This window comes from Serratia sp. SCBI (assembly GCF_000747565.1).
In the GTDB taxonomy this organism is placed as follows: Bacteria; Pseudomonadota; Gammaproteobacteria; order Enterobacterales; family Enterobacteriaceae; genus Serratia; species Serratia ureilytica.
On record NZ_CP003424.1, the window covers coordinates 682,280 to 797,622 of the forward strand.

The window sequence follows — 115,343 nt, forward strand, 5'->3', positions numbered from 1 at the left end:
GGAAGAACAGTGGCGCAAACAGATGGTCGATGGTACTCCTGACGGCCGTATCCCTCAAGGCGAATCCATGGAGGAGCTGGGCGAGCGCATGCGCGCCGCGCTGGAGAGCTGCCTGATGCTGCCGGAGGGCAGCAAGCCGCTGCTCGTCAGCCATGGCATCGCGTTGGGGTGTTTGATCAGTACGGTGCTCGGGCTGCCGGCCTATGCGGAACGCCGCCTGCGCTTGCGCAACTGCTCACTGTCGCGCGTCGATCACCAGCAGAGCCCGTGGCTGGCTTCCGGCTGGATCGTCGAAACGGCGGGCGATGTCACGCATCTGGACATGCCCGCGTTGGACGAACTGCAGCGTTAACGTCGAATCGGGATCAGGTAATCGCACTTGATCTCGGTAGGCGCCTGATGCGGACGGCGCTCGCCTTTCGGGTAGAAGCGCTCGATGTCGTGCCCTTTGCGGCGCGTCAGTTTGAGCTCCGGCAGGCAAGTGCCGTAGACCGTCAGGATAAAGTCCTGCAGGCCTCCGATGGGCCCTTCATAGCTGAACATTGCAAATTCGCCGCCCGGCAGCACCAGCGGTTGAACTTCCTGCACTTTATCAGGCACCTGATCCGGCTCCAGCGCCGTGGTGTACAGCACTTCCTGTTCGTCGTCCTTCTCCTGGCTCGGACGCGAGTGGTGCAACCCGTACAGCACCGGCGGCAAGGTTTCGACTTCGCCGAGGAACTGGCGCCAGAACTGCGAGCGCAGCTCGGTGCGCACGGTGGTGATCTGTTCCAGCGTGCAGGAGTAGCTTTGGGTCAGGCCGACCAGATGCTTATCCGGCAACGAGAGGAACTCGGGCTGCGGCAGAGTGAAGGCCCCCAGACGGATCGGCGGACAGATGCCGAACGCGTTCCAGTCTTCGGCGCGGCGGTACAGCGCCGGCGTTTGCGCAAACTGTTTCTTGAAGGCGCGCGTGAAGGTCTGCTGCGAGTCGAAGCGATATTGCAGAGCGATATCCAAAATCGGCCGGCTGGTCAGGCGCAGCGCGACGGCGGCCTTGGACAGCCTTCTTGCCCGGATGTAAGCACCGATGGCATTACCGGTAATATCTTTGAACATCCGTTGCAGGTGCCATTTGGAGTAGCCGGCCTTGGCCGCCACGTTATCCAGCGACAAGGGTTGGTCCAAATGGCTTTCCAGCCAGCTAAGCAGATCACGAATGATACCGGCTTGATCCATAGATCTTCCTCGTAAAGCTTGGGGGTAGGAACCCGAACTGTTGATTCGTCACGCTGGTGCTGCGCTATCAGACCGATCCATGAGCCATTATGCGTTGCACTCTTTGCCTCTGCTGCGCATGCCGCGCCAGAGTTGGATTGGGGTACACCGTAGTGGGCGCAAAGAAATAACGACGCCGCATCATAGCAATTTTTTTCCTCCGCGACTCTCAAAGATTTTTGTCACGCTCTGTGCTAAAACGGACGGTGCGGACCCGTAAAAACCCGATTCCGTGAGCTTAGACATAAATAATGGTGATCGCCGAGCCCATTTTCGCGGCAAGGTTATATCGGAGTTAAGTAAATGAAAAAAAGCTGGATATTTTTATTCGGTTTGGTTTGCGCAACCGTGGGAAGCGCACAGGCGGAGCAAGTGGGTTCCGTTGATACGGTGTTTAAATTGTTGGGGCCGGACCACAAAATCGTGGTCGAAGCGTTCGACGATCCGGATGTTAAAAATGTAACTTGTTATATCAGCCGCGCCAAAACCGGCGGCATCAAAGGCGGGCTGGGGCTGGCGGAAGATACCGCCGACGCGGCCATTTCCTGCCAGCAGGTCGGGCCTATCGAGCTGAGCGACAAGATCAAAAACGGCAAGGCGGAAGGCGATGTGGTGTTCCAGAAACGCACGTCGCTGGTGTTCAAGAAGCTGCAGGTGGTGCGCTTCTACGACGCCAAACGCAATTCGCTGATCTACCTGAGCTACTCCGACAAGGTGATCGACGGCTCGCCGAAGAATGCGCTGAGCGCGGTGCCGATCATGCCGTGGGCTGAGGCAAAATAAAAAAACGGGGTTCAGCATGCTGAACCCCGTTTTCATGACGGCAGGCTGGAGTTACTCTTCCAGATCGCCGCAGAAGCGGTAGCCTTCGCCGTGGATGGTGGCGATGATTTCCGGCGTGTCCGGCGTCGATTCGAAGTGCTTGCGAATGCGACGGATGGTGACGTCCACGGTGCGGTCATGCGGCTTCAGCTCGCGGCCGGTCATCTTCTTCAGCAGTTCGCCGCGGGACTGGATCTTGCCCGGGTTTTCGCAGAAGTGCAGCATGGCGCGGAATTCGCTGCGCGGCAGCTTGTACTGTTCGCCGGCCGGGCTGATCAAAGAGCGGCTGTTGATGTCCAGCTCCCACCCGTTGAACTTGTAGCTCTCGACCAGGCGGCGCTCTTCGCCGAGGCTGCCCAGATTCATGGTGCGCGACAGCAGGTTGCGCGCGCGGATGGTCAGCTCACGCGGGTTGAACGGTTTGGTGATGTAATCGTCGGCGCCGATTTCCAGGCCGAGGATTTTATCCACCTCGTTATCGCGGCCGGTCAGGAACATCAAGGCGACACTGGCCTGTTCACGCAGTTCGCGCGCCAACAGCAGGCCGTTTTTGCCTGGCAGATTGATGTCCATGATGACCAGATTGATATCATTTTCAGACAGGATATTGTGCATCTCTGCACCATCATTGGCTTCATGAACAATGTAGCCTTCCGCCTCGAAAATGCTCTTCAGGGTGTTACGAGTGACTAACTCGTCTTCGACAATCAGAATGTGCGGGGTCTGCATATTTGCTACCTAAAATTGCCAACAAAATAGAAAATAGGAAGTACAGAAGTCTCTGTTTTCTTAGAGGAGGGCAGAGATAGCGCCACGTTCCCTCTCAGCAAATGACTAAAGTACGTAAACTCGTTCTTGATGCACTTTCCATCTCATGTCAACAAGATCGCTAGCCTGGTGGGGATGCCGTTCCCTACAACCCCTTGGGTGCCAAAACGGCGCATATCCTAACCCCATTAACAGCAATATAACAGCGCGTGCCGAATTCATCACCCAACAAAACTACGCTTTGTTGACATATATCAAATTCAATTGTAGCACGTTAACAGATTTGTGAAAAACACTTACAGAAATGCCAGTTTAAGTCACAGAACCTCAAATTCTGTGAACGATTCAGCATTATCCGGCCCGATAGGATACAATTATTCGCTTATTGTTCATCGCGTTGTTTTAACTCATTGATAAATAAATGCAGTAAAACATAAGCATGAATAATGACTATTACGACAGGTTTATTAGCTCAACGAGCCGTTTAATCTTGTTTGTTGCTATTAACGCGTTTATTGTTACGCAATTGTAAATACATGCGGGCGCTGCGCTATCGTCAAAAATGCAGGCTCGCCTTCGGTGGAAGAGTGATGCAGCTTCATATTGTTCTAGTGGCTCCGGCGCGGCCGGAAAACGTCGGCGCGGCGGCGCGCGCGATGAAAACCATGGGTTTCGCTTCGTTGCGCATTGTCGACAGCGAGGCGCATCTGCAGCCGGTGGCGCGCTGGGTGGCACATGGGGCCGGCGAGATCCTCGACGGCGTGCAAACGTTCGCCACGCTGGAACAGGCGCTGGCGGATGTGGATTTTACCGTCGCCACCACCGCCCGCAGTCGCGCGCGTTTTCACTACTACTGCACGCCGCCTGAGCTGCTGGAACAGCTGAGTGAGCGTAAGCAGTGGGTCGGCCAGGCCGCGCTGGTATTCGGCCGCGAGGATTCCGGCCTGACCAACGAAGAGCTGGCGCTGGCGGATTTGCTGACCGGCGTGCCGATGCAGGCGGATTATCCGTCGCTCAATCTGGGCCAGGCGGTGATGGTGTACTGCTACCAGTTGGCGAGCCTGATGGGCGTCAACGCCGCGCCGCAGGAGGCTGCGGCGCCTGAAGGGCAACTCAGGGCGTTGCGCCGCCGCGCCGATGCTTTGTTGGATGCCCTGGAGGTCGGCGATGACCAAAAATTGCGCGACTGGCTGCACCAGCGCCTCGGTGCGTTGCCGCAGCGAGATACGGCGATGCTGCATACGCTGCTGCACGACATCGAAAAAAAACTCGCCAAGTGATAGCGGTTCTAGCAGGCGGTTACTCAGTGTGATCCACTATTAAACCGGCTTTAGGTTGTTTTTTTGTTCTGTCATTTTGCTTTTCACCTGTTGCATCGCGCATTACCGTCGCTGAACGGAAAATAAGCAAAAAAAAGAAATCGTTTGACTTGGGATAGCGATTGCTTTAACCAATAGAGGGGACAGAGTATTTCATGAGACAGACAGACAACATGCGCAATATCAGCCTGACTACCACAATTATTACCACCACCGATACCACAGGTAACGGGGCGGGCTGACGCGCACAGGAAACACAGAAAAAAGCCCGCACCTAATCAGTGCGGGCTTTTTTTTCGGTCTTAAATTCGGAGAGATCACAAATGCGAGTGCTGAAATTTGGCGGAACCTCGGTAGCGAATGCGGAACGTTTTCTGCGCGTCGCCGACATCATGGAGAGTAACGCGCGTCAGGGACAGGTAGCCACGGTCTTGTCCGCCCCCGCAAAGATCACCAACCATCTGGTGGCGATGATCGACAAAACGGTGGCGGGCCAGGACATTCTGCCGAATATGAGCGACGCCGAGCGGATCTTTGCCGACCTGCTGAGCGGGCTGGCGCAGGCGCTGCCGGGCTTTGAATACGATCGTTTGAAAGGCGTGGTCGATCAGGAATTCGCGCAGCTCAAACAGGTGCTGCATGGCGTCTCGCTGCTGGGGCAGTGCCCGGACAGCGTGAACGCGGCGATCATCTGCCGTGGCGAAAAGCTCTCCATCGCCATCATGGAAGGGGTGTTCCGCGCCAAGGGTTATCCGGTCACGGTGATTAACCCGGTGGAGAAACTGCTGGCGCAGGGCCACTACCTGGAGTCCACCGTGGACATCGCCGAGTCTACGCTGCGCATCGCCGCCGCGGCGATCCCGGCCGATCACATCGTGCTGATGGCCGGTTTCACCGCCGGTAATGACAAGGGCGAGCTGGTGGTGCTGGGCCGCAACGGCTCCGACTATTCCGCCGCGGTGCTGGCCGCCTGCCTGCGCGCCGACTGTTGCGAGATCTGGACCGACGTCGACGGCGTTTATACCTGCGATCCGCGCACCGTGCCGGACGCCAGGTTACTGAAATCGATGTCGTACCAGGAAGCGATGGAGCTTTCCTATTTCGGCGCCAAAGTATTACACCCCCGCACCATCACTCCGATTGCCCAGTTCCAAATCCCTTGCCTGATTAAAAACACCTCCAACCCGCAGGCCCCCGGCACGCTGATCGGCAAAGACAGCACCGATGCCGATATGCCGGTGAAGGGCATCACCAACCTGAACAACATGGCGATGATCAACGTCTCCGGCCCGGGCATGAAAGGCATGGTCGGCATGGCCGCACGGGTGTTCGCCGTGATGTCGCGCGCCGGCATTTCGGTGGTGCTGATCACCCAATCCTCTTCCGAATACAGCATCAGCTTCTGTGTGCCGCAGGGTGAACTGCAGCGTGCTCGTCGCGCGCTGGAAGAGGAGTTCTATCTGGAGCTGAAAGACGGCGTGCTGGATCCGCTGGACGTGATGGAACGCCTGGCGATCATCTCGGTGGTCGGCGACGGCATGCGCACCCTGCGCGGCATTTCCGCACGCTTCTTCTCCGCGCTGGCGCGCGCCAACATCAATATCGTCGCCATCGCCCAAGGGTCTTCCGAACGTTCCATTTCGGTGGTGGTCAGCAATGATTCCGCCACCACCGGCGTGCGCGTCAGCCACCAGATGCTGTTCAACACCGATCAGGTGATCGAAGTGTTCGTCATCGGCGTCGGCGGCGTCGGCGGGGCGCTGATCGAGCAGATCTATCGCCAGCAGCCGTGGCTGAAGCAAAAACATATCGATCTGCGGGTGTGCGGCATCGCCAACTCGCGCGTGATGCTGACCAATGTGCACGGCATCCCGCTGGACAGCTGGCGCGACGCGCTGGCCGGCGCGCAGGAGCCGTTCAATCTCGGTCGTCTGATCCGGCTGGTGAAGGAATATCACCTGCTGAACCCGGTGATCGTCGACTGTACCTCCAGTCAGGCGGTGGCCGATCAGTACGTGGACTTCCTGGCGGACGGCTTCCATGTGGTGACGCCGAACAAAAAGGCCAACACCTCGTCGATGAACTATTATCAGCAGCTGCGCGCGGCCGCCGCCGGTTCGCATCGCAAGTTCCTGTACGACACCAACGTCGGCGCCGGTCTGCCGGTGATTGAGAACCTGCAAAATCTGCTGAACGCCGGTGATGAACTGGTGCGTTTCTCCGGCATCCTGTCCGGCTCGCTGTCCTTTATCTTCGGCAAGCTGGACGAAGGGCTGTCGCTGTCGGCGGCGACCCTGCAGGCCCGGGCCAACGGCTACACCGAGCCGGATCCGCGCGACGATCTGTCCGGGATGGACGTGGCGCGCAAGCTGCTGATCCTGGCGCGCGAAGCCGGTTATAAACTGGAACTGAGCAATATCGAGGTCGAGCCGGTGCTGCCGCCGTCCTTCGACGCGTCGGGCGACGTGGACACCTTCCTGGCGCGGTTGCCGGAGCTGGATAAAGAGTTCGCGCGCAACGTGGCCAACGCTGCCGAGCAAGGCAAGGTGCTGCGCTATGTCGGCCTGATCGACGAAGGGCGCTGCAAGGTGCGCATTGAGGCGGTGGATGGCAACGATCCGTTGTATAAAGTGAAGAACGGCGAGAACGCGCTGGCCTTCTACAGCCGCTACTATCAGCCGTTGCCGCTGGTGCTGCGCGGCTACGGCGCCGGTAACGATGTGACTGCAGCGGGCGTATTCGCCGATCTGCTGCGCACACTGTCATGGAAGTTGGGAGTTTAATATGGTTAAGGTGTATGCACCGGCCTCGATCGGCAACGTCAGCGTCGGTTTCGACGTGCTGGGCGCGGCGGTTTCGCCGATCGACGGCACGCTGCTGGGCGACTGCGTCAGCGTCGAAGCCGCCGAGACGTTCAGTTTGCAGAATGCCGGGCGCTTCGTCAGTAAGCTGCCGGCCGAGCCGAAAGAGAACATCGTTTATCAATGCTGGGAGCGCTTCTGCCAGGAGATCGGCCGCGAAGTGCCGGTGGCGATGCGTTTGGAAAAGAACATGCCGATCGGATCGGGGCTGGGTTCCAGCGCCTGTTCGGTGGTCGCCGGGCTGATGGCGATGAACGAATTCTGCGATCGTCCGTTGGATAAGACGACGCTGCTCAGCCTGATGGGCGAGCTGGAAGGGCGCATTTCCGGCAGCGTGCATTACGACAACGTGGCGCCTTGCTATCTGGGCGGCCTGCAGCTGATGCTGGAAGAAGAAGGCATTATCAGCCAGGAGGTGCCGTGCTTTGACGATTGGCTGTGGGTTATGGCCTATCCGGGCATCAAAGTGTCCACCGCCGAAGCGCGCGCCATTTTACCCGCGCAATACCGTCGTCAGGATTGCATCAGCCATGGCCGCTATCTGGCCGGCTTTATTCACGCCTGCCATACCCGGCAGCCGCAGCTGGCCGCCAAATTGATGCAGGACGTGATCGCCGAACCGTACCGCACCCGGCTGCTGCCGGGCTTCGCCGAAGCGCGCAAGGCGGCGCAGGAGATCGGCGCGTTGGCCTGCGGCATCTCCGGCTCTGGCCCGACGCTGTTCGCCGTCTGCAACGACGGCGCCACCGCGCAACGCATGGCCGCCTGGCTGCAACAACACTATCTGCAAAACGACGAAGGTTTTGTTCATATTTGCCGTCTGGATACCGCAGGCGCTCGACTACTGGGATAACGCATGAAACTGTACAACCTTAAGGATCACAACGAGCAAGTCAGCTTCGCGCAGGCGATCAAACAAGGCCTGGGCAAGCAACAGGGGCTGTTCTTCCCGCTGGAGCTGCCGGAGTTCGAACTGACCGAAATCGACCACCTGCTGGAGCAGGATTTTGTCACCCGCAGCAGCCGCATTCTGTCGGCCTTTATCGGCGAAGAGGTGCCGGAAGCGGCGCTGAAGAAACGCGTGCAGGCCGCCTTTGAGTTCCCGGCGCCGGTGGCGAAAGTGACCGATGACGTCTCCTGCCTGGAGCTGTTCCACGGCCCGACGCTGGCGTTCAAAGACTTCGGCGGCCGCTTTATGGCGCAGATGCTGGCGGAAGTGGCCGGCGAGCAGCCGGTGACCATTCTGACCGCCACCTCCGGCGACACCGGCGCCGCCGTGGCGCACGCCTTCTACGGCCTGAAAAACGTGCGGGTGGTGATCCTGTATCCGCAGGGCAAAATCAGCCCGCTGCAGGAAAAGCTGTTCTGCACCCTGGGCGGCAACATTCACACCGTGGCGATCGACGGCGACTTCGATGCTTGTCAGGCGCTGGTGAAGCAGGCGTTCGACGATCAGGAATTGAAAGACGCGCTGCACCTGAACTCGGCCAACTCGATTAACATCAGCCGTTTGCTGGCGCAGATTTGCTACTACTTCGAAGCGGTGGCGCAGCTGCCGCAGGAAGCGCGCAATCAGCTGGTGATTTCGGTGCCGAGCGGCAACTTCGGCGATCTGACCGCCGGGCTGCTGGCCAAATCGCTGGGCCTGCCGGTGAAGCGCTTCATCGCCGCCACCAACGCCAACGACACCGTGCCGCGCTTCCTGACCAGCGGCCAGTGGCAGCCGCACGCTACGGTCGCGACGCTGTCCAACGCCATGGACGTCAGCCAGCCGAACAACTGGCCGCGCGTGGAAGAGCTGTTCCGTCGCAAGGTCTGGCAGTTGAAGGAGCTGGGTCACGCGGCGGTCAGCGACGAGACCACCAAAGACACGATGCGTGAGCTGGCCGAGCTGGGCTATATCTCCGAACCGCACGCGGCCATCGCCTACCGTGCGCTGCGTGACCAATTGCAGGAAGGGGAGTTCGGCCTGTTCCTCGGCACCGCGCATCCGGCCAAGTTTAAAGAGAGTGTGGAAGCGATACTCGGCCAGGAACTGCCGTTGCCGAAAGCGCTGGCGCTGCGGGCTGAGCTGCCGCTGCTGTCGCACACGCTGCCGGCCAACTTCGGCGAACTGCGCAAGTTCCTGATGGGGCTGCCGGCCTGAAGTTCGGCAGGGTAAAATGCGAAAAGCCGTCTTGCGACGGCTTTTTTTTATGCCTGCTCCGGGCGTTTGAACACCAGTTCATTGCCTTGCGAGGCGGCTTCGTCGAAGGCGTAGCCTTCCAGGTTGAAGTCCGCCAGCTGCTCGCTGCGCGTCAGGCGGTTTTTGATGATAAAGCGGCTCATCAACCCGCGCGCTTTCTTGGCGTAGAAGCTGATGACCTTGAACTTGCCGTTCTTCTCGTCGAGGAACACCGGTTTGATCAGCGAGCCGTGCAGCTTGGCCGGCTTCACCGCTTTGAAATACTCGTCTGACGCCAGGTTGACCACCACGTCGTCGCCCTGTTGCTCCAGCGCTTCGTTGAGCTTTTTGGTGATCTGATCGCCCCAGAAGCTGTACAGATCTTTGCCCTTCGGGTTTTCCAGCTTGATGCCCATCTCCAGCCGGTACGGCATCATCAGATCGAGCGGGCGCAGTACGCCATACAGGCCGGACAGCATGCGCAGATGCTGCTGGGCGAAGTCGAAATCGTCTTCGTTGAAGTCCTGCGCCTGCAGGCCGGTATATACGTCGCCCTTGAACGCCAGCAGCGCCTGACGGGCGTTGTCCGGGGTAAATGTCGGTTGCCATTCGCTAAAGCGCGCGGCGTTCAGCCCGGCCAGCTTGTCGCTGATGCTCATCAGGCTGGCGATTTGCGCCGGCGTCAGCTCGCGGCAAATGTTGATAAGCTGCTTAGACTTGCTCAGCAGTTCGGGCTGCGTGAAGCGTTTTGTCGCCAGCGGGCTGTCGTAATCGAGCGTTTTTGCAGGTGAAATAATAACGAGCATGGCCAGATCCTGTTTATCCAAGTGCGCATACTGTAGCAAAAAGCGCGGGAAAAAGGGGCTATCGGTCCAATAGGCGGGGCGCGCATCGCACGCGCCCCGGAATACTCAGCGCGGCGGCTGCTTGTCGTCCCACACGCCCGGCTCCAGCTGCGATTTCAGCTCCGGATAACGGTTGGCGTCGAAGGTCGGCAGCTTGCCCAGGCGGCGCTGGCGATGGTAGTCGTCAGCCAGCTTCAGCGCGACCCGGGACAGCAGCAAGATAGCCGTCAGGTTGGTGATCGCCATCAGCGCCATGGAGGTATCCGCCATTTTCCACACCAGCGGCAGCTCCGCCAGCGCGCCGAACATCACCATGCCCAGCGCCACGCAGCGGAAAATCAACAGGCCGCCTGGGTGGTTGTGCTCGAGGAACACCAGATTGCTCTCGGCATAGGCGTAGTTGGCGATGATCGACGTAAAGGCGAAGAAGAAGATGGCGATGGCGACGAACGGAGTCCCCCAACTGCCGACGGCGGTCGACAGCGCGCGCTGGGTCAGATCGATGCCGCTGATGCTGTCGGTCGGCTGATCGAGAATGCCGGAAGAGAGGATGATCGCCGCGGTGGCGCTGCAGATGACGATGGTGTCGATAAATACCCCGAGCATCTGCACGTAGCCCTGTGAAGCGGGATGCGGCGGATAAGGCGAGGCGGACGCCGCCGCGTTGGGCGCCGATCCCATGCCGGCTTCATTGGAGAACAGGCCGCGCTGCACGCCCTGGGTCATCGCCTGGGAGATACCGTAACCGACGGCGCCGGCCGCGGCTTCCTGCAGGCCGAAGGCGCTTTTGAAGATCAGCGTCAGGATCGCCGGCATGTGCTCGATGTTATGGCCAATCACCCAGAGAGCCAGCAGCAGGTAGGCGCCGGCCATCAGCGGCACCACCAGCTCGGCCACTTTGGCGATGGAGCGGATGCCGCCGAAGATCACCACGCCGCTCAGCAGCACCAGGCCAATACCGACGTGCAGCGGCTGTAAATGGAAGGCGACGGCGGAGGCCTGCGCGATGGAGTTGGCCTGTACGGCGTTGAACACCAGGCCGAAAGCGATGATCAGGAAAATGGAGAACAGCACGCCCATCCAGCGCATGCCGAGTCCCTTTTCCATGTAATAGGCCGGGCCGCCGCGGTAGTTGCCGTTGTCGTCTTTGGTTTTGTAGAGCTGAGCCAGCGAGCTTTCCACAAATGACGTGGCCATGCCGATAAACGCCACCACCCACATCCAGAAGATGGCGCCGGGGCCGCCGGCGGTCAGGGCGATGGCGACGCCGGTCAGGTTGCCGGTGCCGACGCGCGCCGCCAGCGTGGTGCACAGCGCCTGGAAAGAGGAGATGCCGGCGCTGTCGCTTTTATTACTGTTTTTCAACACCGAGAACATGTGGCTGAAGTGGCGGAGCTGGATAAAACGGGTGCGCAGCGTGAAGTAAATGCCGGTGCCGAGCAGCAGATAAATCAGCACCGACCCCCACAAAATGTTGTTTATAAAATTCATCAGGTCCGTCAAGGGATCCCTCCTCCTTATCGTAATGTCATGCGCACCTGGCAGCATCCACCGCAGGTGATAAATATTGGCCTATTTTTTACAAGAGCTTAGCTGGAATCGGTCCGGCGTCAGGCGATTGAGATTTTTCGCAGATTGGCGGACGAATTGCATCAATTTTTTCGAATTTAACATAATTTATTCGGGCGATAGCACGTTATTGCCTTTCCATCCGCTCGGTAATGGCGAAAGATATCGGCGTAAACGGTTGCTCGCCCAAGGATAAAACAGATGCTTGCGCGCCGCGGTTTTCCAGCCTTGCACCGGGCTTGGCGCATGTTATTATCAGGGCAGGGCATGGTTGAACAATGCCAAAAGTTCATGCACAAACGATGAGATAATGCCAACATGACCGACAAATTAACTTCCCTGCGCCAGCTGACTACAGTGGTTGCAGATACGGGTGATATCGCGGCAATGAAGCTGTATCAACCGCAGGACGCCACAACCAACCCTTCGCTGATCCTCAATGCAGCCCAAATTCCTGAATACCGCAAACTGATTGACGAAGCCATCGCCTGGGCGCGCGGCCAGAGCAGCGATCGCGAGCAGCAGATCGCCGACGCCGCCGACAAGCTGGCGGTCAACATCGGTCTGGAGATCCTCAAACTGGTTCCGGGCCGCATCTCCACCGAGGTTGACGCGCGTCTGTCTTACGACACCGTCGCCAGCGTGGCCAAGGCCAAGCGCCTGATCAAGCTGTACAACGAAGCCGGCATCAGCAACGATCGCATTCTGATCAAACTGGCCTCGACCTGGCAGGGCATCCGCGCGGCGGAGCAGTTGGAGAAAGAAGGCATCAACTGTAACCTGACGCTGCTGTTCTCCTTCGCTCAGGCTCGCGCCTGCGCCGAAGCCGGCGTTTACCTGATTTCGCCGTTCGTCGGCCGTATCCTCGATTGGTACAAAGCCAACGGCGACAAGAAAGAGTTCGCGCCGCACGAAGATCCGGGCGTGATCTCCGTGACCGAGATTTACCAGTACTACAAACAACACGGTTACAACACCGTGGTGATGGGCGCCAGCTTCCGCAACGTCGGCGAAATCATCGAGCTGGCCGGCTGCGACCGCCTGACCATCGCCCCTGCGCTGCTGAAAGAGCTGGCGGAGAGCGAAGGCGCGCTGGAGCGCAAACTGTCTTACACCGGTGAAGTGAAGGCGCGTCCTGCCGCACTGACCGAACCTGAGTTCTACTGGCAGCACAACCAGGATCCGATGGCGGTCGAGAAACTGACCGACGGCATCCGCAAGTTCGCCGTAGACCAGGGCAAACTGGAAAAAATGATCGCCGACCTGCTGTAATTCCCGCAGATCGCGCAGTAAAAAGGTGGCTCAGGCCACCTTTTTTTATGCCCGACGCTCCCGCCGGCGGGGGAAGCCCTTATACTCTCGGCAATGACAACAGAACGGGAGACGAACCCGTTCGGACCCCATCAGGCTGTAGAGGTTACGCATGGATATTTTACGTATTGGTTTGGTTTCCGTTTCTGACCGCGCTTCCGGCGGCGTTTACCAGGATAAAGGCATTCCGGCGCTGGAGGAGTGGCTGGCCGGCGCGCTGGCGACGCCGTTCAAGCTGGAAACCCGGCTGATCCCCGATGAGCAGACGCAAATTGAACAAACGCTGTGTGAGCTGGTGGACGAAATGGGCTGCCATCTGGTGCTGACCACCGGCGGCACCGGGCCGGCGCGTCGCGACGTCACCCCCGACGCCACGCTGGCGATCGCCGATCGCGTGATGCCCGGTTTCGGCGAGCAAATGCGTCAGATCAGCCTACACTATGTGCCAACGGCAATTCTTTCTCGCCAGGTGGGGGCGATCCGCAAGCAGGCGCTGATCATCAATCTGCCCGGCCAGCCAAAGTCGATCAAGGAAACGCTGGAAGGGGTGAAGGACGAGCAGGGCAATGCGGTGGTGCACGGCATCTTCGCCAGCGTGCCTTATTGCATTCAGTTGCTCGACGGGCCTTATGTCGAAACGCATGCCGCAGTGGTAGCAGCATTTCGGCCAAAGAGCGCGCGTCGCGAGATAAACCTCTAAATTTCAGTAATCTGCGAGATCGGCTTCAGCCCGTTTGGTGTGAAAATAATTTGCCGCTATAGTAAGGATTCTTTTACAGAAAGCCTGCGGCTTTTATTTTTACAGCCTTTACCGACGGTGCCCTATGCCTCACGACACTAATCGCCGGCTGAACCGGCAAGACTACAAAACGCTGACGTTGGCCGCGTTGGGCGGCGCGTTGGAGTTTTACGACTTCATCATCTTCGTATTCTTCGCCGCCGTGGTCGGCGATCTGTTCTTCCCGGCGGACATGCCGGAATGGCTGCGGCTGGTGCAAACCTTCGGCATTTTCGCCGCCGGCTATCTGGCCCGCCCACTGGGCGGCATCGTGATGGCGCACTTCGGCGATCTGGTCGGCCGCAAAAAGATGTTTACCCTGAGCATTCTGCTGATGGCGTTGCCGACGCTGGCGATGGGCCTGCTGCCGACCTACGCCAGCATCGGCATCGCCGCGCCGCTGTTGTTGCTGCTGATGCGCGTGCTGCAGGGGGCGGCGATCGGCGGTGAGGTGCCGGGCGCCTGGGTCTTCGTCGCCGAACACGTGCCGCGCCGGCGCATCGGTTTCGCCTGCGGCACGCTGACCGCCGGGCTGACGGTGGGCATCCTGCTGGGATCGGTGGTGGCGACGGTGATCAACACCACGCTTAGCACGCAGAGCATTGCCGGCGGCGGCTGGCGCATTCCATTCCTGCTGGGCGGCATGTTCGGCCTGGTGGCGATGTACCTGCGCCGCTGGCTGCAGGAAACGCCGATCTTCATCGAGATGCAGGCGCGCAAAGCGCTGGCCGAGGAGCTGCCGCTGAAATCGGTGGTGCTCAACCACAAACGGGAAGTGGCGGTGTCGATGCTGCTGACCTGGCTGCTCTCCGCCGGTATCGTGGTGGTGATCCTGATGACCCCGACCTATCTGCAAAAACAGTTCGGCATTGCGCCGGCCCTGACGCTGCAGGCCAACAGCATCGCCACCATCATGCTGATCGCCGGCTGCATCGTCGCCGGTTTGTCGGCCGATCGCTTCGGCGCCAGCAAAACGCTGGTGGTCGGCAGTTTGCTGCTGGCCGGCTGCAGCTGGCTGTTCTATCAGACGGTGGGCGTGCGCCCGGAAATGCTGTTCGCCTGCTATGCGCTGGTGGGTTTCAGCGTAGGCGTGGTGGGGGCCGTGCCGTACGTGATGGTGCGGGCTTTCCCGGCGGAAGTGCGGTTTACCGGCATCTCGTTCTCATATAACGTCTCGTACGCTATTTTTGGCGGTTTAACCCTATTTTTGTGACGCTGATCATGAAATTAACCCCGTTAGCGCCCGCTTACTATGTGCTGTCGCTGTCGCTTATCGGGCTGCTGCTCGGTGTCTACCTGCATCGCGACCTGAACAGCGAAGCCGGCGAGCGGCGAGCCGGTTCCTACAGCTAAAAAAAAAGCCCTGCATTGCAGGGCTTTTTCGTCAGGGGCGGGCGATTACGCCGTGACCGGCGATGCCGCGACGCGGGCCGAGGCCGGTTCGCCAATCGGCAGCACGGTGCGGCCGTATTGCTCGTTGAGCACTTCGGCCATCGCCAGGTAGATGGCGCTGGCGCCGCAGATGATGCCCTCATAACCGGCGAAGGTCAGCAGCGCGTGGTTGCCGGTGATGTTGCCGACGGCCAGCAGGGCGAACAGCAGCGTCAGGCTGGCGAACACGAACTGCAGCACGCGGTTGGCGCCCAGGGTGCCGAAGAACATGAACAGGGTGAAGACGCCCCACAGCGCCAGGTAGATGCCCAACACGTGCGCCTCGGTGGCTTCCGCCAGGCCCAAACGCGGCAGCAGCAGCAGGCCGACCAGGCTCAGCCAGAAGCTGCCGTAGGCGGTGAATGCGGTCATGCCGAAGGTGTTGCCCTTCTTGTACTCCAGCAGACCGGCCAGGATCTGGGCCAGGCCACCGAAGAAAATCCCCATGCTGATGATGGCGGAGTTCAGTGGGAAAAAGCCCGCGTTGTGCAGGTTCAGCAAGACGGTGGTCATCCCGAAGCCCATCAGGCCGAGAGGGCCGGGATTCGCCAACTTGTTGGTGTGCATAAGTCCTCTGCGATAACAGAAAATTAACGGAAACAGCGAAGTAAAATGATAAATGGTCTGAATGGCCAAAAAATCGAAGTTTTCCATCAGAGCGCGCGCATCATAATGATCCCCGCAGCCGGAAACAATGATCTGAATGACGATAAAAAAAAGAAATTTTTTTTGTCCTTGCCCCTTGATGCCGAGCTGGATGGCCCCATCTTATTTGCAACCGCAGCTGCTAACCGCGGGTCGCACTGAGATATCGGGCAGTTGAAAAGCAAAAAATCGCCCGCATATAGGTTAGCAACCTGACTGACTTATGAATTTTTTAGTGGAGACGTTTAGATGGGCAAAATTATTGGTATCGACCTGGGTACTACCAACTCTTGCGTAGCAATTATGGATGGTGCCAAGGCACGCGTGCTGGAAAACGCCGAGGGCGACCGCACCACTCCTTCTATTATCGCATATACCCAGGACGGTGAAACTCTGGTTGGCCAGCCGGCTAAGCGTCAGGCAGTGACCAACCCTGAAAACACCCTGTTCGCCATCAAGCGCCTGATCGGCCGCCGCTTCCAGGATGAAGAAGCGCAGCGCGACAAAGCGATCATGCCTTACAAAATCATCGAAGCCGACAACGGCGACGCCTGGCTGGAAGTGAAAGGCCAGAAAATGGCTCCGCCGCAGATCTCTGCGGAAGTGCTGAAGAAAATGAAGAAAACGGCGGAAGATTACCTGGGCGAACCGGTAACTGAAGCGGTTATCACCGTACCGGCTTACTTCAACGACGCCCAGCGTCAGGCGACTAAAGACGCCGGCCGCATCGCGGGTCTGGAAGTCAAGCGCATCATCAACGAACCGACTGCGGCGGCTCTGGCCTACGGCCTGGACAAAGAAGTCGGCAACCGCACCATCGCGGTTTATGACCTGGGCGGCGGTACTTTCGATATCTCCATCATCGAAATCGACGACGTTGACGGCGAAAAAACCTTCGAAGTGCTGGCGACCAACGGTGACACCCACCTGGGCGGCGAAGACTTCGACAGCCGTCTGATCAACTACCTGGTGGAAGAGTTCAAGAAAGATCAGAGCATCGATCTGCGCAACGATCCGCTGGCGATGCAGCGTCTGAAAGAAGCCGCCGAGAAAGCGAAGATTGAACTGTCTTCCGCTCAGCAGACCGACGTTAACCTGCCGTACATCACGGCAGACGCGACCGGTCCAAAACACATGAACATCAAAGTGACTCGCGCCAAACTCGAGTCGCTGGTTGAAGATCTGGTGGCGCGCTCCATCGAGCCGCTGAAAGTGGCGCTGAAAGACGCAGGCCTGTCGGTTTCCGACATCCAGGACGTGATCCTGGTGGGTGGCCAGACCCGTATGCCAATGGTGCAGAAGAAAGTCGCAGACTTCTTCGGCAAAGAGCCGCGTAAAGACGTGAACCCGGACGAAGCGGTTGCCGTGGGCGCTGCGGTACAGGGCGGCGTGTTGGCCGGTGATGTGAAAGACGTTCTGCTGCTGGACGTTACCCCGCTGTCGCTGGGTATCGAAACCATGGGCAGCGTGATGACGCCGCTGATCACCAAAAACACCACGATCCCGACCAAGCACAGCCAGGTGTTCTCTACTGCGGAAGACAACCAGTCTGCGGTCACCATCCACGTGCTGCAGGGTGAGCGTAAGCGCGCCAGCGATAACAAATCTCTGGGCCAGTTCAACCTGGACGGCATCCAGGCGGCACCGCGCGGCATGGCGCAGATCGAAGTCACCTTTGACATCGATGCCGACGGCATCCTGCACGTGTCTGCCAAAGACAAGAACACCGGTCGTGAGCAGAAGATCACCATCAAGGCGTCTTCTGGCCTGAACGAGGACGAAATCCAGAAAATGGTGCGCGACGCCGAGCTGAACGCTGAAGCTGACCGCAAGTTCGAAGAGCTGGTACAGACTCGCAACCAGGCGGATCACCTGATCCACGGCACGCGCAAACAGCTGGAAGAAGCGGGCGACAAACTGCCGGCGGAAGACAAAACGGCGATCGAAGCGGCGCTGAAAGATCTGGAAGCGGCGGTGAAAGGCGAAGATAAAGCCGAGATCGAAGCGAAGACCCAGGCGTTGGTGCAGGTTTCCGGCAAGCTGCTGGAAATGGCTCAGGCGCAGCAGGCTCAGCAGGGTGCTGACGCCGGCGCGGACAACGCGGCGCAGAAAGAAGACGACGTGGTTGATGCCGAGTTCGAAGAAGTTAAAGACAAAAAATAATCGCCCTTAAGCGGGCACGGGGCGGCCGAGATGCCGCTCCCGGAAACCAGCACGGGCGTCGAGGCAACTCTGCGCCCGTGCACGCATGTTAAGGGTAAGCGAAAGAATGGCGAAGAAAGACTATTACGAGATTCTCGGCGTCAGCAAGACGGCGGATGAACGTGAGATCAAAAAGGCGTACAAACGCCTGGCGATGAAATACCATCCTGATCGCAACCAGGAGCAAGACGCCGAAACCAAGTTTAAAGAAGTTAAAGAAGCTTACGAAGTTCTGACCGACGACCAGAAACGCGCGGCTTACGATCAGTACGGGCACGCGGCCTTTGAACAGGGCGGCATGGGCGGTGGCGGCTTTGGCGGCGGCGCCGACTTCAGCGATATCTTTGGCGACGTGTTTGGCGACATCTTCGGTGGAGGCCGCCGTCAGCGCGCCAGCCGCGGTTCCGATCTGCGCTATAACATGGAGCTGACCCTCGAGGAAGCGGTACGTGGCGTCACCAAAGAGATCCGCATCCCGACGCTGGAAGAGTGCGACGTCTGCCACGGCAGCGGCGCCAAGCCGGGCAGTTCGCCGGTCACCTGCCCAACCTGTCATGGTCAGGGCCAGGTGCAGATGCGTCAGGGCTTCTTCACCGTGCAGCAGGCGTGTCCGCACTGCCATGGCCGCGGTCAGATCATCAAAGATCCGTGCAACAAATGCCATGGCCACGGCCGGGTAGAAAAATCCAAAACGCTGTCGGTGAAAATTCCGGCCGGCGTGGATACCGGCGATCGCATCCGCCTGGCGGGTGAAGGCGAAGCCGGCGAGCACGGCGCACCGGCGGGCGATCTGTACGTTCAGGTGCAGGTGAAGGCGCACCCGATCTTCGAGCGTGAAGGCAACAACCTGTACTGCGAAGTGCCGATCAACTTTGCCATGGCGGCGCTGGGCGGCGAGATTGAAGTGCCGACGCTGGATGGCCGGGTGAAACTGAAGGTGCCTTCGGAGACCCAAACCGGCAAGCTGTTCCGCATGCGCGGCAAGGGCGTGAAATCGGTGCGCGGCGGCAGCCAGGGCGACCTGCTGTGCCGCGTGGTGGTGGAAACCCCGGTCAATCTGAACGACAAGCAGAAGCAGCTGTTGCGTGAGCTGGAAGAGAGCCTGGGCGGCCCGTCCGGCGACAAGAACAGCCCGCGTTCGAAGAGCTTCTTCGACGGGGTGAAAAAGTTCTTTGACGATCTGACTCGCTAACCTTCTGTTTCTGTTAGCTTATGCGCGAACCCCGGGCTTCTGTCCCGGGGTTTTTATTTGCGCGCCAAACCGCTAATCCCCTATATAAATGTGACTTATCCGTGCTTTTTATCGGTTTTTTCGATCTGTTTAGCATTTATAAACTTATTTTTTCGAACTAAAACGCCCTCTATACTCACTTCATGACTGTGCTTCGCAGGGCGCTACGCCTTGCTCAGATTTGGAGAGACGTATTGTGACCAACATCATTCGTCAATTTTTACGTCAGGAAGCCGCGGGCGGCATCATCCTGATCGCGGCGGCGATCGTCGCCCTGATCATGGCCAACAGCCCGGCGCAGGGGATCTACCAGGCATTCCTTAACCTGCCGGTGATGGTGAAGGTAGCTTCGCTGGAGATCGCCAAGCCGCTGCTGCTGTGGATTAACGACGGGCTGATGGCCATCTTCTTCCTGGTGGTGGGGCTCGAGGTCAAGCGCGAGCTGATGCAAGGCTCACTGTCCGGGCGTGACAAGGCGGTGTTTCCGGCGATCGCCGCACTGGGCGGCATGCTGGCGCCGGCGCTGATTTACCTGTTGTTCAACGGCGCAGATGAAGTCACTCGCCAGGGTTGGGCGATCCCGGCCGCGACCGATATCGCCTTCGCGCTGGGCGTGATGGCGTTGCTGGGCAATCGCGTGCCGACCAGCCTGAAAGTGTTCCTGTTGGCGCTGGCGATCATCGACGACCTGGGCGTGATCATCATCATCGCGCTGTTTTACACCCACGAAGTGTCGATGATCGCGCTGGGGGTGGCGGCCGCGGCGACGGTGCTGCTGGCGGTGATGAACTGGCGCGGCGTGGGCAAAACCTCGTTGTACATGATGGTCGGCCTGGTGTTGTGGGTGGCGATCCTCAAGTCCGGGGTGCACGCGACGCTGGCCGGGGTGATCGTCGGCTTTATGATCCCGCTGAACGTGAAGAAGGGGCCATCGCCGTCGGAAACGCTGGAGCATGAGCTGCACCCGTGGGTGGCGTTTATGATCCTGCCGCTGTTCGCTTTCGCCAACGCCGGGGTCTCTCTGCAGGGCGTATCGCTGGAGGGAATGACCTCGCTGCTGCCGGTTGGGATTGCGGCCGGTCTGTTTATCGGCAAGCCGCTGGGGATTTTCCTCTTCAGCCTGCTGGCGGTGAAAATGAGCATCGCCCGCTTGCCTGAGGGGATCGGCTTCAAACAGGTGTTTGCCGTTTCGGTGCTCTGTGGTATTGGTTTCACCATGTCGATTTTCATCGCCTCGCTGGCGTTCGGCGAGGCCGATGCGGCGCTCAGCACCTATTCCCGTCTGGGGATCCTGTTGGGCTCCACCGCCGCGGCGGTGGCGGGGTACGGATTACTGCGTCTGGCGTTGCCGCGCGTGCGTTAATCCTGTCAGTGCCCGGCAGGGGCGCACAATAAAATGGCTGGTCGGAGCTGTGCGGTATAAAATATGTGCAGCTTCGGCCGTTCTTCGTTGGGACTAATGGGGCTATACGTTGTCTGAAGCAGGGAAAGGAAGTTTGTCGCTCGTCACGGCACACCGTTTGCCGCTGCGAAACGTTGTTAAGGAGAGCCGCTCGTGAGGATGTCGCATATCAACTTTAATCACCTTTACTATTTCTGGCAGGTCTGCAAGGCCGGTTCCGTGGTCGGCGCCGCTGAAGCGTTGTTTCTGACGCCGCAGACCATCACCGGCCAGATCAAGGCGCTGGAAGAGCGGTTGGACGGCAAGCTGTTCAAACGCCAGGGGCGCGGGTTGGTGCCTTCGGAGCTGGGGCAGCTGGTGTTCCGCTATGCCGACAAGATGTTTATGCTCAGCCAGGAAATGCTGGATATCGTCAACTACCGCAAAGAGTCCAACCTGCTGTTCGACGTCGGCGTGGCGGATGCGCTGTCGAAGCGGCTGGTCAGCCAGGTATTGGAAACGGCGGTGGTGGTGGACAACGAGCAGATCCACCTGCGTTGTTTTGAATCGACGCACGAGATGCTGCTGGAGCAGCTCAGCCAGCACAAGCTGGATATGATCCTGTCGGATTGCCCGGTGGACTCCAGCCAGCAAGAAGGGCTGTTCTCGCTGAAGCTGGGCGAGTGCGGCATCAGCTTCTTCTGCCGCCAGCCGGCGCCGGAGTTGCCGTTCCCGGCCTGCCTGGAGCAGCGCAAGTTGCTGATCCCCGGCCGCCGCTCGATGCTGGGGCGCAAGCTGCTTAACTGGTTCAATACGCAGGGCATTCAGGTGGAGATTCTGGGCGAGTTCGACGATGCGGCGCTGATGAAGGCCTTCGGCATGTACCACAACGCGATTTTCGTGGCGCCGACGCTGTATGCGCAGGATACCTACAACGATGACAACGTGGTGGAGATTGGGCGCATCGACAGCGTGCAGGAGGAGTATTACATCATCTTTGCCGAGCGCATGATCCAGCATCCGGCGGTGCAGCGGGTGTGCAACAAAGACTTCTCGGCGCTGTTTTCCTGCTAGCGGTTCACTGAACGCAGGGCGTAAAAAAACCGGCCTGAGCCGGTTTTTTTATCAAGCAGATAACGAAATGCTTATTGCATTGCGTTGATGCGTGCAGTCAGGTTTGACTTATGACGCGCTGCTTTGTTTTTGTGGATCAGGCCTTTAGCTGCCTGACGGTCCACCAGTGGCTGCATTACCAGGAATGCATTTTGTGCTGCTTCTTTGTCGCCAGCTGCGATAGCTGCGTCTACCTTCTTGATGAAGGTACGCACCATTGAGCGACGGCTTGCGTTATGCTTGCGGCGTTTCTCAGACTGTACGGCGCGTTTCTTAGCTGATTTGATATTAGCCAAGGTCCAACTCCCAAATATATTCTATTGAGGACAATTCAAAGGCCGAGGAATATGCCCTTTTAGCCTTCGTTTGTCAATGGATTTGTGCAAATAAGCGCCGTTTGTACAGGCGGCACTCGCTACGTTGTGATGGCGCAGGATTTTACCAGCTTCGCTCTTGGGAATACAGTGTTTCGCGAGAAAATTCGCCAATGATTTGCCGCGGCGGGCGCAAGCCGTTGGCTGCGGTCGAGAATCGGCCCGGCGGCGCGGGATAAACTGCGGTGAAGCCGTTTCACGCGCAGATTATCTCCGGTATGGTATGTCTATTACATAAAGGCACCAATCGCGGGTTAACCTTACCGGCTGTACAAGGTATAATCCGCCGATTTCCACTGTTTTGAGCCAGCTATGGAGCTAATTCGCGGCATTCACAATATCCGGGCGCGCCACCATGGTTGCGTGCTCACCATCGGCAACTTTGACGGCGTACACCGCGGTCATCAGGCGCTGCTGGAGCAGTTGAAGCAACAAGGGCAACGCCTCGGGCTGCCGGTGATGGTCATGATCTTTGAGCCGCAGCCGCTGGAGATGTTCGCCGCAGACAAGGCGCCGCCCCGTTTGACGCGCCTGCGCGATAAGGCCAACTATCTGGCGCAGGCGGGCGTTGATTACCTGCTGTGCGTCAAGTTCGATCCGCGTTTTGCCGCCAACACCGCGCAGGCGTTCGTCGCCGAGCTGCTGGTGGAGAAGCTCGGCGTCAAATTCCTGATGGTGGGGGATGATTTTCGCTTTGGCGCCGGGCGTCAGGGCGATTTTCCGCTATTGCAGCAGGCCGGAAAAGAGTACGGCTTCGACGTGGTCAGCACCCCGACCTTCCGCGAAGGCGACCGGCGCATCAGCAGCACGGCGATCCGCACTGCGCTGAGCGAGGACGATCTGCCGCTGGCGGAGACCCTGTTGGGCCACCCGTACAGCATCTCCGGGCGCGTGGTGCACGGCGATGAGCTGGGCCGCACCATCGGCTTCCCGACCGCCAACCTGCCGCTCAAGCGCCTTGTGGCGCCGGTGAAAGGGGTGTATGCGGTGGAGGTGTACGGCCTGGGGCCGCAGCCGCTGCCGGGCGTGGCCAACATCGGCACGCGCCCGACCGTCGCCGGCGTGCGTCAGCAGCTGGAAGTGCATCTGCTGGATGTCACAATGGATCTTTACGGGCGCCATATTGAGGTGGTGCTCCGCGCAAAATTGCGCAACGAACAACGGTTTGCTTCGCTCGATGCCCTGAAGCAGCAAATCGCCAATGATGTGGTGACGGCCCGGAAGTTCTTCGGGTTAAAAACACTGGTTTAATCGTTTACCCTAAACAATTCGAGTTGCATCGCGGCGGCAACCGCGCGAACCCCGATGAGCTTGCACAGGCAAGTGATTCGGGTGAGAAAGGGCGGCCGACAAAGATGCAGCTTGAAGTGTGACGGGTAAATAGCCGAAAACGGAAACGAGAATCTCATGAGTGACTACAAGAATACCCTGAACTTGCCGGAAACAGGGTTCCCGATGCGCGGCGATCTCGCCAAGCGCGAGCCTGGCATGCTGCAACGTTGGTATGAACAGGATCTGTACGGGATTATTCGTACTGCCAAAAAGGGCAAAAAAACCTTCATTTTGCATGACGGCCCTCCGTATGCGAACGGCAGCATTCACATTGGTCACTCGGTTAACAAGATTCTCAAAGACATTATCATCAAGTCGAAAGGGATGGCCGGCTTCGACTCGCCTTATGTGCCGGGTTGGGATTGCCACGGCCTGCCTATCGAACTGAAGGTTGAGCAGCTGTACGGCAAACCGGGCGAGAAGCTGACGGCGGCCGAGTTCCGCCAGAAGTGCCGCGAATACGCGGCCGAGCAGGTTGAAGGCCAGAAGAAGGACTTCATCCGCCTGGGTGTGCTGGGCGACTGGGATCGTCCATACCTGACCATGGACTTCAAAACCGAAGCCAACATCATCCGCGCGCTGGGCAAGATCATCAGCAACGGCCACCTGCTGAAAGGCGCCAAGCCGGTTCACTGGTGCACCGACTGCGGCTCGTCGCTGGCGGAAGCGGAAGTGGAGTATTACGACAAGACTTCGCCGTCGATCGACGTGTCCTTCCATGCGGCCGACGCGGCTGCCGTGGCGGCCAAGTTCGGCGTGAGCCACTTCAACGGCGCCATCTCGCTGGTTATCTGGACCACCACGCCGTGGACCTTGCCGGCCAACCGCGCGATCTCGCTGCACCCGGACTTCACCTATCAACTGGTGCAGGTTGACGGCCAGTGCCTGATCCTGGCGGCCGAACTGGTGGAAAGCGTGATGAAACGCGCCGGCATCACCGAGTGGACGGTGCTGGGCAGCTGCAAAGGCGCCGATCTGGAGCTGCTGCGCTTCAAACACCCGTTCATGGACTTCGACGTGCCGGCAATCCTCGGCGAGCATGTGACCTTGGACGCCGGTACCGGTGCGGTGCACACAGCGCCGGGTCACGGCCCGGACGACTTCGTGATCGGCCAGAAATACGGCCTGGAAGTGGCCAACCCGGTAGGGCCGAACGGCTGCTACCTGACCGGCACCTACCCGCTGCTGGACGGCAAGTTCGTCTTCAAGGCCAACGATCTGATCGTCGATCTGCTGCGCGAGAAAGGCGCGCTGCTGCACGTCGAGAAGTTCCTGCACAGCTATCCGTGCTGCTGGCGCCACAAGACGCCAATCATCTTCCGCGCCACGCCGCAATGGTTCATCAGCATGGATCAGAAAGGCCTGCGTCAGCAGTCGCTGGAAGAGATCAAGGGTGTGCAGTGGATCCCGGATTGGGGTCAGGCGCGCATCGAAATGATGGTGGCCAACCGCCCGGACTGGTGCATCTCGCGTCAGCGCACCTGGGGCGTGCCGATGTCGCTGTTCGTGCACAAAGAGACCGAGCAGCTGCACCCGCGCACCGTTGAGCTGATGGAAGAAGTGGCCAAGCGCGTCGAGCAAGACGGCATTCAGGCCTGGTGGGATCTGGACGCGGCCGACATCCTCGGCGCGGAAGCCGCCGACTACGTGAAAGTGCCGGATACGCTGGACGTGTGGTTCGATTCCGGTTCTACCCACGCCTCCGTTGTCGATGTGCGTCCTGAATTCAACGGCCACGGCGCCGACATGTATCTGGAAGGCTCCGACCAACACCGCGGCTGGTTCATGTCATCGCTGATGATTTCCACCGCGATGAAGGGCAAGGCGCCGTACAAGGAAGTGCTGACCCACGGCTTCACCGTCGACGGCCAGGGCCGCAAGATGTCCAAGTCGATCGGCAACACCGTCAGCCCGCAGGACGTGATGAACAAGCTGGGCGGCGACATTCTGCGTCTGTGGGTGGCGTCGACCGATTACACCGGCGAGATCGCGGTGTCCGACGAGATCCTCAAGCGTTCCGCCGACTCTTACCGCCGCATCCGCAACACCGCGCGCTTCCTGCTGGCCAACCTGAATGGGTTTGAGCCAAGCACCGATTGCGTGGCGCCGGAAGACATGGTGGTGCTGGATCGCTGGGCGGTCGGCCGCGCGCTGGCGGCGCAGCAGGATATCGAGCAGGCTTACGCCAACTACGATTTCCACGAAGTGGTGCAGCGCCTGATGCAGTTCTGTTCGGTCGAGATGGGCTCCTTCTACCTGGATATCATCAAGGATCGTCAGTATACCGCCAAGAGCGACAGCGTCGCCCGCCGCAGCTGCCAGACCGCGCTGTATCACATCGTCGAAGCGCTGGTGCGCTGGATGGCGCCGATCATGTCGTTCACCGCAGACGAGATCTGGGGCTTCATGCCGGGCAAACGCGCGCAGTACGTGTTCACCGAAGAGTGGTACGACGGCCTGTTCGGGCTGGCGGAAGGCGAGCCGATGAACGACGCTTTCTGGGCTGAGCTGCTGAAAGTGCGCGGCGAAGTGAACAAGGTGCTGGAGCAGGCGCGTGCGGACAAACGCCTCGGCGGTTCGCTGGAAGCGGCGGTGACGCTGTATGCCGACAGCGAGTTGGCGGCGCGTCTGAACAGCCTGCAGGATGAGCTGCGCTTTGTGCTGCTGACCTCTGCGGCAAGCGTTGCGCCATTGGCGGAGGCGCCGGCCGACGCGCAGGCCTCCGAGTTGCTGAAAGGGCTGAAGATCGCCTTCAGCACGGCGCCAGGTGAGAAGTGCCCGCGCTGCTGGCATTACACCACCGATATCGGCCTGGTGGCGGAGCATGCAGACATCTGCGGCCGCTGTGTGAGCAACGTCGCCGGTGACGGCGAGAAGCGTAACTTTGCCTGAGAACTTGCGCCTGATGAGTAAACCAATTTGTTCGACCGGCCTGCGTTGGCTGTGGGTTGTAGTGGCGGTGCTGGCGCTGGATTTCGGCAGCAAACAGTGGATCCTCGCTAACTTTACGCTGGGCCAGTCCCAGCCGTTGATCCCGTCGTTCAACCTGTTTTACGCGCGCAACTACGGCGCCGCGTTCAGCTTCCTGGCCGATCATGGCGGTTGGCAACGCTGGTTCTTCGCCGGCATCGCCATCGCCATCGTCGCGGTGCTGCTGGTGATGATGTACCGCAGCGCGGCGCAGCAGAAGCTGAACAACATCGCCTACGCCTTTATCATCGGCGGGGCGTTGGGCAACCTGTTCGATCGCCTGTGGCACGGTTTCGTGGTCGATTTCATCGACTTTTACGTCGGTGACTGGCACTACCCGACCTTCAATCTGGCGGACAGCTTTATCTGCGTGGGCGCGGCGATGATCGTGCTGGAAGGTTTCCTGTCGCCGGCGAACAAAGGCGCAAAGAGCAAAGGTGAGTAATATGACGGCTCAGGTTATCAGTGACAGCGCGGTGCTGGTTCACTTTACGCTGAAACTGGAAGACGGTTCGACCGCCGAATCCACCCGCAGCAGCGGCAAACCGGCGCTGTTCCGCCTGGGTGACGGCAGCCTGTCGGCGCCGCTGGAAGAGCAGCTGCTCGGCCTGCGCGCGGGCGACAAGCGCGCCTTTACCCTGCAGCCGGAAGCGGCGTTCGGCGCGGAGAACCCGGATCTGGTCCAGTTCTTCTCGCGCCGCGACTTCGCGGAAACCGGCGTGCCGGACGTGGGCACCATCATGCTGTTTACCGCGATTGACGGCAGCGAAATGCCGGGCGTGGTGCGCGCGGTGGCGGAAGATTCGATCACCGTCGATTTCAACCATCCGCTGGCGGGCCATCCGGTGACCTTCGACATCGAAGTGCTGGAGATCGATCCGCAGCAGGAGGAGACGCATGCAAATATTGCTGGCTAACCCGCGCGGCTTCTGCGCCGGGGTTGATCGTGCGATCAGCATCGTGGAACGCGCGCTGGAGCTGTATGGCGCGCCGATCTACGTACGGCATGAAGTGGTGCACAACCGCTACGTGGTCGACAGCCTGCGTGAGCGTGGCGCCGTGTTTATCGAAGAGATCGCCGAAGTGCCGGACGGCTCTATCCTGATCTTCTCGGCGCACGGCGTGTCTCAAGCCGTGCGCGCCGAAGCCAAGGCGCGCGATCTGACCATGCTGTTCGACGCCACCTGTCCGCTGGTGACCAAGGTGCATATGGAAGTGGCGCGCGCCAGCCGCCGCGGCACCGAAGCGATTCTGATCGGCCATGCCGGGCACCCGGAGGTGGAAGGCACCATGGGCCAGTACAGCAACCCGCAGGGCGGCATGTACCTGGTCGAATCGCCGGAAGACGTGTGGAAGCTGCAGGTGAAAGACGAAAACAACCTGTGCTTCATGACGCAGACCACGCTGTCGGTTGATGATACCTCGGACGTGATCGATGCGCTGCGTCAGCGCTTCCCGAGCATTATCGGTCCGCGCAAGGATGACATTTGCTACGCCACCACCAACCGTCAGGAAGCGGTGCGTAACCTGGCCGGCGATGCGGACGTGGTGCTGGTGGTGGGGTCGAAGAACTCTTCCAACTCTAACCGTCTGGCCGAACTGGCGCAGCGCGTGGGCAAACCGGCTTATTTGATCGATTCGGCGGCGGATATTCAGGAAAGTTGGCTGAGCGAAGCGCGCAACATCGGCGTCACCGCCGGCGCTTCGGCGCCGGACGTGCTGGTGCAGGAGGTGATCTCTCGCCTGAAAGCGCTGGGCGGCGTCGACGTGCATGAAATCAGCGGGCGTGAAGAGAACATCGTGTTCGAAGTGCCGAAAGAGCTGCGCGTGGACGTCCGTCAGATTGACTGAGGTGCGTGAGCGAATGACAACGGGGAGCTTAGGCTTCCCGTTTTTTTTGGGAATGCCAACGGCATTAAAAATAAAATGCTGAGCATATTCAAATTTTCTGCTAACTAAAGCCAAATTTATTCTGAGTATTTGAAATAGCGGTGGCGCTATTAATTATATAGGCTGAATGAAGTCATTAAATAGAATATCATTAGGCTGCAATCTAAATAGGGCCTGGTGTCGTCAACGTGATTACAATAATTACAATAGTGGTCTTGCAGATGTTTCTTATTTTATTCTTGTCGAATCTGTTCTAGGTCGTTTAATCCTTTCTCCTTTAAATAGAGCTTCATATGCTCCAGCAATCGCCGGACTTTTAATGGCTGGATCTCCCGTCGCGGCATAATGGCATAGCAATTAATTTCCGGTAATCGCCAGTCGGGCAATATTTCAATCAGCTCGCCGCTGCGCAACTCTCGCTCGACGTTGGCGAAGAAATTGCGAATGATGCCTTTGCCGGTCAGCGCCAGCTCCTTCATCGCCATGCCGCTGTTGGTGAACAGTCGCCCGGTCATGCGCATGCGGTGCTCGCCGCCGTCGCGATGGATCAGGCGAACAAACTGCGGATTGCCGAGCGGCGTAAAGGTGACCCAGTGATGTTGCGTCAGCGCCTGCGGCGAATCCGGCACCCCGTAGTTCGCCAGGTAGGCCGGGGAGGCGCACAGCACTTCGCGGCAGCGCGCCAGCCGCGTGGAGACGTAGCTGGAGTCAGCCAGCGCGCCGCCGCGTATCGCCAGATCGATGCGTTGCGCGATGAGGTCTATTCTCTCATCGTGGATTTCCAACCGCAGCGTGATGCGCGGGTGTTCGTCGAGGAAGCTCTGCAGCGCCGGCACCAGATAATGGGTGGCGAATTCGGTCGAGGTGGCGACGCGCAGTTCACCGACCAGCTCGCCGCGCAGCGCGGCGATCCGCTGTTGCCCGCGCTCGGCGGCGTGGATCATCAGCAGACAATCTTCATAAAAGCACAATCCGGCTTCGGTCAGGCTCAATGAGCGCGTCGATCGCAACAGTAATTGAATACCCAGATGTTCCTCCAGCTGGCGAATATGCTGGCTGACGGCCGATGTCGTCATGCCCAATTCTTTTGCCGCCATGCTGAATGCGCCACAATCGACCACTTTTGAGAAAATGGCCATGCGTTTTAAAATATTGCTCATAGTTTGTTAAGCACAACTTAACCTAGATTGTGAGTTATACGGGCTAATAATATAGCACCATCTTTCCTATATTGCCTGAAGCATATAAACGCCGGGCTGATTATTATTTTGCATGCGCTTTATCTCTTTTTGATAAATCTTATTGCGCTTGCCAATAATACACCCGCGCCACATCGCAACAGGAGCTCATTGTGGATAGCGCACAGAAAAAAGAAGAGATAGCATTAAAAATCCTACGTGAATTATTGCAATATCGACGTCGCCTCATCGCCGACGATGCTTCTCTGGCTGAAGAGGAGTGGCAGGTCACTCAGGTGCAATTGCCGCGCATTCGGGCATTCATTGAAAACGACCAGCGCATCGAATTCGTGCTGCCGGCTTTTCCGACCAAGTCACCCAACGCCAATAAAGTGATAGGCGCGGTGCCGGACATGGCGGAGCGGCTGTCGCTGATCTTCCTCAACTCGCTGTGCCAGCGCATTCAACTCTATTACCCGCCGGGCGCGCATATCGTTATCTGTTCCGACGGCCACGTGTTCGGCGATCTGATCCGCGTCAGCGACGAAGCGATCAACCATTATCAACGTGAGATTGAAAGCCTGCTGCATGAAGTGGGCGCAACCCACCTGAGCGTGTTCAACCTTGGCGATGTCAAAGGCCTGGCGGAGCATACCGATGACTACGATCTGCTGCGTCGGCTGTTGGTGGACGGTTATGCCGAATCGGAAGAGGCGATCAAGCGCCAGCTGATGCAGGACGAGCAGGGATTAATGCTGTATCGCGCCATCACGCGCTTCTTGTATGAAGACAGCCTCCTGCCGGGCTACAGCGGTTCCAACGCCGCGCTGCAAAAAGACGCCAAACGGCGCGCCTGCGGCGTTATCCAGCGCAGCTGGGCCTGGGGCAACCTGCTGGCCCAGCATTTCCCGGCGGCGATCCGCCTGTCGATTCACCCGCAGCCGGCCGACAGCCTGAAGATAGGCATCCACATGATGCCGACCAAAGACGACTGGCTGACGCCATGGCATGGCGTGGCGGCCAACGTGAACGGCCAGTTCGTGCTGATGAAGCGTAAAGACGCGCAGAGCCTGGACGGCGAGTTGGTTGAGATCCGCGGCACGCCGAGCCATTACCTGATCGAACAACCGCAGATGGCCTGAGGCCGCTGCATGCTTTTGCGCCCGAAATCCTGACGGGCGCCTTTTTGACGGCACGTGGCCGTGTGAGCAGCACATTCGATGCAAGGAGAATCACCATGAACAACCAACCGCTTAATTGCCACATTCAACCGAACACCCCGTTCGGCGCGATCCTGACGCCGCAGCATCCGGGGCAAAAGGTCAGCGAGCTGCCGGTGGCGGCGCTGCGAGCGCTGGCGCAGGAGCACCACTTGCTGGTGCTGCGCGGATTCGACTCCGGTTTCAGCGAGCCGGAAGTCCTGACTCGCTATGCCGAACAGTGGGGCGAGATCATGATGTGGCCGTTCGGTGCGGTGCTGGACGTGAAGGAACATCCGGACGCCAAGGATCATATCTTCGACAGCAGCTACGTCCCGCTGCATTGGGATGGCATGTATAAGCCGACCATCCCCGAGTTCCAGTTATTCCACTGCGTGGCGGCGCCGTCGCCGGACGAAGGCGGATGTACCACCTTCGTCGACACCACGCGCTTGCTGGCCAATGCGGACGAAGCGTTGCTGGAGCAGTGGCTGTCGGTGTCTATCACCTACCGCATCAAGCAGGTGGTGCATTACGGCGGCGAAGTCTGTTCGCCGCTGGTGGTGCAGCACCCGAACGGCAGAGGATTGATCATGCGCTACAATGAACCGCCGACGGAGGGAAAAAATTCCTCAACCAGCATGCGCTGGAATATCACGGCGTGCCGGCGCAGCAGCAGGAACAGTTCCACCGTACTCTGCAGCAGCACCTGTACGATCCGCGTCACTATTATGCCCACCAGTGGCAACAGGGTGACGTGGTGGTCGCGGACAACTTCTCGCTGCTGCACGGCCGCGAGGGCTTTACCGCCCGTTCCGCGCGTCATTTGCAGCGCGTGCATATTCAAAGCAATCCGGTGTGCGCCAATCTGGCGCTGAAGCCGGCCAACGCAGAAGCTTAAAAGGAGCATTATGGCAAGGATACTGATGGCGGCGGTCGCCACTCCGGGGCACGTCTACCCGATGTTAGCCATCGCTCGCCACCTGATCGCCCAAGGGCATCAGGTGCGGGTGATGACCGGCGCGCTGTTCCGCGAACGCGCCGAAGCGGCTGGGGCGAGCTTCGTGCCGTTCGACGCGCAGGTGGACTTCGACTATCGCCACCTGGAGGCGCATTTCCCCGAGCGCGCCGCGCTGCCGCCGGGCAATGCGCAGATGGCGCTGGCGCTGAAAGATTTCTTCGCCGCGCCGATCCCACTGTTGGATCGTCAGCTGCGTGCGGCCATCGCCGCCGAAAAGACCGATCTGCTGATGGTGGAGAACTGCTTCTACGGCGTGCTGCCGCTGCTGCAGTCCGCCGAACGGCCGCCGGTCTTCGGGATCGGCGTCACGCCGCTGTCGTATTCTTCGCGCGACGCCATTTTCTATGGCCCGCGTATCCCGCCGGCGCTGCTGCCGCGGGCGCTGACCCGCGAGCAATTGGTGGATGAAGCGACGCGGGTGTTGCTTGATGAGGTGCAGCAAAGCTTTGATGCCGCGCTGGTGCAAGCGGGCGGGCGGCCGCTGAATCGCCCGTTTACCGATGCGCTGATCGGCGGCTGCGAGCGTTTCCTGCAGTTGGCCACCACGGCGCTGGAATATGAGCGCGAGGACCTGCCGAGCGGCGTGCGCTTCGTCGGGCCGCTGCGCAGCGGTGGTCAACCGGCCGCGGAAGAGGCGCTGTGGGAGGAGGACGATCGTCGGCCGCTGGTGATCGTGTCTCAGGGCACGCTGGCCAATGTCGATCTGCATCAGCTGATCGTGCCGACGCTGCAGGCGCTGGCGCATCTGCCGGTGCGGGTGTTGGCCACCACCGGCGGGCGGGCGACCGAAGGGCTGATGGACGCATTGCCGGACAACGCCCGAGTGCGGGCGTTTATCTCCTTCGAACACTGGTTGCCGCAGGCGGCGCTCTTGATCACCAACGGCGGTTACGGCTCGATCAACTATGCGCTGGACAGCGGCGTGCCGCTGATTGTCGCCGGCACCGGTGAGGACAAGCTGGAGGCGGCCGCGCGCGTGGTGGCCGCCGGTTGCGGCATCAGTCTGCATACCAGCACGCCAAGCGCGGAACAAATACTGGCGGCAGCGACGCGCATTCTGCAACAGCCGATCTATCGCCGGCGCGCGGCGCTGGTGCAGGAGGACTATGCTCGCCACGATGCGCTGACGGCGATAGCCAACGAAGTGGCCGCCATTACCGCTTGACCCCGCCGCACTCCGTTCCTCAGGCGCCGTTTTCGGCGCCTTTTTTCTGCATTTTTTTGCAATGAAAACTGCATGATTATGTACAATCGTCGCAGGCCGCCAAATCGGTTGAATGTTAATCTCACGACAGCGCCGCTGATGAAAGAAGCGCAATATCATAATTTTCTAATTATGAAATGAATCCTCTGGCGGCGCCGCAGCGGGGCAGTTACCCTGAATCGATAGGTTAATGGGATACGCGTTACATCAAGAAGAGAGCAAGCATGAAAGATTCACAAATCCGCATTGCGATTGCGGGCGCCGGCGGCCGGATGGGCCGTCAATTGATCCAGGCGGTGCAGCAGGCGGAAGGCGTGGTGTTGGGGGCGGCGCTGTCGCGCCCGGGCTCGAGCCTGGTCGGCGTTGATGCCGGCGAGCTGGCGGGCATCGGCGCGCTGGGCGTCAAGGTGAGTGACAGTCTGGATAAAGTGGCGAGCGAGTTCGATATTTTGATCGACTTCACCCGTCCTGAAAGCACCCTGGGCTACCTGGAATTTTGCGTGGCGCACCATAAGGCGATGGTGATCGGCACCACCGGCTTCGATGACGCCGGCAAACAGGCGATCCGCGATGCGGCGCAGCATATCGGCATCGTGTTTGCCGCCAACTTCAGCGTCGGCGTCAATCTGGTGCTGAAACTGCTGGAGAAGGCCGCGCAGGTCATGGGCGACTATACCGATATCGAAATCGTTGAGGCGCACCACCGGCACAAAGTGGATGCGCCGTCGGGCACGGCGTTGGCCATGGGCGAAGCGATCGCCGGCGCGCTGGGGCGCGATCTGAAAAGCTGCGCGGTCTATGCGCGCGAAGGCCATACCGGCGAGCGCGATCCGAAGAGCATCGGCTTCGCCACCATTCGCGCCGGCGACATCGTCGGCGAGCACACCGCGATGTTCGCCGACATCGGCGAGCGGGTGGAAATCACCCACAAGGCCTCCAGCCGCATGACTTTCGCCAGCGGCGCGGTGCGCGCGGCTTCCTGGCTGCGGAGTCGGGATAAAGGTCTATTTGATATGCGTGACGTGCTGAGTTTGGACCGGATATAACTAAACTGAATACCATCGTGATGTGGTTGTGTTGATCATAATGCTATGATAATAGGGCAATAATTTTATTGTCCTTTTTTTAACATGATAAATATCGTTTTGATGTTGTTTCATTGTCAAGGCTGGTATTTGTTTATGTTTACCTTGCTAATTATCTGCTTTTTTTCCACCGTCGGCTTTTTTAGCGTCTTTTTTGGTCCATTCCGACGCCGTTTTCCGTCATTCCTCCCCGCAACCGTTTTCCAGCCCCGGTTTTCTGTGTTTTTATGGCAGCTCAAGCCGCTTGGGCATCGAGAACTGCAAAAAATAAAAACAAAAAATGGCGGTTTGGGTAGACAAGCGGAACACTCATCATTAAAATGCGCCCAATTTGCCAAAAATTGGCCTCGCGGACGGTTTTTGCATTGATTTAGATCGCGATATCTGAATTAATATGCAAATATTGTGATTGATTATTCCTCGGAGGATGTTTTGATAAAGTCAGCGCTATTGGTTCTGGAAGACGGAACCCAATTCCACGGTCGGGCCATCGGGGCAGAGGGAACGGCAGTGGGGGAAGTGGTCTTCAATACGTCGATGACCGGTTATCAAGAAATCCTCACTGATCCTTCCTATTCCCGCCAGATCGTTACTCTTACTTATCCTCATATCGGCAATGTCGGCACCAATGCTTCCGACGAAGAATCCTCCGCAGTACACGCCCAAGGCCTCGTCATTCGTGACCTCCCGCTGATCGCCAGCAACTACCGCAGTGAAGAAAGCCTGTCCGACTACCTCAAGCGTCACAACATCGTGGCGATCGCCGATATCGATACCCGTAAGTTGACTCGCCTGCTGCGCGAAAAAGGCGCCCAGAACGGCTGCATCGTCGCCGCCGATTCGCCGGATGCCGCGCTGGCTCTGGCCAAGGCGCAAGGCTTCCCGGGGTTGAAGGGCATGGATTTGGCGAAAGAGGTCACCACTCAAGAGGCCTACAGCTGGCAGCAAGGCAGCTGGACGCTTGAAGGCGACCTGCCGGAAGCCAAAACCGCCGCGGAACTGCCGTTCCACGTGGTGGCTTACGACTACGGTGCCAAGCGCAACATCCTGCGCATGCTGGTGGATCGCGGCTGCCGCCTGACCGTGGTGCCGGCGCAGACCCCGGCCGACGAGGTGCTGAAAATGAATCCGGACGGTATCTTCCTGTCCAACGGCCCGGGCGATCCGGAGCCGTGCGACTACGCCATCGCCGCCATCAAGCAGTTCCTGGAAACCGACATTCCGGTGTTCGGCATCTGTCTGGGTCACCAGCTGCTGGCGCTGGCCAGCGGGGCGAAAACCATGAAGATGAAGCTAGGCCACCACGGCGGCAACCACCCGGTGAAGGATCTGGACAACAACACGGTGATGATCACCGCGCAGAACCACGGCTTCGCCGTCGATGAAAACGACCTGCCGGCGAATCTGCGCGTGACGCACAAATCGCTGTTCGACCACACGGTGCAGGGCATTCACCGCACCGACAAGGCGGCGTTCAGCTTCCAGGGGCACCCGGAAGCCAGCCCAGGCCCGCACGACGCCGCGCCGCTGTTCGATCACTTTATCGAACTGATTGAGACTTACCGTTCTAACGCCAAATAATCAGGAGCAGTAAAAAATGCCAAAACGTACAGACATAAAAAGCATCCTGATCCTCGGCGCTGGCCCGATTGTTATCGGCCAGGCGTGTGAGTTCGACTACTCGGGCGCCCAGGCGTGTAAAGCGCTGCGCGAAGAGGGCTACCGCGTCATTCTGGTCAACTCCAACCCGGCGACCATCATGACCGACCCGGAAATGGCCGATGCGACCTACATTGAGCCGATCCACTGGGAAGTGGTGCGCAAGATCATCGAAAAAGAGCGTCCGGATGCGGTTCTGCCGACCATGGGCGGCCAGACGGCGCTGAACTGCGCGCTGGAGCTGGAGCGTCAGGGCGTGCTGGCCGAGTTCGGCGTCACCATGATCGGCGCGACCGCCGATGCCATCGACAAGGCCGAAGACCGCCGCCGTTTCGACGTGGCGATGAAGAAAATCGGTTTGGATACCGCGCGTTCCGGCATCGCGCACACCATGGAAGAAGCGCTGGCGGTAGCCGCTGACGTCGGCTTCCCGTGCATCATCCGTCCTTCCTTTACCATGGGCGGCACCGGCGGCGGCATCGCCTACAACCGCGAAGAGTTCGAAGAGATCTGCGAACGCGGTCTGGACCTGTCGCCGACCAACGAGCTGCTGATCGACGAATCGCTGATCGGTTGGAAAGAGTACGAGATGGAAGTGGTGCGTGATAAGAACGACAACTGCATCATCGTTTGCTCCATCGAAAACTTCGACGCCATGGGCATCCACACCGGCGACTCGATCACCGTTGCGCCGGCCCAGACCCTGACCGACAAGGAATACCAAATCATGCGCAACGCCTCGATGGCGGTGCTGCGTGAGATCGGCGTTGAAACCGGCGGCTCCAACGTGCAGTTCTCGGTTAACCCGAAAACCGGCCGCCTGATCGTCATCGAGATGAACCCGCGCGTGTCGCGCTCTTCGGCGCTGGCGTCGAAAGCCACCGGCTTCCCGATCGCCAAGATCGCCGCCAAACTGGCGGTGGGCTATACCCTCGATGAGCTGATGAACGACATCACCGGCGGCCGCACCCCGGCGTCGTTCGAGCCGTCCATCGACTACGTCGTGACCAAGATCCCGCGCTTCAACTTCGAGAAGTTCGCCGGCGCCAACGATCGCCTGACTACCCAGATGAAGTCGGTCGGCGAAGTGATGGCCATCGGCCGCACTCAGCAGGAGTCGCTGCAGAAAGCGCTGCGCGGTCTGGAAGTGGGCGCCACCGGCTTCGATCCGAAAGTGAGCCTGGACGATCCGGAAGCGCTGACCAAAATCCGCCGCGAGCTGAAAGACGCCGGTTCCGACCGCATCTGGTACATCGCCGACGCCTTCCGCGCCGGTCTGTCGGTCGACGGCGTCTTCAACCTGACCAACGTCGATCGCTGGTTCCTGGTGCAGATTGAAGAGCTGGTGCGCCTGGAAGAGCAGGTGGCAGAAGCGGGCATCAACGGCCTGGACAAAGACTTCCTGCGCACGTTGAAGCGCAAGGGCTTCGCCGATGCGCGTCTGGCCAAGCTGGCCGGCGTCGCCGAGAGCGAAATTCGCAAGCTGCGCCACAGCCACGGCCTGCACCCGGTGTACAAGCGCGTGGATACCTGCGCGGCGGAATTCGCTACCGACACCGCCTACATGTACTCCACCTATGAAGAAGAGTGCGAGTCCAACCCGACCAACGACCGGCCGAAAGTGATGGTGCTGGGCGGCGGGCCGAACCGTATCGGCCAGGGCATCGAGTTCGACTACTGCTGCGTGCACGCTTCGCTGGCGCTGCGTGAAGATGGCTACGAGACCATCATGGTCAACTGCAACCCGGAAACCGTCTCCACCGACTACGACACCTCGGACCGCCTGTACTTTGAGCCGGTGACCCTGGAAGACGTGCTGGAAATCGTGCGCATCGAGAAACCGAAAGGCGTTATCGTGCAGTACGGCGGCCAGACCCCGCTGAAGCTGGCGCGCGAGTTGGAAGCCGCAGGCGTGCCGATCATCGGCACCAGCCCGGACGCCATCGACCGTGCCGAAGACCGCGAACGCTTCCAGCAGGCGGTCAACCGCTTGGGCCTGAAGCAGCCGGCCAACGCCACCGTCACTGCCATCGAGCAGGCGGTCGAGAAGGCGGCGGGCATCGGTTATCCGCTGGTGGTGCGTCCTTCCTACGTGCTGGGCGGCCGGGCGATGGAAATCGTCTATGACGAAACCGACCTGCGCCGCTACTTCCAGACCGCGGTCAGCGTGTCCAACGATGCGCCGGTGTTGCTGGATCGCTTCCTGGACGATGCGGTGGAAGTGGACGTCGATGCTATCTGCGACGGCGAGCGCGTGCTGATTGGCGGCATCATGGAGCACATCGAGCAGGCGGGCGTGCACTCCGGCGACTCCGCGTGTTCGCTGCCGGCGTACACCCTGAGCCAGGAAATTCAGGACGTGATGCGTCGCCAGGTGGAGAAACTGGCGTTCGAGCTGCAGGTGCGCGGCCTGATGAACGTGCAGTTCGCGGTGAAGGACAACGAAGTTTATCTGATTGAAGTCAACCCGCGCGCCGCGCGTACCGTGCCGTTCGTGTCCAAAGCGACCGGCGTGCCGCTGGCCAAAGTGGCCGCGCGCGTGATGGCGGGCAAAACGCTGGTTGAACAGGGCGTGACCGAAGAGATCATCCCGCCGTACTACTCGGTGAAAGAAGTGGTGCTGCCGTTCAACAAATTCCCGGGCGTCGACCCGATTTTGGGGCCGGAAATGCGCTCTACCGGGGAAGTGATGGGCGTGGGCCGCACCTTCGCGGAAGCTTTCTCCAAAGCGATGCTGGGCAGCAACTCGGGCATGAAGAAACAGGGCCGCGCGCTGCTGTCGGTGCGCGAAGGCGACAAGGCTCGCGTGGTCGATTTGGCCGCCAGCCTGCTGAAGCAGGGCTTCGAGCTGGACGCGACCCACGGCACCGCGGTGGTGCTGGGCGAAGCGGGCATCAACCCGCGCCTGGTCAACAAGGTGCACGAAGGGCGTCCGCACATTCAGGACCGTATCAAGAACGGCGAGTACACCTACATCGTCAACACCACGGCAGGCCGTCAGGCGATTGAGGACTCCAAGCTGATTCGCCGCAGCGCCCTGCAGTACAAGGTGCACTACGACACTACGCTGAACGGCGGCTTCGCCACCGCGATGGCGCTGAAAGCGGATCCGACCGAGCAGGTGACATCGGTGCAGGAAATGCACGCGCGTATTGGTAAGTAACCGCGCGCGAACGCTACGCCAGGGCGCTGCAGATGCAGCGCCCTTTTTTATTCAGTGAATTTGTAGGCTGGCGTTAAAAATTTCCGCTATCAATCAGTGGGCAAACTGTCACTCTGTGTGATTGGTATATGCTTGGTGTATTGGCAAGGAACGAAGGAACGACGATAACAATGATTCTGATAATTTATGCTCACCCGTATCCCCGGCATTCGCATGCCAATCACCGCCTGCTGCAGGCGGTGAGGGATCTTCCCGAGGTGGAGGTGCGCTCGCTGTATGAGCTGTACCCCGATTTCAATATCGATATCAACGCCGAGCAACAGGCGCTGGAGCGCGCCGACATGGTGGTGCTGCAGCATCCGATGCAGTGGTACAGCTTCCCACCGCTGTTGAAGCTGTGGATCGACAAAGTGCTGGAGCACGGCTGGGCCTATGGCCACGACGGCAACGCGCTGGTGGGCAAAGACTGCCTGTGGGCGGTGACCAGCGGTGGTGACGAGCACCATTTCGAACTGGGCGATTTTCCCAACTTCGCCGCGCTGGCGCAGCCGCTGCAGGCCACGGCGATTTATTGCGGCATGAACTGGCAGCCGTACTTCGCCCTGCACAACACCTTTACCTGCAACGAACCGGCGCTGATCGCCGCCGGCGAAGCCTACCGGCAGCGGTTGGTCGACTATCTGATGGAACATGCCGAAGCGGAAACCCGGGAGGCCAGCCATGGATAACCACCACATGATGATCGAGGGGCTGATCTATCTCGGTTCCGCCGCGCTGTTCGTGCCGATTGCGGTGCGCCTGGGGCTGGGTTCGGTGCTCGGTTACCTGATCGCCGGCTGCATTATCGGTCCCTGGGGGCTGAAGCTGGTGTCGGATGCCGAGTCTATCCTGACCTTCGCCGAGATCGGCGTGGTACTGATGCTGTTTATCATCGGCCTGGAGCTGGATCCCAAGCGGCTGTGGACGCTGCGCGCCTCGGTGTTCGGCGGCGGCAGCATTCAGATGGTGGGCTGCGGCCTGGCGCTGAGCGCCTTCTGCTACTTCCTCGGCCTCAACTGGAAGGTGGCGCTGCTGATCGGTTTGACGCTGGCGCTCTCATCCACCGCCATCGCCATGCAGGCGATGAGCGAACGCAATTTGACGCCGTCGCCGATCGGCCGCAGCGCGTTTGCGGTGCTGCTGTTCCAGGATATCGCGGCGATCCCGCTGGTGGCGATGATCCCGCTGCTGGCCAGCAGCGGCGCCACCACGACGCTGGGCGCTTTCGTACTGTCGGCGGCCAAAGTGGTGGGCGCGTTGACGATGGTGGTGCTGCTTGGCCGCTACGTCACCCGCCCGCTGCTGCACTTCGTCGCCCGTTCGGGCATGCGCGAGGTGTTCAGCGCCGTGGCGCTGTTCCTGGTGTTCGGCTTTGGCATCCTGCTGGAGATGGCCGGGTTGTCGATGGCGATGGGGGCGTTCCTCGCCGGGGTGCTGTTGGCGAGCTCGGAATACCGCCACGCGCTGGAGAGCGATATTCAGCCGTTCAAAGGGTTGCTGCTGGGGCTGTTTTTCATCGGCGTCGGCATGTCGATCGACTTCGGCACGCTGTTCCATCATCCGTTGCTGATCGCCTCGTTGCTGCTGGGCTTTATGCTGATCAAGGCGGCGTTGCTGTGGCTGATCGGCCCGCTGCTCGGGGTGCCGAAGCGCCAGCGCGGCCTGTTCGCCATTCTGCTGGGGCAGGGCAGTGAGTTCGCCTTCGTGATCTTCAGCGCCGCGCAGCTGGCCGGCGTCTTGCCGGTTGAATGGGCCAAGTCGCTGACGCTGGCGGTGGCGCTGTCGATGGCGGCCACCCCGCTGCTGTTGGTGATCGCCGCGCAGCTGGAGAAAAATGTGCCGAAAGAGGATCGCCCGGCTGATGTCATTGATGACGAGAACGCCAGCGTGATCATCGCCGGCTTCGGCCGTTTCGGCCAGATCGCCGGTCGTTTACTGTTGGCCAACGGCGTGCACACCGTGGTATTGGATCACGATCCGGACCATATCGAAACGCTGCGTAAATTTGACACCAAGGTGTTCTACGGCGACGCCACGCGCGCCGATCTGCTGGAGGCGGCCGGCGCCGCTCACGCCAAGGTGCTGATCAACGCCATCGACGATGTGGAGGACAGCCTGGCATTAACCGAGCTGGCCAGGCAGCACTTCCCGCATCTGAAAGTGGTGGCACGGGCGCGCGACGTCGATCATTGGTATCAGTTGCGGCAGCTGGGGGTGGAAAAACCGGAGCGCGAAACCTTCGAAAGCTCGCTGCGCGTCGGCCGTGAAACGCTGGAGCTGCTGGGGCTGGACGCCTATGAGGCGCGCGAGAAAGCGGACACTTTCCGCCGCTATAACCTGAAGATGCTGGAAGATACGCTGGATAATTACCAGGATACTGAATTCCGTATCGCCAGCCTGCAGCGGGCCAAGGAGATGCTCAGCGCGGCCATCGAGCAGGATCAGAATCGGCTGGCGCGGGTGCAGCAGACCGGCTGGCGCGGCAGTATCGACGGCAAGGCGCCGGAAGACGAAGTGGTGGAAGCCAAAGGATAAGGGGAGGGGCGCCGTGATGGCGCCCCTTTTTTGCTTAGCTCAGCGCGACCTTGATGCCTAAGGCGATTAACATGCCGCCCAGCAATTTGTCGACGATCTTCTGCGTCTTTTCCAGCCCGCGGCGCACCGGCCCGCTCTGGATCAAAAACACCAGCAGCGGCCACCAGATGACCGACAGGCCGAGAATAATCCCCGCGTACCACAGCTTGTCACCCAGACCGGAATCGATCTGCAACACCTGGGTGAAGACCGCCAGGAAGAACAGGGTGGCTTTCGGGTTCAGCAGGTTGCACAGGTAGCCTTGCGCAAAGGCGCTCTTCAGGCTGACCTGTTGCTGCGGCAGATTGCTGACGTTCATTTTGCCGCCGCCGCGCGACAGCAGCGCCTGGATGCCGATCCACACCAGATAGACCGCCCCGGCGTATTTCAGCAGGTTGAACAGCCACGGCGTGGTGGTGATCACCACCGCCAGCCCGGCGACGCAGTAGGACATGTGGGTGGCGACGCCGCAGATCACGCCGAAGGCGGTCATCATGGCGGCCAGACGCGGGTAGCGGGCGGCGTTTTTGATCACCAGGAAAAAATCCGGGCCGGGGGAAAGCATGCCGAGGGCGGCAATGCCGGCGACAAACAGTGACGTTTCAAGCATGGGAGGCGTCTCGCGCAAAAGGCAGCATGTTGGCGATAATAACGCCGCTTCCTCTGATGCGCATCAACCCAATGAGGTATTGTTAGGCTCTATGATAATAATTCATCTATCGCCAGCGACGGAGCACCATGCAGCAGACTACCGCCACAGACAGGCCGGATCCGCACCGGCAACAGCGTGAAATCACCCGCTTGTGCATTCAATGCGCGCTGCTGCTGTTGCAGCACGGCGCCGAGAGCACGGTGGTGGAGCAGTTGTCCACCCGCCTGGGGTTGGCGCTGGGGATGGACAGCGTGGAAAGTTCAATCTCCGCCAATGCGGTGGTGTTGACCACCCTCAGCCACGGCGCCTGCCTGACTACGACCCGCAAGAATGTCGATCGCGGCATCAATATGCAGGTGGTGACGGAAGTGCAGCATATCGTGATCCTCGCCGAGCATCACCTGGCGGATACGCACGACGTGGCGCGGCGCTTCGAAAAGATCCGGCCGCTGCGCTATCCGCGCTGGCTGGTGGTGCTGATGGTGGGGTTGTCCTGCGGGTGTTTCAGCATGCTCAACGGCGGCGGCGGCGACGCCTTCCTGGTGACCTTTATCGCCAGCGGCGCGGCGATGCTGGTGCGCCAGATCCTCACCGCCCGCCATATGAATCCGCTGATCAATTTTTGCCTGACGGCGTTTGTCGCTACGTCGATATCCGGGCTGCTGCTGCGCCTGCCGGTGTTTAAAGAGACCTCGAGCGTGGCGATGGCCGCCAGCGTGCTGCTGCTGGTGCCGGGCTTCCCGCTGATCAACGCGGTGGCCGACATGTTCAAGGGGCACGTCAACACCGGGTTGGCGCGCTGGGCGATGGCCAGCCTGTTGACGTTGGCGACCTGTATCGGCGTGGTGATGGCGATGTCGCTGTGGGATCTGCGGGGGTGGTCATGAGTCTGCTGTGGGCATTGTTGCAGGAGATGCTGTTGGCGGCGGTGCCGGCGCTGGGCTTCGCCATGGTGTTCAACGTGCCGCTGCGCGCGCTGCGCTATTGCGCGTTGCTTGGGGCAATCGGGCGCGGCTCGCGCATGCTGATGATGCACGTGGGCATGAACATCGAGTGGGCGTCGCTGCTGGCGGCGATCCTGATCGGCATCATCGGTATCTATTGGTCGCGCTGGCTGTTGGCGCATCCGAAGGTGTTCACCGTGGCGGCGGTGATCCCGATGTTCCCCGGCATTTCCGCCTATACCGCGATGATAACTGTGGTGGAGATCTCGCATCTGGGCTACAGCGAGGCTTTGATGGAGACCATGATCACCAACTTCCTCAAGGCCAGTTTCATCGTCGGCGCGTTGTCGATCGGCCTGTCGTTACCGGGCCTGTGGTTGTACCGCAAACGCCCCGGCGTGTGAAATTCCCCGGCAAAAGAACGTTGGTTATTAGATATGCTGATAAGAGCTATCTTATATATTCATCTTGCTTGATTAGCCTATCGACGGCACTCAGGCCTTTACGTATAGTGTCACCAATTTTGCTGCCTACACAGGGTTAAACAATGATTATCAGCCTGATCGCTGCCTTGGCGGCGGATCGCGTTATTGGCATGGAAAACGCCATGCCGTGGCACCTGCCGGCGGACCTTGCGTGGTTTAAACGCAACACGTTGAATAAGCCGGTTATTATGGGCCGCAAGACCTTCGAGTCCATCGGCCGCCCGCTGCCGGGCCGTCACAATATCGTTTTGAGCAGCCGCCCGGGCAATGCCGCCGGGGTGACCTGGGTGACCTCGCTGGATGAGGCGCTGGCCGCCGCGGGTGAGGTGGAAGAAGTGATGGTGATCGGCGGTGGGCGCATTTATACCCAGTTGCTGCCGCGCGCCGATCGCCTGTACCTGACACACATCGACGCCGAAGTCGGCGGCGATACTCACTTCCCGGATTACGAGCCGGACGAGTGGGAAACCACGTTCAGCGAATTCCACGACGCCGACGATCTGAACTCGCATAGCTACTGCTTCGAAATCCTGCAGCGCCGCTGATCTCAGCGCGTTAGCCAGTCATCCCCGGGGGCGCAAGCAATTGCGCCCCCGGTCTTTTTGCGCCGGTCATTCGTAACCTTTCCGTCACATTACCTGATTAGTATGAAGCCCAACTCCGAGCGCCACGGCAACTCTGGTGAATCTTGACCGCGGCGCCATAACTAAAAAGGTAACCACGTTATGACCAAGCAAATTGAGCAATTAGACGCCGACCGCCTGATCGATCCCACTCGCCGCAAGCTGCTGCTCGGCAGCGCCGGCGCCGTCGGCCTGGCCGGTTTTCTCGGCGGCGGCATCTGGTCGGTCTCCGCCGAGGCGTTAGCCGAGGATCTGCCGCCGAACACGCTGCTGGGCTTCCGGGGCATCGCCGCGTCTACCGCCGATGAAGTGACGATAGCGCCAGGCTACCGCGCCGAGGTACTGATCTCCTGGGGCGAGCCGCTGGTGGACGGCGCGCCGGCCTTCGATCCGCAGGGCAACAACAGCGCCGCCGATCAGGAAAAACAGTTTGGCGACAACAACGATGGCATGAGCTTCTTCCCTATCGATGACAATCACGGCGTGATGGCCATCAATAACGAATACGTTAACGAGCAGTACCTGTTCGCCCACGGCGGCGCCAAGGCCACCAGCCTGGAAGAGGTGCGCAAATCGCAGGCGGCGCACGGCGTCTCCATTGTCGCGGTCAAGCGGGTCGGCGACGGCCAGCGCTGGGAGGTGGAACGCCCGTCGCGCTATAACCGCCGCATCACCGCCAACAGCGAGATGCAATTCAGCGGCCCGGCCGCCGGACATCCGCTGTTGCAGACCGCCGCCGATCCGAGCGGCCGCAAGGTGCTGGGCACCTTCGGCAACTGCGCCAACGGCAAGACGCCGTGGGGTACCTACCTGACCTGCGAGGAAAACTTCGACACCTATTTCGGCACCCGTCAGGCCGATTATCGCACCACGCCGGAACAGAAGCGCTACACGCTGAAGGCCAGCGAACCGGAACGCAACTGGCCGGACTATGACGAGCGTTTTGATGTGGCGAAGAATCCCAACGAATTCAACCGTCACGGCTGGATTGTCGAGATCGATCCGTTGAATCCGACCTCGACGCCCATCAAGCACACCGCGCTCGGCCGTTTCAAACATGAAAACGCGGCGGTGACCGTGGCCAAAGACGGCCGTCTGGTGGTGTATATGGGCGACGACGAGCGCGGCGAACATATCTATAAGTACGTCTCCAAAGGCGTGGTCGACGCCGCCAATCCGGCCAACAATCGTACGCTGCTGGATGAGGGGACGCTGTACGTGGCGCAGTTCGACGGCGATGAAGCCGGCACGCCGCTGAAGGGCAAAGGGCGCTGGATTGCGCTTGAGTTCGGCAAGAACGGCCTGACGCCGGAGAACGGTTTCCGCGATGAGGCCGAAGTGCTGATCTTCGCCCGCAAGGCGGCGCAGCAGGTCGGCGCCACCAAAATGGATCGCCCGGAGTGGATCGCGGTGAACCCGCATGACGGGCGCGCGTACTGCACGCTGACCAACAACAGCAAGCGCGGCGAGGAAGGGATGCCGTTGAACGCCGCCAACCCGCGACCGAACAATATCTACGGCCAAATCATTCGCTGGGACGAGGGCGGCGACGCCACCGCCGACGTCTTCGCCTGGGACATCTATGCGCTGTGCGGCAACCCGATTGCCCACCCCGAAGGCGTCAACCGCGGCACGCCGAACATCACGGCGGAAAATACCTTCAACAGCCCGGACGGGCTGGGTTTCGATCGCGCCGGCCGTCTGTGGATCCTCACCGACGGCAAGTACAGCAACAAGGGCGATTACGTCGGGCAGGGCAACAACCAGATGCTGGTGGGCGATCCGGTCAGCGGCGAGATCCGCCGTTTCATGGTGGGGCCGAAGTCCTGCGAACTGACCGGCATCACCTTCACCCCGGACTACAAGACGATGTTCGTCAACGTACAGCATCCCGGAGAAGAAGGCGATTCGCACTTCCCGAACAACAGCCCGCGCCCGCGTTCATCGGTGTTGATGATCACGCGTGAAGATGGCGGAGTGATTGGGGCGTAAGGTGGCAATACAGAACAAAGGCGGCCACCGGGCCGCCTTTATCGTTTCAGGATGCGGCTAATCTGCCGGCGTGGTCAGGCGCTTCGCCGCGATTGGCGGGCTGCGTGAAGTAACGGCGGTCTTCCCAGCGCAGCATCGTCAGATCGCCGCCCCAGCAGCAGCCGGTATCCAGCCCGATCACGCCCTCCGGCGTGCCCTTGCCTTCCAGCGAGGCCCAGTGGCCGAAGATGATGGTGTATTCCGGGTCCACCAGGCGCGGCAGCTCGAACCACGGTTTCAGCGGCGCCGGCGCGCTGCCCGGCGCATCTTTGCAGATCATGTCAAGCTGGCCGTTGGGGAAGCAGTAGCGCATGCGCGTCAGCGCATTGGTGCTGAAACGCAGGCGCGCCAGGCCGCTCAGCTCCGGCGCCCAGTTGTTCGGCATGTCGCCGTACATGGCGTCGAGGAACAGCGGATAGCTGTCGCTGCTCAATACCGCCTCCACTTCGCGAGCGCACATTTTCGCGGTGTCGATGTCCCACTGCGGGGTGATGCCGGCGTGGGCCATCACCAGTTTTTGCTCATCATCCACCTGCAGCACCGGTTGGCGGCGCAGCCAGTTGATCAGCTCGTCGGCGTCCGGCGCTTCCAGCAGCGGCGTGATGCGATCTTTGGGTTTGTTGCGGCTGATGCCGGCGTAAACCGCCAGCAGGTGCAGATCGTGGTTGCCCAGCACCATGCGCACCGCCGGGCCGAGCGAGCGCACATAGCGCAGCACGTCCAGCGAGGCGGGGCCGCGCGCCACCAGATCGCCGGTCAGCCACAGTTGATCGCGCTCGGGATCGAACGCAACCTGAGCCAGCAGCGACTTCAGTTCATCGAAACAGCCGTGAACGTCGCCGATAAGGTATGTCGACATAATTAATGGATCAGCGTTGGAATGGCTAAGCGGAACACGGGAATAGCGGTGCGGAACGGCTGACCCTGATGGTCAACCATTTCGTAATGGCCTTCCATGGTGCCCAGCGGTGTTTCCAGAATGGCGCCGCTGGTGTACTGAAACTCTCCACCGGGCGGAATGACGGGCTGTTCGCCGATCACGCCTTCGCCCTGGACTTCGGTTTGGCGGCCGTTGCTGTTGGTGATCAGCCAGTAACGGCCCAGCAGTTGCACGTTGGTCCGCCCCAGATTGCGGATGGTAATGGTATAGGCGAAGACGTAACGCTCTTCTTCAGGGATCGACTGTGATTCCACATAGATGCTCTGAACCTGAATACACACGCGGGGCGAATCAATCATGACAACAACTCCTTATTGCTGCGGCGCCGGATTGGCTGACAGCCAGTTCGCCAGCTTGCAGTACTGCGCCACAGAAATATTCTCTGCTCTGAGCGAAGGATCGACGCCCAGCTCCGTCAGCTGCTCCGGCGTGAACAGATCGCCCAGGCTATTGCGGATGGTTTTCCGCCGCTGGTTGAACGCCTGCGTGGTGATGCGGCTCAGCATGCGCACGTCGCCCACCGGGTTCGGCAGCTCGGTGTGCGGGACCAGGCGCACCACGGCGGAATCGACCTTCGGCGGCGGCGCGAACGCGGTCGGCGGCACTTCCAGCACCGGGATGACGTTGCAGTAGTACTGCGCCATCACGGTTAAACGCCCGTAGGCCTTGCTGTTAGGGCCGGCCACCAGACGGTTGACCACCTCTTTCTGCAACATAAAGTGCATGTCGCGGATTGCCTGAGTATAGCTGAAAAGGTGGAACATCAGCGGCGTCGAAATATTGTACGGCAGGTTACCAAATACGCGCAGCGGTTGGCCAGCCTCCTCGGCCAGTTCGGCGAAATTCACCGTCATGGCGTCCTGCTGGCGGATGGTCAGCTTGTCTTTCAGCTGCGGGTGATTCTCCAGCCGAGTGGCCAGATCGCGGTCCAGTTCGATCACCGTCATGCGGTCCATGCGTGCGCCGACCGGTTCGGTCAAGGCGCCGAGGCCGGGGCCGATCTCGACCACCGCTTCGCCCGGCTGCGGGTGAATGGCGGAGACAATGCTATCGATGACAAACTGATCGGTTAAAAAGTTTTGTCCAAAGCGTTTGCGGGCAAAGTGCCCTTGGTGGACTCTGTTATTCATTACAATTAATTATCATTTTAATGGCGAGATTCAGGGCCGTTTGGAAACTGCCGACATCGGCGGTGCCGGTGCCGGCCAGTTCCAGAGCGGTACCGTGGTCGACCGAGGTGCGTATGAAAGGCAAACCGAGGGTGATATTCACCGCGCGGCCGAACCCTTGGTATTTTAGCACCGGCAGCCCCTGATCGTGATACATCGCCAGCACCGCATCGGCATCTTGCAGATATTTGGGCTGGAACAGGGTGTCCGCCGGCAGCGGGCCGACAAGATGGATACCGTCAGCGCGCAGCGCGTCGAGCGCCGGGATGATGGTGTCTATCTCTTCGCGCCCCATATGGCCGCCTTCCCCGGCGTGGGGATTCAGACCGCAGACGTAAATGTGCGGCTGGGCGATGCCAAATTTGGTTTTCAGATCGTGGTCGAGGATGCGAATGACTTCGAACAGGCTCTGCTGCGTGATGGCGCCCGGTACCGCCAGCAGCGGCAGGTGGGTGGTCGCCAGCGCCACGCGCAGCTCTTCGGTCGCGAGCATCATCACCACGCGATCGCAGCGGCTGCGATCGGCAAAGAATTCGGTATGGCCGATAAACGGCACGCCGGCGTCGTTGATCACGCCCTTGTTCACCGGGCCGGTGATCAGCGCAGCGAATTCGCCGTTCAGGCAACCGTCGCAGGCGCGTGCCAGGGTTTCCACCACGTAGGCGCTGTTGCCGACGTTCAGTTCACCGGCGGTAACCGGCTGAGCGAGCGGCACCGGCAGCACGGTCAGCGTGCCGGCGCGTTGCGCCTCGGCCGGCTGCTGCGGCTGGTAGTCGCGCAGCGTCAGCGGCAGGTCCAAACGCTTGGCGCGTTCAAGCAACAGGGCCGGATCGGCGCACACCACCAGCTCAACAGGCCAATCCTGTTGCGCCAGGGCGGCTACCAAATCCGGCCCCACCCCGGCGGGTTCGCCGGGGGTAATGACGACGCGTTTATTGCTGTGCATCGCTGCCATCGAGGATCTTCACGTAAGCCTGGGCGCGCTGTTCCTGCATCCAGGTCTGCGCCTCTTCGGCGAACTTACGGTTGAACAGCATGCGGTAAGCGCGATCTTTCTGCGCGGCGTCGGTCTTATCCACCTGACGGGTATCCAGCAGCTGAATCAGGTGCCAACCGAAGGAAGAGTGCACCGGCGCGCTGATCTCACCTTTGCTCAGCTTGAGCAACGCATCGCGGAAGGCGGGATCGTAGATGTCCGGGGAAGCCCAGCCCAGATCGCCGCCCTGCATGGCGGAACCCGGATCCTGCGACAGCTGTTTGGCTTCGTCGGCAAACTTGGCGCGGCCGCTCTTGATCGCTTCCGCCACGGATTGCAGTTTGGCGCGCGCCTGGTCGTCGGTCAGCACCACCGAAGGTTTCAGCAGGATGTGACGGGCGTGCACTTCGGTGACCGACACCGACTGGCTGGCGCCGCGGATGTCGTTGACTTTCAGGATGTGGAAGCCGACGCCGGAACGGATTGGGCCGACGACGTCACCTTTCTTGGCGCTGACCAGGCGTTCAGCGAACAGGGTCGGGATCTCTTGCAGCTTGCCCCAGCCCATGTTGCCGCCTTTCAGCGCCTGAGAGTCGGCGGAGTAAGTGATCGCCAGCTTGCCGAAGTCGGCGCCGCTGTTGATCTCGCCCACCAGGCGTTTGGCCAGCTCTTCGGCTTTGTCGACCTGCTGCTGCGACGGGTTCTCCGGCAGCGGGATCAGGATGTGGCTGATGTTCATTTCGGTGTCGCTGCCGTTCTGCGCGCCCACCTGTTTGGCCAGCGCGTCCACTTCCTGCGGCAGGATGGTGACGCGGCGGCGCACTTCGTTGTTGCGCACTTCGGAGATCAGCATCTCTTTGCGGATCTGCGCGCGGTAGGTGTTGTAGTTCAGCCCTTCGTACGACAGGCGGCTGCGCAGCTGATCTACGCTCATGCGGTTCTGCGCGGCGATGTTGGCGATCGCTTTGTCCAGATCGGCGTCGGAGACGGTGATGCCCATTTTCTTGGCCATCTGCAGCTGGATGTTATCCATGATCAGGCGTTCGATGATCTGATGGCGCAGCGTCTTGTCGTCCGGCAGTTGCTGACCGGCCTGCTGGGCGTTGAGCTTCACCGACTGCAACAGTCCGTTGACGTCGCTTTCGAGTACCACGCCGTTATCCACGACGGCGGCGACTTTATCCACTTCTTGGGGTGCTGCGAACGCGGCATTGGCGCAAACCACCAATCCGAGAATAAGCGTTCTCCAGTTCTTCATACATTTCCCATTATGTAATCCGCAAATGCGGGTGAAAGTTCTCGTTTTCAAAGTGTTGCAAAGCGTCAGAATGCGCGCTGATACGGCAGAATGCCGGAGCGCAGCATTTCTGCGGAGCCGAGACTATGATCGCTGCTCAGGCCGCGCAGTTCGACGTTGAACGAAACTCTGTTGTCGTAAACGCTGGTATTGTTGCTGTTGTTCCAGTCGGTGATCTTGCGCTCATAGCCCAGCGTCACCGCCCAGCAGCAGGTGTTGTACTTCAGCCCCACCAGCTGATCGGCGGATTGTTTGGCGCGGGTGTCGTAGTAGTACGCCCCGACCACCGCCCAACGATCGGCGATCGGCCAGCTGCCGGTGATGCCCACCTGCGAGATGCCGTCCTGGAAGGCCGGAACCGTTTTGGTGTTCAACGCCGTCTGGATATATTCCGGCGTGGCGTAACGGTAGTTCAGCTGCACTACGCGCTCGGCATCCTGGCGGTATTCCACCACGCCGTTGCCCAGCGAGACGCTGTTCAGGCGGGTGTCGTACTGCAGGCCGCCGCGCAGGCCCCAACGATCGTCGATTTTCCAATAGGTATCGCCGGCCCAGGCCACGCTGCCGGTATCGTCGTTGTTGTCGTACCCGGTTACCCGATCGCCGGTGCGCGAACGGCTGAAGTAGTAGATTTGACCCACGGAAGCGTTAAAACGTTCAACCAGCGCGTCATCATAAATGCGGGTGGTCAAACCGGTAGACACGCGGTTCTGCGAAGCGATGCGATCCAGGCCGCTGTAGGTGCGATCGCGGAACAGGCCGGAGTAGTCGGTCTGCAGCAGCGTGGTGTCGTAGGTGTAGATGTTGCTCTGGTCGCGGTACGGCACGTACAGGTACTGCACGCGCGGCTCCAGCGTCTGGGTGGCGCCTTCGGCCCAGATCATCGGCCGCTCGAACACCAGCTTGCCGTCGACTTTGAACTGCGGCAGTACGCGGTTGACCGAATCATCGAGCTCCGGCGCGGCAGCGTTTTTGCGGCTCTGGTAGTTGGCGGCGAAACCGTCAGGAATATCCTGCTGGTAATGGGTCGCCATCACCTTGGCTTCGGTGTTCAGGCTGGCCCAGCCGTTGGTGAGCGGCAGACTCAGCGTCGGTTCCATATGCAGACGGGTGGCGTCCGGGCTGTATGGGTTGACGCTGGTGAACTTGGCCGCCTGGCCGTAAATATGGAAGTCGAACGGACCGAGGTCGTTCTTGTAGTAGTTCAGATCCAGCTGCGGCTGGACTTTATACGAGTCCGACTGTGAGCGATCGGTATCGTCGTAAATCTGGAACTGCTTGGAGCTCAGCGTGGCGTTCCAGTTTTCGTTGGCGTAGCCGAGGCTAAATTTCTGCGTGGCGTAGCCGTCGGTGGTGGAGCCGTATTTGGAGTCCAGATCGGTGAAGTACTTGGAATCGCTGACCTTGGTGTAATCGACGTTGAAGCGCCACACCTGATCCATAACGCCGTTGTGGTTCCAGTAGAACAGCCAGCGTTTGTTGTCGTCATGATCTTTGCCGTATTCCTTATCGTCCGGCAACCAGTCGAACTCCATCAGGCCGAGGCCCGGCTGCACCAGATAACGGAACTCGGTCTGCCACTGCAGGCCGCGCTTGGACATATAGTGCGGGGTAATGGTGGCGTCGTAGTTCGGCGCGATGTTCCAGTAATACGGCAACATGAACTCGAAGCCGTTGTTGCTGCCGTACTTGGCGTTCGGGATCAGGAAGCCGGAACGGCGCTTGTCGCCGACCGGCAGCTGCAGGTACGGGCTGTAGAACACCGGCACGCCACCGATGCGGAAGCGGGCGTTCCATATTTCCGCCACCTGCTCTTCGCGATCGTGGATCACTTCGGAACCGACCACGCTCCAGCTGTCGTCGCCCGGCAGACAGGAGGTAAAGGTGCCGTTTTCCAGGATGGTGTAACGGTTGGCGCCGCGCATTTTCATCTTGTCGGCGTCGCCACGCCCCTGACGGCCTACCATCTGGTAGTCGCCTTCATAGACGTCGGTATCTTTGGTATTCAGGTTAGACCAGGCCTTCGGGCCTTTCAGTTTGATCTGATTGTCGCTGTAGTGCACGTCGCCGGTGGCGGTGACGGTACGCACCGGTTCCGTCTGGCCGGGGTTTTGCGTCTGATTCAGCTCAACTTCTTTGGCGGTCAGGGTGCTGTTGCCCTGCTCGATATGCACGTTGCCGCTGAACAGGGCGCTTTTCGGGTAGTCGGCGCGCGAGTCATCGGCATTGATGGTCACCGGCTGGCTGTTCGGATCGCCGCTGACCAAAGGCTTGTCGTAAACAGGAACGCCAAGCATGCATTGCTCGGCCAGATCAGCCAGCGCATGCTGACTGTAGAGTGCCGTCCAAATCATCGTGGCCAGCAGTGTTGGGAAACTTTTTTTCATACGCGGTTTTGGTGTTCCGTCATCAGAGGCGTCGTGTCCGGCAAACGGTCAGAGACTATATTACTCATCTGCGTTGCGCTAGTGCTAAATCCAGCCGTTTACTTGCGTCGTCGTTAGGCGCAAAGATAAATGACAGGTATGATAATCCAAATTCTAGGAAAAATCGCCTGCGCCCTTTCCTGAAACGGAGGAGAGCGGGCGGCTTTCGGCATGATAATTGAGGAGTATATGCAGTATTGGGGAAAACTGCTCGGCGTCATCGTCGCCATCTGGTCTGGCGCGGGATTCTGGGGTGTAGTTCTGGGGCTGATTATCGGTCATATGATCGATACGGCGCGCAGCAACAAGCGCAGCCGGGGGTTTTTCACCGACCAGCAAACGCGGCAAACGCTGTTTTTCCGCACCACTTTTCAGGTTATGGGCCACCTGACCAAATCCAAAGGACGCGTCACCGAGGCGGATATCCAGATCGCCAGCCTGTTCATGGATCGCCTGCAGCTGCACGGCGAAGCCCGCACTGCGGCACAGCAGGCGTTCCGCGAGGGCAAACAGAGCCAGTTCCCGCTGCGTGAGACGCTGCAGCAGTTCCGCAGCATCTGTTTCGGCCGCTTCGATCTGATTCGGATGTTTCTGGAAATTCAGATTCAGGCGGCGTTCGCCGACGGCTCGCTGCACCCGAACGAACGTCAGGTGCTGTATGTCATCGCCGAAGAGCTGGGCATTTCGCGCGCGCAGTTCGATCAGTTCCTCAGCATGATGGAGGGCGGGCGTCAGTTCGGCGGCGGTCAGCAGGGCGGGTATTCGCAAGGCGGTTATCAGCAGGCTCAGCGCGGCCCGACGCTCGACGATGCGTGCAAGGTGCTCGGCGTGCGCAGCAGCGACGATGCCGCCACCATCAAACGCGCCTACCGCAAGCTGATGAGCGAACACCATCCGGATAAGCTGGTGGCGAAAGGCTTGCCGCCGGAGATGATGGAAATGGCCAAGCAGAAAGCGCAGGAGATCCAGGCGGCGTACGACCTGATCAAACGCGAGAAAGGTTTTAAATAACGATACCCGTCATACTTCGAGCTGCAGGTGTGTTGGCTGCCCGCGCTTACCCCGGTCACGTACTTTTTGTACGCTCCCGGGGCTGCGCTTAGTTGCCGCCTTCCTGCAACTCGAATTATTTAGGGTATCTCAGGGTGATGAGCTCAGAAATCCGGCTCGGCGCGAAAGTGCATCGGCGTCTGGAAGGCGGGGTGGGTGATGCGCAGCTCTTGCGCATGCAGCTGCAGCCGCGGCGCCATCGCTTTGGCTTCCGGCGGGGCGTAGAAACCGTCGCCGAGGATCGGGTGTCCCAGCGCCAGCATGTGCACCCGCAGCTGATGCGAGCGGCCGGTGATCGGCGTCAGCTTCACGCGGGTGCTGCCGTCGGCGTCGCGCGACAGCACCAGATATTCCGTCTGCGCCGCTTTGCCGGTGTCAAAACACACCTTTTGCAGCGGCCGGTTCGGCCAGTCGCAGATCAGCGGCAAATCCACCAACCCTTCGTCATGCGCCATATGCCCCCAAACGCGGGCGATATAAGATTTCTTCGGTTCGCGTTCGCGGAACTGACGCTTCAGCTCACGCTCGGCGGCCTTGTTGAGCGCCACCACGATCACCCCGCTGGTGGCCATATCCAGCCGGTGCACCGATTCGGCGGCCGGATGATCGGCCTGAATGCGGGTCATCAGGCTGTCTTTGTTTTCCGGCGCGCGGCCGGGCACCGACAGCAAGCCGCTGGGCTTGTTGACCACCATGATGTGTTCATCCTGATACAGGATGTGCAGCGGGTCCTGCGGGGGATTGTAGGGTTCCATCTTGGCTCCGCGAAAAGGGCCGAACGGGGAGGCAACCACCTCCCCGCGTCGCGCCGGTTACTGGTGGGTGACCACCACCAGACGAATGGCGTCGAGACGCCAGCCGGCTTCATTGAGGTTGGCCAGCACCTGACGGCGGTTGAACTCCAGCGTCTCGACTTCGTCGTCGCGGATGTTCGGGTTGACCGCCTTCAGCGCTTCCAGACGCGCCAGCTCGGCGCTCAGCTTGTCGTCCGCCTCTTGCTTCGCCTGTTCTATAAGCGTGCGTGCCTGCGCTTCCACCAGGCTTTCCGCCTGCTGCAGCATGGCGTGCACGTCTTGCTGCACGGCGTTGACCAGCTTGCTGGAGGTGTGGCGGTTGACCGCGTTCAACTGGCGGTTGAAGCTTTCGAACTCGACCTGCGCCGCCAGGTTGGTGCCCTTGCGGTCCATCAGCATGCGGATCGGCGTCGGCGGCAGGAAGCGGGTCAGCTGCAGGTGCTTCGGCGCCTGGGCTTCCACCACGTACACCAGCTCAACCAACAAGGTGCCGACCGGCAACGCTTTGTTTTTCAACAGGGACACCGCACAGCTGCCGGTATCGCCGGACAGGATAAGATCCAGACCGTTGCGGATGATCGGGTGTTCCCAGCTGACGAACTGCGCGTCTTCGCGCGACAGCGCCTGATCGCGATCGAAGGTGACGGTGCAGCCGTCCTGCGGCAGGCCCGGGAAGTCCGGCACCAGCATATGGTCGGACGGCGTGAGCACGATCAGGTTGTCGCTGCGATCTTCCTGATTGATGCCGACGATGTCGAACAGGTTGAGCGCGAAGCCCACCAGGTTGATGTCGTTATCTTGCTCGGCGATGGCGGCGGCCAGCGCCTGGGCTTTGTCGCCGCCGTTGGAGTGCATCTCCAGCAGACGGTCGCGGCCTTGTTCCAGCTGCGCTTTCAACTGGTCATGCTGCTGGCGGCAGGCGTGGATGAATTCGTCCAGGCCTTCCTGCTCGGTCGGCGCGGCCAGATAGCCGATCAACTGCTCGTAGCAGCTGTCGTAGATGGTGCGGCCGGTCGGGCAGGTGTGTTCGAAGGCGTCGAGCCCTTCGTGGAACCAGCGGCCCAGCACCGCCTGTGCGGTGTGCTCCAGGTAAGGCACCATGATTTGGATATCGTGCATCTGGCCGATACGGTCCAGACGGCCGATGCGCTGTTCCAGCAGATCCGGATTGAACGGCAGATCGAACATCACCAGTTGGCTGGCGAACTGGAAGTTGCGGCCTTCGGAACCGATCTCGGAACACAGCAGCACCTGTGCGCCTTCTTCTTCGGAGGCGAAGTAGGCGGCGGCGCGGTCGCGCTCGATGATCGACAGCCCTTCGTGGAACACGGCGGCGCGGATCGCTTCACGCTCGCGCAGTACCTGCTCCAGCTGCAGCGCGGTGTCGGCCTTGGCGCAGATCACCAGCACTTTTTCGTTACGGTTGGCCAGCAGGTAGTCCAGCAGCCACTCGACGCGCGGGTCGAAGTTCCACCAGGTGGCGTTTTCGCCCTCGAACTCCTGATAAATCTGCTCCGGGTACAGCATGTCGCGCGCGCGTGCTTCGACGGACTTCTTGGCGCCCATGATGCCGGAGACTTTGATCGCGGTCTGATACTGGGTCGGCAGCGGCAGCTTGATCTGGTGCAGGTTGCGGTGCGGGAAGCCCTTCACGCCGTTACGGGTATTGCGGAACAGCACGCGGCTGGTGCCGTGGCGATCCATCAGCATGGAAACCAGCTCCTGACGCGCCTGCTCGGCGTTGTCACCTTCGCTGTTGGCGGCTTTGAGCAGCGGTTCGATGTCCTGCTCGTCGATCAGCTCGCCCAGCAGGTTCAATTTGTCGTCGGTCAGGCGCTCACCGCTCAGCAGCAGGGTGACGGCGTCGGCCACCGGGCGATATTTTTGCTGCTCGGCAACGAACTCGCCGTAGTCATGGAAACGATTTGGATCGAGCAGGCGCAGGCGCGCAAAGTGGCTCTGTTGGCCCAGCTGTTCCGGGGTGGCGGTCAGCAGCAGCACGCCGGGGATATGCTCGGCCAGCTGTTCGATCACCTGATATTCGCGGCTCGGCGCTTCTTCGCTCCAGGCCAGGTGGTGCGCTTCGTCGACCACCAGCAGATCCCACTGGGCGTCCGCCAGCTCTTCCAGGCGCTGCTTGTTGCGGCGCACGAAGTCCAGCGAGCAGATCACCAGCTGTTCGGTTTCGAACGGGTTGCTGCTGTCGAGCTTGGCTTCGGCGTAGCGGCTGTCGTCGAACAGCGAGAAGTAGAGGTTGAAGCGGCGCATCATCTCCACCAGCCACTGGTGCTGCAGCGTTTCCGGCACCACGATCAGCACGCGCTCGGCGCGGCCCGCCAGCAGTTGCTGGTGGATGATCATGCCGGCTTCGATGGTTTTGCCGAGGCCGACTTCGTCCGCCAACAGAACGCGCGGCGCATGGCGCTGGCCGACTTCATGAGCGATGTGCAGCTGGTGCGGGATCAGGCTGGCGCGCATGCCGCGCAGGCCGGCGAACGGCAGGCGATACTGCTCGCTCTGGTATTTGCGGGCGCGAAAACGCAGCGCGAAACGATCCATGCGGTCGATTTGGCCGGCGAACAGGCGATCCTGCGGCTTGCTGAAGGTCAGTTTGCTGTCCAGCAGCACTTCGCGCATCGCCACGCCGCTTTCCTGGGTGTCCAGGCGGGTGCCGATATAGGTCAACAGACCGTTTTCCTCTTTCACCTCTTCCACCTGCAGCTGCCATCCCTCGTGGCTGCTGACGGTATCGCCCGGGTTGAACATCACGCGGGTGATCGGCGAATCGTTTCTGGCATAGAGGCGGTTTTCACCGGTGGCGGGGAAAAGCAGGGTAATCATGCGCGCATCCAGCGCCACGACGGTGCCCAGTCCTAATTCGCTTTCCGTGTCGCTGATCCAGCGTTGACCAAGAGTAAAAGGCATATATTGTCGGCTCGATTCTTTGTAAGTAAGTCTTGTTACCGGGCGGGAAGGGCCGCGGCACCTGTACTGAACATCGGTTAATCCCGGTTTGTTTTAAATTTGACGGGCAATAGCCGTTCACGCCATGCAGACGTCGCGAGACGGCAGGGCTAAGCGTGGTTCAGTTTTGGGAAGGGCGCTATGGTAATGGAAGGCGGCGCGTTCGTCACCTGCAAAACCGGATGATTTTTCTTAACCTGGCGCAATCTCAAAACAGCCCCATCTGCCCGGTGACCAGCGTGGTGAAGTCGTCGTGCAAGAAAGGGAGTATAGCGTCTGCCACCGGTTGCAGCTGACGTTCGAGGTAGTGCTGATAATCGATGGGCGAATGGCGGGTTTCCAGCGGTTCCGGCCCGGCGACGGTCATCACGTAGCTGATCCAGCCGCCGTTCTGATACTGCAGCGGCCGCCCCTGACTGCGGTTGTAGTCGTCGGCGATGCGCGCGGCGCGGGCGTGCGGCGGCACGTTGCGCTGATAGTCGTCGAGCTTTCTGCGCAGCCGTTTGCGGTACACCAATTGATCGTCGAAGTCGCCGTTCAGGGTTTTGCCGACGTAGTCGCGCACATAGTCCTGGTAGGGCTGTTGTTTGAAGATGCGCTGATAGAGCTGCTGCTGGAACCGCTGCGCCAGCGGCGTCCAGTCGGTGCGCACCGTTTCCAGGCCTTTGTACACCATCTCTTCCTGGCCGTCGGCGCGCGCGATCAGGCCGGCGTAGCGTTTCTTGCTGCCCTGCTCGGCGCCGCGAATGGTCGGCATCAGGAAGCGGGAATAGTGGGTTTCGAACTCCAGCTCCAGCGCGTTCTCCAGCCCGAACTGCTGCTGCAGATGCTGCTGCCACCAGGCGTTGACCCGTTGCACCAGCGCCCGGCCGATCTGCGCCGCCTGTTGCTCGTCATGCGGCTGTTTCAGCCAGACGAAGGTGGAGTCGGTGTCGCCGTAAATCACCTGATAGCCTTCGGCTTCGATCAGCTCGCGGGTTTGGCGCATGATCTCGTGGCCGCGCAGGGTGATCGACGACGCCAGCCGCGGATCGAAGAAGCGGCAGCCGCTCGATCCCAGCACGCCGTAAAGCGCGTTCATGATGATCTTCAGCGCCTGCGACAGGGGCTTGTTGTGCTGGCGTTTGGCGGCCTCGCGCCCTTGCCAGATCTGCTCGACGATCGCCGGCAGGCAGTGTTTGCTGCGCGAGAAGCGGGCGTTGCGAAAGCCGGGAACCGAGTCGGCGTCGTTTGGGTGGCGCATGCCTTCCACCAACCCGACCGGATCGATCAAGAAGGTGCGGATGATCGACGGGTACAGACTTTTATAGTCCAGCACCAGCACCGAGTCGTACAGGCCGGGCCGGGAATCCATCACAAAGCCGCCGGGGCTGTGTTCCTCCGGCTGTTCGCCGAGGTTGGGGGCGACAAAGCCCAGGCGATGCATGCGCGGCATATAGAGGTGGCTGAAGGCCGCCACCGATCCGCCGCTGCGATCGGCCGCCAGCCCGGTGACGGTGGCGCGCTCCAGCAGGAAGTTGAGCAGGTCGGCCTTGGCGAAAATCCGCGTCACCAGCTCGCAGTCTTTCAGGTTGTAGCGGGCCAGCGCCGGCTTGTCTTCGGCGAAGCGCCGGTCGATCTCCGCCATGCGCTGATAAGGGTTGTCGATCGCCTTGCCTTCGCCCAGCAGTTCCTGCGAAACGTATTCCAGGCTGAAGGAGGGAAAATTCCAGGTGGCGGATTTCAGCGCCTCGATGCCGTCGATGATCAGGCGGCCGGCGGCGGCGGCGAAAAAGTGATTCTGCTTGAAACCATGCTCGCGCCATTCTAGTAGATTGCCGCCGCGCCCCAGCCGCAGCGGGATTTGGTAGCGCTCGGCGTGCTTTTGCAGCACCCGCAGATCGAACTGCACCAGGTTCCAGCCGATGATGGCGTCGGGATCGTGACGCTCCAGCCACGCGTTCAGCCGTTCCAGCAGTTGGGGGCGGCTGGCGCAGTATTCCAGATCGAAATCCAGCGGCTCATCGCCGCCGTTGGCCGGCCCCAGCATGTAGACCTGCCGCTGGCCGCATCCTTCCAGCGCGATGGAGTAAAGCTCGCCGTGGGCGGTGGTTTCGATATCCAGCGACACCAGTTTTAGCGTTGGGCGGTACTCCGGCGCCGGCTTCATTTGGCCGCTGAGCAACGGCCCATTGCCGTCGCCCAGGCCGTTGAACCATACCGGCGCGGTAATGAAGCGTTCCATCAGGTAGCGCTCGGGCGGGCGAATGTCGGCCTCGTAGACCGCAACGCCGCCTTCCCGCAGCAGTTTTTCCAGCTTGATGAGCTGACGGTGCTGGCGGCAGTACAGCCCCAGCATCGGGCGGTGATGAAAATCCGTCAGCGCCAGCGGTTTCAGTTCGACTTGCCGCTCTTCGCGCAGCAGCAGTTCCGCGCGCTGCCTTTGTTCGGCGGGGATAAACGCCACCGAGGTTTGCGGCGGCAGACGCAGCTGGCGCGGGCCCGCGTCGGTCGCCAGCCAAAATTCGACCTCGGTGCCGGCGGGCGTGTCGCGCCAGTGGCGAGTGAGCAGGAACCCCTGTTGCAGTGCTGTCATAACCCCTTCGTTTTCCGCCGGGCGGCGTGTGCGACGTTCAGCGTGATGTCGGTTTTGGCGCTAATATAGATAAATTACAGTATGGGTTTTTATACAGTCATTGTCCATTGCCGCGCGGCGTTGCCAAATACGCATACAATTCATCGATTGACTCGCCAGCGGCGGCGCTGGAAAATCCTCGGCCCCGTTTGGCCCGAATAATCCACAGAGGTGTAATGGAAGCCTATTTACAAGATTTGATCACCCAGTCACTGGCTTTCACTCTGATGGTCGTTCTGCTGGTCGCTTTTCTGGAGTCGTTGGCGCTGGTGGGGCTGCTGTTGCCCGGCACGGTGATGATGGCCAGCATCGGCGCGCTGATCGGCAGCGGCAAGGTGGATTTTTACTACGCCTGGGCGGCGGGCATCGTCGGCTGCCTGCTCGGCGATTGGATCTCCTATTTCGTCGGCCGCGCCTTTAAGGGGCCTTTGCATCGCTGGTCGTTTCTGAAGAAGAACAAAGCGCTGCTCGACAAAACCGAACATGCCTTGCACCAGCACAGCATGGCGACCATTTTGATCGGTCGCTTCGTTGGCCCGACGCGCCCGCTGGTGCCGATGGTGGCCGGCATGCTCGATTTGCCGCCGTACAAGTTTGCGTTGCCGAACATCATCGGTTGCCTGACCTGGCCGCCGGTCTATTTCTTCCCCGGCATTCTGGCGGGGGTGGCGATCGATATCCCCGCCGACGCCAACAGCGCGACGTTCAAGTGGCTGTTGCTCGCGGCGGCGCTGCTGGTCTGGCTGGCGGTGTGGCTGAGCTGGCGCTGGTGGCGCGAGGGCAAGCGCAGCGCCGATCGGCTGAGCCGTTGGCTGACGCCGCTGCGGCTGCGCGTGGTGTGCGGATTGAGTTGGCTGGCGACGTTGGCGGTCGGCTATTTGCTGAGCCAACAGCCGCTGATGCCGGTGTACCGGCATCTGTTGTGGCAGGTGCTGTCGGGGCAATGATTGCGGGGGCATTAGCCCCCGTTCGCCTTACTGGAAGAACGCTTCCAGCTGTTCAAATACCCGCACGTCTTCGCTGTGGCGCTTCACCCGCAGCACGTCTTCCAGCTTTTCCACCTGGCTTATCATTTGTTCCAGCCGCTGATCGTCGGCGACCAATAGCCAAATGCGGCTCTGTTGGCCGTCTTTCAACGGCAGGCACAGAATGCCTTCGACGTTGAACGCGCGGCGGGCGAACAGCCCGCAAACGTGCGACATCACGCCGGGATGGTTGCGCACCGCCAGCTCCAGGATCACCTGTGGTTTATCTTGTGGTTGCAGCATGGCTTATTCTCCAATCATGTCGATGTTGGCGGCGCCCGGCGGCACCATCGGGAACACTTTTTCGTTGATATCGATCAGCGCGTGGATCAGGCAGGGACCCGGGCGCTGGATCGCCTCAGCCAGTGCCGCCTGAGGATCTTCCGCGGCGTTCAGATCGCAGGTATCCAGCCCGAATCCGGCAGCGATTTTCAGGAAGTCGGTACGCTTCGGATAGGCGGCGGCGAAGATGCGCTGTTGGTAGAACAGGGTTTGCTGCTGGTGCACCAGCCCCAGCGCCTGGTTGTTCATCAAAATGATTTTCACGTCCAGATCGTGCTCGACCGCGGTGGCCATTTCCTGAATGTTCATCATCAGGCTGCCGTCGCCGGAGAAGCACAGCACTTTACGTTCGGGCTCCGCCAACGCCGCGCCGATCGCCGCCGGCAGACCGAAGCCCATGGTGCCCAGGCCGCCCGACGTCAGCCACTGGCGCGGCCGGCTCAGCGGATAGGCCTGCGCTACCCACATCTGATGCTGACCCACGTCGGTGGTGATGATGGCGCTGTCGTCCACGCAGCGCGCGGCGGCCAGCACCAGGCCGTAATGGCTCAGCGGATCGTCGGCGTTCGGCATGTTGAACGGGAATTCGCGCTTCAGATCGTTGACGGTGTTCAGCCACGCGCTGCGCGGCTGCGTGTCGATCTGCGGCAGCAGCTGTTGCAGCACCTGGCCGACGTCGGCATGGATCGCCACGTTGGCCTGTTTGACCTTGCCCAGCTCGGCGCGGTCGATATCCACGTGAATGATGGCGGCGTTAGGGCAGAACTGCTCGGTTTTACCGATTGCCCGATCGTCGAAGCGCGCGCCCAGCACGATCAGCAGATCGGCCTCCTGCAGAATGAAGTTGGTGCTGCGCGCGGCGTGCATGCCCAGCATGCCCAGCGACAGCGGGTGTTCCACCGGCATCGCGCCCAGCGCCATCAGCGTCATGGTGGTGGGCAGACCGGCGCGCTCGGCCAGCTCCAGCGCCTGCCGGTGAGCGTCGGCGCAGATGATGCCGCCGCCCAGGTAGAGGATCGGGCGTTTCGCCTGATTGATCATCGCGGCGGCCTGCGAAACCAGCGCCGGATCGAAGCTCGGGGCGGCGTCCGGCACGGCGATCGGCGGCAACTCTTCCAGGGTGATGGTGGCGGTCTGCACGTCTTTCGGCACATCGATCCAGACCGGGCCGGGGCGGCCGGACTCGGCGATGCGGAACGCGTCGCCAATCACCTGCGGCAGCTCGCGGATATCGCGCACCAGATGGTTGTGCTTGGTGATCGGGATAGAAATGCCGTAGGTGTCCACTTCCTGGAAGGCGTCGGTGCCGATCATCGAGGAAGGCACCTGCCCGGTGATGCACACCAGCGGAATGGAGTCGAGCTTGGCATCGGCGATGGCGGTGACCAGGTTGGTGGCGCCCGGCCCGCTGGAGGCGATGCACACCGCCGCTTTGCCGTTGGCGCGCGCCATGCCTTGCGCCATAAAGCCCGCGCCCTGTTCGTGGCGCGCCAGCACGTGGTGAATGCGGGTGCTTTGGCTCAGCGCGTCATACAGCGGCAGCGCGGCGCCGCCGGGAATGCCGGCGACGGTGGTGATGCCCTGACGCTCCAGCAGATGAACGATCAATTGTGCGCCGGTGAAGCGGGTACTCGGTTGAGGCGTGCCCGAAGTTGCCATGTTCCTGTCCTTTCTCAAGGCCGGTGAGCTTTTCTGGGCAGGGTGCTAAAACAAGAAACCCCGCCCGGTTTGCGCCGGCGGGGTTTGGGAATCGATGCGTTGATTCGGACCCTACGGCGCATTGCCGACGACCACCACCACACGCACGACGACCACCGCGGCTGGTAGCGCGGTAACTAGTAGGGTCGAAGTCAGCGAGGATGCGATCACAGGGAACCTTATCATCAGTAAAAAAAGTCAGGTTTTTATAAAAACACAGGCGCAAAATTCGCACAACAGGTTTATTGGCGCAGCATAAAAAACGCGCGTCAGATCACGCTTTACCCGAAATGCCCAGCACGCGTGCTTCCGGTGCGCTGCCGTCCAGCAGGGCCTGCGTCGGGCCGTCGTAGTAGATGCGGCCGTCGACCACCAGCAGCGTGCGCGGCGCGATGCGCGCGGCGTCGTCGAGGTTGTGCGACACCATCAGCAGCGTCAGGTCGCGCTGTTCGCACACCGTCTGCAGCAGCTGCAGCATCTCGTTGCGCAGCGCCGGATCGAGCGCCGAGAAGGGTTCGTCGAGCAACAGGATCGGCCGCCGGCGAATCAAACAGCGCGCCAGCGCGGCGCGCTGACGCTGACCGCCGGAAAGCTGCGACGGTAGGCGATCCTGGTGTTCTTCCAGGCCGACCTGGCGGGCGATGTGTTCTCGCTGTTGGCGCTGCTGCGCAGTCAAGCGCAGACCGGGATCCAACCCCAACCCGATGTTCTGCGCCACCGTCAGGTGAGCGAACAGGTTGTTTTCCTGAAACAGCATCGACACCGGCCGTTTGGCCGGCGGCGTGGCGGTGTGATCTTCGCCGTTCAGCAGCAGCCGGCCGCTGGCCGCCGGCAGAAAACCGGCGATCAGGCTCAACAGGGTGCTTTTACCGGCGCCGCTGGGGCCGAGCACCGCGACGCGCTCGCCCGGCTGGATGCGCAGATCAAAGCGCATCGGCAGGTGTTCATACAGATAGGTCAGTTTTTCAAGCGTCAGCATGGCGGCCCGGTAAGCGTTCAATCAGGGTAAACAGCAGGAAGCACAGCAGCAGCAACAGCAGCGCGGTCACCGCCCCGTCCTGGCTGCGGTAGGCGCCAATCTGCTGATACAGGTAAAAAGGCAGGGTACGGAAATGCTCGTTGCCAAACAAGGCGACCACGCCGAAATCGCCGATCGACAGCACGCAGGCGAAGGCCAGCGCCTGCGCCAGCGGGCGGCGCAGGGCGCGCAGTTCAATCAGCCGCAGCCGTCGCCAGCCGCGGATATCCAGCGACAGGCACAGCGGGTTGTAACGTTCGGCGAGGTCGCGCATCGGGTTCTCCAATACCTTCAGCGCATAGGGCACCGCCATCAGCGCATTGGTGAGGATCACCAGCGCATAGGGCGACTGCGGCAACCCGATCGTATCGTTCAGCAGCAGGAAGAAGCCGGTGGCCAGCACGATGCCCGGCATCGCCAGGATCACCATGCCGCTCAGCTCCAGCGCTTGGCCGCCGCGCAGCTGCTGCCGCAGTTTCAGCTCGCGGCTGCTCCACAGCAGCATCATCGTGAGCGCCACGCACAGCGCCCCGGCGCCAAGGGCGATGCGCAGCGACGTGAACAGCGCCTGCCACAGCACCGGCTGGCGCAGCACGCTGATGATAGCCTGATTGGCGCCGTCGGCGATCACCGCCAGCAGAGGCGGCAGCAGCAGCAACAGCGCGGCGGCGATCAGCAGAAAATCGCTGATGCGCCGCCACAGGCTGTCTTCCGGGTTGCGCCAGCGCTGGGCGTGGGTATGTCCTACCGGCAATGCCTGGCTCAGGCGTTGGCTGATCAGCACCAGCCCCAGACAACAGCCCAGTTGGATCAGAGCCAGCAGGGCGGCGCGGCCCAGATCGTAGTCGTAACTCAGCGCCTGGTAGATCGCCAGCTCGATGGTGGTGGCCTGCGGCCCGCCGCCCAGTGACAGCACGGTGGCGAAGCTGGCGAAGCACAGCATGAAGATCAGCGCGCCGCTCGGCAGGATTTGGCGGCGCAGCGCCGGCCATTCGACGAAGCGGAACTGCTGCCAGCCGTTCATGCCCAGCTGGGCGGCCAGCTGGCGCTGTTCCACCGGAATATTCTCCAGCGCTTGCAACAACAGGCGGGTAGCCAGCGGCAGGTTAAAGAACAGGTGCGCCAGCAGAATGCCCTGCAGCCCGTAGGGCGAGAAATCATACTCGACGCCCAGCCAGCCGCACAGCGTCGCCAGCCAGCCCTGGCGCCCATAGACGCTGAGCAGGCCGAACACCGCCACCAGCACCGGCAGCACCAGCGTCATGGCGCACAGCCGCAGCAGCAGCTGCCGGCCGGGGAAACGGCGGCGATAGAGCGCGCGCGCCAGCAGAATGGCGGGCAGCACCGAAATCAGCGCCGACAGCAGCGCCTGCAGAAAAGTGAAGCGCACCACGTGCCACAGGTAGCTGTCCTGCCACAGGCCGCGCCAGTCGCTGTCCGGCGCGTGACGCCACAGCGAGCTCATCGCCAGCGCGGCGACCAGCAGGATCATGCCGGCGGCCAGCAGCCCCGGCCAGAGCCAGCGGGGGATCAGCGGCTGACGGCGGTTTGCCATGCCCGGATCCAGCCGCCGCGTTGTGTGGCCACCTCTTCGGCGCTGTATTGCAGCGCGGTATGCGGCACGTTCATCTGTTCAAAGCCGACGGGCAGCGGGGTGTTGATCACCGGGTACATCCAGTTGCCGGTCGGGATGGTGTTCTGGAATGCCGGCGTCACCATGAACTGCATGAAACGCTCCGCCAGCTCAGGCTGTTTGGCGGCCTTCAGTTTGCCGGCCACTTCCACCTGCAGGTAGTGGCCTTCGCTGAACGTGGCGGCGGCGTAGCGGTCTTTTTTCTCGGCGATCAGATGATAGGCGGGGGAAGTGGTGTAGCTGAGCACCAGATCGCCTTCGCCTTTCAGGAACAGGCCGTAGGCTTCGCTCCAGCCTTTGGTGACGGTCACGGTCTTTTTCGCCAACTGCTGCCAGGCGGCCGGCGCCTTGTCGCCATACACTTTTTGCATCCACAGCAGCAGGCCGAGGCCCGGCGTGCTGGTGCGCGGATCTTCGTAGATCACCTTCCAGTCACGATCGCTGCTGACCAGCTCCTGCAGGCTTTTCGGCGGGTTCTTCAGTTTTTCCTTGTCGTAGACGAAGGCGAAATACCCGTAGTCGTAAGGCACGAAGGTCGCGTCCTGCCAGCCGCCCGGCACCGTCAGTTTGGCGGTGTCCACGCCGCTCGGCGCGAACAGGCCGGTTTGCTGCGCCGCCTGCAGCAGGTTGTTGTCCAGCCCCAGCACCACGTCGGCGGCGCTGTTCTTGCCTTCCATGCGCAGGCGGTTCAGCAGTGAGACGCCGTCTTCCAGCGCCACGAACTTCAGCTCACAGTCGCACTCGGCTTCGAAGGCTTTTTTCACCGCCGGGCCTGGGCCCCAGTCGGCGGCGAAGGAATCGTAGGTGTAAACCGTCAGCGTCGGCTTGGCGAACACCGGCGCGGCGCACAGCAGCAATAAGCAGGGCAGATATTTTTTGACCACGTTGCACTCCTGAAAAATAAGGGGGCAAGGGCATCTGAGGGGGCGAGGCGGCGTCGCCGGTTCGCTGGGCTCAAATCCCTCCGCCGGTATTGACCGGATCAGGTTCGACGGGTGTGCTCTCAGCGGAAAATCGGGCTTATCACGCGGCCCGACTCTCCGCACCCCGTTGAGACGGCGCTATTGTAAAGATTAACCGACCCGGGCGAAAGGCGCTTATGCCTCCGGCGGGGCAAACCAGGCTGACTTGAAGTCGAACCAGCCGAGGGTGTTCATTCGCACGCCGCGCATACTGCGCTGGCCGTGCAGCTGCAGCCAGTGGTGGAACAGCGGATGCAGTTGGTGATTGCTGACCAGGCGCTGGCAGAACTCCGCCAGCGGCAGACGGTTGGCGCGCCACAGCGCCGCATCCTGCGCCAGGTCCTCGCTCATGCAATGCTGCATCAGCGGCAGCTCGTACAGCGTGGCGAACAGCGAAAACTCCAGCGGCAGATAGAAGTTGGCGCTGCCGAGCCACAGATCGCTGCGCGCGTCGCCCTGGTGCCAGGTCGCGTAATCCACGCTTTGCACGATCAGGCGGATGCCGTGCTGCGCCAGCAGCGGCTCGATCGCCTGGCGGATGGCGTGGAACTCCGAATGCTCATTGAAGTGAGTCAGCGTCAGTTCGGTCAGCCCCGCCGGTTTGGGCTGCATCGCCAGCGCGCGGTTGTGGTGCCAGCGCGGCAGCAGGCCGTACGCCGGCGACCAATAGCGCTGGTAGAGCGGCCCGGCGTGGCTCAGCAGCGAAATGGGGTTGATCAATTCGCACAGCCAGCTGCGCATGGCGGGATCGGCCGCCAAGGGAGAGCGCTGATCGAACAGCAGGAAGTAGCAGCCTTCTTCCAGCCGGCTTTCCAGCTCGCTGTTGCCGGTTTCATCGCCCTGCAGCTGTACGCCGGAGTGCACCAGTTCTTCGGAGAACTCCGGCAGCACCCAGATGTTGACCTCATCGATCAGCGCCCGGTAGCCGAAATAGTCGTCGAAGGCGTGGATCTTCATCTGGCTGGGAAGGTTGCGCACCACGCGGTAGGGGCCGGTGCCGATCGGATGGCGGGTGAAGTCCGGCAGATCGCGCCATTCGCGCGGCAGGATCATGGCGTGCACGCTGCCCAGCAGCCAGGGCAGCCAGTGGTCGGGGCTGCGCAGATGCACGTCGACAACGAACGGCGTCGGCGAGGTGACACTTTCGATATGCGAGAACAGCGGTTGTGAGGTCAGACGCGAAAGCGAGCTGATGACGTCCGCCATCTCCAGCTCGCGGCCATGATGAAAATGGATCGCCGGGCGCAGGTAAAACCGCCAGTGCAGCGGCGTCAGCGCCTGCCAATGGTGGGACAGATCGGATTCGAGTTCCCCGTTTTCCTCATTTATGCGCGTCAGGCCGTTGAAGATCTGACGCGCCAAATGGGTCTCGGAACGCCGCAGCGCCGAGCCGGGCAGCAGGTTGTACAACTGCCGATAGTAGAGCACCCGCAGGATATGTTTCCCCTGACGGAAGCTGCGCCCCAGCTGCGACAGCAGCATTTGGCGCACCACGTTTTTTGTCGCCCACCAGCTGCACCAACTGATCGATGCGATCCTGCTCCAGCAGCTCCTCGGCCCGCTGTTGCTGCAGCGCCAGGCCGGTGTAATGAAAGGTTAGCCGCGAACGCTTGCCGCGTCCCGACTCCGCCTGCCAGGTGAGCCAGCCCTCCCGCTGCATGGCGCTCAACAGGGAGCGCACGTGGCGCCGCGAGCAGCTCAGCGCCTCCGCCAGCGCCTGCAGCGTGGTGTCGGTGGTTTCACCGTGGCAGCGCTGCCACAGACGGATGAACTGCTGCTGCAATCTGGACGTGGACATAAAAGAGGAACACTCCTGTCTCAACTCGTCAATTTTTCTTTCCCTATATTACGCCGATAATTTTCATCAATGAAAGGGGAGGGCGTAATCATGAAAGCTTTCTTATCCAAATCGTTCTATCAGCGCTATTTCAGCGCTGTGCGTCGGCAGCACGCCGACTGGCTGAGCGTGGTGCCCGAGCAGGCGCGGCTGGCAATATTGGCGCACCTGACGCAATGGGATATCAAAGAGATGAGCGACAAGCAGTATCGCGAGCACCTGTAAGGCGCTGCGGCATAAAAGTTTCTGAGTAATGGTGCTGTTTCACCAGCCAGTGGGTCGCCCCACTGGTTTTTTTATTTGCGGTTAGGGCGATGGACTTGCATTTTCCTCGCCGTGGCCTAAGGTTTTTGCTTCTGCTTTGGGATCAGGGAAGAGGATATGGAACGCCTGAGACGGTTATCACTGCGCATCAACCCCATCTTTGCCGCCTTCCTGCTGATCGCTTTTCTCTCCGGCATCGCCGGCGCGTTGCTGACGCCGACGCTCAGCCTGTTTCTGACCACCGAAGTTAAGGTGCGGCCGCTGTGGGTCGGGTTGTTTTACACCGCCAACGCGGTGGCCGGCATCGTCGTCAGCTTCCTGCTGGCCAAACGTTCCGACACCCGCGGCGATCGGCGCAGGCTGATCCTGCTGTGCTGCCTGATGGCGGTCGGCAACTGCCTGCTGTTCGCTTTCAACCGCGACTACATGACGCTGATCACCGCCGGGGTGTTGATGTCCGCCGTTGCCAACACCGCCATGCCGCAGATCTTCGCGCTGGCGCGGGAATACGCCGACAGCGAGGCGCGTGAAGTGGTGATGTTCAGTTCGGTGATGCGCGCCCAGCTTTCGCTGGCGTGGGTGATCGGCCCGCCGCTGTCGTTTGCGCTGGCGCTGAATTACGGCTTTACCGTGATGTTCCTGATCGCCGCCGCCACCTTCGCTATCTGCGTGCTGCTGGTCGGGTTCATGCTGCCTTCGGTGCCGCGCGCGGCGGACGGCGACGGGCTGCGGGACGGCGCTTCCGCGCCGATTGCGCCCGCCAGCGCCTGGCGCAATCGCGACGTGCGTCTGCTGTTTATCGCCTCGATGCTGATGTGGACCTGCAACACCATGTATATCATCGACATGCCGCTGTATATTACCGCCGATCTCGGCCTGCCTGAGGGGCTGGCCGGGGTGCTGATGGGCACCGCTGCCGGGCTGGAGATCCCGGCGATGCTGCTGGCCGGTTACTACGTCAAACGTTTCGGCAAGCGCAACATGATGCTGCTGGCGGTGGCGGCGGGCGTGCTGTTTTACCTCGGGCTGACGGTGCTGGCGACCAAGCCGACCCTGATCGCATTGCAGCTGCTCAACGCGGTGTTTATCGGCATCGTCGCCGGTATCGGCATGCTCTATTTTCAAGATTTGATGCCGGGCCGACCGGGCGCCGCCACCACGCTGTTCACCAACAGCATCTCGACCGGGGTGATCCTGGCCGGGGTGCTGCAGGGCGCGCTGGTGGAGAACCTCGGTCATGGCTCGGTGTATTGGATGGCGGCGCTGCTGGCGCTGGCGGCGCTCTGGATGAGCGCCAAAGTGCGTGAAGTGTGAGGTCAAACGACGGCATTCTTGATGCAAGTCATTGAGAAGGCTGAAGCGGACGCCCAAGCTGAAGGCATATGGAGCGCGATCGTTGCGTCCACGCCCGTCTCGCTATTGAGATGCCGCCTTGTTGTTTAGAACAGTGGGAACGTTATGGATAAACTCACACCGCTCAAACCGCTTCCTTCCCTGTGCGCCTTTGCCGCCACGCTGATCATCTGGTTCCTCATTCCCGTGCCGGAGGGCGTTGCGCCCAACGCCTGGCAGCTGCTGGCGCTGTTTATCGGCACCATCATCGCCATCATCGGCAAGGCGATGCCGATCGGCGCGGTCTCGGTGATCGCCATCGCCCTGGTGGCGGTGACCGGCGTCACCAACCCCGGCAAGCCGGGCGCCGCGCTGGACGACGCGCTCAGCGGTTTTTCCAACCAGCTGATCTGGCTGATCGGCTTTTCTATCATGATCTCCCTCAGCCTGAACAAAACCGGGCTGGGCGCGCGCATCGGCTACTACTTTATCTCGCTGTTCGGTAAAAAAACGCTCGGCATCGCCTACGCATTGACGTTGGCGGAAACCACCCTGGCGCCGGTGACGCCGAGCAACACCGCGCGCGGCGGCGGCATCATTCACCCGATCATGAAATCGATCGCCGACAGCTTTGGTTCCAAACCCGAGCTCAATACCTCCGGCAAGATCGGCCGCTATCTGTCGCTGGTGAACTACAACATTAACCCGGTCACCTCGGCGATGTTTATCACCGCCACGGCGCCTAACCCGCTGATTGTCAGCCTGATCGCCAAAGGCACCCACGGCAGCTTCGAACTGTCCTGGTCGATGTGGGCGATCGCCGCCCTGGTGCCGGGGCTGTGTTCGCTGATCGTGATGCCGCTGGTCATTTATCTGCTGTACCCGCCGGAGGTGAAAAGCACCCCGGACGCGCCGCGTTTCGCCTGCGAAAAGCTGCAGGCGCTGGGGCCGGTGACGCTGCCGGAGAAAATTACTCTCGCGGTGTTCGCGCTGCTGTTGGTGCTGTGGGCCGGCATTCCGGCGATGATTTTCGGCCCGGCGCTGGCGGTCAATCCTACCACCGCGGCGCTGATCGGCCTGGCGGTGCTGCTGGCTACCGGGGTGTTGAGCTGGGAGGATGTGCTGAAGCATAAAGGGGCCTGGGATACCGTCGTGTGGTTCTCGGCGCTGGTGATGATGGCCAGTTTCCTCGGCAAGCTGGGGCTGATCGGCTGGCTGTCGCAGACCGTCGGCAACGGCATCGACCATATGGGCATGAGCTGGGTGGGCGGCACGATCTTGCTGACCATCATTTATCTGTATTCTCACTATTTCTTCGCCAGCACCACCGCGCATGTAACGGCGATGTTCGCCGCCTTCTTCGCTGCCGGCATCGCGCTCGGCGCGCCACCGGCGCTGCTGGGCCTGATCCTGGCGTTCTCTTCTTCGCTGATGATGTCGCTGACGCATTACGGGACCGGCACCGCGCCGATCATCTTTGGCTCCGGCTATGTGACGTTGGGGGAGTGGTGGAAAGCGGGATGGGTGATGAGCGTGGTTAACCTACTGATCTGGATAGTGATCGGCGGCGCATGGTGGAAGCTGCTGGGCTACTGGTGAGGAAAAAATTCACCCGCCGGGCGGCGGGTGAAGGGGATTAATTCAGAAACGCCGGTTGCTGCGCTTCGTAGCGGGAGATGTCCGCTTCATGCTGCAGCGTCAGGCCGATGCTGTCCAGCCCGTTGATCATGCAGTGGCGGCGGAAGCTGTCTATTTCGAACGGATAGCTTTTGCCACCGGCGTTGACCGTCTGGTTCTCCAGATCCACCACGAACTCCGTACCCTCGTTGGCGTCAACCAGTTTGAACAGCTCATCCACCTGCTGCTCGCTCAGCGTGACCGGCAACAGCTGGTTGTTAAACGAGTTGCCGTAGAAGATATCGGCGAAGCTCGGCGCGATCACCACTTTGAAACCGTAGTCGGTCAGCGCCCAAGGGGCGTGTTCGCGCGAGGAGCCGCAGCCGAAGTTCTCCCGCGCCAACAGGATGCTGGCGCCTTTATAGCGCGGTTTGTTCAGCACGAACTCCGGGTTGGGTTGCTGGCCGGCATCGTCGAGGAAGCGCCAGTCGTTGAACAGGTGCTGGCCGAAACCGGTCCGGGTCACCTTCTGTAAAAACTGCTTGGGAATAATGGCGTCGGTGTCGACGTTGGCCGCATCCAAAGGCACCACTAAGCCGGTATGTTGAGTAAATTTAGCCACGTTAGCCCCTTAGTGAATATCACGGATGTCAGCGAAGTGACCGGCGACGGCGGCCGCGGCGGCCATTGCCGGGCTGACCAGGTGGGTGCGCCCACCGCGGCCCTGGCGCCCTTCGAAGTTACGGTTGCTGGTGGACGCGCAGCGCTCGCCCGGATTCAGACGGTCGTTGTTCATCGCCAGGCACATCGAGCAACCCGGCAAGCGCCATTCGAAACCGGCTTCAATAAAGATTTTGTCCAACCCTTCGGCTTCCGCCTGGGCCTTCACCGGGCCGGAGCCCGGCACCACGATGGCCTGCACGCCGTTGGCGACCTTGCGCCCCTTGGCGATCGCCGCCGCCGCGCGCAGATCTTCGATGCGCGAGTTGGTGCAGGAACCGATGAACACTTTGTCGATCGGCACTTCGGTCAATTTGATGCCCGGCTTCAAATCCATGTAGGCCAGCGCTTTCTCGGCGGAGGCGCGCTCAACCGGATCGTTAAACGATTCCGGCGCCGGGATCGCCTGATTGACGGCGATCACCTGGCCAGGGTTGGTGCCCCAGGTGACCTGCGGCGCGATCTCTTCGGCGCGCAGCGTCACCACGGTATCGAACTGGGCGTCGGCGTCGGACTTCAGCGTGCGCCAGTAAGCGACCGCCTGCTCCCAGTTTTCACCGGTCGGTGCGAACTGACGCCCCTTCAGGTAGGCGAAGGTAGTGTCGTCCGGCGCGACCAACCCGGCTTTGGCGCCCATTTCGATCGCCATGTTGCACAGGGTCATGCGGCCTTCCATGCTCAATGCCTCGATCGCCTTGCCGCAGAACTCCACCACGTGGCCGGTGCCGCCGGCGCTGCCGGTTTTGCCGATCACCGCCAGCACGATGTCTTTGGCGGTAATGCCCTCGGCGGCGTCGCCGGTGACCTCAATCTTCATGGTTTTGGCCCGGCCCTGCTTCAGGGTCTGGGTTGCCAGCACGTGCTCCACTTCGGAGGTGCCGATGCCGAACGCCAGCGAGCCGAAGGCGCCGTGGGTCGCGGTGTGTGAATCGCCGCAGACGATGGTCATGCCCGGCAGCGTCATGCCTTGCTCCGGCCCGATCACGTGCACGATGCCCTGGAACGGGTGGTTCAGGTCATACAGCGAAACGCCGAATTCCGCGCAGTTCTTGATCAGCTCCTGCATCTGGATGCGCGCCATCTCGCCGCTGGCGTTGATGTCTTTGGTCTGGGTCGACACGTTGTGATCCATGGTGGCGAAGGTTTTGCCGGGCTGGCGCACCTTCCGGCCCATGGCGCGCAGGCCGTCGAACGCCTGCGGCGACGTGACTTCGTGCACCAGGTGACGGTCGATATACAGCAACGGCGTCTCGTTCGGCGCTTCGTGCACCACGTGGGCGTCGTACAATTTCTGGTATAAGGTCTTGGCCATGTTATGCCCCCTGAGCTACAAAGCGAGCGATGATGTCGCCCATTTCATCGGTGCTGACGGCTTTGCCGTCACCGGCCAGATCGGCGGTGCGGTAGCCCTGTTCCAACGCCTGGTTGATGGCGCGCTCCACGGCGTCGGCCGCTTCATCGGCGCCCAGGCTGTAACGCAGCAGCAGGGTGGCGGACAGGATCTGCGCAATCGGGTTGGCGATGCCTTTGCCGGCGATATCCGGCGCGGAACCGCCCGCCGGTTCGTACAGGCCGAAGCCTTGCTCGTTCAGGCTGGCGGACGGCAGCATGCCCATCGAGCCGGTGATCATCGCGCACTCGTCGGACAGGATGTCGCCGAACAGGTTGGAACACAGCAGCACGTCGAACTGGGACGGATCCTTGATCAGCTGCATGGTGGCGTTGTCGATATACATGTGCGACAGCGACACGTCCGGGTAATCCGTGGCGACCTGATTGACCACTTCACGCCACAAGATGGAGCTTTGCAGCACGTTGGCCTTGTCGATCGACGTCACCTTGTGGCGGCGCTTGCGGGCGGATTCGAAGGCGATGCGCGCGATGCGTTCAATCTCGAAGCGGTGATACACCTCGGTGTCGAAGGCGCGCTCCTGCATGCCCTGGCCTTCGCGGCCTTTCGGCTGGCCGAAATAGATGCCGCCGGTCAGTTCGCGCACGCACAGAATGTCGAAGCCGCGGGCGGCGATATCGGCGCGCAGCGGGCAGAACGCCTCCAACCCTTGATACAGGCGGGCCGGGCGCAGGTTGCTGAACAGTTTGAAGTGCTTGCGCAGCGGCAACAGCGCGCCGCGTTCCGGCTGCTCGGCCGGCGGCAGGTGTTCCCATTTCGGGCCGCCCACCGAGCCGAACAGAATGGCGTCGGCCTGCTCGCAGCCGGCGACGGTCGCCGCCGGCAACGGACTGCCGTGGCGATCGATGGCGATGCCGCCGACGTCGTACTCGGCGGTGGTGATGCGAATGTCAAAGCGTTGACGCACCGCGTCCAACACTTTGCGCGCCTGAGTCATTACTTCCGGGCCGATACCGTCTCCGGGCAAGACGGCAATGTGATAAGTCTTCGTCATGTTCACACCGTTTCCTGATTATTTTGATGTTTGTTTTGCTGCAGACGCTGTTTTTCTTTTTCTACCTGCTGTGAGCGCCAAATATTGTTCAACACGTGCACCATCGCCTTGGCGGAGGATTCGACGATGTCGGTCGCCAGACCCACGCCATGGAAACGACGGCCGTTATAAGAGACGACGATATCCACCTGGCCCAGCGCATCGCGCCCATGGCCTTTGGCGGTCAACTGGTACTTCACCAGTTCGATCGGGTAATCGGTGATGCGATTGATCGCCTGATAGACCGCATCGACCGGGCCGTTGCCGGTGGCGGCTTCGGCTTTCTCTTCGCCGCCGCAGATCAGTTTCACCGAGGCGGTGGCCATGATGCTGCTGCCGGACTGCACGCTGAAGTAACCCAGGCTGAAGTGTTCCGGTTCTTCCTGTTGTTTGTTGATGAAGGCCAGCGCCTCCAGGTCATAGTCGAACACCTGGCCTTTTTTGTCGGCCAGCTTCAGGAAGGCGGCGTACAGGGTATCCAGGTTGTAGTCCTGCTCCTGGTAGCCCATCTCTTCCATGCGGTGTTTCACCGCCGCGCGGCCGGAGCGGGAAGTCAGGTTCAACTGCACGTCTTTCAGGCCGATCGACTGCGGGGTCATGATTTCGTAGTTTTCGCGGTTCTTCAGCACGCCGTCCTGGTGAATGCCGGAGGAGTGGGCGAAGGCGTTGGCGCCGACGATCGCCTTGTTGGCCGGGATCGGCATGTTGCACAGCTGGCTGACGATCTGGCTGGTGCGGAAGATTTCCTGATGATTGATGTTGGTGTGCGCGTTCATGATGTCCTGGCGCACCTTAATCGCCATGATCACTTCTTCCAGCGAACAGTTGCCGGCGCGCTCACCGATGCCGTTCAGGGTGCCTTCCACCTGACGGGCGCCGGCCTGGACCGCGGCAATGGAGTTGCCGACCGCCATGCCCAAATCGTCGTGGCAGTGTACGGAGATGATGGCTTTGTCGATGTTCGGCACGCGGTCATACAAGGTGGTGATGATGCCGCCGAACTGGTTCGGCGTGGTGTAGCCGACGGTGTCCGGAATATTGATGGTGGTGGCGCCGGCGTTGATGGCGGCTTCGACCACGCGGCACAGGTTGTCGATCGGCGTGCGGCCGGCGTCTTCGCAGGAGAATTCCACGTCGTCGGTATAGTTGCGGGCGCGTTTGACCGAGCGTACTGCCATCTCCAACACTTCGTCGAACGAGCGCTTCAGCTTCGATTCGATGTGCAGGGTGGAGGTGGCCAGGAACACGTGGATACGGAACGCTTCAGCGACGCGCAACGCTTCGGCGGCCACGTCGATGTCTTTGTCCACGCAGCGGGCCAGGCCGCAGACGCGACTGTTCTTGATCTGGCGAGCGATGGTTTGCACCGATTCGAAATCGCCTGGCGAAGAGACCGGGAAGCCGACTTCCATCACGTCAACGCCCATTCTTTCCAGCGCCAGCGCAATCTGAATCTTCTCTTTTACGCTCAGGCTGGCCTGCAATGCCTGTTCGCCATCACGCAGCGTGGTATCGAAAATAATGACTTGTTGGCTCATCGGTGCATTCCTTATCGTGTTGATTTCACGCTAAGCGGGCAAAAAAAAACCCGCGCAGTAGCGCGGGTTTCTTATGGGTGATCGGCTGAGTCAGCTCCGAACTTCGTCCACAGGCATACCGCGCAAACAAGATGCGTTGAGTAGTAGGCCTAGTAGACGGTGAGTACGGATCATAATGGTTCAGCTTCTCTTAAATTGGGTGTCTGCCTAATTTGATACGTGATTGGCCTGGCGATGTCAACACCTGATTGAATGCGGGGACAATGCACCGGCTATGCGTCCAAACAGAGGATCATTCGGTAAAAATGCGGCGCCATAGAGAAAAAATGGGAGCAGTTTGCGCGCTGCTTAGCATAAACGAATCGAATATATACTGCGCTAATTGCTTCTGGATTTTGTTGGGTTAAGATTTGTGATGAAAAAATAAGGAGGATTAATCACGGGAGGAAACAAAATAACATTTTTAATGCGAATGATTTAAATTGAATTCATATGATTAATTGATTGTTTTAGTCATAATATAACAAAATAATGCGATTTTACACAAAGCGATTGATGTTTTTAGATGGTTTGATTGCTTATGATGTGTTTTTATAGTTTGTCTCATACAGTGGGGTTACGTTGTTTAATTGTATTAATCATTGTTAATACCTAATTATTAGTACCACCCAGGTGGCATTCTTCCTGCTGACGGTAGAAGTGACTGATATGCATTCCATATACGACTTAAATCGTGTCGATAACACGAGGTTTTTTATCGGCTGATGACGGTAATGGCAGGATTTGTCGTGCAAAGATAAGACAATGCGGCGTTTCATTGTTTGTCGAGCATAAGGATTAGATTATCTACACAGGATTTAGTGGAGTGAAATATGGCTGAATATGATTCAGAAATCGCCATGGTCAAAGAGCCGGCGGACATCCATTTGCGCAGCGTCGATCTTAATTTGCTGACGGTGTTTGACGCCGTGATGCAAATGCAAAATATTACGCGAGCCGCTAATTCGTTAGGGATGTCGCAGCCGGCGGTGAGCAACGCGGTAGCGCGTCTGAAGGTGATGTTCAACGACGAGCTGTTCGTGCGCTGCGGGCGCGGGATCCAGCCCACCATGCGGGCCAGACAGCTGTTCGGGCCGGTGCGGCAAGCGCTGCAGCTGGTGCAAAATGAGTTGCCGGGATCTGAGTTTGAGCCGCTGACCAGCACGCGAGCGTTCTCCCTGTCGCTGTGCAGCCCGCTCGATTTGCGTCTGGGCGCCGGGATAATCAATCACGTCAAACAGATAGCGCCGCAGCTTAACCTGCAAATAAAGTCATACATTAACAATAATATTGAACATCAATTACGTTATCAGGACGTCGAATTTGTCATCGGCTACAGCCGTTTCGAGTCGGCGGAGTTTCGCAGCCTGGCGATGTTTGACGACGAATTAGTGCTGGCGGTTGCGCAGGCGCACCCGCGAATAGGGGAGGAGGTGACGCCGGAACACATGTTGGCCGAACAGCATGCGGCGGTTTCCCTGGAAAGTTTTGGATCGTTCAGTAAACCTTTCTATTTAGAGGAGCCGATGCTGCGTGCCGTGACACAACAGTGCACGGATCTCTACAGCGTGTTGAATATGGTGTCGCAAACGGAAATGGTGGCGATTGCGCCCGCCTGGTTGGTGCGGCAACAGACGGAGGCGTTGAAAATAAAGGCGGTTCCTTTGTGCGCCAATCACAATAAAGCGACCTGCTATCTTTCCTGGCATGAATCCTCCGAACGGGATAAAGGGCACCAGTGGATGAAGTCCGTCCTGATTGAGGCGGGTAACCCAAAGTAAAGCGATAAAAAATGGGGATATATAAAGATAATATTCAACTGAGCGTTTTTTTCTCATGATAAAAACTAAGAACTATCTGGGTTTTTATTAAGATGTTTCTTGGTTTTGCGGCGATTAAATAACTTATTTTCAGGGTGAGTTGGTTCGTTTACCAAAAATAATTAATATAAATTAATATTCTGATTTTTACTTTACGACTGGTATTTTAAACTAACTCGATGCGGCGGCCCGGATGGGCCGCGTTTTATTGTCGCCAACAAACCTTTTCCTTCCCGTTCTGTCCAACCCATGAAAGCGCGAAAGCCGGCCTGAGTTTTGGCTCACACTTCTACGCTGAAATCGCTTTTCCCCCTGCCTGAGAGTAGGTAGACTGCGCGGAAAAAAGTAAACACGTGTAAGCTGAGATGAGGGCCGTAAGGCGTCGTTCAGGCTTAACTGTATGATTCATTTCAGGCTTAGAGCACTATGATCACTAATCTGCTGCAATACCATTTGATCCATCGTATACAGCATCAAATCACCCACCGAGCCGATCGCACAGCTTTTCGCCAATGGTCGCCCAACGGCGAGTTTCAACTGACCTGGGAAGAGGCCGCCGTTCGCATCGATCGCATTGCCGCCGGGCTGTTGGCCCTGGGGGCCGAAGTGCAAGAGCGCATCGGCATTTTCGCCAATAACGGCATGGCCTGGTCGCTGGCCGATCTCGCGATTCTCCACCTGCGCGGCGTCAGCGTGCCGCTCTATTCCACCAATACGCCGGCGCAGGCGGCCTTCGTCATCAACGACGCCGACATTCGCATACTGTTCGTCGGCGAACAGGCACAGTTGGACGCGGCCATCGCGCTGCGCGGCGTTTGCCCACAGCTGCGCCATATTATCGTGTTTGACCAAGATGCCGATCTGCGCGGCTGCGAGATAGCGCGACACCTGAGCGCCTTCGAGCATGCCGCCGATCCGGCGGCTTTTATCGCTCAACGTCGGCAGCGCATTGAAGAGTGCGACCTGCAGGACCTCTTCACCCTGATCTATACCTCGGGCACCACCGGCGAGCCGAAAGGGGTGATGCTGGATTACCGCAACCTGGCGGCGCAGCTCTACCTGCATGATGAGAGACTGACGGTTGGCGAAGAAGATGTGTCGCTCAGTTTCCTGCCGCTGTCGCATGTGTTCGAGCGTGCCTGGAGCTTCTTTGTCATGCATTCCGGCGCGCAGAACGTCTTCCTGCCGAACACTGACTGGGTACGGGAAGCGATGGGGCAGGTCCGCCCGACGCTGATGTGCGCGGTACCGCGTTTCTACGAGAAGATTTTCAGCGCGGTGCATGAAAAAGTGGCGCGCGCGCCTTGGCTGCGCCGCGCGCTGTTCCACTGGGCGATCGTCTGCGGGGAGCGCAAGTTCCTTCAGGAGCGGGCCGGCAAACCGTTGGGTAAACTGTTCGAACTCTCTCATCGCTGGGCCGACAAGCTGGTATTGAGCAAGCTGCGCGGCATCCTCGGCGGCCGGGTGCGCTTCCTGCCGGCGGCGGGCGCCAAGCTGGATGACAATGTGATCCTGTTTTTCCAGGCGATGGGCGTCAACATCAAGTACGGCTATGGCATGACCGAAACCTGTGCGACCGTGTCCTGCTGGGAAGAAGGGCATTTCCGCTTCGGCTCTATCGGCAAACCGCTGCCGGAGGTCGAGGTGCGCATCGGTGAAGAAAATGAAATCCAGGTGCGCGGGCCGATCGTGATGCGCGGCTATTTCAACAAACCGTTGGAAACCGCCGCGACCTTTACCGCAGACGGCTGGTTGAAAACCGGCGACGCCGGGGCGATCGATGAAGAGGGCAATCTGTTCATCACCGAGCGCCTTAAGGATTTGATGAAAACCTCCGGCGGCAAATACATCGCGCCGCAGATGCTGGAAGGCACGCTGGCGCAGGACCGCTTTATCGAGCAGGTGGCGATCATCGCCGATGCGCGCAAGTTCGTTTCCGCGCTGATCGTGCCGTGCTTTGAGTCGCTGGAAGAGTACGCGAAGTCAGTCAACCTGAAGTATCAGGATCGCCTGGAGCTGCTGCGCAACGGTGAAATCCTCGAGATGTTCGAAAAGCGTCTGCGCGAGATGCAAAAGGAGCTGGCGCGCTTCGAGCAGGTGAAGAAGTTCACGCTGCTGCCGGCGGCCTTTTCCATGGAGCTGGGGGAGCTGACGCCAACGCTGAAGCTGCGCCGCAAAGTGATCCTGCAGCGCTATCAGCGTGAAATCGACTCCATGTACCAGGAACAGGGCTGAGGCCGCCGCCGGGCCGCGCGTTCGGCGAAAAAACGGCATATTCTTCGCCTGATTTAGTTCTGTAATTTTCCCTCTGTTCGAAACAATGCCTAGCCTGACGCCCCTGGGGCTAGCGCATTGTTTTTATAAAATCGCGATCTCCAGCCGCTTGGCAATAACCCCGCCGCCGTTAAGCCATTTTGCCGTTTGCCTGCCCCATATTCTGACGTTATGTTAATTCGATAGCGACAACCCATAAAAATTTAGGGGCATTGCCCCGCAGCAGGCGCTACGTTCCGGCGCCAGAGAAGAATAAGCAAGCCTGGAGGCAAACCCATGGAGATGTTGTCAGGAGCCGAGATGGTCGTCCGATCGTTGATCGATCAGGGCGTTAAACATGTATTCGGCTACCCCGGCGGGGCGGTGCTCGATATCTACGACGCCCTGCATACGGTCGGAGGGATCGATCATATTCTGGTGCGCCACGAGCAAGGTGCGGTGCACATGGCCGACGGTTACGCGCGCGCCACCGGCGAAGTGGGCGTGGTGCTGGTGACCTCCGGCCCCGGCGCCACCAACGCTATTACCGGTATCGCTACCGCTTATATGGACTCGATCCCGATGGTCGTCCTGTCGGGGCAGGTGCCCAGCTCGCTGATCGGCTACGACGCCTTTCAGGAGTGCGATATGGTGGGGATTTCTCGGCCGGTGGTGAAACACAGCTTCCTGGTAAAACGCACCGAAGACATCCCGGCGGTGTTGAAGAAGGCCTTTTACCTGGCCTCCAGCGGCCGCCCCGGCCCGGTGGTGATCGATCTGCCGAAAGACATCGTCGGCCCGGCGGTGCGGATGCCTTATGCCTATCCGCAGGACGTGAGCATGCGTTCTTACAACCCGACGGTGCAGGGCCACCGCGGGCAAATCAAACGCGCGCTGCAAACCATTCTGGCGGCCAAAAAGCCGGTGATGTACGTCGGCGGCGGCGCGATCAACGCCGGCTGCGAAGCCGAACTGTTGGCGTTGGCGGAGCAGTTGAACCTGCCGGTGACCAGCAGCCTGATGGGGTTGGGGGCCTTCCCCGGTACCCACCGCCAGAGCGTTGGCATGCTCGGCATGCACGGCACCTATGAAGCCAATAAAACCATGCACCATGCCGACGTGATCTTCGCCGTCGGCGTGCGTTTCGACGATCGTACGACCAACAATCTGGCCAAATACTGTCCGGATGCCACCGTGCTGCACATCGATATCGATCCGACCTCGATCTCCAAAACGGTGGACGCCGATATCCCGATCGTCGGCGATGCCAAGCAGGTGCTGGTGCAGATGCTGGAGCTGCTGGCGCAGGACGAGAAAGCGCAGGATCACGATGCGCTGCGCGATTGGTGGCAGTCTATCGAGCAGTGGCGCGCCCGCGACTGCCTGGGCTACGACAAAAACAGCGGCACCATCAAGCCGCAGGCGGTGATTGAAACCCTGCATCGCCTGACCAAGGGCGACGCCTATGTCACCTCGGACGTCGGCCAACATCAGATGTTCGCCGCACTCTATTATCCGTTCGACAAACCGCGCCGTTGGATCAACTCCGGCGGCCTCGGCACCATGGGCTTCGGCCTGCCGGCGGCATTGGGCGTCAAACTGGCGCTGCCGGAGGAAACCGTGGTGTGCGTGACCGGCGACGGCAGTATTCAGATGAATATTCAGGAGCTGTCCACCGCGCTGCAATATAACCTGCCGGTGGTGGTGGTGAACCTCAACAACCGCTATCTGGGCATGGTCAAGCAGTGGCAGGACATGATTTATTCCGGCCGTCATTCGCAGTCTTACATGGATTCACTGCCGGACTTCGTCAAGCTGGCCGAGGCTTACGGCCATGTCGGCATCGCCATCCGCACGCCGGATGAGCTGGAAAGCAAGCTGGCGCAGGCGCTGGCGGAAAAAGAGCGGCTGGTGTTCGTCGACGTGACCGTCGATGAAACCGAACATGTCTACCCGATGCAGATCCGCGGCGGAAGCATGGACGAAATGTGGCTTAGCAAAACGGAGAGGACCTGATCATGCGCCGTATTTTATCTGTCTTGCTGGAAAACGAATCCGGCGCCCTGTCGCGCGTGGTGGGGTTGTTCTCCCAGCGCGGTTACAACATCGAGAGCCTGACGGTGGCGCCGACCGACGATCCGACGTTGTCGCGCATGACTATCCAGACCGTCGGCGACGAGAAAGTGCTGGAGCAGATTGAGAAGCAGTTGCACAAGCTGGTGGACGTGTTGCGCGTCAGCGAGCTGGTGCAGGGCGCTCACGTTGAACGCGAGATCATGCTGGTGAAGCTGCAGGCCAGCGGCTACGGCCGTGAAGAGGTGAAACGCTGCGCCGATATTTTCCGCGGCCAGATCGTCGATGTGACGGCGACGCTGTATACGGTGCAGCTGGCCGGCACTAGCGACAAGTTGGACGCTTTCCTGAGCGCGGTGCGTGAAGTGGCGGAGATTGTGGAAGTGGCGCGTTCCGGCGTGGTCGGCGTGTCGCGCGGCGACAAAATCATGCGCTGAGCGCGGTCTGGCGGCGAATAATCGGGGGCGCGGCGTGGCTGCGCCCTTTGTTTTTCGGCATTTTTTGCCCGATTGCCGGCACCTTTCGGCAAAAGCGGTTGCTAGGTAGTGTTTTCTGCTGTTAGATCGCAGAGGCTGGATTGAATAACCGCACGGGATGCCATGGTTAATCCGAGCACAGCCTTCACTTCTATTTTCAGCGTCATTAAGGGGTTAATGTGAAACTGGATGAAATCGCGCGTCTCGCAGGCGTTTCGCGCACGACGGCCAGTTATGTCATCAACGGCAAGGCGAAGCAGTATCGTGTCAGCGATAAAACCGTCGAGAAAGTGATGGCCGTGGTCAGGGAGCATAACTATCACCCGAATGCCGTCGCGGCGGGGCTGCGCGCCGGGCGCACCCGTTCTATCGGCCTGGTGATCCCGGATCTGGAAAATACCAGCTATACCCGCATCGCCAACTACCTGGAGCGCCAGGCGCGCCAGCGGGGTTACCAATTGCTGATCGCCTGTTCCGAAGATCAGCCGGACAACGAAATGCGCTGCATTGAGCACCTGCTGCAGCGTCAGGTGGACGCCATCATCGTCTCCACCGCCTTGCCGCCGGAGCATCCTTTCTATCAACGCTGGGCCAACGATCCGCTGCCGATCATCGCGCTGGACCGCGCGCTGGATCGCGAGCATTTCATCAGCGTTGTGGGCGCCGATCAGGAAGACGCTTTTGCGTTGGCGCAGGAGCTGCGCACCTTCCCGGCGGAGTCGGTGCTGTACCTGGGCGCCTTGCCGGAGCTTTCGGTCAGCTTCCTGCGTGAGCAGGGCTTCCGCCAGGCCTGGCAAGAGGATCCCCGCCACGTCGATTACCTGTACGCCAACAGCTACGAACGCGAAGCCGCCGGCGCGCTGTTTGCCGAATGGTTGAAAACGCACCCGATGCCGCAGGCGCTGTTTACCACGTCGTTCTCTTTATTGCAGGGCGTGATGGACGTGACGCTGAAGCAACGCGGCCGCTTGCCGACCGATCTGGCGATCGCCACCTTCGGCGATCATGAACTGTTGGATTTCCTTGAGTGCCCGGTATTGGCGGTAGCGCAGCGCCATCGCGACGTGGCCGAGCGCGTGCTGGAACTGGTGCTGGCCAGCCTGGACGAACCGCGTAAACCCAAGCCGGGGCTGACGCGCATTCGCCGCAATCTGTTCCGCCGCGGCAGTCTGAGCCGCAAGTAGTTTGCCTGACAGGGGCCCGCGTTGGCGGGCCCCTTTAGACGTAACCTGCCACCCGAAACAGCCGCCGGCAGTATTCCAGGAAGTAACCATACACCACGCCCATCGCCATGGAGACCAGCGCATTGCTGGTTACCGCCGCCAGCATTTGTTGGCCGTCGGCGCCCACGCTCCATAAAATTGCAGCATAAACCGGCGACTGGAAGCTGACATAGGCCAGCAGATCGGCGAGATTGCGCAGTAGGAACTGGCCGTGCGGGCAACGGCGCGCCGTGCGGATAAACAGATCGCGATAGCGGCCATAAGGCCAGGCGATCAGAATGTTGACCGGGATCGACAACAGGCGTGAAGAGAGGGATTGCTGGAAGCTCATACCGGAGATTAACACTTCAATCGCCATACCGGCGATAAAGCAGTACACCACCAGTGCAAACGTATCGGCAGCGGCGCTGCGCCAGTGTGCGGCGGGCGAAAGCATGCATCTCTCCTTTTGTGTTAATGTGCTGTTAATTTTATAATTTGTGGTTGTTAATTCTGGTTTTTTGCTTTTTATATAGTTTACTGATCTGGTTTGTGTTTTTAACTAGGTTTATATTTTATTTTTAACATTTGTTCGGTTTTTGTCCCGCAGGGCCGGGGCGCAGGAAGGGATAGAGAGATTAAAATCGGTGTTTTTAAATAAACCTATTAAAAACATGCTGTTGCGATTTTTTGTGTCCGCGGGGGGATTTTTCCGGCAAAAATTGTGGAAATAAAGGTGTAAGAAAATGAAACCATAATTGTAAACAGGTGTTTTGGGAATAATCTTACCAAATTGATTTAAATCGAAATTACTTCTGCTCGTAATATCCGAGCCATTTATTTTCGCCGTGCTCTCATCACGGCGGAGCAAATTGAAGTAAAATAGCGCACAGTTTCACGGTGAATAACGATTGAGCGTTATTAACTCAAGGAGTTATGGCCTTATTCTGCGGTCGACTCGTCAGGCGCCGAGCCTTGGCGCGCGCGGGGCGGCAGCGGTTACAGCCCTGAGATTGCCGAGCTGAAAAATGAGACATGGCTTGCAGAAGGAAGTAATGAGTTAATTAATCGCCAGTTCGTCAGGTTTTTAATCAGATTCTTTCCGCCTAGAAAATTCTCTCCGTTTATCATGGTGTTAATTTTTAATCGTCGAATAATCAGAGTTTCTTTCGCGAGTCAGCTCCCAAAATGACCAGAGAAATATTGCCAAAGCGCTGGCGCTCTGGCTTGACAAGGTTTTCATACCCTCCGTAAACTCCATTGTGTGGGAATTTGTGGGGTAAAGTGGTGAAAACGGTCACTAAGGGGTAGCTCAGGAATGTTCCGTGGAGCGACGATGGTCAACCTCGACAGCAAAGGGCGGCTCGCCGTACCTACCCGATATCGGGAATTGCTCAACGAGGAATCGCAAGGCCAAATGGTCTGTACCATTGACCTCCATCAGCCCTGCCTGCTGCTTTATCCTTTGCCCGAATGGGAAATTATTGAACAAAAATTATCACGTCTGTCGAGCATGAATCCCGCCGAGCGCCGCGTTCAGCGCCTGCTGTTGGGACATGCCAGTGAGTGTCAGATGGATAGTGCCGGTCGTTTGCTGTTAGCCAGTACGCTGCGGCAACACGCCGGGCTCACGAAAGAAGTGATGCTGGTCGGTCAGTTCAACAAGTTTGAACTGTGGGATGAACAGACCTGGTATCAACAAGTCAAGGATGATATTGACGCTGAACAGTCGACTCAGGAACCGTTGTCTGAGCGGCTACAGGACTTGTCGCTATAAGCATGTTGGAAAACTATAAACACACCACCGTCCTGCTGGACGAAGCCGTCAACGGCCTCAATATCCGCAGCAACGGCATATATATCGACGGTACTTTTGGTCGCGGTGGCCATTCTCGTCTGATTCTGTCCCAACTGGGGCCGGAAGGGCGGTTGCTGGCAATTGACCGTGACCCTCAGGCGATTGCAGCCGCCAAATCTATTGAAGATCCTCGTTTTACCATCGTACACGGCCCATTTTCCGAGTTGTCGCACTATGTGCGGGAGCGCGAGCTGATGGGCAAGATCGACGGCGTTCTGCTCGATCTGGGCGTTTCCTCGCCGCAGCTTGACGACGCGGAGCGCGGGTTCTCCTTTATGCGCGACGGTCCGCTGGACATGCGCATGGATCCGTCCACCGGCCTGTCTGCCGCAGAGTGGCTGATGAAGGCCGAAGCGGACGACATCGCCTGGGTGCTGAAAACCTTCGGCGAAGAGCGTTTCGCCAAGCGCATCGCGCGCGCCATCGTCGAAAGAAACCGCGTGGAGCCGATGACGCGCACCAAAGAGCTGGCGGATCTGATCGCCGATGCCAGCCCGTTCCGTGAAAAGCACAAGCATCCGGCGACGCGCAGCTTCCAGGCGATCCGCATTTATATCAACAGCGAGCTGGAAGAGATCGAGCGTGCGCTCGACGGCGCGCTGGAAGTGCTGGCCCCGCAGGGCCGTTTGTCGATCATCAGCTTCCATTCGCTGGAAGACAGCATCGTCAAACGCTTTATGCGACACCACAGCCGCGGCGCCCAGGTGCCGGCGGGCATTCCGTTGACCGAGGAGCAACTGCGCGGCATGGGCGGGCGAACGCTGAAAGCGCTGGGCAAAATGATGCCGTCGGAAGCGGAAGTGGCGGACAACCCGCGTGCGCGCAGCTCGGTGCTGCGCATTGCTGAGAGGATGCCCGCGTGATTGGCAACGAACGTCACGGCCTGGTCGGGGTGATTGGCGGCGATCTGCTGCGCAACGCCAAGATCCCCATGATTTTACTGATTGCGTCACTGGTCTCCGCGATTTTCGTGGTGACCACCGCGCACCGCACCCGCCTGCTGACCGCCGAACGCGAGCAGCTGGTTCTGGAGCGCGATGCGCTGGATATCGAGTGGCGCAACCTGATTTTAGAAGAGAACGCCCTCGGCGATCACAGCCGGGTTGAACGTATCGCGACAGAAAAACTGCAGATGCAACACGTTGATCCATCGCAGGAAAATATCATCGTTAAACAATGAATGGTTTAACCGGAATAATGACACGGAGTAGAAAGGAAACGCATGAAAGCAGCGCGCCCCGGTAAGTTGAGACGCCAGGAAGATCAGGCCAGCTTTGTCAGCTGGCGTTTTGCGTTGCTGTGCGGCTGCATTTTGCTGGCGATGGTTGGCCTGATGCTGCGCGTCGCGTACCTGCAGGTCATCAACCCCGATCGTCTGGTGAAAGAAGGCGACATGCGTTCGCTGCGCGTGCAGGAAGTGCCGACCGCGCGCGGCATGATCAGCGATCGCGCCGGCCGCCCGTTGGCGGTCAGCGTGCCGGTGAATGCGGTGTGGGCCGATCCGAAAGAGCTGAACGAACGCGGCGGCATCACGCTGGACAGCCGTTGGAAAGCGCTTTCCGATGCGCTCAACATCCCGCTGGACCAGCTTTCCAACCGCATCAACGCCAACCCGAAAGGGCGCTTCGTTTATCTGGCGCGCCAGGTTAACCCGGCGATCGGCGACTACATCCACAAACTCAAGCTGCCGGGGATCTACCTGCGGCAGGAGTCGCGCCGTTACTACCCGGCGGGGCAGGTGACGTCGCACATCATCGGCGTGACCAACATCGACGGGCAAGGCATCGAAGGCGTCGAGAAGAGCTTCGATCGCTGGCTGACCGGGCAACCGGGCGAGAGAACGGTGCGCAAGGATCGCTTCGGCCGAGTGATTGAAGATATCTCCTCCGTCGATAGCCAGGCGGCGCATAACCTGGTGCTGAGCGTCGATGAGCGCCTGCAGGCGCTGGTGTATCGCGAGCTGAACAACGCCGTGGCGTTCAACAAGGCCGAATCGGGCACTGCGGTGCTGATCGACGTGAACACTGGCGAAGTGCTGGCGATGGCCAACAGCCCGTCTTACAACCCGAACAACATGGCCGGTACGCCGAAAGAAACCATGCGTAACCGCGCTATCACCGATATTTTTGAACCCGGTTCAACCGTGAAGCCAATGGTGGTGATGACCGCGCTGCAAAACGGCGTGGTGAGAGAAAACAGCGTGCTGAACACCATCCCGTATCGCATTCAGGGCCACGAGATCAAAGACGTGGCGCGGTACTCGGAGCTGTCATTGACCGGGATCTTGCAGAAGTCGAGTAACGTCGGTGTTTCAAAGCTGGCGTTAGCGATGCCGTCCTCAGCGTTAGTAGATACTTACTCTCGTTTTGGGCTGGGAAAAGCGACCAATTTGGGGCTGGTCGGAGAAAGCAGTGGCATATACCCAAAAAAACAACGGTGGTCTGACATAGAGAGGGCCACCTTCTCTTTCGGCTACGGGCTGATGGTAACTCCGTTACAGTTGGCGCGAGTCTATGCAACGATCGGCAGTCTGGGCGTGTATCGCCCATTGTCGATCACCAAGGTTGACCCTCCGGTCGCCGGCGAACGCGTTTTCCCTGAACCTCTGGTGCGCACCGTGGTGCACATGATGGAAAGCGTGGCCTTGCCGGGCGGCGGCGGCGTGAAAGCCGCCATCAAGGGATACCGTATCGCCATCAAAACCGGTACCGCGAAAAAAGTGGGCCCGGACGGCAAATACGTCAACCGATACATCGCTTATACCGCCGGCGTCGCGCCGGCAAGTAACCCCCGTTTTGCCCTGGTGGTCGTCATCAACGACCCGCAGGGTGGGAAATACTATGGTGGCGCAATCTCCGCGCCGGTGTTCGGCGCCATCATGGGCGGCGTATTGCGCACCATGAACGTCGAGCCTGACGCGTTGCCCACCGGTGACAAAAGCGAATTAGTGATTAACAAGAAAGAGGGTTCAGGTGGCAGATCGTAATTTGCGCGACTTACTCGCCCCGTGGGTGCCGACGGCGCCCGGGCGCGCGCTGCGGGAAATGACATTAGACAGCCGTGTGGCGGCTGCCGGGGATCTGTTTGTCGCCGTGGTCGGCCATCAAACGGATGGACGCCGCTATATTCCGCAGGCCATTGCGCAGGGCGTCGCCGCCGTGATCGCCGAAGCTGACGGTCAGGCCGAAGACGGCGCTATCGTTGAGATGCACGGCGTGCCGGTGATCTATCTGAGCCAACTGAACCAGCGCCTTTCCGCGCTGGCCGGGCGTTTTTACCATCAGCCGGGCGAGCGTCTGCGGCTGGTCGGCGTGACCGGCACCAACGGCAAAACCACCACCACACAGTTGTTGGCGCAGTGGAGCCAACTGCTGGGCGAAACCAGCGCGGTGATGGGCACCGTCGGCAACGGTCTGCTGGGCCAGGTCTGCCCGACCGAGAATACCACCGGTTCTGCGGTGGATGTTCAACACGTATTAAACGACTTGGCGGAACAGGGCGCGACCTTCGCCGCGATGGAAGTCTCATCCCACGGTTTGGTGCAACACCGGGTGGCGGCGCTGCCGTTCGCTGCCGCGGTCTTCACCAACCTGAGCCGCGATCACCTGGATTACCACGGTGACATGGCCAATTACGAGGCGGCCAAATGGTCGCTGTTCGCCGCCCACAATGTGGGGCAGGCGATCATCAACGCCGACGATGAAGTCGGCCAGCGCTGGCTGAGCAAGCTGCCGGATGCGGTGGCGGTGACGATGCAGGGCAACCTGCAGCCGGGCTGCCACGGCCGCTGGCTGAAAACCACGGCGGTCGATTATCACGACAACGGCGCCACGGTTCGGTTCAGCTCCAGCTGGGGCGACGGCGAGATCGAAAGCCGCCTGATGGGCGCTTTCAACGTCAGCAACCTGCTGTTGGCATTGGCGACGCTGCTGTCGCTGGGCTACCCGCTGGAGGCGCTGGTGGAAACCGGCAACCGTCTGCAGCCGGTCTGCGGCCGCATGGAAGTGTTTAACGCGCCGGGCAAACCGACGGTCGTGGTGGATTACGCCCACACGCCGGATGCGCTGGAGAAAGCGCTGGAAGCGGCGCGCCTGCACTGCCAGGGGCAGCTGTGGTGCGTCTTCGGCTGCGGCGGCGATCGCGACAAGGGCAAGCGTCCGCTGATGGGCGGCATCGCCGAGCAGTTCGCCGATCGCGTGGTGATCACCGATGACAACCCGCGTACCGAAGAGCCGCGCGCGATTATCAACGATATCCTGACCGGATTGCTGGATGCCGGGCAAGCGCTGGTGATCCACGGCCGCGCCGAAGCGGTGACCAGCGCCATCATGCAGGCGCAGGAGCAGGATGTGGTGTTGGTGGCGGGCAAAGGCCACGAAGATTATCAGCTGGTGGGCAACCGCCGCCTGGATTACTCCGACCGCACGACGGTCGCCCGACTGCTGGGGGTGCTGGCATGATCCCTGTCTCTCTTCAGACACTGGCTGAGGTATTGAGCGCTGAATCGATCGGCGCCGATTGCCAAATTGTCGAGGTGACGACAGACACCCGCAAGGTGACCGCCGGTTGCCTGTTTGTGGCGCTGAAAGGCGAGCGTTTCGACGCTCACGACTTTGCGGCGGATGCCGTAGCCGCAGGCGCCGGGGCGTTGCTGGTCAGTAAGCGCTTATTGGTGGACGTGCCGCAGCTGGTGGTGAAAGACACCCGTCTGGCGCTGGGGCAGCTTGGCGCCTGGGTGCGTCAGCAGGTGCCGGCGCGCGTGGTGGCGCTGACCGGCTCCTCGGGCAAGACATCGGTGAAAGAAATGACCGCCGCCATTCTGCGTGAATGCGGCGAAGTGCTGTATACCGCCGGCAACTTCAATAACGACATCGGCGTGCCGTTGACGCTGTTGCGTCTGGAGCCGCAGCATGATTTTGCCGTGATAGAGCTGGGCGCTAACCACATTGGCGAAATTGCTTACACCACCGCATTGACGCGTCCGCAGACCGCTTTGGTGAACAACCTGGCGGCCGCGCACCTGGAAGGCTTCGGCTCGCTGGCCGGCGTCGCCCAGGCGAAAGGTGAAATCTTTACCGGCCTGCCGGCCGACGGCGTGGCGATCATCAACGCCGATAACAACGACTGGCCGCACTGGCAGAGCATGCTGGGCGGCAAAACCGTCTGGCGCTTCTCGCCGCAGGCCGCCGAAGGCGTGGACTTCTTCGCGGACGACGTGCGGGTGAACGGCGCAGGCACGCAGTTCACGCTGCACAGCCCGTTCGGCACCGCCGAGATCGCGCTGCCGCTGCCGGGGCGCCACAACGTGGCTAACGCGTTGGCGGCCACGGCGCTGGCGATGTCGGTGGGCGCTACCCTGGAAGCGGTGCGTCAGGGGTTAAAACAATTGCAGGCGGTGCCGGGGCGTTTGTTCCCGGTGGCGCTGGCCGAAGGCAAGCTGCTGCTGGACGACAGCTACAACGCCAACGTCGGGTCGATGACCGCGGCGGCGCAGGTGCTGGCGGAGATGCCGGGCTACCGCGTGATGGTGGTCGGCGATATGGCCGAGCTGGGCGCAGAAGCGGAAGAGTGCCACCGTCAGGTGGGTGAAGCCGCCCGCCAGGCCGGGGTCGATAAAGTGATCAGCGTCGGCGCGTTGAGCCGCGTGCTGAGCGAGTCTTCCGGCAACGGCGAACATTATCAGGACAAGACAGCAGTGATCGCGCGCGTGGCGGAATTACTGTCGGAACATGCGGTCATCACCGTGTTAATCAAAGGTTCACGTAGTGCCGCAATGGAGCAGGTAGTACGCGCGTTACAGGAGAAAGCACCATGTTAGTTTGGCTGGCCGAGCATTTGGTCAAGTATTACTCAGGCTTCAACGTCTTTTCTTATCTGACGTTCCGAGCCATTGTCAGCCTGCTGACCGCGCTGTTCCTGTCGCTGTGGATGGGCCCGCGGGTGATCAAGCGTCTGCAAGAAATGTCCTTCGGCCAGGTGGTGCGTAACGACGGCCCCGAGTCGCACTTCAGCAAGCGCGGCACGCCGACCATGGGCGGCATCATGATCCTGACCTCCATCACCATTTCGGTGCTGATGTGGGCCTACCCGTCCAACCCGTATGTCTGGTGCGTGCTGTTTGTGCTGGTGGGTTACGGCATCGTCGGTTTCGTCGATGACTACCGCAAGGTGGTGCGTAAGGACACCAAAGGACTGATCGCCCGCTGGAAGTATTTCTGGCAGTCGGTGATTGCGCTGATTGTCGCATTCGCCATGTACGCCGTAGGAAAAGACACGCCAGCCACCGAGCTGGTTGTGCCGTTCTTTAAGGACGTGATGCCGCAGCTGGGCCTGCTGTACATCCTGCTGGCCTATTTCGTCATCGTCGGCACCAGCAACGCGGTCAACCTGACCGACGGTCTGGACGGCCTGGCGATTATGCCGACGGTATTCGTGGCGGCCGGTTTCGCGCTGGTAGCCTGGGCGACCGGTAACATGAACTTCGCCAACTACCTGCATATTCCGTATCTGCGTCATGCCGGTGAGTTGGTGATCGTCTGCACCGCCATCGTCGGCGCCGGCCTCGGCTTCCTGTGGTTCAACACCTACCCGGCGCAGGTGTTTATGGGCGACGTCGGTTCGCTGGCGCTGGGCGGCGCGCTGGGCACCATCGCGGTGCTGCTGCGCCAGGAGTTTTTGTTGGTGATCATGGGCGGCGTGTTCGTGGTAGAGACGCTGTCGGTGATCCTGCAGGTGGGATCGTTCAAGCTGCGCGGACAACGCATTTTCCGCATGGCGCCGATTCACCATCACTATGAATTGAAAGGCTGGCCGGAGCCGCGCGTGATCGTGCGCTTCTGGATCATTTCGCTGATGCTGGTGCTGATTGGCCTGGCAACGCTGAAGGTGCGTTAATCATGGCAGACTATCAGGGTAGAAAAGTCGTCATCATCGGGTTGGGCCTCACCGGCCTGTCCTGTGTCGATTTCTTCATGGCGCGCGGCGTGACGCCGCGCGTGATGGATACCCGTATCGCGCCGCCAGGGTTGGACAAACTGCCTGAAAGCGTGGAGCGCCATCTGGGCGATCTGAACCAGGACTGGCTGCTGGCGGCGGATCTGATCGTCGCCAGCCCGGGCGTCGCGCTGGCGACCCCGGCATTGAGCGCCGCGGCTGACGCCGGCGTGGAAATCGTCGGCGACGTCGAACTGTTCTGCCGCGAGGCGCAGGCGCCGATCGTGGCGATTACCGGCTCCAACGGCAAGAGCACCGTCACCACCCTGGTGGGCGAGATGGCGAAAGCCGCCGGTTGGGCGGTGGGCGTGGGCGGCAATATCGGCCTGCCGGCGCTGAGCCTGTTGCGCCAGGAATGTCAGCTTTATGTGCTGGAGCTGTCCAGCTTCCAGCTGGAAACGACGCATAGCCTGCGGGCGGCGGCGGCGACCATCCTGAACGTGACCGAAGATCATATGGATCGCTATCCGTTCGGCCTGCAGCAGTATCGCGGCGCCAAGCTGCGCGTGTATGAAAACGCCGCGGTGTGCGTGGTGAACGCGGACGATGCGCTGACCATGCCGGTGCGCGGCGCCGACGAACGCTGCGTTAGCTTCGGGGCGGACGTGGGCGACTATCACCTGAACCGTCAGCAGGGCGAAACCTGGCTGCGGGTGCGCGGTGAGAAGGTGCTGAACACGCGCGAGATGAAGCTGACCGGCCGCCACAACTACACCAACGCCCTGGCGGCGCTGGCGTTGGCGGATGCGGTCAATATCCCGCGTGCCTCCAGCCTGAAGGCGTTGACCACCTTCACCGGCCTGGCGCACCGCTTCCAGCTGGCCTGGGAGCACAACGGCGTGCGTTGGATCAACGATTCCAAAGCCACCAACGTCGGCAGCACCGAAGCGGCACTGAACGGCCTGCAGGTGGACGGCACGCTGCATCTGCTGCTGGGCGGCGACGGCAAGTCCGCCGATTTCTCGCCGCTGGCGCGCTATCTGCAGGGCGACAACGTGCGGCTGTATTGCTTTGGCCGCGACGGCGCCCAGCTGGCGCAGCTGCGGCCGGAAGTGGCGACGCTGACCGAGACCATGGAGCAGGCGATGCGCACCATCGCCGGCCGCGTACAGCCCGGCGATATGGTGCTGTTGTCGCCGGCCTGCGCCAGTCTCGATCAGTTCCGTAATTTTGAAGTGCGCGGCGATGAGTTCGCCCGCCTGGCGCAGGAGCTTGGCGGATGAAACTACGCTTGCCGAACTTCGGGCTGACAGAACGGCTGAAAGACTGGGTGACCGGCGCGCGCGACAACGACGCGGTCAACATGGTGCTGTACGATCGCACCCTGCTGTGGCTGACCTTCGGGTTGGCGATCATCGGCTTCGTGATGGTGACCTCGGCGTCGATGCCGATCGGCCAACGCCTGGCGGACGATCCGTTCCTGTTCGCCAAACGCGATGCGCTGTACCTCGGCCTGGCGTTCGGCCTGTCGTTGGTGACGCTGCGCATCCCGATGGAAGTTTGGCAGCGCTACAGCAACGTGATGCTGCTGATGTCGATCGTGATGCTGCTGATCGTCCTGGTGGTGGGGAGCTCGGTGAACGGGGCCTCGCGCTGGATCGCGCTCGGCCCGCTGCGTATTCAGCCGGCGGAGCTGTCCAAGCTGTCGCTGTTCTGCTACCTGGCGAGCTATCTGGTGCGCAAGGTGGAAGAGGTGCGCAGCAACTTCTGGGGCTTCTGTAAGCCGATGGGCGTCATGGTGGTGCTGGCGGTGCTGCTGCTGGCGCAGCCGGATCTCGGCACCGTGGTGGTGCTGTTCATCACCACGCTGGCGATGCTGTTCCTGGCCGGCGCGAAAATGTGGCAGTTCTTGGCGATCATCGGCTCCGGCGTGTTCGCCGTGGTGCTGCTGATTATCGCGGAACCGTACCGTATGCGCCGCGTGACCTCGTTCTGGAACCCGTGGGCCGACCCGTTCGGCAGCGGCTACCAGTTGACCCAGTCGCTGATGGCATTCGGCCGCGGCGAGTTCTGGGGGCAGGGGCTCGGCAACTCGGTGCAGAAACTGGAGTATTTGCCGGAAGCGCACACCGACTTCATCTTCTCCATTTTGGGTGAAGAACTGGGCTATATCGGTGTGGTTTTAGCCCTGTTAATGGTATTCTTCGTCGCTTTTCGCGCGATGTCCATCGGGCGCCGCGCGCTGGAGATCGACCAACGCTTCTCCGGCTTCCTGGCCTGCGCGATCGGCGTGTGGTTCAGCTTCCAGGCGCTGGTTAACGTCGGCGCTGCCGCGGGCATGCTGCCGACCAAAGGTCTGACGCTGCCGCTGATCAGTTACGGCGGCTCGAGCTTGCTGATTATGTCGACGGCGATCGTGCTGTTGCTGCGAATTGATTATGAAACGCGCCTGACCAAGGCTCAGGCGTTTGTGAAGAGGTAAGGGATGAGCGGGAAACCTAAGCGTTTAATGGTGATGGCAGGCGGTACCGGCGGGCACGTGTTCCCGGGGCTGGCGGTCGCGCATCATCTGATGGCGCAGGGCTGGCAGGTGCGCTGGCTCGGAACCGCAGACCGAATGGAAGCCGATCTGGTGCCGAAGCACGGGATCGAGATTGATTTTATCCGCATCTCTGGCCTGCGCGGCAAGGGCCTGAAGGCCCAGTTGACGGCGCCGCTGCGGATCTGGCAGGCGGTACGGCAGGCGAAAGCCATCATGCGCAGTTATCAGCCGGATGTGGTGCTGGGGATGGGCGGTTACGTTTCCGGCCCCGGCGGCCTGGCGGCCTGGCAGTGCGGCATCCCGGTGGTGCTGCACGAGCAGAACGGCATCGCCGGCTTGACCAACCGCTGGCTGGCGCGCATCGCCGCCAAAGTGATGCAGGCCTTCCCCGGCGCGTTCCCAAACGCCGAGGTGGTGGGCAACCCGGTGCGCACCGACGTGTTGGCGCTGCCGTTGCCGGCGGAGCGGTTGCAAGGGCGCGAAGGCCCGATCCGCGTGCTGGTGATTGGCGGAAGTCAGGGCGCCCGCGTGCTGAATCAGACAGTTCCTGAAGTCGCGGCGCGTTTGGGCGATAGAATTACGCTCTGGCATCAGGTTGGCAAGGGCGCGCTGGAAACGGTGCTGCGCGACTACGAGAGGGTAGGGCAGACACAGCACAAGGTGACCGAGTTCATCGACGACATGGCCGCCGCCTATGCCTGGGCCGACGTAGTGGTCTGCCGCTCCGGCGCGTTGACCGTCAGCGAAATCGCGGCGGCGGGGCTGCCGGCGATCTTCGTGCCGTTCATGCACAAGGACCGTCAGCAGTACTGGAACGCGCGTCCGCTGGAAGAAGCCGGCGCGGCGAAGATTATCGAACAGCCGCAGTTCAACGCCGATGTGGTGGCTGAACTGCTGGCGAGCTGGGATCGCAAGACGCTGCTGGCCATGGCCGAGAAAGCGCGCGCGGTCGCCATTCCGGACGCCACCGAGCGCGTGGCGGCGGAGCTGGTGCGGCTCGCCAAGTAACGAGTGCAGGGGTTCGGTGCGCCGAACCTGAATAAAAGCAATGTGATGTAGGGCCGGGGTACCGGATCCGGATTAGAGAGAGTGATGAATACACAACAACTGGCGAAACTACGTACTATCGTGCCCGAGATGCGTCGCGTCCGGCACATTCACTTTGTCGGCATCGGTGGCGCCGGCATGGGTGGTATCGCCGAAGTGTTGGCAAACGAAGGGTATCAGATCAGCGGCTCCGACCTGGCGCCGAATCCGGTCACCCAACAGTTGAGCGCGCTCGGGGCGACGATTTATTTCAATCACCGTCCGGAAAACGTGCTGGATGCGAGCGTAGTGGTGGTGTCTACCGCCATCTCCGCCGACAACCCGGAGATCGTCGCCGCTCGTGAAGCGCGCATCCCGGTGATCCGCCGCGCTGAAATGCTGGCGGAGTTGATGCGTTTTCGCCACGGCATCGCTATCGCCGGCACGCACGGCAAAACCACCACCACGGCGATGGTCTCGAGCATTTACGCCGAAGCCCGCCTGGACCCGACCTTCGTTAACGGCGGGCTGGTGAAGGCGGCGGGCACCCACGCACGACTGGGGTCCAGCCGTTATCTGATCGCGGAAGCGGATGAGAGCGATGCGTCGTTCCTGCATCTGCAGCCGATGGTGGCCGTGGTCACCAACATCGAAGCCGACCATATGGACACCTACCAGGGCGACTTCGAGAACCTGAAGCAGACGTTTATCAATTTCTTGCACAACCTGCCGTTCTACGGTCGCGCGGTGATGTGCATCGACGATCCGGTGGTGCGTGAGCTGCTGCCGCGCGTGGGTCGCCATATCACCACCTACGGCTTCAGTGAAGATGCCGACGTGCGCATCGAAGACTACCGGCAGATTGGGCCGCAGGGGCACTTTACCCTGAGCCGTCAGGACAAACCGTTGCTGACGGTGACGCTGAACGCGCCGGGCCGCCACAATGCGTTGAACGCAGCGGCGGCGGTGGCGGTAGCGACTGAAGAAGGCATCGACGACGAAGATATCCTGCGCGCGCTGGCGGGCTTCCAGGGCACCGGGCGCCGCTTCGATTTCCTCGGCGAGTTTCCGCTGGAGCCGGTCAACGGCAAAGCGGGCAGCGCGATGCTGGTGGACGATTACGGCCACCATCCGACCGAAGTGGACGCCACGTTGAAAGCGGCGCGCGCCGGTTGGCCGGACAAGCGTCTGGTGATGATCTTCCAGCCGCACCGCTACACGCGCACCCGCGATCTGTACGACGATTTCGCCAACGTGCTGTCGCAGGTGGATGTGCTGCTGATGCTCGACGTGTACGCCGCCGGCGAAGCGCCGATCCCGGGCGCGGACAGCCGCTCGCTGTGCCGCACCATCCGCAGCCGCGGCAAGCTGGATCCGATCCTGGTTTCCGATGCCGATACCGTGCCGGAAACGCTGGCGCAGCTGCTGCAGGATGAAGACTTGGTGCTGGTGCAAGGCGCCGGCAACGTAGGCAAAATCGCCCGTAAACTGGCCGAGCTGAAGCTGCAGCCGCCGAAGAAAGAGGAGGAGCACCATGGCTGATAAAGTTGCAGTTCTGCTGGGTGGCACCTCCGCTGAACGTGACGTTTCTCTGCAGTCCGGCGCCGCGGTGCTGGCCGGGTTGCGCGAAGCCGGTATCGATGCGCACGGCGTCGACACCCGCGATTTCCCGGTGACCCAGTTGAAAGAGCAGGGGTTCACCAAAGTGTTTATCGCGCTGCACGGCCGCGGCGGCGAGGACGGCACCCTGCAGGGGCTGCTGGAGTTTCTCGAGTTGCCTTATACCGGCAGCGGCGTGATGGCCTCGGCGCTGACCATGGACAAATGGCGCACCAAGATGGTGTGGCAATCGATGGGCTTGCCGGTGGCGCCTTACGTGGCGCTGAATCGCCAGCTGTATCTCGGCGCCGAAAAAGCGGCGCTGCTGGCGCGCGTGGCGGATCTCGGCCTGCCGGTGATCGTCAAGCCGAGCCGTGAAGGCTCCAGCGTCGGCATGAGCAAGGTCACCGAAAGCGCGGCGTTGGCAGCGGCGTTGGAAGAAGCCTTCCGCCATGACGACGATGTGCTGGTGGAGAAGTGGTTGAGCGGCCCGGAATACACCGTGGCGATGCTGGGCGACCAGGTGTTGCCGTCGATCCGCATCCAGCCGGCCGGCGTGTTTTACGACTACCAGGCCAAGTACATTTCGGACGATACGCAGTACTTCTGCCCGAGCGGTTTGAGCGCCGAGCAGGAAGCCGAGATGGCGGCGTTGGCGCTGCGCGCCTACCGCGGTCTGGACTGCAGCGGCTGGGGCCGCGTCGACGTAATGCAAGACAGCGATGGCAGCTTCTATCTGCTTGAGGTGAACACCTCTCCGGGCATGACCAGTCATAGCCTGGTGCCGATGGCGGCGCGCCAGTTTGGATTAAGCTTCTCGCAGCTAGTGGCGAGAATTTTGGAGTTGGCCGACTGATATGTCGCAAGCTGCCCTGAATGCGCGCGATCGCGAGGTGGATAACGGCCCGCGCCGCAGCAATGGAACCCAGTTGGCGGGAATGATTTTCCTGCTGATGGTGTTGGGAACGGTCGTGTGGAGCGGTTGGGCGGTGCTTGGCTGGATGAAAGACGCCAGTCGCCTGCCGCTCTCAAGGCTGGTGGTGACCGGCGAACGCCATTACACCACCAACGATGATATTCGTCAGGCGATCCTGGCGCTGGGCGCGCCCGGCACCTTTATGACGCAGGATGTGGACGTTATCCAGCAGCAGATCGAACGTCTGCCGTGGATCAAGCAGGCCAGCGTGCGCAAACAATGGCCGGATGAGCTGAAGATCCATCTGGTGGAGTATGTCCCGGTGGCGCGCTGGAACGATTTGCACATGGTGGACGCCGAGGGCAAAGCGTTCAGCGTGCCGGCGGAGCGGGCGGGCAAGCAGAAGTTGCCGCTGCTCTACGGGCCGGAAGGGAGCGAGCAGGATGTGCTGGAAGGCTATCGGGCGATGAGCGCCACGTTGGCGGCCAGCAAATATACGCTGAAAATGGCGGCGATGACCGCGCGCCATTCCTGGCAGCTGGCGCTGGACAACGATGTCCGGCTTGAGCTGGGGCGCGATGACCGCAACGGGCGTTTGCAGCGGTTTATCGAGCTTTACCCGGTATTGCAGCAGCAGGGCCAGGCGGAGAGCAAGCGTGTCAGCTATGTCGATCTGCGCTACGAGTCCGGCGCTTCGGTAGGGTGGGCTCCGGTGTTGGTCGATCCGCAGGCGCTTGGCGGTCAGCAAAACAGTAATCAGCAACAGAATCAGGCACAGGCAAAACAACAATGATCAAGTCGACGGACAGAAAACTGGTAGTTGGACTGGAGATCGGTACTGCAAAAGTCTCCGCGTTGGTAGGGGAAGTTCTGCCCGATGGCATGGTCAACATTATCGGGGTGGGCAGCTGCCCGTCTCGCGGCATGGATAAGGGCGGCGTAAACGACCTGGAGTCGGTGGTGAAGTGCGTACAGCGCGCCATCGATCAGGCCGAGCTGATGGCGGACTGCCAGATCTCGTCGGTGTACCTGGCGCTGTCGGGCAAACACATCAGCTGCCAGAACGAAATCGGCATGGTGCCTATCTCGGAAGAGGAAGTGACGCAGGACGACGTGGAGAACGTGGTGCACACCGCCAAATCGGTGCGCGTGCGTGACGAACACCGCATCCTGCACGTGATTCCTCAGGAATACGCCATCGATTATCAGGAAGGCATCAAAAACCCGGTTGGGCTGTCCGGCGTGCGCATGCAGGCCAAGGTGCATCTGATTACCTGCCATAACGATATGGCGAAGAACATCGTCAAGGCCGTGGAACGTTGCGGCCTGAAAGTTGACCAACTTATTTTCGCCGGTCTGGCCGCGAGCTACGCGGTGCTGACCGAAGATGAACGCGAACTCGGCGTTTGCGTGGTGGATATCGGCGGCGGCACCATGGATATGGCGGTGTACACCGGCGGTGCGCTGCGCCACACCAAAGTGATCCCTTACGCCGGGAACGTGGTCACCAGCGATATCGCTTACGCCTTCGGCACGCCGCCGACCGACGCGGAAGCGATTAAAGTTCGACACGGTTGTGCGCTTGGGTCGATTGTTAGCAAGGATGAGAATGTAGAGGTGCCTAGCGTCGGGGGACGTCCTCCGCGCAGTCTGCAAAGACAGACGCTGGCTGAAGTCATTGAGCCACGCTACACCGAACTGTTGAATCTGGTTAACGATGAAATTTTGCAATTGCAGGAGCAACTGCGTCAGCAAGGGGTTAAGCATCATCTGGCGGCAGGTATCGTGCTGACCGGTGGCGCCGCCCAGATTGATGGCCTGGCAGCCTGTGCGCAACGGGTGTTCCACACCCAGGTACGCATCGGCCAACCCTTGAACATCACGGGTCTGACGGATTATGCGCAGGAGCCTTACTACTCGACGGCGGTAGGTCTGCTGCACTATGGAAAAGAGTCTCACCTGAGCGGTGAGACAGAAGTAGAAAAACGCGCCTCGGTGGGCAATTGGTTTAAACGCATCAATAGCTGGCTGAGAAAAGAGTTTTAATGTTTCAACAAAGAGATCATGCTGAGTAATCTTTTTATGATCTCGCAGCGACAGGCACAAAACGGAGAGAAACTATGTTTGAACCAATGGAACTAACCAATGACGCGGTGATTAAAGTCATCGGCGTCGGCGGCGGCGGTGGCAACGCCGTTGAACACATGGTGCGCGAGCGCATCGAAGGTGTTGAATTCTTCGCTGTGAACACGGACGCCCAGGCGCTCCGCAAAACGGCGGTTGGCCAAACCATCCAGATTGGTAGCGGTATTACCAAAGGTCTGGGTGCGGGCGCGAACCCGGAAGTGGGTCGCAATTCAGCGGAAGAAGACCGCGAAGCCCTGCGCGCAGCGCTGGACGGCGCAGACATGGTCTTCATCGCAGCCGGCATGGGCGGCGGCACCGGTACCGGTGCGGCGCCAGTGGTGGCTGAAGTGGCTAAAGATTTGGGTATTCTGACCGTGGCCGTGGTGACCAAGCCTTTCAACTTCGAAGGCAAAAAGCGCATGGCATTCGCGGAGCAGGGTATCGCTGAACTGTCCAAACACGTGGACTCACTGATCACCATCCCGAACGACAAGCTGTTGAAAGTTCTGGGTCGCGGCATCTCCCTGCTGGACGCGTTCGGCGCGGCCAACGACGTGCTGAAAGGCGCGGTGCAGGGTATCGCCGAGCTGATCACCCGTCCGGGCCTGATGAACGTCGACTTCGCCGACGTGCGCACCGTGATGTCCGAAATGGGCTACGCGATGATGGGTTCTGGCGTGGCTTGCGGTGAAGACCGCGCCGAAGAAGCGGCCGAAATGGCGATCTCCAGCCCACTGCTGGAAGACATCGACCTGTCCGGCGCGCGCGGCGTACTGGTCAACATCACTGCCGGCTTCGACCTGCGTCTGGATGAGTTCGAAACCGTGGGTAACACCATCCGTGCGTTCGCTTCCGACAACGCCACCGTGGTTATCGGTACCTCGCTGGATCCGGAAATGAACGACGAACTGCGCGTAACCGTGGTTGCAACCGGTATCGGTATGGACAAGCGTCCTGAAATCACCCTGGTGACCAATAAGCAGGCCAGCCAGCCGGTGATGGATCACCGTTATCAGCAGCACGGCATGTCGCCTCTGCCGCAGGAAGTGAAACCTGCCGCGAAGGTGGTCAACGACCAAGCTGCGCAGCCGAATAAAGAGCCCGACTATCTTGATATTCCAGCCTTCCTGCGTAAACAGGCAGACTAAGAATATCCTGAGAATTTGGAATCTCCGCTCTTTGTGCTAAACTGTCCCGCCAGCCATGCTGTATGCTTGGCTGGTAGGATGGATAACATTGCGAGATAAAACGATGATCAAACAAAGGACATTAAAACGTATTGTTCAGGCGACTGGCGTCGGTTTGCATACCGGCAAGAAAGTCACGCTGACAATGCGCCCAGCGCCGGCTAATACCGGGGTCATCTATCGTCGCACTGACTTGAATCCACCGGTTGATTTTCCGGCTGATGCAAAATCCGTGCGTGATACCATGCTCTGTACTTGCCTGGTGAATGAGCATGACGTGCGTATTTCGACCGTTGAGCATCTTAACGCCGCGCTGGCTGGGCTGGGCATCGACAACATCGTCATCGAAGTCGACGCCGCTGAAATCCCAATCATGGACGGCAGCGCCAGTCCGTTCGTGTTCTTGCTGCTGGATGCCGGCATCGAAGAACTGAACTCGGCGAAGAAATTCCTGCGTCTGAAAGAGACCGTACGCGTTGAAGATGGCGACAAGTGGGCCGAGCTGTCCCCGCATAACGGGTTCCGCCTGGACTTCACCATCGACTTCAACCACCCGGCCATCGACGCCAGCTCTCAGCGCTATCGTCTTGATTTCTCGGCTGAGTCGTTCGTGCGTCAAATCAGCCGCGCGCGCACCTTCGGGTTCATGCGTGATATCGAATACCTGCAGTCCCGCGGCCTGGCCCTGGGCGGCAGCTTCGACTGCGCCATCGTGGTAGACGACTACCGCGTGCTGAACGAAGACGGTCTGCGTTTCGAAGACGAATTCGTACGTCACAAAATGCTGGACGCCATCGGCGACCTGTTCATGTGCGGCCACAACATCATTGGCGCGTTCACCGCGTTCAAGTCTGGCCACGCGCTGAACAACAAACTGCTGCAGGCCGTGCTGGCCAAGCAGGAAGCGTGGGAATACGTGACCTTCCAGGACGAAGCCGAAATGCCATTGGCATTCAAGGCACCGTCTACCGTATTGGCGTAAGGTCTGCATTTCTCGCCTGCGAATAACGGCAGGCGCATCCCCTCAGAGCCTGAGAATTCAGGCTCACGATGGTGTGGTGCCGGCTGTCCGGTATTTTGCAGTCCGTGTCGCTGATTACTTATCACGACTGGTTGTGTTGGTAACCTCTCCGGCCAATGCAGCCAGCCGTTCCAATATTTTGCGCAGTTTCTCTGGGCTACGGCTCGCTAATCCCCTCAGCTCTTCCGCACTCTCCAGACTCAAATGCCGCATCGGCACGGGTTTTTCCGGCGCTTTTTCGGCGTTTTGCACCTGGTTGCTGCCTTTCGCCATCAAGGCCGGATTAATCCTGATGTCGATCGACGACAATGATGGTAGAATTTGCGCTCGTAGTGCAGACAGCAAAGCGGGTTGTTCGTAGCGCAAGCGCATCATCCAACTGGCATTTGCCGTTTCGAGCACTAAAATACCCTGTCGGAAATTCGCGACGCGGCACCAGGGATGCAGGGGAGCGGGCAACAGGCCCTTCACTGCACGGTTAAGCTTGAGCAGCGCCACCGCGCGTTGCTGGACGTTATGCAGCGGCCCTTTGCTGCCGGCAGACGCGTCGTCGAACAGGACATCTAATAATTGTGGACGGCTATCGCGCATAATGGGCTCCGGCGGATTATAAACTCGTGATCGGTATTCTAAATCGTTGGCGACAATTTGGCAGACGTTATTTCTGGCCCCATCTCCTGTTAGGGATGGTTGCGGCCACGCTTGGCGCGCCTTCCAATTTGTCCGGCGCACCCGATCAGGCCGCATTGCCGAGCACATCGTCCAGCCTTAACCGGCAAAATTCGGCCAACGGCACCTTCAACAGCCTGGCCCTGCTGCAGGACGCGCATCGCCGTCCTACCTTCAGCGTAGATTATTGGCAGCAACATGCGCTGCGCACCGTTATTCGTCACCTCTCTTTCGCGCTGGCGCCGCAGGCGGTTTATGCGCGGGTGCAGGAGAGCGAAGCCGAAGCGGAACCCCCTTTGCAGGTAGCGCAACTGGCGCTGCTTTCTACTCTCAACGCGCTGCTGACGCATGAGCCGAAGCCGCCGACCATCATTCGCCACACCCACCTTGAGGTGCTGCCAACGCTGGCGCGGCACCAGACCGGCCTGTGGGTGGCGCAGGTGCAGGGCATTCGCGCCGGGCCCGTCGCCCTCGTCTGATCTCGCCCTTTGGGCACAAAAACCATAAATAATAGCAAGTTGACTGCCGCGCTCGGCGGTCATGACAGAGATATCAAACATCATGTTAGTGAAATTATTAACCAAAGTTTTTGGCAGCCGTAACGATCGTACCCTGCGCCGCATGCGCAAAGTGGTTGAGCAGATCAACCGCATGGAACCGGACATGGAAAAGCTGTCCGATGACGAGTTGAAAGCGAAAACCAACGAATTCCGCGCGCGCCTGGAGAAGGGCGAATCGCTGGAAAGCCTGATCCCGGAAGCCTTCGCCGTGGTGCGTGAGGCGAGCAAGCGCGTGTTCGGCATGCGTCACTTCGACGTGCAGCTGCTGGGTGGCATGGTACTGAACGACCGCTGCATCGCCGAGATGCGCACCGGTGAAGGTAAAACCCTGACCGCGACGCTGCCGGCTTATCTGAACGCCCTGAGCGGCCGCGGCGTGCACGTCGTGACCGTCAACGACTATCTGGCGCAGCGCGACGCCGAAAACAACCGTCCGCTCTTCGAGTTCCTCGGCCTGAGCATCGGCATCAACCTGCCGGGCATGCCGGCGCCGGCCAAGCGCGAAGCTTACGCTGCCGACATCACCTACGGCACCAACAACGAGTACGGCTTCGACTACCTGCGCGACAACATGGCGTTCAGCCCGGAAGAGCGCGTGCAGCGCAAACTTCACTATGCGCTGGTGGATGAGGTGGACTCCATCCTGATCGATGAAGCGCGTACGCCGCTGATCATCTCCGGCCCGGCAGAAGACAGCTCCGAGATGTACATCAAGGTCAACAAGCTGATCCCTAAACTGATCCGCCAGGAAAAAGAAGACTCCGACACCTTCAAAGGTGAAGGGCACTTCTCGGTGGATGAGAAGGCGCGTCAGGTACACCTGACCGAACGCGGTCTGATCCTGATCGAAGAGATGCTGGTGGAAGCCGGCATCATGGATGAAGGCGAATCGCTGTACTCGCCGACCAATATCATGCTGATGCACCACGTTACCGCCGCGCTGCGCGCCCACGTGCTGTTCACCCGCGACGTGGACTACATCGTGAAAGACGGCGAAGTGATCATCGTCGATGAGCACACCGGCCGTACCATGCAGGGCCGCCGCTGGTCCGACGGTCTGCACCAGGCGGTGGAAGCCAAAGAAGGCGTGGAGATCCAGAACGAAAACCAGACGCTGGCTTCGATCACCTTCCAGAACTACTTCCGTCTGTACGAGAAGCTGGCCGGGATGACCGGTACCGCCGATACCGAAGCCTTCGAATTCAGCTCGATCTACAAGCTGGACACGATCGTGGTGCCAACCAACCGTCCGATGATCCGTAAGGATATGCCGGATCTGGTGTACATGACCGAGAAAGAGAAGATCGGCGCCATCATTGAAGACATCCGAGAGCGTACCGCCAAAGGCCAGCCGGTGCTGGTGGGGACCATCTCGATCGAGAAATCCGAAGTGGTGTCCCGAGAGCTGACCAAAGCGGGCATCGACCACAAGGTGTTGAACGCCAAATTCCACGCCATGGAAGCGGACATCGTCGCCCAGGCCGGCCAGAGCGGTGCGGTAACCATCGCCACCAACATGGCGGGCCGTGGTACCGATATCGTGCTGGGCGGCAGCTGGCAGGCCGAAGTGGCGCTGCTGGAAGAACCGACCGAAGAGCAGATCGAAGCCATCAAAGCCGCCTGGAAAGAGCGCCACGACGCGGTGCTGGCGGCGGGCGGCCTGCATATCATCGGCACCGAGCGCCATGAATCGCGTCGTATCGATAACCAGCTGCGCGGCCGTTCCGGCCGTCAGGGCGACGCCGGTTCATCCCGCTTCTACCTGTCGATGGAAGATGCCCTGATGCGTATCTTCGCCTCGGATCGCGTGTCCGGCATGATGCGTAAACTGGGCATGAAAGAAGGCGAAGCCATTGAGCACCCGTGGGTGACCAAGGCGATCGCCAACGCGCAGCGCAAAGTGGAAAGCCGCAACTTCGATATCCGTAAGCAACTGCTGGAATACGACGACGTCGCCAACGATCAGCGCCGCGCCATCTACAGCCAGCGTAACGAATTGCTGGACGTGTCCGACGTGAGCGAAACCATCGCCAGCATCCGCGAGGACGTGTTCAAGAGCACCATCGACAACTACATCACGCCGCAGTCGCTGGAAGAAGAGTGGGACATTCAGGGGCTGGAAGAGCGTCTGAAGAACGACTTCGATCTGGAGATGCCGATCGCCCAGTGGCTGGACAAAGAGCCGGAGCTGCACGAAGAGACGCTGCGCGAACGTATTCTGGAGAACGCCAAAGAGCAGTACCTGCGTAAGGAAGAAGTGGTCGGCAGCGAAATGATGCGCAACTTCGAGAAGGGCGTGATGCTGCAGACGCTGGATTCCCTGTGGAAAGAGCACCTGGCGGCGATGGACTACCTGCGTCAGGGCATCCACCTGCGCGGCTATGCGCAGAAGGATCCGAAGCAGGAGTACAAGCGCGAATCCTTCAACATGTTCGCCACCATGCTGGAATCGCTGAAATATGAAGTGATCAGCGTGCTGAGCAAGGTACAGGTGCGGATGCCGGAAGAAGTGGAAGCGCTGGAACAGCAGCGCCGTGAAGAGGCCGAGCGTCTGGCGCAGCAGCAACAGCTGAGCCACCACGACGAGAACGCGCTGGTGACCGAAGATCCGAACGCGCCGGCGACCGCCGAGCGCAAAGTGGGCCGCAACGATCCTTGCCCATGCGGTTCCGGCAAGAAATACAAGCAGTGCCACGGCCGCCTGCAGTAATGCCGGCCGCGGTTGACCGATAATACCCGGGGGTTCAGCTTGCTGAGCCCCTGTTTTTTGGCACCCATCAGGAGGGTGAGATGAAACATCTGAATATCGCCGTGGGCATCATCCGCAATGCTCAACGGGAAATCTTTATTACCCGCCGCGCCGCTGACGCGCACATGGCCGGATTTTGGGAGTTTCCCGGCGGCAAGATCGAACCGGGTGAGACGCCGGAACAGGCGCTGAGCCGCGAGCTGCGTGAAGAGACCGGTATCGAAGCCGAGCGGGCCGAACTGCTGGAGGTGGTGGAACATCGCTTCAGCGATCGCATCGTGACGCTGAATTTTTATCTGGTGGAGCATTGGGCGGGCGAGCCGTTTGGCCGTGAGGGGCAGCCGATGCGCTGGGTAAAACAGGCGGAGCTGCGTGAAGACGAGTTCCCGGAAGCCAACGCCGGCATTATCCAACTGCTGGTGGCGCAGGCTGGCGCCGCGCAATAACACTATCGGCCTGGCGTGCGCCAGGCCTTCAATCGGCGATTAGCGGTCGTCGAGTTCGCTCCAGTCCTCACTTTCCGACAGATCGCTGTTGCTCGGAATGCGCTTCTCTTCATCGGCCCACTCGCCAAGATCGATCAGTTGGCAGCGCTTGCTGCAAAACGGCCGGAACGGGCTGACTTCGCCCCAAACCACGCCGGTGCCACAGGTTGGGCATTTCACTACGGTCGTCATAACGGTTCCTTACGCCTTCTGGCGGTGCTGAGAAGGCTTGCTTTCATGAGTTCAACAACAGGCCAGTTCGAACGTCAGGCGTTCAGGCACCATGCCATGTTCGCTGTCCAACGGCAGGAAACGAATGGCATAACGCGTCTTGTGGCCGGAAATTTGCGGATAAAGCTGCGGCGCCAGATGGAGGCGCAGGCGCAGTAGATCCGCCCCTTCGGCGTTGTCCTGGAAAAAGCCGTTCAGACTGATTTGATTGCGGAACGGCCCCGACTGACGGATCAGATCCAGCACCATGATCAGCGCCTGGTTCAGCGGATCCAGCGACTGCAGCCAGGCGGCGACGTCGGCATCGCGATCCTGCTGCGGCGCGTGCATCCACATGTGCAGGGTCGGCAAATCGAAGCTGCAGCAGCCGCCGGGAATGTTCAGACGCTGGCGCACCAGACCGATCAGCCGGTCTTCACGCAGTGCCTGACCGAGGCGCGGTGCCGCCATCAGCGCCGATGAACGCGACTTCAACTGGCCGCGCAACTGCTCGATCAGCGCCATATCCACGCCCGGCACATCGGCCCAGGCCAACAGTTTTTGCTGCTGACGCTCCAGCTCTTTGAGCAGTTCGGTGCGTACCTCGCCGCGCTCCAGTACGTCAAGCAAATCGGAGACGGTGCGGAAAAAGGTAAGGGCGATGGCGGTTTCGCTCAGGGCGCGCTGGCCGTGCAGCTGTTGCAGTAAAAACTCGATGCGCAGCCAGGTACGCATTTTTTCGTTCAGCGGGTGTTCAAAGAGAACGGTTGGGGAAACATCACTCATGCAGTTTAATCCTGTTGGGGCGCTGTTGCCGCCAGTTCAAGGTAGCGACGATGCAGTGCGGCGACCCGTGGCTCTATCCCCTGAGCGGCGCCGCTGTTGTCAATAATGTCATCCGCCACGGCGAGGCGCTGCTGGCGCGTGGCCTGGGCGGCGAGAATGCTCTGCGCTTGCTCGCGGCTGATGCCGTCGCGCGCGATGGTGCGAGCCAACTGGGTTTCGGTGTCGACGTCGATCACCAGCACCCGATCGGCGCGATCCTGCAGGCCGTTTTCCACCAGCAGCGGCACGACCCACAGCGCGTACGGGCTGGCCGCCTGCGCCAGTTGGCGTTGGGTCTCGCGGTGTATCAGCGGATGCAGCAGTTGGTTCAGCCAGGTTTTATCATCGGGGTGGCTGAAGATGCGCTGACGCAGAGCAGCGCGGTTGAGCGCGCCGTCCGGCAGCAACATTTCATTACCAAATCGCTCGGCGATCGCGGCCAGAGCAGGGGTGCCTGGCTCAACGACCTGACGGGCGATCACGTCGGCATCGACAATGGCTGCGCCGTGGCGCGCAAAGGCGTTCGCAACGGTCGTTTTGCCGCTGCCTATGCCCCCGGTCAACGCAACAATGTAGGCCATGGTGTTAGGTGCATCCGATGTTCATAAAAAAATAATAGACGAATCATAAAGCGATCGCGCAGAAGTGCAAGTCGGCAGGCGGCGCTTGCGCCTCGGCCCCGTTTGGACGGCGAGAAAAAGCGCAGCGGCACGGCAGAAATGAGCGGGCAATCACACTGCGATTATGCAGGTAAATTTGTCGGATTGTAGCGTAAATAAAGGCGAATTCGCAGTCTTGTTCGGCGATTATTAGCGCGTATTATAACGTCACTGGAACTGGCATTAATCTCGCCGTCATCTTTCCGCGTCACGGGAAAGCCGTCGGGCAGAGGTTCGAATATCCTCCTTGCGATCCGTCGCCATTAACCAGGAAATCATAAGTCATGCGTATTGAAGAAGATTTGAAGTTAGGCTTTAAAGACGTGTTGATCCGCCCTAAGCGTTCCACGTTGAAAAGCCGTTCCGAGGTTGAACTGGAACGTCAGTTTACCTTCAAGCATTCAGGTTGCAGCTGGTCCGGCGTGCCGATTATCGCCGCCAACATGGACACGGTGGGCACCTTCCGCATGGCTGAGGCCCTGGCTTCTTTCGACGTTCTCACCGCCGTACACAAACATTACAGCGTCGAGCAATGGGCTGACTTCGTGCAGCGCATGCCGGAATCGGTGCTGCGCCACGTGATGGTGTCCACCGGCACCTCAGAAGCCGACTTCGCCAAAATGCAGCAGATCCTGGCCCTGTCTCCGGCGCTGAAATTCATCTGTATCGACGTGGCCAACGGCTACTCTGAACACTTCGTCGCCTTCCTGCAGAAAGCGCGCGAAGCCTGCCCGAATCACGTCATCTGCGCCGGCAACGTAGTGACCGGCGAGATGGTGGAAGAGTTGATCCTCTCCGGCGCCGACATCGTTAAAGTCGGCATCGGGCCGGGATCGGTATGCACCACCCGTGTGAAGACCGGCGTGGGCTATCCGCAGCTGTCGGCGGTGATCGAATGCGCCGATGCGGCCCACGGGCTGGGCGGCCAAATCGTCAGCGACGGCGGCTGCTCGGTGCCGGGCGATGTCGCCAAAGCCTTCGGCGGCGGCGCGGACTTCGTGATGCTGGGCGGTATGCTGGCCGGCCACGACGAGTGCGAAGGCACCGTGGTGGAAGAGAACGGCGAGAAATTCATGCTGTTCTACGGCATGAGCTCCGAGTCAGCGATGAAGCGCCACGTCGGCGGCGTGGCGGAGTATCGCGCGGCCGAAGGCAAAACCGTCAAGCTGCCGCTGCGAGGCGAGGTGGAGTTCACCGTGCGTGATATCCTCGGCGGCCTGCGTTCCGCCTGCACCTACGTCGGCGCCGAGCGTTTGAAAGAGCTGACCAAGCGCACCACCTTTATCCGCGTGGCGGAGCAGGAAAACCGCGTCTTCGGCAGCAAATAAGCCGCACCTTGCATTCGGGCGCAGCGCACCGCGGCGCCCGCTATCCTTTTACCCTTATCCCAACACGCTGCCCAGTTGAAAGATAGGCAGATACATGGCGATCACCAAAGCGCCGACAATCCCACCTACCACTAGCATCAGCAGCGGCTCCAGCGTTTGCGCCAGCGTATCGGCCAGCTCGTGCGTTTGCCGTTCATACCACTGCGCCAATTTATCCAGCAAGGCGTCCAGTGAACCGGACTCTTCGCCCACTCGCACCAGCTGCCGGCACAGCGGCGGAAACAGCGGTTGCAGGCCCAGGGCATGATGAAAGGCTTCGCCTTCGGCGATCTGCCGTTGCACCTGCTCCAGCGCCTGTTTGTACAGCAGATGGTCAGCCGCCAACGCCGCCGCGTTCAACCCTTCCACCAGCGTCAGCCCGGCGCGTTGGGTCATGGTCAGGATGCGAAATGTTTGGCTCAGCGCGCCGCCGCTCACCAGCCGGGCGATCAGCGGCAGGCGCAGCAAGAGAGCCTGTTCACGTCTGCGCCACGGCGGGCGCGGGTGCAGCCAGCGGCCATAACCGAACAGCGACGCGCCCAGCAGCAGCGCCAGATAGGGGCCGGTGGCGATCAACTGCGCAGACAACGCCAGCAACCCTTGGGTAAACCAGGGCAGCGGCGCATCGAACGATTGATAAACCTTGGCGAATTCCGGCAGCACCATCACCAGCATCAACACGCTGACCATCAGCGCCACCGCGCAGATGAAGAGGGGATAACGCAGCGCTTTGGTCACCTTGCGGCGCAGCAGCAACTGGGCTTCCTGTTGTTGCGCCAGCTGCAGGCAGCAGCGATCGAGGTTGCCGGTCAGTTCACCGATGGCGATCAGCTGGCGATAGATCAGGGGAAAAATCCCCGGTTGTTCGGCGAGGGTTTCGGAAAGCGGTTGCCCTTCGCGCACCTGGTCGGCCAGCTGGCGCAACAGGCAGCGCCAGGCTGCCGAAGGATGCTCTGCTGCCAGCAACTGCAGCGCATTGACCAGCGGCAACCCCGCCTGCAGCAGAGTGGCGAGCTGGCGGGTGAAGTGGATTAACGGTTCTCCACGCCATTGGCCGGGCGTAACGCGTTTGCCGTGCCCGATTCGGCACGGTTGCAGGCCTTGTTCGATCAGCAACCGGCTCACCTGCCATTTTTCCTCGCTCATCAGTTCGCCGCGGCGTAAGGCGCCCTGTGCGTCGAAAGCCTGCCAAAGAAACAGCCGGCGCGCTTTCATGGCGCGGCTATGCCAGGCTGGACGACGTCGATCACGCGGTACAGTTCTTCCAGCGAGGTCGTGCCTTCGGCGGCCAGCGCCAGGCCCGCTTGCAGCAGCGAAAGCTGCCCCTGTTCGCGGGCGATATCCGCTAGCAGACTGGGAGCGGCGTTCGCCAGCAATGCCGCCTGTATTTCCGGCGTAATGGCCAACAGTTCATACACGCCGATGCGCCCATAGTAACCGCCGAAGCAATGCTCGCAGCCATCGGCGCGCCAGACAGTGAGCGGTTCCGGCCAGATCGCGCTGGGAAAATGCGTCGGCTGGCTGTGCGGATAGCGGCAGTGGCGGCACAGTCTGCGCACCAACCGCTGCGCGACGATCAGCTTCAGACAGCCGGCGAGCAGGTAGCCGGGGATCCCCATGTGCATCAGCCGCGTCAGGGTTTCGCCGGTGGAGTTGGTATGCAGCGTCGACAGCACCAGGTGGCCGGTTTGCGCGGCCTTGACCGCGATCTCGGCGGTTTCCGCATCGCGGATCTCGCCGATCATGATGACGTCTGGATCCTGGCGCAGCAGGGCGCGCAACACCCGGGCGAAGCTCAGCTCGGTTTTGGCGTTGATCTGGGTCTGATTAACGCCGAACAACGGGATCTCGACCGGATCCTCGACGCTGCACAGGTTGCTCTGCGCATCGTTCAACTGGCGCAGACCGCTGTACAGCGTCACCGTTTTGCCGCTGCCGGTCGGGCCGGTCACCAGGATCAACCCTTGCGGGCAGGCCAGCGCCGTCGCGTAGCGCGCCAGATCCGCCCGGCTCATGCCTAACTGATCCAGCGGCAGTTCTTGTTGCTCGCCCTGCTGAACGCGCAGCACCACCTTTTCGCCGTGCAGCGTCGGCAGAGTGGCGATACGCATGGCATAGCGCGCGCTGTCCAGCGTCAGGCTGAGCTGCCCGTCCTGAGGTTGACGGCGCTCGGCGATATCCAGTTGGCCGAGGATCTTCAGCCGGGCGATGAGGCGCGCGGTCAGCTGCGGCGGCGGTGAGGCGAGGGTTTGCAGCACGCCGTCGATGCGCAGACGAATGCGAAAATGCTGCCGAAAAGGCTCGAAGTGGATGTCCGAGGCGCGGCGCTGGATGGCCAGGCGCAGCGTCTGGTTGATGAATTGCACCACCGGCGCATCGCCGTCGTCGGGGTAGGCGATGTCGGTTGTGTCCTCTTCGGCCGCCAGCGGCGCCGAGAGCGGTTCGTGGCGCTGGTTAAGCGCCAGCTCCAACCTGGCCGCCGGCCATTGTTCCAGATGGATGCGTTTGCCGGTGGCGAAACGCAGCGCCGCCAGCAGCCCCTGCGGCGCTTCTTCGCTGAGCGCGACCGTCAGGGTGGTCGGGTCTTCGCTCAACGCCAGCGCCTGATAGCGCCGACACAGGGTGTGAACCTCTTCGCTGATTTGCGCGTTCATCGCCGTTACTCCGCCGCGTCGTCGAAGCGGAAGACTTCCCGGCACACCTCAACCAGCGTCGCGTTTTCGCTGCTGCACAGCCGGGTCCAGCGGGTCAGCCCATCGGCGTTCGACTTGGGGGTTAACGCCACCGCCAGCCCCTGCAGCGTTTGGGTGCCGGTCAGCGTGATTACGCCTTTAACGACTTTCACCCCGCTGACGTAACGCGACGCGCCGCCGCTGGGAATGCCTTTGCTGCCGGCTTCACAGCCGGCGGGCGCGCCTTCATCCAGTACGCACAGCTCGACCGCCAGCTTATACGGCGCCATGGTTTGCAGCATGTCGGTCATCGCCGCTTTCTGGATGTAGCGCTGGTAGGCGGGAATGCCGATGGCGCTGAGGATGGCGATGATGGCGATCACCACCATCAGTTCGATCAGGCTAAAGCCGCGTTGCGTTTCCATGCGTTGTTTCCTCCATAAGGGTGTGGAAAACAACGGTAGCGGTTTGCGCGGGGGAACGGCGAGCGGGTTTTACGCGTTTCTCGGCGTGCTTCCATCAGTATTGATGTCGTTTGCAGCGGAGGGAAAAACGGTGCGAGGGGCTTCGCAAATCTGCGTTAACGCCCCCGGCGGCGGCCGGGGGCGAGGGGATCATTTGAAGCGCATCGACAGATCGAGCGCGGTCACATGTTTGGTCAGCGCGCCGACCGAAATGTAATCCACGCCGGTCTCGGCGAAGGTGCGCAGCGTCTCGCTGGTGACGTTGCCGGACACCTCCAGCTGGGCGCGGCCCTGGGTTTGGGCGACCGCCTGACGCATCATCTCGACGCTGAAGTTGTCCAGCATGATGATGTCGGCGCCGGCGTCCAGCGCCTGCTGCAGCTCATCGAGCGACTCGACTTCCACTTCCACCGGCACGTCGGCGTGCAGCCAGAAGGCTTTTTCCACCGCGTTTTTGATCGAGCCGGAGGCGATGATGTGGTTTTCCTTGATCAGGAAGGCATCGGACAGCCCCAGCCGGTGGTTGCTGCCGCCCCCGCACAGCACGGCGTATTTCAGCGCGGTGCGCAGGCCGGGCAAGGTCTTGCGGGTATCGAGCAGGCGAGTCTGGGTGCCTTCCAGCAGAGCCACGTAGCGGCTGACCTCGGTCGCCACGCCGGAGAGCATCTGCACAAAGTTCAGCGCGGTGCGCTCGCCGGTCAACAGCACCCGCGCAGGGCCGCGCAGCCGGCAAAGCGGTTGGTTCGGTATCAGACGGTCGCCGTCTGCCACCAGCCACTCCACCTGCACCTGGTTGCCCAACTGAATAAAGACTTCGTTCAGCCAGCGGCGGCCGCAGAACACGCCGGCTTCGCGGGTAATGACGGTGGCTTCGGCCTGCTTGTCCGCCGG

The 115,343-nt window shown here is 60.4% G+C and carries 96 protein-coding genes, 3 pseudogenes, 1 riboswitch and 1 other annotated feature (2 of these 101 running past the window's edge); of the genes and pseudogenes, 62 read left to right on the forward strand and 37 right to left on the reverse strand.

Translation table 11 applies throughout. The annotated features are described in order from the left end of the window. Nucleotides 1-352, forward strand: the 3' portion of a protein-coding gene (gpmB, locus tag SERRSCBI_RS03110; RefSeq protein WP_025305227.1) for a 2,3-diphosphoglycerate-dependent phosphoglycerate mutase GpmB. The gene continues 296 nt to the left of window position 1, outside the view; the window shows 352 of its 648 coding nt (coding positions 297-648); its start codon lies off the left edge, out of view; its stop codon occupies nucleotides 350-352. On the opposite strand, the gene robA is transcribed toward gpmB, so the two are convergent. Next, nucleotides 349-1,218: an MDR efflux pump AcrAB transcriptional activator RobA gene (gene robA, locus SERRSCBI_RS03115; RefSeq protein ID WP_033641808.1), complete on the reverse strand. Its 870-nt coding sequence runs from the start codon at nucleotides 1,216-1,218 to the stop codon at nucleotides 349-351. The genes gpmB and robA overlap by 4 nt on opposite strands. 342 nt (nucleotides 1,219-1,560) lie before the next feature. Between robA and creA the strand changes: the two genes are divergently transcribed. Then, a complete protein-coding gene (gene creA, locus SERRSCBI_RS03120; protein WP_033641809.1) occupies nucleotides 1,561-2,040 on the forward strand; it encodes a protein CreA in 480 nt (159 codons plus the stop codon). Between the two features lie 51 nt (nucleotides 2,041-2,091). Here creA and arcA read toward each other — a convergent pair whose 3' ends face one another. After that, nucleotides 2,092-2,808: a two-component system response regulator ArcA gene (gene arcA, locus SERRSCBI_RS03125; protein ID WP_004933003.1), complete on the reverse strand. Its 717-nt coding sequence runs from the start codon at nucleotides 2,806-2,808 to the stop codon at nucleotides 2,092-2,094. A gap of 629 nt (nucleotides 2,809-3,437) precedes the next feature. Here arcA and SERRSCBI_RS03130 point away from each other — a divergent pair. The 5 genes from SERRSCBI_RS03130 (at nucleotide 3,438) to thrC (ending at nucleotide 9,173) form a co-directional block, all read left to right on the forward strand. Beyond that, nucleotides 3,438-4,127 (forward strand): tRNA/rRNA methyltransferase, encoded by a 690-nt coding sequence (locus SERRSCBI_RS03130; protein WP_042783662.1) that lies wholly within the window; start codon nucleotides 3,438-3,440, stop codon nucleotides 4,125-4,127. A 212-nt stretch (nucleotides 4,128-4,339) separates the two neighbouring features. Further along, nucleotides 4,340-4,408, forward strand: coding sequence for a thr operon leader peptide (thrL, locus tag SERRSCBI_RS23935; RefSeq protein ID WP_099785730.1), 69 nt, complete (start codon nucleotides 4,340-4,342; stop codon nucleotides 4,406-4,408). After that, nucleotides 4,347-4,464 (forward strand) — a sequence feature (Thr leader region). (Overlaps the previous gene by 62 nt.) A 25-nt stretch (nucleotides 4,465-4,489) precedes the next feature. Continuing rightward, nucleotides 4,490-6,949: a bifunctional aspartate kinase/homoserine dehydrogenase I gene (gene thrA, locus SERRSCBI_RS03135; protein WP_042783663.1), complete on the forward strand. Its 2,460-nt coding sequence runs from the start codon at nucleotides 4,490-4,492 to the stop codon at nucleotides 6,947-6,949. A 1-nt stretch (nucleotide 6,950) separates the two neighbouring features. Next, on the forward strand, nucleotides 6,951-7,880 hold the full coding sequence (gene thrB / locus SERRSCBI_RS03140) for a homoserine kinase (protein WP_042783664.1): 930 nt from the start codon (nucleotides 6,951-6,953) through the stop codon (nucleotides 7,878-7,880). Between the two features lie 3 nt (nucleotides 7,881-7,883). Then, nucleotides 7,884-9,173: a threonine synthase gene (gene thrC, locus SERRSCBI_RS03145; protein ID WP_033641812.1), complete on the forward strand. Its 1,290-nt coding sequence runs from the start codon at nucleotides 7,884-7,886 to the stop codon at nucleotides 9,171-9,173. A 47-nt stretch (nucleotides 9,174-9,220) separates the two neighbouring features. Here the strand turns inward: thrC and yaaA are convergent, their stop codons facing one another. Next, the gene (gene yaaA / locus SERRSCBI_RS03150) at nucleotides 9,221-9,997 is read right to left on the reverse strand and encodes a peroxide stress protein YaaA (RefSeq protein WP_042785638.1); all 777 of its coding nucleotides are present in this window, start codon (nucleotides 9,995-9,997) and stop codon (nucleotides 9,221-9,223) included. A gap of 105 nt (nucleotides 9,998-10,102) precedes the next feature. Next, nucleotides 10,103-11,539 carry a sodium:alanine symporter family protein gene (locus SERRSCBI_RS03155; RefSeq protein WP_004932985.1) on the reverse strand — a complete coding sequence of 479 codons (1,437 nt, stop codon included), beginning with the start codon at nucleotides 11,537-11,539 and terminating at the stop codon, nucleotides 10,103-10,105. Between the two features lie 384 nt (nucleotides 11,540-11,923). Here SERRSCBI_RS03155 and tal point away from each other — a divergent pair, with 384 nt between their 5' ends. The 3 genes and pseudogenes from tal (at nucleotide 11,924) to SERRSCBI_RS03170 (ending at nucleotide 15,047) form a co-directional block, all read left to right on the forward strand. Further along, on the forward strand, nucleotides 11,924-12,877 hold the full coding sequence (gene tal / locus SERRSCBI_RS03160) for a transaldolase (protein WP_004932982.1): 954 nt from the start codon (nucleotides 11,924-11,926) through the stop codon (nucleotides 12,875-12,877). A 151-nt stretch (nucleotides 12,878-13,028) separates the two neighbouring features. After that, on the forward strand, nucleotides 13,029-13,616 hold the full coding sequence (mog, locus tag SERRSCBI_RS03165; protein ID WP_015376607.1) for a molybdopterin adenylyltransferase: 588 nt from the start codon (nucleotides 13,029-13,031) through the stop codon (nucleotides 13,614-13,616). A 124-nt stretch (nucleotides 13,617-13,740) separates the two neighbouring features. Beyond that, a pseudogene (locus SERRSCBI_RS03170) lies at nucleotides 13,741-15,047 on the forward strand (MFS transporter). Between the two features lie 45 nt (nucleotides 15,048-15,092). Here SERRSCBI_RS03170 and satP read toward each other — a convergent pair. Then, nucleotides 15,093-15,692 (reverse strand): acetate uptake transporter, encoded by a 600-nt coding sequence (satP, locus tag SERRSCBI_RS03175; RefSeq protein WP_033644189.1) that lies wholly within the window; start codon nucleotides 15,690-15,692, stop codon nucleotides 15,093-15,095. Between the two features lie 327 nt (nucleotides 15,693-16,019). Between satP and dnaK the strand changes: the two genes are divergently transcribed. From dnaK to nhaR, 4 genes are all read left to right on the forward strand, one after another. Beyond that, complete coding sequence (gene dnaK / locus SERRSCBI_RS03180; protein WP_042783665.1) at nucleotides 16,020-17,933, forward strand: molecular chaperone DnaK; 1,914 nt, start codon at nucleotides 16,020-16,022, stop codon at nucleotides 17,931-17,933. Nucleotides 17,934-18,039: 106 nt separating this feature from the next. Beyond that, on the forward strand, nucleotides 18,040-19,164 hold the full coding sequence (dnaJ, locus tag SERRSCBI_RS03185; RefSeq protein WP_004932969.1) for a molecular chaperone DnaJ: 1,125 nt from the start codon (nucleotides 18,040-18,042) through the stop codon (nucleotides 19,162-19,164). A gap of 235 nt (nucleotides 19,165-19,399) precedes the next feature. Further along, nucleotides 19,400-20,566, forward strand: coding sequence for a Na+/H+ antiporter NhaA (gene nhaA / locus SERRSCBI_RS03190; RefSeq protein ID WP_042783666.1), 1,167 nt, complete (start codon nucleotides 19,400-19,402; stop codon nucleotides 20,564-20,566). 192 nt (nucleotides 20,567-20,758) lie between these two features. Then, nucleotides 20,759-21,658 (forward strand): transcriptional activator NhaR, encoded by a 900-nt coding sequence (gene nhaR, locus SERRSCBI_RS03195; RefSeq protein WP_004932962.1) that lies wholly within the window; start codon nucleotides 20,759-20,761, stop codon nucleotides 21,656-21,658. A 71-nt stretch (nucleotides 21,659-21,729) separates the two neighbouring features. Here the strand turns inward: nhaR and rpsT are convergent, their stop codons facing one another. Further along, the gene (rpsT, locus tag SERRSCBI_RS03200) at nucleotides 21,730-21,993 is read right to left on the reverse strand and encodes a 30S ribosomal protein S20 (RefSeq protein WP_004932960.1); all 264 of its coding nucleotides are present in this window, start codon (nucleotides 21,991-21,993) and stop codon (nucleotides 21,730-21,732) included. Nucleotides 21,994-22,383: 390 nt separating this feature from the next. Between rpsT and ribF the strand changes: the two genes are divergently transcribed. From ribF to ispH, 5 genes are all read left to right on the forward strand, one after another. Next, nucleotides 22,384-23,322 (forward strand): bifunctional riboflavin kinase/FAD synthetase, encoded by a 939-nt coding sequence (ribF, locus tag SERRSCBI_RS03205; RefSeq protein WP_042783667.1) that lies wholly within the window; start codon nucleotides 22,384-22,386, stop codon nucleotides 23,320-23,322. Between the two features lie 156 nt (nucleotides 23,323-23,478). Beyond that, entirely contained in the window at nucleotides 23,479-26,295 is a 2,817-nt protein-coding gene (gene ileS, locus SERRSCBI_RS03210; protein WP_033641818.1) for an isoleucine--tRNA ligase, read from the forward strand. Between the two features lie 13 nt (nucleotides 26,296-26,308). Continuing rightward, nucleotides 26,309-26,818, forward strand: coding sequence for a signal peptidase II (gene lspA, locus SERRSCBI_RS03215; RefSeq protein WP_025301524.1), 510 nt, complete (start codon nucleotides 26,309-26,311; stop codon nucleotides 26,816-26,818). A gap of 1 nt (nucleotide 26,819) precedes the next feature. Next, nucleotides 26,820-27,290, forward strand: a complete 471-nt coding sequence (gene fkpB, locus SERRSCBI_RS03220) for an FKBP-type peptidyl-prolyl cis-trans isomerase (RefSeq protein ID WP_016929135.1) — start codon at nucleotides 26,820-26,822, stop codon at nucleotides 27,288-27,290. Next, nucleotides 27,271-28,224 carry a 4-hydroxy-3-methylbut-2-enyl diphosphate reductase gene (gene ispH / locus SERRSCBI_RS03225; RefSeq protein ID WP_033641819.1) on the forward strand — a complete coding sequence of 318 codons (954 nt, stop codon included), beginning with the start codon at nucleotides 27,271-27,273 and terminating at the stop codon, nucleotides 28,222-28,224. Before fkpB ends, ispH begins: the two co-directional genes overlap by 20 nt. A gap of 272 nt (nucleotides 28,225-28,496) precedes the next feature. Here the strand turns inward: ispH and SERRSCBI_RS03230 are convergent, their stop codons facing one another. Continuing rightward, nucleotides 28,497-29,423, reverse strand: coding sequence for a LysR family transcriptional regulator (locus SERRSCBI_RS03230; RefSeq protein ID WP_033641820.1), 927 nt, complete (start codon nucleotides 29,421-29,423; stop codon nucleotides 28,497-28,499). Nucleotides 29,424-29,614: 191 nt separating this feature from the next. Here SERRSCBI_RS03230 and pvcA point away from each other — a divergent pair, with 191 nt between their 5' ends. The 8 genes and pseudogenes from pvcA to kefC all read left to right on the forward strand — a co-directional run bounded on the left by pvcA (nucleotide 29,615) and on the right by kefC (nucleotide 41,346). After that, nucleotides 29,615-30,583: an L-tyrosine isonitrile synthase gene (pvcA, locus tag SERRSCBI_RS03235; protein WP_042783668.1), complete on the forward strand. Its 969-nt coding sequence runs from the start codon at nucleotides 29,615-29,617 to the stop codon at nucleotides 30,581-30,583. Between the two features lie 95 nt (nucleotides 30,584-30,678). Next, nucleotides 30,679-31,541, forward strand: a pseudogene (locus tag SERRSCBI_RS03240) (TauD/TfdA dioxygenase family protein). Between the two features lie 25 nt (nucleotides 31,542-31,566). Then, nucleotides 31,567-32,826, forward strand: coding sequence for a glycosyltransferase (locus SERRSCBI_RS03245; RefSeq protein WP_042783669.1), 1,260 nt, complete (start codon nucleotides 31,567-31,569; stop codon nucleotides 32,824-32,826). A gap of 263 nt (nucleotides 32,827-33,089) precedes the next feature. Then, on the forward strand, nucleotides 33,090-33,911 hold the full coding sequence (dapB, locus tag SERRSCBI_RS03250) for a 4-hydroxy-tetrahydrodipicolinate reductase (RefSeq protein ID WP_042783670.1): 822 nt from the start codon (nucleotides 33,090-33,092) through the stop codon (nucleotides 33,909-33,911). A gap of 471 nt (nucleotides 33,912-34,382) precedes the next feature. Beyond that, entirely contained in the window at nucleotides 34,383-35,531 is a 1,149-nt protein-coding gene (carA, locus tag SERRSCBI_RS03255; protein WP_071883584.1) for a glutamine-hydrolyzing carbamoyl-phosphate synthase small subunit, read from the forward strand. Nucleotides 35,532-35,547: 16 nt separating this feature from the next. After that, nucleotides 35,548-38,772: a carbamoyl-phosphate synthase large subunit gene (carB, locus tag SERRSCBI_RS03260; RefSeq protein WP_025301533.1), complete on the forward strand. Its 3,225-nt coding sequence runs from the start codon at nucleotides 35,548-35,550 to the stop codon at nucleotides 38,770-38,772. A gap of 170 nt (nucleotides 38,773-38,942) precedes the next feature. Next, a complete protein-coding gene (kefF, locus tag SERRSCBI_RS03265; RefSeq protein ID WP_033641826.1) occupies nucleotides 38,943-39,500 on the forward strand; it encodes a glutathione-regulated potassium-efflux system oxidoreductase KefF in 558 nt (185 codons plus the stop codon). Further along, on the forward strand, nucleotides 39,493-41,346 hold the full coding sequence (kefC, locus tag SERRSCBI_RS03270; protein WP_042783671.1) for a glutathione-regulated potassium-efflux system protein KefC: 1,854 nt from the start codon (nucleotides 39,493-39,495) through the stop codon (nucleotides 41,344-41,346). Before kefF ends, kefC begins: the two co-directional genes overlap by 8 nt. A gap of 34 nt (nucleotides 41,347-41,380) precedes the next feature. On the opposite strand, the gene SERRSCBI_RS03275 is transcribed toward kefC, so the two are convergent. Then, complete coding sequence (locus SERRSCBI_RS03275; protein ID WP_015376619.1) at nucleotides 41,381-41,995, reverse strand: LysE family translocator; 615 nt, start codon at nucleotides 41,993-41,995, stop codon at nucleotides 41,381-41,383. 128 nt (nucleotides 41,996-42,123) lie between these two features. Between SERRSCBI_RS03275 and SERRSCBI_RS03280 the strand changes: the two genes are divergently transcribed. The 5 genes from SERRSCBI_RS03280 to SERRSCBI_RS03295 all read left to right on the forward strand — a co-directional run bounded on the left by SERRSCBI_RS03280 (nucleotide 42,124) and on the right by SERRSCBI_RS03295 (nucleotide 46,081). Further along, the gene (locus tag SERRSCBI_RS03280) at nucleotides 42,124-42,924 is read left to right on the forward strand and encodes a threonine/serine exporter ThrE family protein (protein WP_042783672.1); all 801 of its coding nucleotides are present in this window, start codon (nucleotides 42,124-42,126) and stop codon (nucleotides 42,922-42,924) included. Beyond that, nucleotides 42,921-43,385 carry a threonine/serine exporter gene (locus SERRSCBI_RS03285; RefSeq protein ID WP_033651687.1) on the forward strand — a complete coding sequence of 155 codons (465 nt, stop codon included), beginning with the start codon at nucleotides 42,921-42,923 and terminating at the stop codon, nucleotides 43,383-43,385. The genes SERRSCBI_RS03280 and SERRSCBI_RS03285 overlap by 4 nt, the downstream gene beginning before the upstream one ends. Nucleotides 43,386-43,528: 143 nt before the next feature. Then, on the forward strand, nucleotides 43,529-44,011 hold the full coding sequence (gene folA / locus SERRSCBI_RS03290) for a type 3 dihydrofolate reductase (protein ID WP_033637073.1): 483 nt from the start codon (nucleotides 43,529-43,531) through the stop codon (nucleotides 44,009-44,011). Between the two features lie 223 nt (nucleotides 44,012-44,234). Further along, nucleotides 44,235-44,333 carry an MYXO-CTERM sorting domain-containing protein gene (locus tag SERRSCBI_RS25320; protein ID WP_225735559.1) on the forward strand — a complete coding sequence of 33 codons (99 nt, stop codon included), beginning with the start codon at nucleotides 44,235-44,237 and terminating at the stop codon, nucleotides 44,331-44,333. Nucleotides 44,334-44,398: 65 nt separating this feature from the next. Then, nucleotides 44,399-46,081, forward strand: coding sequence for a PhoX family phosphatase (locus SERRSCBI_RS03295; RefSeq protein WP_368442253.1), 1,683 nt, complete (start codon nucleotides 44,399-44,401; stop codon nucleotides 46,079-46,081). Nucleotides 46,082-46,127: 46 nt separating this feature from the next. Here SERRSCBI_RS03295 and apaH read toward each other — a convergent pair whose 3' ends face one another. The 6 genes from apaH to lptD form a co-directional block, all read right to left on the reverse strand. Then, nucleotides 46,128-46,979: a bis(5'-nucleosyl)-tetraphosphatase (symmetrical) ApaH gene (gene apaH, locus SERRSCBI_RS03300; protein WP_033641832.1), complete on the reverse strand. Its 852-nt coding sequence runs from the start codon at nucleotides 46,977-46,979 to the stop codon at nucleotides 46,128-46,130. A 2-nt stretch (nucleotides 46,980-46,981) separates the two neighbouring features. Next, the gene (gene apaG / locus SERRSCBI_RS03305; protein ID WP_015376624.1) at nucleotides 46,982-47,359 is read right to left on the reverse strand and encodes a Co2+/Mg2+ efflux protein ApaG; all 378 of its coding nucleotides are present in this window, start codon (nucleotides 47,357-47,359) and stop codon (nucleotides 46,982-46,984) included. Between the two features lie 12 nt (nucleotides 47,360-47,371). After that, the gene (gene rsmA, locus SERRSCBI_RS03310; protein ID WP_033641833.1) at nucleotides 47,372-48,190 is read right to left on the reverse strand and encodes a 16S rRNA (adenine(1518)-N(6)/adenine(1519)-N(6))-dimethyltransferase RsmA; all 819 of its coding nucleotides are present in this window, start codon (nucleotides 48,188-48,190) and stop codon (nucleotides 47,372-47,374) included. Beyond that, on the reverse strand, nucleotides 48,183-49,184 hold the full coding sequence (pdxA, locus tag SERRSCBI_RS03315) for a 4-hydroxythreonine-4-phosphate dehydrogenase PdxA (protein WP_369795897.1): 1,002 nt from the start codon (nucleotides 49,182-49,184) through the stop codon (nucleotides 48,183-48,185). Before pdxA ends, rsmA begins: the two co-directional genes overlap by 8 nt. Next, nucleotides 49,162-50,463 (reverse strand): peptidylprolyl isomerase SurA, encoded by a 1,302-nt coding sequence (gene surA, locus SERRSCBI_RS03320; protein ID WP_033641834.1) that lies wholly within the window; start codon nucleotides 50,461-50,463, stop codon nucleotides 49,162-49,164. The genes pdxA and surA overlap by 23 nt, the downstream gene beginning before the upstream one ends. Nucleotides 50,464-50,528: 65 nt before the next feature. Then, entirely contained in the window at nucleotides 50,529-52,889 is a 2,361-nt protein-coding gene (lptD, locus tag SERRSCBI_RS03325; protein ID WP_021505352.1) for an LPS assembly protein LptD, read from the reverse strand. Between the two features lie 228 nt (nucleotides 52,890-53,117). Between lptD and djlA the strand changes: the two genes are divergently transcribed. Next, a complete protein-coding gene (gene djlA / locus SERRSCBI_RS03330; protein WP_025301546.1) occupies nucleotides 53,118-53,939 on the forward strand; it encodes a co-chaperone DjlA in 822 nt (273 codons plus the stop codon). Between the two features lie 143 nt (nucleotides 53,940-54,082). Here the strand turns inward: djlA and rluA are convergent, their stop codons facing one another. The 3 genes from rluA to SERRSCBI_RS03345 all read right to left on the reverse strand — a co-directional run bounded on the left by rluA (nucleotide 54,083) and on the right by SERRSCBI_RS03345 (nucleotide 60,311). Further along, nucleotides 54,083-54,733 (reverse strand): bifunctional tRNA pseudouridine(32) synthase/23S rRNA pseudouridine(746) synthase RluA, encoded by a 651-nt coding sequence (rluA, locus tag SERRSCBI_RS03335; RefSeq protein ID WP_033641835.1) that lies wholly within the window; start codon nucleotides 54,731-54,733, stop codon nucleotides 54,083-54,085. Nucleotides 54,734-54,790: 57 nt separating this feature from the next. Beyond that, entirely contained in the window at nucleotides 54,791-57,697 is a 2,907-nt protein-coding gene (gene rapA / locus SERRSCBI_RS03340; protein ID WP_042783674.1) for an RNA polymerase-associated protein RapA, read from the reverse strand. 247 nt (nucleotides 57,698-57,944) lie between these two features. Further along, on the reverse strand, nucleotides 57,945-60,311 hold the full coding sequence (locus tag SERRSCBI_RS03345; RefSeq protein ID WP_042783675.1) for a DNA polymerase II: 2,367 nt from the start codon (nucleotides 60,309-60,311) through the stop codon (nucleotides 57,945-57,947). Between the two features lie 215 nt (nucleotides 60,312-60,526). Here SERRSCBI_RS03345 and SERRSCBI_RS03350 point away from each other — a divergent pair, with 215 nt between their 5' ends. After that, the gene (locus SERRSCBI_RS03350; RefSeq protein ID WP_042783676.1) at nucleotides 60,527-61,297 is read left to right on the forward strand and encodes a DedA family protein; all 771 of its coding nucleotides are present in this window, start codon (nucleotides 60,527-60,529) and stop codon (nucleotides 61,295-61,297) included. A 27-nt stretch (nucleotides 61,298-61,324) separates the two neighbouring features. Here the strand turns inward: SERRSCBI_RS03350 and ilvN (SERRSCBI_RS03355) are convergent, their stop codons facing one another. The 7 genes and pseudogenes from ilvN (SERRSCBI_RS03355) to sgrR all read right to left on the reverse strand — a co-directional run bounded on the left by ilvN (SERRSCBI_RS03355) (nucleotide 61,325) and on the right by sgrR (nucleotide 68,766). Beyond that, entirely contained in the window at nucleotides 61,325-61,618 is a 294-nt protein-coding gene (gene ilvN, locus SERRSCBI_RS03355) for an acetolactate synthase small subunit (RefSeq protein WP_033641839.1), read from the reverse strand. Nucleotides 61,619-61,621: 3 nt separating this feature from the next. Beyond that, nucleotides 61,622-63,316, reverse strand: a complete 1,695-nt coding sequence (gene ilvB / locus SERRSCBI_RS03360; RefSeq protein ID WP_042783677.1) for an acetolactate synthase large subunit — start codon at nucleotides 63,314-63,316, stop codon at nucleotides 61,622-61,624. 111 nt (nucleotides 63,317-63,427) lie between these two features. After that, nucleotides 63,428-63,541: an ilvB operon leader peptide IvbL gene (gene ivbL / locus SERRSCBI_RS24645; RefSeq protein ID WP_154747116.1), complete on the reverse strand. Its 114-nt coding sequence runs from the start codon at nucleotides 63,539-63,541 to the stop codon at nucleotides 63,428-63,430. Nucleotides 63,542-63,629: 88 nt separating this feature from the next. Next, complete coding sequence (thiQ, locus tag SERRSCBI_RS03365; RefSeq protein ID WP_042783678.1) at nucleotides 63,630-64,334, reverse strand: thiamine ABC transporter ATP-binding protein ThiQ; 705 nt, start codon at nucleotides 64,332-64,334, stop codon at nucleotides 63,630-63,632. Further along, entirely contained in the window at nucleotides 64,321-65,928 is a 1,608-nt protein-coding gene (gene thiP / locus SERRSCBI_RS03370; RefSeq protein ID WP_042783679.1) for a thiamine/thiamine pyrophosphate ABC transporter permease ThiP, read from the reverse strand. Before thiP ends, thiQ begins: the two co-directional genes overlap by 14 nt. Further along, nucleotides 65,904-66,890 carry a thiamine ABC transporter substrate binding subunit gene (thiB, locus tag SERRSCBI_RS03375; RefSeq protein WP_042783680.1) on the reverse strand — a complete coding sequence of 329 codons (987 nt, stop codon included), beginning with the start codon at nucleotides 66,888-66,890 and terminating at the stop codon, nucleotides 65,904-65,906. The genes thiP and thiB overlap by 25 nt, the downstream gene beginning before the upstream one ends. A gap of 57 nt (nucleotides 66,891-66,947) precedes the next feature. Further along, nucleotides 66,948-67,066: riboswitch (TPP riboswitch) on the reverse strand. A 37-nt stretch (nucleotides 67,067-67,103) separates the two neighbouring features. Then, nucleotides 67,104-68,766 (reverse strand): annotated as a pseudogene (gene sgrR / locus SERRSCBI_RS03380) (HTH-type transcriptional regulator SgrR). A gap of 90 nt (nucleotides 68,767-68,856) precedes the next feature. On the opposite strand from sgrR, the gene sgrT reads away from it, so the two are divergent. The 3 genes from sgrT (at nucleotide 68,857) to SERRSCBI_RS03390 (ending at nucleotide 72,000) form a co-directional block, all read left to right on the forward strand. Then, nucleotides 68,857-69,030: a glucose uptake inhibitor SgrT gene (gene sgrT, locus SERRSCBI_RS23945; protein WP_071883530.1), complete on the forward strand. Its 174-nt coding sequence runs from the start codon at nucleotides 68,857-68,859 to the stop codon at nucleotides 69,028-69,030. 156 nt (nucleotides 69,031-69,186) lie between these two features. Further along, nucleotides 69,187-70,383 (forward strand): MFS transporter, encoded by a 1,197-nt coding sequence (locus SERRSCBI_RS03385; protein ID WP_042783681.1) that lies wholly within the window; start codon nucleotides 69,187-69,189, stop codon nucleotides 70,381-70,383. 144 nt (nucleotides 70,384-70,527) lie between these two features. Further along, complete coding sequence (locus SERRSCBI_RS03390) at nucleotides 70,528-72,000, forward strand: DASS family sodium-coupled anion symporter (protein ID WP_042783682.1); 1,473 nt, start codon at nucleotides 70,528-70,530, stop codon at nucleotides 71,998-72,000. 37 nt (nucleotides 72,001-72,037) lie between these two features. Here SERRSCBI_RS03390 and leuD read toward each other — a convergent pair whose 3' ends face one another. Genes leuD through leuA form a run of 4 tightly spaced genes read right to left on the reverse strand, consistent with a single transcriptional unit; the run spans nucleotide 72,038 to nucleotide 76,720 of the window. Then, nucleotides 72,038-72,640 (reverse strand): 3-isopropylmalate dehydratase small subunit, encoded by a 603-nt coding sequence (gene leuD, locus SERRSCBI_RS03395; protein ID WP_025159634.1) that lies wholly within the window; start codon nucleotides 72,638-72,640, stop codon nucleotides 72,038-72,040. A 9-nt stretch (nucleotides 72,641-72,649) separates the two neighbouring features. Then, on the reverse strand, nucleotides 72,650-74,050 hold the full coding sequence (gene leuC / locus SERRSCBI_RS03400) for a 3-isopropylmalate dehydratase large subunit (protein ID WP_033651676.1): 1,401 nt from the start codon (nucleotides 74,048-74,050) through the stop codon (nucleotides 72,650-72,652). A gap of 1 nt (nucleotide 74,051) precedes the next feature. Then, nucleotides 74,052-75,143 (reverse strand): 3-isopropylmalate dehydrogenase, encoded by a 1,092-nt coding sequence (gene leuB, locus SERRSCBI_RS03405; protein ID WP_042783683.1) that lies wholly within the window; start codon nucleotides 75,141-75,143, stop codon nucleotides 74,052-74,054. A gap of 2 nt (nucleotides 75,144-75,145) precedes the next feature. After that, a complete protein-coding gene (gene leuA, locus SERRSCBI_RS03410) occupies nucleotides 75,146-76,720 on the reverse strand; it encodes a 2-isopropylmalate synthase (protein WP_042783684.1) in 1,575 nt (524 codons plus the stop codon). Nucleotides 76,721-77,592: 872 nt separating this feature from the next. Here leuA and leuO point away from each other — a divergent pair. From leuO to cra, 5 genes are all read left to right on the forward strand, one after another. Next, nucleotides 77,593-78,540: a transcriptional regulator LeuO gene (leuO, locus tag SERRSCBI_RS03415; protein WP_033641849.1), complete on the forward strand. Its 948-nt coding sequence runs from the start codon at nucleotides 77,593-77,595 to the stop codon at nucleotides 78,538-78,540. Between the two features lie 465 nt (nucleotides 78,541-79,005). Next, entirely contained in the window at nucleotides 79,006-80,814 is a 1,809-nt protein-coding gene (locus SERRSCBI_RS03420) for a long-chain fatty acid--CoA ligase (RefSeq protein WP_033641850.1), read from the forward strand. Between the two features lie 315 nt (nucleotides 80,815-81,129). Further along, nucleotides 81,130-82,848 carry an acetolactate synthase 3 large subunit gene (ilvI, locus tag SERRSCBI_RS03425; RefSeq protein ID WP_028127857.1) on the forward strand — a complete coding sequence of 573 codons (1,719 nt, stop codon included), beginning with the start codon at nucleotides 81,130-81,132 and terminating at the stop codon, nucleotides 82,846-82,848. A gap of 2 nt (nucleotides 82,849-82,850) precedes the next feature. Beyond that, the gene (ilvN, locus tag SERRSCBI_RS03430; protein ID WP_004932806.1) at nucleotides 82,851-83,342 is read left to right on the forward strand and encodes an acetolactate synthase small subunit; all 492 of its coding nucleotides are present in this window, start codon (nucleotides 82,851-82,853) and stop codon (nucleotides 83,340-83,342) included. 218 nt (nucleotides 83,343-83,560) lie between these two features. Beyond that, on the forward strand, nucleotides 83,561-84,565 hold the full coding sequence (cra, locus tag SERRSCBI_RS03435) for a catabolite repressor/activator (RefSeq protein WP_004932801.1): 1,005 nt from the start codon (nucleotides 83,561-83,563) through the stop codon (nucleotides 84,563-84,565). A 34-nt stretch (nucleotides 84,566-84,599) separates the two neighbouring features. Here cra and SERRSCBI_RS03440 read toward each other — a convergent pair whose 3' ends face one another. Continuing rightward, the gene (locus SERRSCBI_RS03440) at nucleotides 84,600-85,040 is read right to left on the reverse strand and encodes an L-alanine exporter AlaE (RefSeq protein ID WP_033651675.1); all 441 of its coding nucleotides are present in this window, start codon (nucleotides 85,038-85,040) and stop codon (nucleotides 84,600-84,602) included. Between the two features lie 861 nt (nucleotides 85,041-85,901). Here SERRSCBI_RS03440 and mraZ point away from each other — a divergent pair. From mraZ to lpxC, 16 genes are all read left to right on the forward strand, one after another. Next, nucleotides 85,902-86,360: a division/cell wall cluster transcriptional repressor MraZ gene (mraZ, locus tag SERRSCBI_RS03445; RefSeq protein ID WP_004932796.1), complete on the forward strand. Its 459-nt coding sequence runs from the start codon at nucleotides 85,902-85,904 to the stop codon at nucleotides 86,358-86,360. A gap of 2 nt (nucleotides 86,361-86,362) precedes the next feature. After that, nucleotides 86,363-87,304, forward strand: coding sequence for a 16S rRNA (cytosine(1402)-N(4))-methyltransferase RsmH (rsmH, locus tag SERRSCBI_RS03450; RefSeq protein ID WP_042783686.1), 942 nt, complete (start codon nucleotides 86,363-86,365; stop codon nucleotides 87,302-87,304). Continuing rightward, nucleotides 87,301-87,621 (forward strand): cell division protein FtsL, encoded by a 321-nt coding sequence (gene ftsL, locus SERRSCBI_RS03455; protein ID WP_033651674.1) that lies wholly within the window; start codon nucleotides 87,301-87,303, stop codon nucleotides 87,619-87,621. The genes rsmH and ftsL overlap by 4 nt, the downstream gene beginning before the upstream one ends. 42 nt (nucleotides 87,622-87,663) lie before the next feature. Beyond that, nucleotides 87,664-89,427 carry a peptidoglycan glycosyltransferase FtsI gene (locus SERRSCBI_RS03460; protein WP_004932790.1) on the forward strand — a complete coding sequence of 588 codons (1,764 nt, stop codon included), beginning with the start codon at nucleotides 87,664-87,666 and terminating at the stop codon, nucleotides 89,425-89,427. Continuing rightward, nucleotides 89,414-90,901 (forward strand): UDP-N-acetylmuramoyl-L-alanyl-D-glutamate--2,6-diaminopimelate ligase, encoded by a 1,488-nt coding sequence (murE, locus tag SERRSCBI_RS03465; RefSeq protein WP_038873471.1) that lies wholly within the window; start codon nucleotides 89,414-89,416, stop codon nucleotides 90,899-90,901. The genes SERRSCBI_RS03460 and murE overlap by 14 nt, the downstream gene beginning before the upstream one ends. After that, the gene (gene murF, locus SERRSCBI_RS03470) at nucleotides 90,898-92,259 is read left to right on the forward strand and encodes a UDP-N-acetylmuramoyl-tripeptide--D-alanyl-D-alanine ligase (RefSeq protein WP_042783687.1); all 1,362 of its coding nucleotides are present in this window, start codon (nucleotides 90,898-90,900) and stop codon (nucleotides 92,257-92,259) included. The genes murE and murF overlap by 4 nt, the downstream gene beginning before the upstream one ends. Next, nucleotides 92,253-93,335, forward strand: coding sequence for a phospho-N-acetylmuramoyl-pentapeptide-transferase (mraY, locus tag SERRSCBI_RS03475; RefSeq protein WP_004932782.1), 1,083 nt, complete (start codon nucleotides 92,253-92,255; stop codon nucleotides 93,333-93,335). Before murF ends, mraY begins: the two co-directional genes overlap by 7 nt. 2 nt (nucleotides 93,336-93,337) lie before the next feature. Then, the gene (gene murD, locus SERRSCBI_RS03480; RefSeq protein ID WP_042783688.1) at nucleotides 93,338-94,657 is read left to right on the forward strand and encodes a UDP-N-acetylmuramoyl-L-alanine--D-glutamate ligase; all 1,320 of its coding nucleotides are present in this window, start codon (nucleotides 93,338-93,340) and stop codon (nucleotides 94,655-94,657) included. Then, nucleotides 94,654-95,856, forward strand: a complete 1,203-nt coding sequence (gene ftsW, locus SERRSCBI_RS03485) for a cell division protein FtsW (RefSeq protein ID WP_015376649.1) — start codon at nucleotides 94,654-94,656, stop codon at nucleotides 95,854-95,856. The genes murD and ftsW overlap by 4 nt, the downstream gene beginning before the upstream one ends. A 3-nt stretch (nucleotides 95,857-95,859) precedes the next feature. Continuing rightward, nucleotides 95,860-96,924 (forward strand): undecaprenyldiphospho-muramoylpentapeptide beta-N-acetylglucosaminyltransferase, encoded by a 1,065-nt coding sequence (gene murG / locus SERRSCBI_RS03490; RefSeq protein ID WP_004932773.1) that lies wholly within the window; start codon nucleotides 95,860-95,862, stop codon nucleotides 96,922-96,924. An 84-nt stretch (nucleotides 96,925-97,008) separates the two neighbouring features. Beyond that, nucleotides 97,009-98,484, forward strand: coding sequence for a UDP-N-acetylmuramate--L-alanine ligase (murC, locus tag SERRSCBI_RS03495; RefSeq protein WP_025301571.1), 1,476 nt, complete (start codon nucleotides 97,009-97,011; stop codon nucleotides 98,482-98,484). Next, nucleotides 98,477-99,397 (forward strand): D-alanine--D-alanine ligase, encoded by a 921-nt coding sequence (locus SERRSCBI_RS03500; RefSeq protein WP_033651670.1) that lies wholly within the window; start codon nucleotides 98,477-98,479, stop codon nucleotides 99,395-99,397. Before murC ends, SERRSCBI_RS03500 begins: the two co-directional genes overlap by 8 nt. 1 nt (nucleotide 99,398) lies before the next feature. After that, entirely contained in the window at nucleotides 99,399-100,250 is an 852-nt protein-coding gene (gene ftsQ / locus SERRSCBI_RS03505) for a cell division protein FtsQ (RefSeq protein ID WP_004932761.1), read from the forward strand. After that, the gene (gene ftsA / locus SERRSCBI_RS03510) at nucleotides 100,247-101,503 is read left to right on the forward strand and encodes a cell division protein FtsA (protein WP_004932758.1); all 1,257 of its coding nucleotides are present in this window, start codon (nucleotides 100,247-100,249) and stop codon (nucleotides 101,501-101,503) included. The genes ftsQ and ftsA overlap by 4 nt, the downstream gene beginning before the upstream one ends. A gap of 74 nt (nucleotides 101,504-101,577) precedes the next feature. After that, the gene (gene ftsZ, locus SERRSCBI_RS03515; protein ID WP_004932757.1) at nucleotides 101,578-102,732 is read left to right on the forward strand and encodes a cell division protein FtsZ; all 1,155 of its coding nucleotides are present in this window, start codon (nucleotides 101,578-101,580) and stop codon (nucleotides 102,730-102,732) included. Nucleotides 102,733-102,835: 103 nt separating this feature from the next. Next, the gene (lpxC, locus tag SERRSCBI_RS03520; protein ID WP_004932754.1) at nucleotides 102,836-103,753 is read left to right on the forward strand and encodes a UDP-3-O-acyl-N-acetylglucosamine deacetylase; all 918 of its coding nucleotides are present in this window, start codon (nucleotides 102,836-102,838) and stop codon (nucleotides 103,751-103,753) included. Nucleotides 103,754-103,867: 114 nt separating this feature from the next. On the opposite strand, the gene SERRSCBI_RS03525 is transcribed toward lpxC, so the two are convergent. Beyond that, on the reverse strand, nucleotides 103,868-104,383 hold the full coding sequence (locus SERRSCBI_RS03525; RefSeq protein ID WP_042783689.1) for a DUF721 domain-containing protein: 516 nt from the start codon (nucleotides 104,381-104,383) through the stop codon (nucleotides 103,868-103,870). Between the two features lie 26 nt (nucleotides 104,384-104,409). On the opposite strand from SERRSCBI_RS03525, the gene secM reads away from it, so the two are divergent. The 3 genes from secM (at nucleotide 104,410) to mutT (ending at nucleotide 108,216) form a co-directional block, all read left to right on the forward strand. Continuing rightward, a complete protein-coding gene (gene secM / locus SERRSCBI_RS03530) occupies nucleotides 104,410-104,940 on the forward strand; it encodes a secA translation cis-regulator SecM (RefSeq protein WP_033641856.1) in 531 nt (176 codons plus the stop codon). 82 nt (nucleotides 104,941-105,022) lie between these two features. After that, nucleotides 105,023-107,731: a preprotein translocase subunit SecA gene (gene secA, locus SERRSCBI_RS03535; RefSeq protein ID WP_042783690.1), complete on the forward strand. Its 2,709-nt coding sequence runs from the start codon at nucleotides 105,023-105,025 to the stop codon at nucleotides 107,729-107,731. A gap of 80 nt (nucleotides 107,732-107,811) precedes the next feature. After that, the gene (gene mutT / locus SERRSCBI_RS03540; RefSeq protein ID WP_042783691.1) at nucleotides 107,812-108,216 is read left to right on the forward strand and encodes an 8-oxo-dGTP diphosphatase MutT; all 405 of its coding nucleotides are present in this window, start codon (nucleotides 107,812-107,814) and stop codon (nucleotides 108,214-108,216) included. 39 nt (nucleotides 108,217-108,255) lie between these two features. Here mutT and yacG read toward each other — a convergent pair whose 3' ends face one another. From yacG to coaE, 3 genes are read right to left on the reverse strand one after another with little or no spacing between them, the layout of a single operon-like run. Beyond that, the gene (gene yacG / locus SERRSCBI_RS03545) at nucleotides 108,256-108,447 is read right to left on the reverse strand and encodes a DNA gyrase inhibitor YacG (protein WP_025301578.1); all 192 of its coding nucleotides are present in this window, start codon (nucleotides 108,445-108,447) and stop codon (nucleotides 108,256-108,258) included. A gap of 51 nt (nucleotides 108,448-108,498) precedes the next feature. After that, nucleotides 108,499-109,251 (reverse strand): cell division protein ZapD, encoded by a 753-nt coding sequence (gene zapD, locus SERRSCBI_RS03550; RefSeq protein ID WP_033641859.1) that lies wholly within the window; start codon nucleotides 109,249-109,251, stop codon nucleotides 108,499-108,501. Between the two features lie 5 nt (nucleotides 109,252-109,256). Further along, a complete protein-coding gene (gene coaE / locus SERRSCBI_RS03555; protein WP_025301580.1) occupies nucleotides 109,257-109,871 on the reverse strand; it encodes a dephospho-CoA kinase in 615 nt (204 codons plus the stop codon). Between the two features lie 362 nt (nucleotides 109,872-110,233). Between coaE and SERRSCBI_RS03560 the strand changes: the two genes are divergently transcribed. Beyond that, entirely contained in the window at nucleotides 110,234-111,277 is a 1,044-nt protein-coding gene (locus tag SERRSCBI_RS03560) for a GMP reductase (protein ID WP_015376656.1), read from the forward strand. Between the two features lie 54 nt (nucleotides 111,278-111,331). On the opposite strand, the gene hofC is transcribed toward SERRSCBI_RS03560, so the two are convergent. The 4 genes from hofC to nadC form a co-directional block, all read right to left on the reverse strand. After that, a complete protein-coding gene (hofC, locus tag SERRSCBI_RS03565; protein ID WP_042783692.1) occupies nucleotides 111,332-112,531 on the reverse strand; it encodes a protein transport protein HofC in 1,200 nt (399 codons plus the stop codon). Further along, nucleotides 112,528-113,970, reverse strand: coding sequence for a type II secretion system protein GspE (gspE, locus tag SERRSCBI_RS03570; protein WP_042783693.1), 1,443 nt, complete (start codon nucleotides 113,968-113,970; stop codon nucleotides 112,528-112,530). The genes hofC and gspE overlap by 4 nt, the downstream gene beginning before the upstream one ends. Nucleotides 113,971-113,975: 5 nt before the next feature. Continuing rightward, the gene (gene ppdD, locus SERRSCBI_RS03575) at nucleotides 113,976-114,413 is read right to left on the reverse strand and encodes a prepilin peptidase-dependent pilin (RefSeq protein ID WP_033651664.1); all 438 of its coding nucleotides are present in this window, start codon (nucleotides 114,411-114,413) and stop codon (nucleotides 113,976-113,978) included. Nucleotides 114,414-114,602: 189 nt separating this feature from the next. Then, nucleotides 114,603-115,343 carry the 3' portion of a carboxylating nicotinate-nucleotide diphosphorylase gene (gene nadC, locus SERRSCBI_RS03580; protein WP_025301584.1) on the reverse strand. 150 nt of this gene lie beyond the right edge of the window, so only the last 741 of its 891 coding nucleotides appear in the window; the start codon falls outside the window, past its right edge — the gene reads right to left on this strand; the stop codon is at nucleotides 114,603-114,605.

Bases quoted from the DNA above. Each gene is read 5' to 3' on its own strand.
- robA (WP_033641808.1), bottom strand. From the start codon at position 1,218: ATGGATCAAGCCGGTATCATTCGTGATCTGCTTAGCTGGCTGGAAAGC.
- creA (WP_033641809.1), top strand. From the start codon at position 1,561: ATGAAAAAAAGCTGGATATTTTTATTCGGTTTGGTTTGCGCAACCGTG.
- arcA (WP_004933003.1), bottom strand. From the start codon at position 2,808: ATGCAGACCCCGCACATTCTGATTGTCGAAGACGAGTTAGTCACTCGT.
- SERRSCBI_RS03130 (WP_042783662.1), top strand. From the start codon at position 3,438: ATGCAGCTTCATATTGTTCTAGTGGCTCCGGCGCGGCCGGAAAACGTC.
- thrA (WP_042783663.1), top strand. From the start codon at position 4,490: ATGCGAGTGCTGAAATTTGGCGGAACCTCGGTAGCGAATGCGGAACGT.
- thrB (WP_042783664.1), top strand. From the start codon at position 6,951: ATGGTTAAGGTGTATGCACCGGCCTCGATCGGCAACGTCAGCGTCGGT.
- thrC (WP_033641812.1), top strand. From the start codon at position 7,884: ATGAAACTGTACAACCTTAAGGATCACAACGAGCAAGTCAGCTTCGCG.
- yaaA (WP_042785638.1), bottom strand. From the start codon at position 9,997: ATGCTCGTTATTATTTCACCTGCAAAAACGCTCGATTACGACAGCCCG.
- tal (WP_004932982.1), top strand. From the start codon at position 11,924: ATGACCGACAAATTAACTTCCCTGCGCCAGCTGACTACAGTGGTTGCA.
- mog (WP_015376607.1), top strand. From the start codon at position 13,029: ATGGATATTTTACGTATTGGTTTGGTTTCCGTTTCTGACCGCGCTTCC.
- satP (WP_033644189.1), bottom strand. From the start codon at position 15,692: ATGCACACCAACAAGTTGGCGAATCCCGGCCCTCTCGGCCTGATGGGC.
- dnaK (WP_042783665.1), top strand. From the start codon at position 16,020: ATGGGCAAAATTATTGGTATCGACCTGGGTACTACCAACTCTTGCGTA.
- dnaJ (WP_004932969.1), top strand. From the start codon at position 18,040: ATGGCGAAGAAAGACTATTACGAGATTCTCGGCGTCAGCAAGACGGCG.
- ribF (WP_042783667.1), top strand. From the start codon at position 22,384: ATGGAGCTAATTCGCGGCATTCACAATATCCGGGCGCGCCACCATGGT.
- ileS (WP_033641818.1), top strand. From the start codon at position 23,479: ATGAGTGACTACAAGAATACCCTGAACTTGCCGGAAACAGGGTTCCCG.
- lspA (WP_025301524.1), top strand. From the start codon at position 26,309: ATGAGTAAACCAATTTGTTCGACCGGCCTGCGTTGGCTGTGGGTTGTA.
- fkpB (WP_016929135.1), top strand. From the start codon at position 26,820: ATGACGGCTCAGGTTATCAGTGACAGCGCGGTGCTGGTTCACTTTACG.
- ispH (WP_033641819.1), top strand. From the start codon at position 27,271: ATGCAAATATTGCTGGCTAACCCGCGCGGCTTCTGCGCCGGGGTTGAT.
- SERRSCBI_RS03230 (WP_033641820.1), bottom strand. From the start codon at position 29,423: ATGAGCAATATTTTAAAACGCATGGCCATTTTCTCAAAAGTGGTCGAT.
- SERRSCBI_RS03245 (WP_042783669.1), top strand. From the start codon at position 31,567: ATGGCGGCGGTCGCCACTCCGGGGCACGTCTACCCGATGTTAGCCATC.
- dapB (WP_042783670.1), top strand. From the start codon at position 33,090: ATGAAAGATTCACAAATCCGCATTGCGATTGCGGGCGCCGGCGGCCGG.
- carB (WP_025301533.1), top strand. From the start codon at position 35,548: ATGCCAAAACGTACAGACATAAAAAGCATCCTGATCCTCGGCGCTGGC.
- kefF (WP_033641826.1), top strand. From the start codon at position 38,943: ATGATTCTGATAATTTATGCTCACCCGTATCCCCGGCATTCGCATGCC.
- kefC (WP_042783671.1), top strand. From the start codon at position 39,493: ATGGATAACCACCACATGATGATCGAGGGGCTGATCTATCTCGGTTCC.
- SERRSCBI_RS03275 (WP_015376619.1), bottom strand. From the start codon at position 41,995: ATGCTTGAAACGTCACTGTTTGTCGCCGGCATTGCCGCCCTCGGCATG.
- SERRSCBI_RS03280 (WP_042783672.1), top strand. From the start codon at position 42,124: ATGCAGCAGACTACCGCCACAGACAGGCCGGATCCGCACCGGCAACAG.
- SERRSCBI_RS03285 (WP_033651687.1), top strand. From the start codon at position 42,921: ATGAGTCTGCTGTGGGCATTGTTGCAGGAGATGCTGTTGGCGGCGGTG.
- folA (WP_033637073.1), top strand. From the start codon at position 43,529: ATGATTATCAGCCTGATCGCTGCCTTGGCGGCGGATCGCGTTATTGGC.
- apaH (WP_033641832.1), bottom strand. From the start codon at position 46,979: ATGTCGACATACCTTATCGGCGACGTTCACGGCTGTTTCGATGAACTG.
- apaG (WP_015376624.1), bottom strand. From the start codon at position 47,359: ATGATTGATTCGCCCCGCGTGTGTATTCAGGTTCAGAGCATCTATGTG.
- rsmA (WP_033641833.1), bottom strand. From the start codon at position 48,190: ATGAATAACAGAGTCCACCAAGGGCACTTTGCCCGCAAACGCTTTGGA.
- pdxA (WP_369795897.1), bottom strand. From the start codon at position 49,184: ATGGCAGCGATGCACAGCAATAAACGCGTCGTCATTACCCCCGGCGAA.
- surA (WP_033641834.1), bottom strand. From the start codon at position 50,463: ATGAAGAACTGGAGAACGCTTATTCTCGGATTGGTGGTTTGCGCCAAT.
- lptD (WP_021505352.1), bottom strand. From the start codon at position 52,889: ATGAAAAAAAGTTTCCCAACACTGCTGGCCACGATGATTTGGACGGCA.
- djlA (WP_025301546.1), top strand. From the start codon at position 53,118: ATGCAGTATTGGGGAAAACTGCTCGGCGTCATCGTCGCCATCTGGTCT.
- rluA (WP_033641835.1), bottom strand. From the start codon at position 54,733: ATGGAACCCTACAATCCCCCGCAGGACCCGCTGCACATCCTGTATCAG.
- rapA (WP_042783674.1), bottom strand. From the start codon at position 57,697: ATGCCTTTTACTCTTGGTCAACGCTGGATCAGCGACACGGAAAGCGAA.
- SERRSCBI_RS03345 (WP_042783675.1), bottom strand. From the start codon at position 60,311: ATGACAGCACTGCAACAGGGGTTCCTGCTCACTCGCCACTGGCGCGAC.
- SERRSCBI_RS03350 (WP_042783676.1), top strand. From the start codon at position 60,527: ATGGAAGCCTATTTACAAGATTTGATCACCCAGTCACTGGCTTTCACT.
- ilvN (WP_033641839.1), bottom strand. From the start codon at position 61,618: ATGCTGCAACCACAAGATAAACCACAGGTGATCCTGGAGCTGGCGGTG.
- ilvB (WP_042783677.1), bottom strand. From the start codon at position 63,316: ATGGCAACTTCGGGCACGCCTCAACCGAGTACCCGCTTCACCGGCGCA.
- ivbL (WP_154747116.1), bottom strand. From the start codon at position 63,541: ATGATAAGGTTCCCTGTGATCGCATCCTCGCTGACTTCGACCCTACTA.
- thiQ (WP_042783678.1), bottom strand. From the start codon at position 64,334: ATGCTGACGCTTGAAAAACTGACCTATCTGTATGAACACCTGCCGATG.
- thiP (WP_042783679.1), bottom strand. From the start codon at position 65,928: ATGGCAAACCGCCGTCAGCCGCTGATCCCCCGCTGGCTCTGGCCGGGG.
- sgrT (WP_071883530.1), top strand. From the start codon at position 68,857: ATGAAAGCTTTCTTATCCAAATCGTTCTATCAGCGCTATTTCAGCGCT.
- SERRSCBI_RS03385 (WP_042783681.1), top strand. From the start codon at position 69,187: ATGGAACGCCTGAGACGGTTATCACTGCGCATCAACCCCATCTTTGCC.
- SERRSCBI_RS03390 (WP_042783682.1), top strand. From the start codon at position 70,528: ATGGATAAACTCACACCGCTCAAACCGCTTCCTTCCCTGTGCGCCTTT.
- leuC (WP_033651676.1), bottom strand. From the start codon at position 74,050: ATGGCCAAGACCTTATACCAGAAATTGTACGACGCCCACGTGGTGCAC.
- leuB (WP_042783683.1), bottom strand. From the start codon at position 75,143: ATGACGAAGACTTATCACATTGCCGTCTTGCCCGGAGACGGTATCGGC.
- leuA (WP_042783684.1), bottom strand. From the start codon at position 76,720: ATGAGCCAACAAGTCATTATTTTCGATACCACGCTGCGTGATGGCGAA.
- leuO (WP_033641849.1), top strand. From the start codon at position 77,593: ATGGCTGAATATGATTCAGAAATCGCCATGGTCAAAGAGCCGGCGGAC.
- SERRSCBI_RS03420 (WP_033641850.1), top strand. From the start codon at position 79,006: ATGATCACTAATCTGCTGCAATACCATTTGATCCATCGTATACAGCAT.
- ilvI (WP_028127857.1), top strand. From the start codon at position 81,130: ATGGAGATGTTGTCAGGAGCCGAGATGGTCGTCCGATCGTTGATCGAT.
- ilvN (WP_004932806.1), top strand. From the start codon at position 82,851: ATGCGCCGTATTTTATCTGTCTTGCTGGAAAACGAATCCGGCGCCCTG.
- SERRSCBI_RS03440 (WP_033651675.1), bottom strand. From the start codon at position 85,040: ATGCTTTCGCCCGCCGCACACTGGCGCAGCGCCGCTGCCGATACGTTT.
- mraZ (WP_004932796.1), top strand. From the start codon at position 85,902: ATGTTCCGTGGAGCGACGATGGTCAACCTCGACAGCAAAGGGCGGCTC.
- rsmH (WP_042783686.1), top strand. From the start codon at position 86,363: ATGTTGGAAAACTATAAACACACCACCGTCCTGCTGGACGAAGCCGTC.
- SERRSCBI_RS03460 (WP_004932790.1), top strand. From the start codon at position 87,664: ATGAAAGCAGCGCGCCCCGGTAAGTTGAGACGCCAGGAAGATCAGGCC.
- murF (WP_042783687.1), top strand. From the start codon at position 90,898: ATGATCCCTGTCTCTCTTCAGACACTGGCTGAGGTATTGAGCGCTGAA.
- mraY (WP_004932782.1), top strand. From the start codon at position 92,253: ATGTTAGTTTGGCTGGCCGAGCATTTGGTCAAGTATTACTCAGGCTTC.
- murD (WP_042783688.1), top strand. From the start codon at position 93,338: ATGGCAGACTATCAGGGTAGAAAAGTCGTCATCATCGGGTTGGGCCTC.
- ftsW (WP_015376649.1), top strand. From the start codon at position 94,654: ATGAAACTACGCTTGCCGAACTTCGGGCTGACAGAACGGCTGAAAGAC.
- murG (WP_004932773.1), top strand. From the start codon at position 95,860: ATGAGCGGGAAACCTAAGCGTTTAATGGTGATGGCAGGCGGTACCGGC.
- murC (WP_025301571.1), top strand. From the start codon at position 97,009: ATGAATACACAACAACTGGCGAAACTACGTACTATCGTGCCCGAGATG.
- SERRSCBI_RS03500 (WP_033651670.1), top strand. From the start codon at position 98,477: ATGGCTGATAAAGTTGCAGTTCTGCTGGGTGGCACCTCCGCTGAACGT.
- ftsQ (WP_004932761.1), top strand. From the start codon at position 99,399: ATGTCGCAAGCTGCCCTGAATGCGCGCGATCGCGAGGTGGATAACGGC.
- ftsA (WP_004932758.1), top strand. From the start codon at position 100,247: ATGATCAAGTCGACGGACAGAAAACTGGTAGTTGGACTGGAGATCGGT.
- ftsZ (WP_004932757.1), top strand. From the start codon at position 101,578: ATGTTTGAACCAATGGAACTAACCAATGACGCGGTGATTAAAGTCATC.
- lpxC (WP_004932754.1), top strand. From the start codon at position 102,836: ATGATCAAACAAAGGACATTAAAACGTATTGTTCAGGCGACTGGCGTC.
- SERRSCBI_RS03525 (WP_042783689.1), bottom strand. From the start codon at position 104,383: ATGCGCGATAGCCGTCCACAATTATTAGATGTCCTGTTCGACGACGCG.
- secA (WP_042783690.1), top strand. From the start codon at position 105,023: ATGTTAGTGAAATTATTAACCAAAGTTTTTGGCAGCCGTAACGATCGT.
- mutT (WP_042783691.1), top strand. From the start codon at position 107,812: ATGAAACATCTGAATATCGCCGTGGGCATCATCCGCAATGCTCAACGG.
- yacG (WP_025301578.1), bottom strand. From the start codon at position 108,447: ATGACGACCGTAGTGAAATGCCCAACCTGTGGCACCGGCGTGGTTTGG.
- zapD (WP_033641859.1), bottom strand. From the start codon at position 109,251: ATGAGTGATGTTTCCCCAACCGTTCTCTTTGAACACCCGCTGAACGAA.
- coaE (WP_025301580.1), bottom strand. From the start codon at position 109,871: ATGGCCTACATTGTTGCGTTGACCGGGGGCATAGGCAGCGGCAAAACG.
- SERRSCBI_RS03560 (WP_015376656.1), top strand. From the start codon at position 110,234: ATGCGTATTGAAGAAGATTTGAAGTTAGGCTTTAAAGACGTGTTGATC.
- hofC (WP_042783692.1), bottom strand. From the start codon at position 112,531: ATGAAAGCGCGCCGGCTGTTTCTTTGGCAGGCTTTCGACGCACAGGGC.
- gspE (WP_042783693.1), bottom strand. From the start codon at position 113,970: ATGAACGCGCAAATCAGCGAAGAGGTTCACACCCTGTGTCGGCGCTAT.
- ppdD (WP_033651664.1), bottom strand. From the start codon at position 114,413: ATGGAAACGCAACGCGGCTTTAGCCTGATCGAACTGATGGTGGTGATC.